Annotated in this window: 101 protein-coding genes (2 of these 101 only partly in view); 49 read left to right on the top strand and 52 right to left on the bottom strand. The window is 73.7% G+C overall.

Annotated features, from left to right (window positions below; all coding sequences use genetic code 11):
• The 3 genes in view from ABD385_RS22970 to ABD385_RS22960 are tightly spaced (at most 5 nt apart) and all read right to left on the bottom strand, a layout consistent with a single transcriptional unit that may run on beyond the window.
• Positions 1–833: the 5' portion of an aminotransferase class V-fold PLP-dependent enzyme gene (locus ABD385_RS22970; protein ID WP_344579175.1), read on the bottom strand. The gene continues 382 nt to the left of window position 1, outside the view; only the first 833 of its 1215 coding nucleotides appear in the window; it begins with the start codon at positions 831–833; the stop codon falls past the left edge of the window.
• A gap of 5 nt (positions 834–838) precedes the next feature.
• Positions 839–2182, bottom strand: a complete 1344-nt coding sequence (locus ABD385_RS22965; RefSeq protein WP_344579174.1) for a pyridoxal-phosphate dependent enzyme — start codon at positions 2180–2182, stop codon at positions 839–841.
• A complete protein-coding gene (locus ABD385_RS22960) occupies positions 2179–3657 on the bottom strand; it encodes a Y4yA family PLP-dependent enzyme (RefSeq protein WP_344579235.1) in 1479 nt (492 codons plus the stop codon). The genes ABD385_RS22965 and ABD385_RS22960 overlap by 4 nt, the downstream gene beginning before the upstream one ends.
• Positions 3658–3951: 294 nt before the next feature.
• Between ABD385_RS22960 and ABD385_RS22955 the strand changes: the two genes are divergently transcribed.
• The 5 genes from ABD385_RS22955 (at position 3952) to ABD385_RS22935 (ending at position 9072) form a co-directional block, all read left to right on the top strand.
• Complete coding sequence (locus ABD385_RS22955) at positions 3952–5124, top strand: FAD-dependent oxidoreductase (protein WP_344579173.1); 1173 nt, start codon at positions 3952–3954, stop codon at positions 5122–5124.
• A 31-nt stretch (positions 5125–5155) separates the two neighbouring features.
• On the top strand, positions 5156–5368 hold the full coding sequence (locus ABD385_RS22950) for a hypothetical protein (protein ID WP_344579170.1): 213 nt from the start codon (positions 5156–5158) through the stop codon (positions 5366–5368).
• Between the two features lie 234 nt (positions 5369–5602).
• Entirely contained in the window at positions 5603–6913 is a 1311-nt protein-coding gene (locus tag ABD385_RS22945; RefSeq protein WP_344579168.1) for a VWA domain-containing protein, read from the top strand.
• Entirely contained in the window at positions 6913–7785 is an 873-nt protein-coding gene (locus ABD385_RS22940; protein WP_344579167.1) for a hypothetical protein, read from the top strand. The genes ABD385_RS22945 and ABD385_RS22940 overlap by 1 nt, the downstream gene beginning before the upstream one ends.
• A gap of 174 nt (positions 7786–7959) precedes the next feature.
• The gene (locus tag ABD385_RS22935; protein WP_344579165.1) at positions 7960–9072 is read left to right on the top strand and encodes a PP2C family protein-serine/threonine phosphatase; all 1113 of its coding nucleotides are present in this window, start codon (positions 7960–7962) and stop codon (positions 9070–9072) included.
• A 9-nt stretch (positions 9073–9081) separates the two neighbouring features.
• Here ABD385_RS22935 and ABD385_RS22930 read toward each other — a convergent pair whose 3' ends face one another.
• Together ABD385_RS22930 and ABD385_RS22925 are read right to left on the bottom strand one after the other, a co-directional pair.
• Entirely contained in the window at positions 9082–10245 is a 1164-nt protein-coding gene (locus tag ABD385_RS22930) for a PP2C family protein-serine/threonine phosphatase (RefSeq protein WP_344579163.1), read from the bottom strand.
• A gap of 168 nt (positions 10246–10413) precedes the next feature.
• The gene (locus ABD385_RS22925) at positions 10414–11961 is read right to left on the bottom strand and encodes a hypothetical protein (RefSeq protein WP_344579160.1); all 1548 of its coding nucleotides are present in this window, start codon (positions 11959–11961) and stop codon (positions 10414–10416) included.
• Positions 11962–12226: 265 nt separating this feature from the next.
• Here ABD385_RS22925 and ABD385_RS22920 point away from each other — a divergent pair, with 265 nt between their 5' ends.
• A complete protein-coding gene (locus ABD385_RS22920; RefSeq protein WP_344579234.1) occupies positions 12227–12520 on the top strand; it encodes an ArsR/SmtB family transcription factor in 294 nt (97 codons plus the stop codon).
• Complete coding sequence (gene mgtA, locus ABD385_RS22915) at positions 12513–15218, top strand: magnesium-translocating P-type ATPase (protein WP_425585456.1); 2706 nt, start codon at positions 12513–12515, stop codon at positions 15216–15218. Before ABD385_RS22920 ends, mgtA begins: the two co-directional genes overlap by 8 nt.
• Positions 15219–15264: 46 nt before the next feature.
• On the opposite strand, the gene ABD385_RS22910 is transcribed toward mgtA, so the two are convergent.
• Positions 15265–16653 carry a hypothetical protein gene (locus ABD385_RS22910; RefSeq protein ID WP_344579157.1) on the bottom strand — a complete coding sequence of 463 codons (1389 nt, stop codon included), beginning with the start codon at positions 16651–16653 and terminating at the stop codon, positions 15265–15267.
• Positions 16654–16745: 92 nt separating this feature from the next.
• The gene (locus ABD385_RS22905; protein WP_425585455.1) at positions 16746–18269 is read right to left on the bottom strand and encodes an LCP family protein; all 1524 of its coding nucleotides are present in this window, start codon (positions 18267–18269) and stop codon (positions 16746–16748) included.
• Positions 18270–18426: 157 nt separating this feature from the next.
• On the opposite strand from ABD385_RS22905, the gene tatA reads away from it, so the two are divergent.
• Positions 18427–18771: a Sec-independent protein translocase subunit TatA gene (gene tatA, locus ABD385_RS22900; protein WP_344579231.1), complete on the top strand. Its 345-nt coding sequence runs from the start codon at positions 18427–18429 to the stop codon at positions 18769–18771.
• Between the two features lie 140 nt (positions 18772–18911).
• Here the strand turns inward: tatA and ABD385_RS22895 are convergent, their stop codons facing one another.
• Positions 18912–19178, bottom strand: coding sequence for a hypothetical protein (locus ABD385_RS22895; RefSeq protein ID WP_016578255.1), 267 nt, complete (start codon positions 19176–19178; stop codon positions 18912–18914).
• Positions 19179–19333: 155 nt separating this feature from the next.
• Here ABD385_RS22895 and ABD385_RS22890 point away from each other — a divergent pair, with 155 nt between their 5' ends.
• The gene (locus tag ABD385_RS22890) at positions 19334–20134 is read left to right on the top strand and encodes a hypothetical protein (RefSeq protein WP_344579149.1); all 801 of its coding nucleotides are present in this window, start codon (positions 19334–19336) and stop codon (positions 20132–20134) included.
• A gap of 111 nt (positions 20135–20245) precedes the next feature.
• On the opposite strand, the gene ABD385_RS22885 is transcribed toward ABD385_RS22890, so the two are convergent.
• The gene (locus ABD385_RS22885) at positions 20246–20827 is read right to left on the bottom strand and encodes a TerD family protein (RefSeq protein WP_344579146.1); all 582 of its coding nucleotides are present in this window, start codon (positions 20825–20827) and stop codon (positions 20246–20248) included.
• A gap of 146 nt (positions 20828–20973) precedes the next feature.
• Positions 20974–21240, bottom strand: a complete 267-nt coding sequence (locus ABD385_RS22880) for a GlsB/YeaQ/YmgE family stress response membrane protein (protein ID WP_344579144.1) — start codon at positions 21238–21240, stop codon at positions 20974–20976.
• A 135-nt stretch (positions 21241–21375) separates the two neighbouring features.
• Here ABD385_RS22880 and ABD385_RS22875 point away from each other — a divergent pair, with 135 nt between their 5' ends.
• The gene (locus tag ABD385_RS22875) at positions 21376–22422 is read left to right on the top strand and encodes a zinc-binding alcohol dehydrogenase family protein (RefSeq protein ID WP_344579142.1); all 1047 of its coding nucleotides are present in this window, start codon (positions 21376–21378) and stop codon (positions 22420–22422) included.
• On the opposite strand, the gene ABD385_RS22870 is transcribed toward ABD385_RS22875, so the two are convergent.
• Together ABD385_RS22870 and ABD385_RS22865 are read right to left on the bottom strand one after the other, a co-directional pair.
• Positions 22409–22783 (bottom strand): MmcQ/YjbR family DNA-binding protein, encoded by a 375-nt coding sequence (locus ABD385_RS22870; protein ID WP_344579139.1) that lies wholly within the window; start codon positions 22781–22783, stop codon positions 22409–22411. The genes ABD385_RS22875 and ABD385_RS22870 overlap by 14 nt on opposite strands.
• Positions 22784–22820: 37 nt before the next feature.
• The gene (locus tag ABD385_RS22865; protein WP_344579138.1) at positions 22821–24281 is read right to left on the bottom strand and encodes an SDR family NAD(P)-dependent oxidoreductase; all 1461 of its coding nucleotides are present in this window, start codon (positions 24279–24281) and stop codon (positions 22821–22823) included.
• A gap of 222 nt (positions 24282–24503) precedes the next feature.
• On the opposite strand from ABD385_RS22865, the gene ABD385_RS22860 reads away from it, so the two are divergent.
• Positions 24504–24896, top strand: coding sequence for a CU044_2847 family protein (locus ABD385_RS22860; protein WP_344579135.1), 393 nt, complete (start codon positions 24504–24506; stop codon positions 24894–24896).
• A gap of 54 nt (positions 24897–24950) precedes the next feature.
• Here ABD385_RS22860 and ABD385_RS22855 read toward each other — a convergent pair whose 3' ends face one another.
• The 14 genes from ABD385_RS22855 to ABD385_RS22790 all read right to left on the bottom strand — a co-directional run bounded on the left by ABD385_RS22855 (position 24951) and on the right by ABD385_RS22790 (position 42638).
• Complete coding sequence (locus ABD385_RS22855) at positions 24951–26387, bottom strand: oxygenase MpaB family protein (protein WP_344579133.1); 1437 nt, start codon at positions 26385–26387, stop codon at positions 24951–24953.
• 222 nt (positions 26388–26609) lie between these two features.
• Positions 26610–27560, bottom strand: coding sequence for a nucleoside hydrolase (locus ABD385_RS22850; protein ID WP_344579123.1), 951 nt, complete (start codon positions 27558–27560; stop codon positions 26610–26612).
• A gap of 132 nt (positions 27561–27692) precedes the next feature.
• Positions 27693–29237, bottom strand: coding sequence for an AMP-binding protein (locus tag ABD385_RS22845; RefSeq protein WP_344579120.1), 1545 nt, complete (start codon positions 29235–29237; stop codon positions 27693–27695).
• A complete protein-coding gene (locus ABD385_RS22840; protein ID WP_344579117.1) occupies positions 29234–29890 on the bottom strand; it encodes a 4'-phosphopantetheinyl transferase family protein in 657 nt (218 codons plus the stop codon). The genes ABD385_RS22845 and ABD385_RS22840 overlap by 4 nt, the downstream gene beginning before the upstream one ends.
• Positions 29887–31056 carry an acyl-CoA dehydrogenase family protein gene (locus ABD385_RS22835; protein WP_344579114.1) on the bottom strand — a complete coding sequence of 390 codons (1170 nt, stop codon included), beginning with the start codon at positions 31054–31056 and terminating at the stop codon, positions 29887–29889. Before ABD385_RS22835 ends, ABD385_RS22840 begins: the two co-directional genes overlap by 4 nt.
• Complete coding sequence (locus ABD385_RS22830) at positions 31049–32209, bottom strand: acyl-CoA dehydrogenase family protein (RefSeq protein WP_344579111.1); 1161 nt, start codon at positions 32207–32209, stop codon at positions 31049–31051. The genes ABD385_RS22835 and ABD385_RS22830 overlap by 8 nt, the downstream gene beginning before the upstream one ends.
• The gene (locus ABD385_RS22825) at positions 32206–32460 is read right to left on the bottom strand and encodes an acyl carrier protein (RefSeq protein WP_344579110.1); all 255 of its coding nucleotides are present in this window, start codon (positions 32458–32460) and stop codon (positions 32206–32208) included. The genes ABD385_RS22830 and ABD385_RS22825 overlap by 4 nt, the downstream gene beginning before the upstream one ends.
• 26 nt (positions 32461–32486) lie before the next feature.
• Positions 32487–33620 carry an acyl carrier protein gene (locus tag ABD385_RS22820; RefSeq protein ID WP_344579109.1) on the bottom strand — a complete coding sequence of 378 codons (1134 nt, stop codon included), beginning with the start codon at positions 33618–33620 and terminating at the stop codon, positions 32487–32489.
• A 20-nt stretch (positions 33621–33640) separates the two neighbouring features.
• Complete coding sequence (locus ABD385_RS22815) at positions 33641–34357, bottom strand: maleylpyruvate isomerase family mycothiol-dependent enzyme (protein WP_344579108.1); 717 nt, start codon at positions 34355–34357, stop codon at positions 33641–33643.
• 100 nt (positions 34358–34457) lie between these two features.
• Positions 34458–35729, bottom strand: coding sequence for a pyridoxal phosphate-dependent aminotransferase (locus tag ABD385_RS22810; protein WP_344579107.1), 1272 nt, complete (start codon positions 35727–35729; stop codon positions 34458–34460).
• A complete protein-coding gene (locus tag ABD385_RS22805) occupies positions 35726–37066 on the bottom strand; it encodes a KamA family radical SAM protein (RefSeq protein WP_344579106.1) in 1341 nt (446 codons plus the stop codon). Before ABD385_RS22805 ends, ABD385_RS22810 begins: the two co-directional genes overlap by 4 nt.
• Positions 37063–38742 carry a carbamoyltransferase C-terminal domain-containing protein gene (locus tag ABD385_RS22800; protein ID WP_344579104.1) on the bottom strand — a complete coding sequence of 560 codons (1680 nt, stop codon included), beginning with the start codon at positions 38740–38742 and terminating at the stop codon, positions 37063–37065. The genes ABD385_RS22805 and ABD385_RS22800 overlap by 4 nt, the downstream gene beginning before the upstream one ends.
• A gap of 44 nt (positions 38743–38786) precedes the next feature.
• Positions 38787–41213, bottom strand: coding sequence for an ATP-grasp domain-containing protein (locus ABD385_RS22795; RefSeq protein ID WP_344579101.1), 2427 nt, complete (start codon positions 41211–41213; stop codon positions 38787–38789).
• Positions 41214–41366: 153 nt separating this feature from the next.
• Positions 41367–42638, bottom strand: coding sequence for a condensation domain-containing protein (locus tag ABD385_RS22790; protein ID WP_344579098.1), 1272 nt, complete (start codon positions 42636–42638; stop codon positions 41367–41369).
• Positions 42639–42918: 280 nt separating this feature from the next.
• On the opposite strand from ABD385_RS22790, the gene ABD385_RS22785 reads away from it, so the two are divergent.
• The 6 genes from ABD385_RS22785 to ABD385_RS22760 all read left to right on the top strand — a co-directional run bounded on the left by ABD385_RS22785 (position 42919) and on the right by ABD385_RS22760 (position 52566).
• Complete coding sequence (locus tag ABD385_RS22785) at positions 42919–44547, top strand: AMP-binding protein (protein WP_344579095.1); 1629 nt, start codon at positions 42919–42921, stop codon at positions 44545–44547.
• Entirely contained in the window at positions 44544–45782 is a 1239-nt protein-coding gene (locus ABD385_RS22780; RefSeq protein WP_344579093.1) for an MFS transporter, read from the top strand. Before ABD385_RS22785 ends, ABD385_RS22780 begins: the two co-directional genes overlap by 4 nt.
• A gap of 33 nt (positions 45783–45815) precedes the next feature.
• Entirely contained in the window at positions 45816–47072 is a 1257-nt protein-coding gene (locus tag ABD385_RS22775; protein ID WP_344579091.1) for an ATP-grasp domain-containing protein, read from the top strand.
• Between the two features lie 78 nt (positions 47073–47150).
• Complete coding sequence (locus tag ABD385_RS22770) at positions 47151–49256, top strand: SpoIIE family protein phosphatase (RefSeq protein ID WP_344579090.1); 2106 nt, start codon at positions 47151–47153, stop codon at positions 49254–49256.
• 5 nt (positions 49257–49261) lie between these two features.
• Positions 49262–50035 (top strand): uracil-DNA glycosylase, encoded by a 774-nt coding sequence (locus ABD385_RS22765; RefSeq protein ID WP_344579088.1) that lies wholly within the window; start codon positions 49262–49264, stop codon positions 50033–50035.
• Positions 50036–50130: 95 nt separating this feature from the next.
• A complete protein-coding gene (locus ABD385_RS22760) occupies positions 50131–52566 on the top strand; it encodes a SpoIIE family protein phosphatase (protein WP_344579086.1) in 2436 nt (811 codons plus the stop codon).
• Between the two features lie 10 nt (positions 52567–52576).
• On the opposite strand, the gene ABD385_RS22755 is transcribed toward ABD385_RS22760, so the two are convergent.
• The gene (locus tag ABD385_RS22755) at positions 52577–53995 is read right to left on the bottom strand and encodes a tetratricopeptide repeat protein (RefSeq protein ID WP_344579084.1); all 1419 of its coding nucleotides are present in this window, start codon (positions 53993–53995) and stop codon (positions 52577–52579) included.
• Positions 53996–54127: 132 nt separating this feature from the next.
• On the opposite strand from ABD385_RS22755, the gene ABD385_RS22750 reads away from it, so the two are divergent.
• The 5 genes from ABD385_RS22750 to ABD385_RS22730 all read left to right on the top strand — a co-directional run bounded on the left by ABD385_RS22750 (position 54128) and on the right by ABD385_RS22730 (position 59770).
• Entirely contained in the window at positions 54128–55291 is a 1164-nt protein-coding gene (locus ABD385_RS22750; RefSeq protein WP_344579082.1) for a CaiB/BaiF CoA transferase family protein, read from the top strand.
• A gap of 107 nt (positions 55292–55398) precedes the next feature.
• Positions 55399–56346 (top strand): trypsin-like serine peptidase, encoded by a 948-nt coding sequence (locus ABD385_RS22745; RefSeq protein WP_344579081.1) that lies wholly within the window; start codon positions 55399–55401, stop codon positions 56344–56346.
• Between the two features lie 138 nt (positions 56347–56484).
• Complete coding sequence (locus tag ABD385_RS22740) at positions 56485–57378, top strand: alkaline phosphatase family protein (RefSeq protein WP_344579079.1); 894 nt, start codon at positions 56485–56487, stop codon at positions 57376–57378.
• Positions 57379–57383: 5 nt separating this feature from the next.
• The gene (locus ABD385_RS22735) at positions 57384–58751 is read left to right on the top strand and encodes an MFS transporter (RefSeq protein ID WP_344579077.1); all 1368 of its coding nucleotides are present in this window, start codon (positions 57384–57386) and stop codon (positions 58749–58751) included.
• Positions 58748–59770 carry a TolB-like translocation protein gene (locus tag ABD385_RS22730; RefSeq protein WP_344579076.1) on the top strand — a complete coding sequence of 341 codons (1023 nt, stop codon included), beginning with the start codon at positions 58748–58750 and terminating at the stop codon, positions 59768–59770. The genes ABD385_RS22735 and ABD385_RS22730 overlap by 4 nt, the downstream gene beginning before the upstream one ends.
• Positions 59771–59782: 12 nt before the next feature.
• On the opposite strand, the gene ABD385_RS22725 is transcribed toward ABD385_RS22730, so the two are convergent.
• Positions 59783–60715 carry a DMT family transporter gene (locus ABD385_RS22725; RefSeq protein ID WP_344579074.1) on the bottom strand — a complete coding sequence of 311 codons (933 nt, stop codon included), beginning with the start codon at positions 60713–60715 and terminating at the stop codon, positions 59783–59785.
• Positions 60716–60875: 160 nt separating this feature from the next.
• Here ABD385_RS22725 and ABD385_RS22720 point away from each other — a divergent pair, with 160 nt between their 5' ends.
• Positions 60876–61106, top strand: coding sequence for a hypothetical protein (locus ABD385_RS22720; RefSeq protein WP_344579073.1), 231 nt, complete (start codon positions 60876–60878; stop codon positions 61104–61106).
• A gap of 510 nt (positions 61107–61616) precedes the next feature.
• Here ABD385_RS22720 and ABD385_RS22715 read toward each other — a convergent pair.
• From ABD385_RS22715 to hsaA, 6 genes are read right to left on the bottom strand one after another with little or no spacing between them, the layout of a single operon-like run.
• On the bottom strand, positions 61617–63278 hold the full coding sequence (locus tag ABD385_RS22715; RefSeq protein ID WP_344579071.1) for an FAD-binding protein: 1662 nt from the start codon (positions 63276–63278) through the stop codon (positions 61617–61619).
• Between the two features lie 26 nt (positions 63279–63304).
• Positions 63305–64213 (bottom strand): MaoC/PaaZ C-terminal domain-containing protein, encoded by a 909-nt coding sequence (locus ABD385_RS22710; protein ID WP_344579069.1) that lies wholly within the window; start codon positions 64211–64213, stop codon positions 63305–63307.
• Positions 64210–64698, bottom strand: coding sequence for a flavin reductase family protein (locus ABD385_RS22705; RefSeq protein WP_344579067.1), 489 nt, complete (start codon positions 64696–64698; stop codon positions 64210–64212). The genes ABD385_RS22710 and ABD385_RS22705 overlap by 4 nt, the downstream gene beginning before the upstream one ends.
• Positions 64686–65582: a VOC family protein gene (locus ABD385_RS22700; RefSeq protein WP_344579065.1), complete on the bottom strand. Its 897-nt coding sequence runs from the start codon at positions 65580–65582 to the stop codon at positions 64686–64688. The genes ABD385_RS22705 and ABD385_RS22700 overlap by 13 nt, the downstream gene beginning before the upstream one ends.
• A gap of 27 nt (positions 65583–65609) precedes the next feature.
• A complete protein-coding gene (gene hsaD / locus ABD385_RS22695; protein WP_344579063.1) occupies positions 65610–66473 on the bottom strand; it encodes a 4,5:9,10-diseco-3-hydroxy-5,9,17-trioxoandrosta-1(10),2-diene-4-oate hydrolase in 864 nt (287 codons plus the stop codon).
• Positions 66470–67645, bottom strand: coding sequence for a 3-hydroxy-9,10-secoandrosta-1,3,5(10)-triene-9,17-dione monooxygenase oxygenase subunit (hsaA, locus tag ABD385_RS22690; RefSeq protein ID WP_344579061.1), 1176 nt, complete (start codon positions 67643–67645; stop codon positions 66470–66472). The genes hsaD and hsaA overlap by 4 nt, the downstream gene beginning before the upstream one ends.
• A 209-nt stretch (positions 67646–67854) precedes the next feature.
• On the opposite strand from hsaA, the gene ABD385_RS22685 reads away from it, so the two are divergent.
• Positions 67855–68730 carry an IclR family transcriptional regulator gene (locus ABD385_RS22685; protein ID WP_344579059.1) on the top strand — a complete coding sequence of 292 codons (876 nt, stop codon included), beginning with the start codon at positions 67855–67857 and terminating at the stop codon, positions 68728–68730.
• A gap of 79 nt (positions 68731–68809) precedes the next feature.
• Here the strand turns inward: ABD385_RS22685 and ABD385_RS22680 are convergent, their stop codons facing one another.
• The 6 genes from ABD385_RS22680 to ABD385_RS22655 form a co-directional block, all read right to left on the bottom strand.
• A complete protein-coding gene (locus ABD385_RS22680) occupies positions 68810–69859 on the bottom strand; it encodes a 2Fe-2S iron-sulfur cluster-binding protein (RefSeq protein ID WP_344579057.1) in 1050 nt (349 codons plus the stop codon).
• Positions 69852–70121: a hypothetical protein gene (locus tag ABD385_RS22675; protein WP_344579055.1), complete on the bottom strand. Its 270-nt coding sequence runs from the start codon at positions 70119–70121 to the stop codon at positions 69852–69854. Before ABD385_RS22675 ends, ABD385_RS22680 begins: the two co-directional genes overlap by 8 nt.
• Positions 70122–70132: 11 nt before the next feature.
• Complete coding sequence (locus ABD385_RS22670) at positions 70133–71269, bottom strand: 3-ketosteroid-9-alpha-monooxygenase, oxygenase component (protein WP_344579054.1); 1137 nt, start codon at positions 71267–71269, stop codon at positions 70133–70135.
• Positions 71270–71282: 13 nt separating this feature from the next.
• Positions 71283–72308: a 4-hydroxy-2-oxovalerate aldolase gene (gene dmpG, locus ABD385_RS22665; RefSeq protein WP_344579053.1), complete on the bottom strand. Its 1026-nt coding sequence runs from the start codon at positions 72306–72308 to the stop codon at positions 71283–71285.
• Entirely contained in the window at positions 72305–73207 is a 903-nt protein-coding gene (locus ABD385_RS22660) for an acetaldehyde dehydrogenase (acetylating) (RefSeq protein ID WP_344579052.1), read from the bottom strand. Before ABD385_RS22660 ends, dmpG begins: the two co-directional genes overlap by 4 nt.
• An 89-nt stretch (positions 73208–73296) precedes the next feature.
• A complete protein-coding gene (locus ABD385_RS22655; RefSeq protein WP_344579051.1) occupies positions 73297–74079 on the bottom strand; it encodes a 2-keto-4-pentenoate hydratase in 783 nt (260 codons plus the stop codon).
• A gap of 141 nt (positions 74080–74220) precedes the next feature.
• Here ABD385_RS22655 and ABD385_RS22650 point away from each other — a divergent pair, with 141 nt between their 5' ends.
• A complete protein-coding gene (locus ABD385_RS22650) occupies positions 74221–75411 on the top strand; it encodes an esterase-like activity of phytase family protein (RefSeq protein ID WP_344579049.1) in 1191 nt (396 codons plus the stop codon).
• A 270-nt stretch (positions 75412–75681) separates the two neighbouring features.
• Here ABD385_RS22650 and ABD385_RS22645 read toward each other — a convergent pair whose 3' ends face one another.
• Together ABD385_RS22645 and ABD385_RS22640 are read right to left on the bottom strand one after the other, a co-directional pair.
• Positions 75682–75993: a hypothetical protein gene (locus ABD385_RS22645; RefSeq protein ID WP_344579047.1), complete on the bottom strand. Its 312-nt coding sequence runs from the start codon at positions 75991–75993 to the stop codon at positions 75682–75684.
• Between the two features lie 200 nt (positions 75994–76193).
• On the bottom strand, positions 76194–77204 hold the full coding sequence (locus ABD385_RS22640) for a glycoside hydrolase family 113 protein (RefSeq protein ID WP_344579045.1): 1011 nt from the start codon (positions 77202–77204) through the stop codon (positions 76194–76196).
• Between the two features lie 118 nt (positions 77205–77322).
• On the opposite strand from ABD385_RS22640, the gene ABD385_RS22635 reads away from it, so the two are divergent.
• From ABD385_RS22635 to ABD385_RS22625, 3 genes are all read left to right on the top strand, one after another.
• A complete protein-coding gene (locus tag ABD385_RS22635) occupies positions 77323–78015 on the top strand; it encodes a TetR/AcrR family transcriptional regulator (protein ID WP_344579043.1) in 693 nt (230 codons plus the stop codon).
• Positions 78016–78073: 58 nt separating this feature from the next.
• Positions 78074–78487: a DDE-type integrase/transposase/recombinase gene (locus ABD385_RS22630; RefSeq protein ID WP_344579041.1), complete on the top strand. Its 414-nt coding sequence runs from the start codon at positions 78074–78076 to the stop codon at positions 78485–78487.
• Positions 78488–78783: 296 nt separating this feature from the next.
• Positions 78784–79287: a glycine-rich domain-containing protein gene (locus tag ABD385_RS22625; protein ID WP_344579039.1), complete on the top strand. Its 504-nt coding sequence runs from the start codon at positions 78784–78786 to the stop codon at positions 79285–79287.
• Between the two features lie 1083 nt (positions 79288–80370).
• On the opposite strand, the gene ABD385_RS22620 is transcribed toward ABD385_RS22625, so the two are convergent.
• Both ABD385_RS22620 and ABD385_RS22615 read right to left on the bottom strand, forming a co-directional pair.
• A complete protein-coding gene (locus ABD385_RS22620) occupies positions 80371–81279 on the bottom strand; it encodes an SDR family oxidoreductase (RefSeq protein WP_344579038.1) in 909 nt (302 codons plus the stop codon).
• A 1-nt stretch (position 81280) separates the two neighbouring features.
• Entirely contained in the window at positions 81281–82069 is a 789-nt protein-coding gene (locus ABD385_RS22615; RefSeq protein ID WP_344579036.1) for an SDR family oxidoreductase, read from the bottom strand.
• A gap of 80 nt (positions 82070–82149) precedes the next feature.
• On the opposite strand from ABD385_RS22615, the gene ABD385_RS22610 reads away from it, so the two are divergent.
• The 10 genes from ABD385_RS22610 (at position 82150) to ABD385_RS22565 (ending at position 93587) form a co-directional block, all read left to right on the top strand.
• Positions 82150–82929 (top strand): enoyl-CoA hydratase family protein, encoded by a 780-nt coding sequence (locus tag ABD385_RS22610; RefSeq protein ID WP_344579034.1) that lies wholly within the window; start codon positions 82150–82152, stop codon positions 82927–82929.
• Positions 82926–83765, top strand: a complete 840-nt coding sequence (locus tag ABD385_RS22605) for a CoA transferase subunit A (protein ID WP_344579032.1) — start codon at positions 82926–82928, stop codon at positions 83763–83765. Before ABD385_RS22610 ends, ABD385_RS22605 begins: the two co-directional genes overlap by 4 nt.
• Positions 83762–84490, top strand: coding sequence for a CoA-transferase subunit beta (locus ABD385_RS22600; protein WP_344579030.1), 729 nt, complete (start codon positions 83762–83764; stop codon positions 84488–84490). The genes ABD385_RS22605 and ABD385_RS22600 overlap by 4 nt, the downstream gene beginning before the upstream one ends.
• On the top strand, positions 84487–85590 hold the full coding sequence (locus tag ABD385_RS22595; protein WP_344579029.1) for an NAD(P)H-dependent flavin oxidoreductase: 1104 nt from the start codon (positions 84487–84489) through the stop codon (positions 85588–85590). The genes ABD385_RS22600 and ABD385_RS22595 overlap by 4 nt, the downstream gene beginning before the upstream one ends.
• 75 nt (positions 85591–85665) lie before the next feature.
• The gene (locus tag ABD385_RS22590; protein WP_344579027.1) at positions 85666–86595 is read left to right on the top strand and encodes a tyrosine-protein phosphatase; all 930 of its coding nucleotides are present in this window, start codon (positions 85666–85668) and stop codon (positions 86593–86595) included.
• Between the two features lie 647 nt (positions 86596–87242).
• Entirely contained in the window at positions 87243–88343 is a 1101-nt protein-coding gene (locus tag ABD385_RS22585) for an aminotransferase class I/II-fold pyridoxal phosphate-dependent enzyme (protein WP_344579025.1), read from the top strand.
• 223 nt (positions 88344–88566) lie between these two features.
• Positions 88567–89994: a Gfo/Idh/MocA family oxidoreductase gene (locus ABD385_RS22580; RefSeq protein ID WP_344579023.1), complete on the top strand. Its 1428-nt coding sequence runs from the start codon at positions 88567–88569 to the stop codon at positions 89992–89994.
• A 124-nt stretch (positions 89995–90118) separates the two neighbouring features.
• Entirely contained in the window at positions 90119–91366 is a 1248-nt protein-coding gene (locus ABD385_RS22575; RefSeq protein ID WP_344579021.1) for an ATP-grasp domain-containing protein, read from the top strand.
• A 160-nt stretch (positions 91367–91526) separates the two neighbouring features.
• Positions 91527–92450, top strand: coding sequence for an EamA family transporter (locus ABD385_RS22570; protein WP_344579019.1), 924 nt, complete (start codon positions 91527–91529; stop codon positions 92448–92450).
• Positions 92451–92786: 336 nt separating this feature from the next.
• Complete coding sequence (locus tag ABD385_RS22565) at positions 92787–93587, top strand: helix-turn-helix transcriptional regulator (RefSeq protein WP_344579017.1); 801 nt, start codon at positions 92787–92789, stop codon at positions 93585–93587.
• 148 nt (positions 93588–93735) lie between these two features.
• Here the strand turns inward: ABD385_RS22565 and ABD385_RS22560 are convergent, their stop codons facing one another.
• Genes ABD385_RS22560 through ABD385_RS22545 form a run of 4 tightly spaced genes read right to left on the bottom strand, consistent with a single transcriptional unit; the run spans position 93736 to position 97470 of the window.
• On the bottom strand, positions 93736–94893 hold the full coding sequence (locus ABD385_RS22560) for an acetyl-CoA C-acetyltransferase (protein ID WP_344579015.1): 1158 nt from the start codon (positions 94891–94893) through the stop codon (positions 93736–93738).
• A gap of 36 nt (positions 94894–94929) precedes the next feature.
• The gene (locus tag ABD385_RS22555; protein WP_344579013.1) at positions 94930–95514 is read right to left on the bottom strand and encodes a TetR/AcrR family transcriptional regulator; all 585 of its coding nucleotides are present in this window, start codon (positions 95512–95514) and stop codon (positions 94930–94932) included.
• Entirely contained in the window at positions 95507–96289 is a 783-nt protein-coding gene (locus ABD385_RS22550) for an SDR family oxidoreductase (RefSeq protein WP_344579011.1), read from the bottom strand. Before ABD385_RS22550 ends, ABD385_RS22555 begins: the two co-directional genes overlap by 8 nt.
• Entirely contained in the window at positions 96286–97470 is a 1185-nt protein-coding gene (locus ABD385_RS22545) for an acyl-CoA dehydrogenase family protein (protein WP_344579010.1), read from the bottom strand. The genes ABD385_RS22550 and ABD385_RS22545 overlap by 4 nt, the downstream gene beginning before the upstream one ends.
• A 47-nt stretch (positions 97471–97517) precedes the next feature.
• Here ABD385_RS22545 and ABD385_RS22540 point away from each other — a divergent pair, with 47 nt between their 5' ends.
• The 3 genes from ABD385_RS22540 (at position 97518) to ABD385_RS22530 (ending at position 100586) form a co-directional block, all read left to right on the top strand.
• The gene (locus ABD385_RS22540) at positions 97518–98369 is read left to right on the top strand and encodes an enoyl-CoA hydratase (protein ID WP_344579008.1); all 852 of its coding nucleotides are present in this window, start codon (positions 97518–97520) and stop codon (positions 98367–98369) included.
• Positions 98369–99541 (top strand): acyl-CoA dehydrogenase family protein, encoded by a 1173-nt coding sequence (locus ABD385_RS22535; protein ID WP_344579006.1) that lies wholly within the window; start codon positions 98369–98371, stop codon positions 99539–99541. Before ABD385_RS22540 ends, ABD385_RS22535 begins: the two co-directional genes overlap by 1 nt.
• 61 nt (positions 99542–99602) lie before the next feature.
• On the top strand, positions 99603–100586 hold the full coding sequence (locus tag ABD385_RS22530) for an acyl-CoA dehydrogenase family protein (protein WP_344579004.1): 984 nt from the start codon (positions 99603–99605) through the stop codon (positions 100584–100586).
• Between the two features lie 85 nt (positions 100587–100671).
• Here ABD385_RS22530 and ABD385_RS22525 read toward each other — a convergent pair whose 3' ends face one another.
• A complete protein-coding gene (locus ABD385_RS22525; RefSeq protein ID WP_344579002.1) occupies positions 100672–101742 on the bottom strand; it encodes an acyl-CoA dehydrogenase family protein in 1071 nt (356 codons plus the stop codon).
• Positions 101739–103385: a FadD3 family acyl-CoA ligase gene (locus tag ABD385_RS22520; RefSeq protein WP_344579000.1), complete on the bottom strand. Its 1647-nt coding sequence runs from the start codon at positions 103383–103385 to the stop codon at positions 101739–101741. The genes ABD385_RS22525 and ABD385_RS22520 overlap by 4 nt, the downstream gene beginning before the upstream one ends.
• Before the next feature lie 157 nt (positions 103386–103542).
• On the opposite strand from ABD385_RS22520, the gene ABD385_RS22515 reads away from it, so the two are divergent.
• Positions 103543–104151 (top strand): flavin reductase family protein, encoded by a 609-nt coding sequence (locus ABD385_RS22515; protein WP_344578999.1) that lies wholly within the window; start codon positions 103543–103545, stop codon positions 104149–104151.
• Here the strand turns inward: ABD385_RS22515 and ABD385_RS22510 are convergent.
• Positions 104043–104687, bottom strand: a complete 645-nt coding sequence (locus ABD385_RS22510; protein ID WP_344578998.1) for a PadR family transcriptional regulator — start codon at positions 104685–104687, stop codon at positions 104043–104045. The two genes, ABD385_RS22515 and ABD385_RS22510, sit on opposite strands and share 109 nt — an antisense overlap.
• A 137-nt stretch (positions 104688–104824) precedes the next feature.
• Here ABD385_RS22510 and ABD385_RS22505 point away from each other — a divergent pair, with 137 nt between their 5' ends.
• The 7 genes from ABD385_RS22505 to ABD385_RS22475 all read left to right on the top strand — a co-directional run bounded on the left by ABD385_RS22505 (position 104825) and on the right by ABD385_RS22475 (position 113209).
• On the top strand, positions 104825–105952 hold the full coding sequence (locus ABD385_RS22505; protein WP_344578996.1) for an LLM class flavin-dependent oxidoreductase: 1128 nt from the start codon (positions 104825–104827) through the stop codon (positions 105950–105952).
• Positions 105949–106701 carry a glucose 1-dehydrogenase gene (locus ABD385_RS22500; protein WP_344578995.1) on the top strand — a complete coding sequence of 251 codons (753 nt, stop codon included), beginning with the start codon at positions 105949–105951 and terminating at the stop codon, positions 106699–106701. The genes ABD385_RS22505 and ABD385_RS22500 overlap by 4 nt, the downstream gene beginning before the upstream one ends.
• Positions 106698–107696, top strand: a complete 999-nt coding sequence (locus tag ABD385_RS22495; protein ID WP_344578994.1) for an alpha/beta hydrolase — start codon at positions 106698–106700, stop codon at positions 107694–107696. Before ABD385_RS22500 ends, ABD385_RS22495 begins: the two co-directional genes overlap by 4 nt.
• 140 nt (positions 107697–107836) lie before the next feature.
• A complete protein-coding gene (locus ABD385_RS22490; protein ID WP_037634725.1) occupies positions 107837–108130 on the top strand; it encodes a hypothetical protein in 294 nt (97 codons plus the stop codon).
• A 338-nt stretch (positions 108131–108468) separates the two neighbouring features.
• Entirely contained in the window at positions 108469–110244 is a 1776-nt protein-coding gene (locus ABD385_RS22485; protein ID WP_344578992.1) for a M4 family metallopeptidase, read from the top strand.
• Positions 110245–110362: 118 nt separating this feature from the next.
• Positions 110363–111565 (top strand): MFS transporter, encoded by a 1203-nt coding sequence (locus ABD385_RS22480; protein WP_344578990.1) that lies wholly within the window; start codon positions 110363–110365, stop codon positions 111563–111565.
• Between the two features lie 237 nt (positions 111566–111802).
• Complete coding sequence (locus ABD385_RS22475) at positions 111803–113209, top strand: 8-oxoguanine deaminase (protein ID WP_344578988.1); 1407 nt, start codon at positions 111803–111805, stop codon at positions 113207–113209.
• Positions 113210–113220: 11 nt separating this feature from the next.
• Here ABD385_RS22475 and ABD385_RS22470 read toward each other — a convergent pair whose 3' ends face one another.
• Positions 113221–113446 carry the final stretch of a nucleobase:cation symporter-2 family protein gene (locus tag ABD385_RS22470; RefSeq protein ID WP_344578986.1) on the bottom strand. It continues 1127 nt past the right edge of the window, so only the last 226 of its 1353 coding nucleotides appear in the window; its start codon lies beyond the right edge, outside the window — the gene reads right to left on this strand; its stop codon occupies positions 113221–113223.

Raw genomic sequence — 113446 nt, 5'->3', positions numbered from 1 at the left:
GTGGTGTTGGGGCTGCCCTGCCAGCCGCCCGGACGCAGCTCCGGGCCCCGGGACTGCCGCGCCCAGAGCGCCCCGGAACCGGGCAGCGCCAGCGCCTTGTGCCCGGAGAACGCCACGAAGTCCACGTCGAGTTCGGCGACCGAGACCGGCAGGTGGCCGACGCTCTGTGCGGCGTCCAGGCAGATCGGTACGTCCGGCCCGACCGCGCGGCGGACGAGGTGCACGTTCATGTTGCCGCCGTAGACGTGGTGGACGTGGGTGGCGGCCACGAAGCGGGTGCGGGGGCCGACGAGTCGGGCCAGCGCCGCCGGGTCGTAGTCCCCGGACGAGGACTGGTACGGCAGCTCCCGCACCGCGATCCGCACGCCCTGCCGCTCCAGCAGGCGCTGCGCCTCCAGCCAGGGCTCCAGGTTGGCCTCGTGGTCGGCGAACGGGACCACGATCTCGTCGCCGTCCGCGAGGAGCCCGGGCAACCAGTCGCGGGCGACCAGGCGCAGCCCCTCGGTGGTGCCGCTGGTGAAGTGGACCGCCGACCGTGCCGGATCCGGATCGCCGAGGAAACCCTTGACCCGGTCCCGGACGTCGGCCACCAGGGCGGTGGAGGCGTTGGCCCACGGGTAGGAGCCGCGGCCGGCGTTGGCGTGCGCGGCGGTCAACTGCTCCTGGACGGCGTCCAGTACGGCCTGTGGCTTCTGGCCGGTGGCGGCGCTGTCCAGATAGGCCAGCTCCGGGTTGGCGGTGATGATCGGGAACTGGGCGCGCAGGGCGCGCTGCCACGGCCCCAGCTCCGCGAGGAGCGCGGCGCCCTGCCCGGGTGCGGCGATCGAGGCCATCGCGGTCAGTCCCGGACCAGCGGCGCGCCGGCGTCCCGCCAGGCGATGACGCCCCCGGTGAGACTGCGGACGTCGGGATGGCCCATCCGGGTCAGCAGGGCGGCGTAGCGGGCGGACTGCTCGCCGACGGGGCAGACCAGCAGCACCGGCTGCCGGGTGCTGAACGGCAGCCCGCCCCGCACCAGTTCGTCGAAGAGCTCGTCCACGATGTTGATCGCTCCCTCGATGTGCAGTGCGGCGTACGCGAACGGACTGCGCAGGTCGACGACGAGCGGGCGGTCCCGCTCGATCCACTTCTGCGCGTCCGGCGTCTCGACGCCCGGGGCCGCGGCGATCTCGGCGTCCGTCAGGTCGGCCGGGTCGTTGCGGCGCGCCGGCTGGCGGAACAGGTCGGGGCGGCGGCGCTTGGTGTAGCTGAGGTAGCTCTCGATTCGGTCGCAGACGATGAACACGGCCGACCTGCGGACCGGCCCGCCGGCCCCTTGGTCGGACGCCAACTCATCGTCCAGGGAACGGAGGTGACGGACCGTCCCGTAGTACGCGGCGCCGCCGGTGGGGCCGGCCAGGATGCCGCAGCGGCGGGCCAGCGTCAGCATGCCCTCGATGGCCTCGTCGGAGGTCACCGACGCGACCGTGTCGTACGTCGCGGGGTCGAAGAGGCCGACCTCGTGGACCTCGTCCAGGGTGCGGATGCCGGGGATGAAGTCGGACTTCGCGGCGACCAGGCCGACGACCTGCACCCGGGGGTCGTGCTCGCGCAGCACCCGGGCGACCCCGGTGGACGAACCGGCGGTGCCGACGCAGGCGACGAACCAGTCGGGGGCCCGCCCGTCCAGGTCCTTGACGATCTCCGGGCCGGTGCCGGTGGCGTGCGCCTCGGTGTTGCGGGGGTTGAAGTACTGGTCGGTGTGGAGGTAGCTGCTGCCGGGTTCGGACAGTTCCCGGTGGAAGAGCGTCAGCGGGTCCTCGGTGTTGGTCGGGTCCAGGCATTCGCTCTGCCCGGGCAGCTCCTCGATGTCGGCGCCCAGTAACAGCAGCAGGTCCTTGATCTCCGGTATGCGCATCCGGTTGGTGACGCTCTTGAAGCCGAGCCCGTGCATGCCCGCGATCACCGCCAGTGCCTTGGCGGTGTTGCCGCTGGAGAGCTCCACGACCTGGCTGCCGTGCTCCGCGGCGGCCGTCAGGCCCGGCCGCGCCATGTTCCAGGCGGCCCGGTCCTTCACCGACCCGAAGGGGTTGAGCAGTTCCAGCTTGGCGTACAGGTCGATGTGGTGCAGACCGTGGACGGCCGGATCGATCCGTACCAGCGGGGTGTTCCCGATGGCCTCGGTGATGCTCTCGTACCTCATGGCTCTCCCCCTGGACGTGTGATCGGCCAGTACTGCTCGTCGAGGCACCAGCGCCAGGAGCCCTCCTCCTGCCAGGCGGCGACCTTGCGCGCGACGGGCTGGTGCTGCGCGCGGCTGGTCTGGAAGTCCATGCAGTAGCCGGCGGTGTTGGCGAAGACCAACAGCTCGCCGGGGCGGGGCAGTCGGGGCAGGAACACCATCCGACGGGTGATCAGGTCGGCCTCCAGGCACAGGTTGCCCGCGAGGTAGACGCCGGCCGCCGGACCGTCGCCGGCCACCGCACGGACGCCGTCCCGCCCGAGCAGCACCGGGTCCATCAGCACCCCGTGCTCCTCCAAGGCGGCGTCGTCGGCCTTCATCGCCAGGCGCACCAGCGGCTCGCCGCTGTCCGTGCGGCGCACCTGAAGCACCCGGGCGGCCACCAGGCCGCACTGGTCCACCAGCGCCCGCCCCGGCTCGGTGTAGAGGTCGTAGAGGTTCTCCAGCAGGAGGGTGGCCAGGCTCCGGCCGCCGAACGAGGCCGCGGGCAGGGACAGCAGGTCGTCGAGGTAGCGGGCGCCGGCGACCGGGCGGTGGGCCGGGTAGAGGCCCAGCGCGCCGCGCAGCGTGCCCGCGTCGTTGCGGAGCCCGTAGCCGTGGCCGCGCCAGGTCAGCGGCGGGCGGTGGCCGAGCACGGCGGCGGTCAGTTCGGAGGTGTAGCGCTCCCACTGGGCCGCGTGGGCAAGATAGTTGACGCCGAAACCGCCGCCGATGTCCACCGCCTGCGGGCGCAGTCCTCGGTTCCGGCAGGCGTCCAGGGCCCGTACGCAGCCTTCGAGGGCGCGTGCCTTCTCGTCGGCGCTGGTGGTGTCGAGGTGGTAGCCGACGCCGATCAGGTCGAGCACGTCGGCGTGCCGCTCGACGGTCTTCAGCAGGGCGTCCACCTCCCCCGCCGGGGTGCCGAACCGGCTGGGTCGGGTCAGCACCCGGACGCCGGGCCCGTCGAAGGCGGACAGCCGCACCAGCACCCGCATGCGGGCCAGTCGGTGTGCGCGCACCAGGTCCGCCAACTCGTCCAGTTCCGCGGCCGAGTCGGCGTTGACGGTGGCGCCGACCCGGGCGGCGAGCCACAGGAACTCGCGGTTCTTCGGCCCGGTCGCCATGATCCGGTCCGGGGCGAAGCCGGCGCCGAGGGCGTGCTGCAACTCGCCGAGCGAGGCGACGTCGACCGCCGTTTCGGTCGCCGCCAGCCGGCGCAGCAGCGCGCTGGAGCGGTTGGCCTTGTGCGCGTAGAAGACCCGGCCGCCCAGTCGGTGGGTGCCGTACGCGGCACGGAACCGCGCGGCGTTCTCGGCGATCTGGTCGGGCAGCACCACGGCCAACGGCGAGCCCAACGCGTCGACGAGCGAGGGGAGGAGGTCTCCCGCGCCCAGCAGCGCCGCCAGTTGCGGCTCCAGGCGTGGTTCCAGAGACAGCGGCTCCGGAGACGGAGGCACAGCAGCCGCCAAGAGTCCCCCTTCGAAGTGGGCGCGAACTCGACCCGCACGGTTCGCCGTTAACCACTTCCCGCTCCCGACGGCCTTTACGCCCGCCCGTCACGGGCCGCCCGGACTTGGCCCGATGCGGGACGCCGGGGGCGAGCGGGCCGCCGCGGACGGCCGCCGCACCCCGCGGGGAACGCCGAGTGATCCACCCGCAGCGGATTCCCGGCCCACCCGGGCCGACCAGGTACATCATGGGGCCGGACGCCCGACGGAACCCGGGCGAAAGACAGCAGAACGGAGTATGGCGTGACGCGGATACTGGTCATCGGCGGCGGGATCGCCGGCACGGCGACCGCGCTGGCCCTGCACAAGGCGGGGTTCGACGTGACGGTGCACGAGGCGCACCACGACACGGCCGAGGACATCGGGGCGTTCCTGACCCTGGCGAGCAACGGCATGCGCGCCCTGGCGCAGCTCGACGCCTCGCACGTGGTGACCGCGCTGGGCTTCCCGCTGCGCGCGATGCGGGTCCTGGACGCCACCGGCGGCGAACTGGCCCGCGTGCCGCTGGGCGAAGCCGACGACGCGGTCCTGCGGTACCGGTGCCTGCGCCGCGGCGAGGTCAACGCCGCGCTCCAGGCGGAGGCCGTCCGCCGCGGCATCGGGTTCACGCACGGGGCGCGGCTGGTGGCCGTGGAGGACGGTCCGGACCACGTCACGGCGCGCTTCGCCGACGGCGGCGTCGCCACCGGCGACCTGCTCGTCGGTGCGGACGGCCTGAACTCGCTCGTGCGGCGCACGATCGCGCCCGGCGTCGAGCCCGTCTACGCGGGCCAGTCCGTCTACTACGGCTACACCCGCCGCACCCCGGTCACGGAGGACACCGGCCACATCACCATGATCCGCGGCACCACCGCCGCCTTCGGCTCCGCGGTCTCGCCGGACGGCGAGACGTACTGGTTCGCCCGGGTCTCCGGTCCGGCCGTGCCCGCCGAGGAACTCGCGGACCCCGCGCCCGCCCGCTGGCGCGAACGCCTCGTGGCGGCACTGCGCGCGGACACCAGCCCCGCCGCGGACATCGTCGCGGCCTCCACGGACGCCATCCTGGCCACCAACGCCACCGAGATCCCGGCCGGCACCCCCTGGCGCTCCGGACGGACGCTGATCATCGGCGATGCCGCGCACGCCGCGTCCCCGGCGACCGGCCAGGGCGCCTCGATGGCGTTGGAGGACGCCGTCGTCCTCGCCAAGGCGCTGCGCGACCTGCCCGATCTGGACGGCGCGTTCGCCCACTACGAGGCGTGCCGCCGCGCGCGCGTGGAGTACAACATCACCGTCAGCGGGGAGCTGTCCCGCGGCACCCGCAACCCGGCGCAGGCCGGTCGCGCCCCGTCCGCCCAGCGCCCCGGTGACGACACGCTGGTGCCGATGCTGGAGTGGGACCGGGATCTGCGCAGCATCTGCGTCAACGATCGTTGACGTGCGCGTCGGGCGGGCGCACTCTGGGGGTATGGACGAGCGCCCGCTCGTGGTGGTGCACCCGCCGTCGCCGACCGGTGGCCGACAGGTGACGGTGAACGCCGCGCCCCTCGGGACGGCGTACGGGCCGGGCGACGTCGCCGACTTCCTCTCCCGCGCCGGGATCGATCCGGACCCCGTGTGGTTCGAGGACCCGACGGCGATCGACTGGCGCGGCGGCGGCCCGGACGTCTGGGCGGCCTGAGCGTCGGTACGGGCCCGGTCCCCCAAGCGCCGGTCACGCGCACCCGGTGACGCAGCGGGCCCCGGGGTGAGAGAGGGGCCGCGCCTAGCTGGGCGTTGACCCCGCCGTCACGCGCCCGGCGCGGGGTGGTGCGCGCGGGCGCGGAGTTGCCCGTCACCGCTCCGCCTCCCGAGTCCGCGCGGCCCGGGCCGGGGTCGTTTTGGAGTCGGGCCGATTTCTCCATACGATCCGGCGATGATCACCAGAACGATCACCAAACGGATCTCCAGGAGAAGGCTGGCGGCCGGGGTGTGCGGGCTGCTCGCCGCGATGGCGGTGGCGCTGTCGCCCACGCCGGCCGCCGCCGGCGAACCCACCCCCGGAACGGCTCCCGGGGCCGCCCCCAAGGTCGAGTTGACCCTCGACGTCAGCGGCTCGATGCGGGCCCGGGACATCGACGGACAGAGCCGGATGGCCGCCGCGAAGCAGGCGTTCAACGAGGTGCTGGACGCCGTGCCGAAGGACGTCCAGCTCGGCATACGCACGCTCGGCGCCACCTACCCCGGCAACGACCGGCAGGTCGGCTGCCAGGACACCAAGCTGCTCTACCCGGTCGGACCGCTCGACCGGACCGAGGCCAAGACCGCCGTGGCCACGCTCGTGCCCACCGGTTGGACGCCGATCGGCCCGGCCCTCCAGGCCGCGGCCAAGGACCTCAAGGGCGGTGACGGGCAGCGCCGGATCGTCCTGATCACCGACGGCGAGGACACCTGCCAGCCCCTCGACCCCTGCCAGGTGGCCCGGGACATCGCCGCCCAGGGCATCCACCTCACCGTCGACACCCTCGGGCTGCTGCCGGACGCCAAGACCCGCAGCCAGCTGAGCTGCATCGCCGAGGCCACCGGCGGCACCTACACCTCGGTGCAGCACACCAACCAACTCCGGGACCGCGTCCACCAGTTGGTGGACCGAACGGCCCGCCGGGTGACCACCCCGGTGGCGACCCAGGGCGCCGCCCAGTGCGCCACCGCCCCCGAGCTGAAGCCGGGCCTCTACAGCGACCGCGAGAAGTTCGCCGAGCACCGCTGGTACCGGGTGGACGTCAAGCCCGGCCAGGAGCTGCGCGCTTCGGTGAGCATCGGCGCGGACCGCGCGGTCAACGACGACTACGGGGTGCTGCTGCGGGCCTCGACCGTGCACGGCCGGGAGATCGTCCGTGGTGCGGAGGCCGGTGACGGCCGGACCGACGTCCTCTCCACCGGGCTGCGCTACGCCAAGTCCGAGGCCACCTCCTCGGACGACGCCACCAAGGACGCACCCGAGACGGTCTGCCTCCAGGTCAGCAACTCCTTCTCGGCGGGCCCCTCGGTCAAGACCGAACCGGGCCTGCCGGTCGAACTGGCCGTGGACCTCGTCGACGGGCCGCACGACGCCTCCGACGTGGCCTCCTTCGGCCTCGGCCGGGGCTGGTGGCTGCTCGGCGCCCTCCTTCTCGCCGGCTTCGTGGGCGGTGTCGTGTGGGGCTGGATCTCTCGTTGGCGCATCACCGTGTGGAGGACCAACTGATGCGGAACGTACGCAACATGACGGGCCGTGCGGTGCGGGCGGCCGGACTGCTGGCCGGCGCCGCGACCCTGGCCTTCGCCGGTGGCGTGGCCGGCGCGGGTGCGGCCCTCGCCGACAGCCCGAGCCCGAGTGCGAGTGCGAGCCCCGGCGACGGCGGGGACGCCGCCAAGGGCCCCACCGAAGCGGGCACCTCCTTCCGCACGGCGACCCCGTTCGCGCTGGACCAGCGCGCCACCGCCAGCGCCTCCACCGGTGACTACCTGTACTGGGTGCTGCCGGTCGACGCCGGGCAGCAGGCCACGGTCAAGGCCAAGGTCACCCTGCCGGAGTCCGCCCGGCACGGCGCGACCACCTGGCAGTTGGATGTCTACGACGGGCTGCGCCGCCGGCAGGCGTGCCGGTATGGGGTGCAGACGAAGGCCGCGGCCCAGGACGCCACGACGGTCGAACTGTCCTGCGCGCTGCGCACCGTGCGCGGCTGGGCGGAACAGTGGTCGAACGATCCGCTGCCGGGCGACTACTACGTCCGGCTGACCGCCGTCGACGTGCCCGCGGAGGAACTGGGCCAGCCGGTCCAGGCGGAGGTCCAGGCGTCCGCGAACGACACCGGCGGCGCCCAGGCGGTGGACGGCAAGCTGTCCGCGCCGCTGGTGCCGGGCGCCGGGTCGCCCACGCCGGAACCGCAGCCGAGCGCCTCGGCGGAACAGCAGGCCGCGAACGGCACGCCGGACGGCGGCTGGTCCGCCGGCTGGTGGTCGGACCGCTGGGTGTGGACCGCGGTGGGCGGTGTGCTGGCGGCCGTGGCGGGCATCGGCGGCTACCGGCTGACGCGCGGCTCGGGGCGCCCCGCCCACCTGCCGCCGGGCGTCTGACCCGACCGACGGTCGAGCCGGGCGGTCGCGGCGGGGCTCCCCGCCCCGCCGGGACCACCCGGCCGCCGGGGGCCCGCCCGGCCACCGACGACGTGCGCCGAAGCGGCGCCGCCCCGGCCCGGTGCGGGGGCGGCCCTGCGCGCGCGGGGGTCGCCGCAGGTGTAAAGAAGAGGTATGCGTGTCCCGCGCGGTCTTCCCGGCAACGGCAGGCCCTGGCGGCTGCGCCACGGCCTGCCGGCCGTCCCGCTCGCGCTGATCGTGGCGATCACCCTGCTGGACGTCAACCTGCCCACCACCATCCACCTGGGACCGTTCCTGGTGGTGGCGCCGGCGCTCACCGCCTCGTTCGCCGGCGCCGGGCTGACCGGCGCCATCGGCTTCCTGGCGGTGGCCGCCCAGGTCCTCATCGGCCATCTGCACGGCGGGCTCACCACCCCGAACCACGAGGCCCAGATCGCCGGCCTCTTCGTGATCTCGGTGCTGCTCACCCTCTACCGCTACGCCCGGGACCGGCACCAACGGCAACTGAGCCGGGTGCGCTCGGTGGCGGTGGCGGCCCAGCAGGTGTTGCTGTGGCCGCTGCCGCACAGCATCGGGCGGCTGCGGATCGAGTCGGCGTACATCTCGGCCGAGGCCGAGGCGGAGATCGGCGGCGACCTCTACGGGGCGGTGCCGCTGCCTGGCGGGACCCGGCTGGTGATCGGGGACGTCCGCGGCAAGGGCCTGGCCGCGATCGGGGAGGCCGCGGCACTGGTCGGGGCGTTCCGCAGCTCGGCCTACCAGCACCTGCCGCTGACCGCGGCGGTGGCGCACCTGGGCAACTCCGTGCACTGGAACACCGCGAACGCCCCGGAGGAGGACCTGGAGGCCTTCGTCACCGCCCTGGTCCTGGACGTCCACGACGACGATCCGACCATCGAGATCGTCAACTGTGGGCACCCGCCACCGCTGCTGCTGGGCGGCGGGCGGGTCAGATCGCTGGAGGTCGCCGAGCCGGCGGTGCCGCTGGGGCTGACCACCCCGGTGGAGAGCGACTACAAGGTCGAGAGCTTCACGTTCGCGCCCGGTGAGGTGCTGCTGCTCTACACCGACGGCGTGATCGAGACCAGGGACCACGCGGGGACGTTCTACCCGCTGACCGACCGGCTCGCCGCGTGGCACGAGACCGATCCGGCCGCGCTGGTCCGGCGCCTGCACGACGATCTGCTGCGGTACGCGGGCGGCACGCTGAACGACGACGTCGCGATGATCGCGCTCACCCGGCCGGGCGGGCCCCGCCCCGAGTGACGGGCCCGGTCACCGCCCGCGGATCCGGGCGGCCAGCACCGCCACGTCGTCCTCGACGTGCCCGCCGCCGAGCCGGCGCAACGCCTCGTCGAGGACGTCCGACGGGGCGGCCCCGGCGGGCAGCCGCAGCCCGGCGAGCCGGGACAGCGACGCGTCGATGTCCTCGCCGCGCCGCTCGACCAGGCCGTCGGTGAACATCAGCAGGGTGTCGGCGGGGGTGAGGACGGATGTGACGAGCTCGTAGCCGCCGGCGCCGGTGCCCAGCGGCGGTCCGGCGGGCACGGCCAGCAGTCGGGCGGTGCCGTCGGCGCCGAAGACGACCGGCGGGAGGTGGCCGGCGCTGGCGAACGAGGCGAGCGAGCGGGCCGGGTCGAGCTGGGCCAGCAGACAGGTCGCCGGGCGCCGGCGGTCGTCCCGGGCCACCACGGCGTCGAGCTGACGCAGCACCCGGTGGGGCGGCAGCTCGGCGGAGGCGACGTAGCGCAGGGCGGAGCGGTAGGCGCTCATCTCGACGGCGGCCTCCAGCCCGTGGCCCATGACGTCGCCCATGACCAGCAGGGTCCGTCCGTAGTGCAGCCGGATGGTCTCGCACCAGTCGCCGCCGACCAGGGCCCCGCTGTCGGCCGGCAGGTAACGGGTGGCGAGCTCCACGTTGGGGTGCGGTCGGCCGGGCTCGGCGAGGAGGGCCCGCTGGAGGTCCAGGGCGGTGCGCCGGGCGGCGGCGTGCCGGCGGGCGTGCGCGAGGTGGACGGCCGCGAGGCGCGCCGCGTGGTGGAGGGTGGCGGTCTCGTCCGCGGTGAAGCCGCCGTCGGCCCGGGCGGCACGCAGCACGCCGTGCAGGTGCCCGTGGGCGAGGAGCGGAACGGTCACCACGGCCGGCGCGCTGCCGCGGTCGGGTTCCAGGAGGTGGGCGTGGCCCACGGCCGCGACCCGGTGGAGCGTCGCCCGGACCACGGCGGCGGCCGGGTCCGCGGCGGGGTGCTCGGCCTGGTGGGGCACGGCGTCGTCGGGGAGCAGCTCCACGGCGGCGGCGTCACACAGCGACCGACAGACGAACCGGGCCAGTTCCGTGCAGGTGGTGCGGGCGTCCAGCGTGGTGCCGATCCGCTCGGCGGCGTCCTCGGCGGCGCGCAGCCGCGCCCGTTCGGCATGGCCGGTACTGCTCGCGCTCATGGACCCACTTCCGCAACCGCCGGTGCGGAGAGCCGTCGAGGTCGGGTGGTGGGGTGGCTCCCCCGCAGCTTCGATCAAACACGGTGCGGAAGCCACCGGTCCGCCCCTGCGGGCGGAGGGCGGATGAATTCTGGGTGCACGCGGGTTCCCCGGCCGTACGCCGGGGCGTCATCGGGCGGCCGGCACGCGGCCCGCGGTGGTCCGCGGGGCGGGCGGGAGGTAGGCGCGGTAGCCGCGGAAGCTGTCGGTGTCGGACAGCGGCACGGGGCGCCAGCCGCGGGCGACGGCGGGTGCGGCGTCGCCCGGCGGGACGAGCAGCGCCACGGGCCGGCGGGCCGCCTCGGCGCGCAGCTCCCCCGGGCTGGTGCCGGCGTCGGGTCCGGCGGTCTGCCGGGAGGCGCAGCCGGCGTAGTAGGCGAGCTGCACGGCGTGGTCGCCGGAGAGCACGCACGGTGGCCGCACGCCCCGCGCGTGCAGGGCGTCGGCGGCGGCCGTGAAGTCCGCGCGCATGTGGCGGTTGCGGGCGGTGTTGCCGGTCAGCACGGCGCCTTGGACGGCCAGGTGGGCGGCGAGCGCCCCGGCGAGGAGGGCGGTGGCCCGCGGCCGGAACCGGCCCCCGGGAGCGGCCGACCGCCACAGGGCGTCGGCCACGGGCAGGGACAGCAGCGCGTAGGCGGGCAGCAGGAAGCGGGGCGCGGCGTAGTCGATGAGGAAGAGGTACGGCACCGCCAGCGCCACCGCGACGGCGGTGGGCAGCACGGCGGTGGCCGGGCGCCGGGCCCGCACCGCGGCCCGGATGCCGACGGCGGTGAGCAGCGGCAGCGCGAAGAACCAGCCGGCGGTGAAGGGATGGCTCCAGGGCACGTCGCAGGGCCGGCACAGCCCGCGCCCGTCCAGGCTGCGGATCTGGTCGTCCAGGGCCGGGTGCCAGCCGATGCCGCCCTGGATCTCGGCGGCGCGGTGCAGCCGGGCCAGCAGGCCGCCGTAGCGGGTGTACGCCTCGACGATCCAGTCCGCGGCGCCCAGCAGCAGCCCGCCCGCCAGCAGCAGGACCAGGGCCGGGCGCCGCCACCGGGGCACCGCCAGGGCCGCCGCGGCCGGCACGAGCACCAGCCAGCCGGCGTCCGGCGGGCGCATCAGCGCCACCACCGCGACGGCCAGCGGGAGCCCGACCAGCGCCCGGCGGTCCGTGCGGTCCCGTACGGACCGCAGGAAGTACCCGGTGGCCGCGAGCGCCCCGTAGGCGGACCAGAGGTTCGGCATGACCTGGGGGCCGTAGTACAGGGTGATCCAGAGGGTGGCGAAGAGCGCGCCGGCGAGGGCCAGCACCCGGGTGGGGAGCAGTGGCCGCCAGACCCGCAGCGCCGCCCAGAGTCCGACGCCCGAGAGGACCGCGAGGGCGAGCCGCAGGACCGTGGTGGCGGAGGTCAGCGCGGCGACCGGCGCGATGAGGTAGGTGATGCCGCGGGCCCGGGGCGCGCTGAAGAAGGCGGCCGGGACGTCCCGGGCGACCTGGCTCGCGTAGACCGTCTCGTCCCAGCCGAGTCCGGTGCCGGGCACCACCAGCACCAGTTGCAGGACGGTGAACGCGGCGCCGGTCAGGGCCAGCCACGGCAGCGGGCGGGCGGTGGACCGCGGTGCGGCGGACGGGCGGCGGCCCGGGACCGGCGCCGTGCGCACCGCCGGGGCGTTGGGGACGGACCGGCTCTCTTCCATGAGCAGACCTCGCGGGGTGGGTGGGCGCCCGTCGGGGGCCGGTCGGATCCTGGCGCCATCATGCTGGCCGCCGGCCGGCCCGGCACTCCGCACGCGCCGGTTCGGCACCGGCTTCGGCCTGCCGGTGGATCCGGTGCGCCGCCTACACTGGGCGCTCCGGGGCAAGGGGCTCCCAAAGGGACGGAGAGCGGCAGTGGTGAGGAGCATCGAGGGGACGGCCGCGCCGGCCGATCCGCCCGCCGACGTGCTGGCCGAGGCGGCCGCGATGTTCGGCCTGCTGGCCTCTCCCCCGCGCCTGCACCTCGTCTGGGCACTCGCCCAGGGCGAGAGCGACGTCAGCGGCCTCGCCGAACGCGTGGGCGGCGCCCTGCCCGCCATCAGCCAACACCTCTCCAAGCTCAAACTGGCCGGCCTGGTCCGCTCCCGCCGCGAAGGCCGCCGAGTGGTGTACTTCGTCGACGACCCCGAGACGGTCGCGGTGATGCGCACGCTCGTCGTCCAGCTCACCGCCCGCGGCGAGGGCACCGCGCCGGCCCGCCCGCGTCGGCTCGGTGCCTGAGATCACCGCGGCGCCGGGGGCCGACCCGCTGTCCCCGGACGCCGATGCGGCGCGCGCGGGAGCGGCCGAGCCGGTGGGGGGACCGGTGGAGCCGGCCACGCTGACGGCGTTGCAGCTGATGCGGCGGTTGGGCAGCGGGCCGCGCGGACTGACCGAGGCGCAGGCCGAGGAGCGGCTGGCCCGGTTCGGGGAGAACACCGTCCCGTCGTGGCGGCCGGTGTCCTGGCCGCGGCGCTTCCTGGGTGCGCTGCGGGACCCGTTCACCACGGTGCTGCTGTGCCTGGGGCTGGTCTCGGCGGCCGTCGCGTCCTGGGGCACGGCCTGCGTGATCATGACGCTGGTGGTGGTCAGTTGCGCGCTGCGGTCCGGCGGCGAGCACCAGGCCGGCCGGGCGATGGCGGCGTTGCAGGAGCTGGTCGCCACCACCGCGACGGTGCAGCGCCGGCCGGACGGGGACGCGGCGCCGCAGGTGCGGGAGGTGCCCGTCGACCAGTTGGTGGTCGGGGACCTGGTGCGGCTGGGCCCCGGCGACCTGGTGCCGGCGGACCTCCGGCTGCTGCGCGCGGCCGGGCTGACGGTGCATCAGGCGGCGTTGACCGGGGAGTCCGTACCGGTGCCGAAGCAGGCACTGGATGCCCCGCCCGACGGCCCCCCGGACGCGTCCGAGCCGCCGCACGTGTGCTTCCAGGGAAGCAGCGTGGCGACCGGCAGCGGGACCGGCCTGGTGGTGGCGACGGGCGCGGACACCCGGTTCGCCGCCGCGTACCGCGGGCGGGCCCGGCGGCGCGGCGAGACCGCCTTCGACCGGTCGGTGCACGGCATCGCCTGGACGCTGATCCGCTTCATGCTGCTGACCCCGCCGCTGGTGCTGATGGCCAATGCCGCGCTGCGCGGGCGGGGGCTGGAGACGCTGCCGTTCGCGGTGGCGGTGGCGGTGGGCCTGACGCCGGAGATGCTGCCGGTGATCGTGACCACGGCGCTGGCCCGCGGCGCCGCCCTGCTCGCCCGGACCAGCGGGGTGATCGTCAAGCGGCTGCCCGCGCTGCACGACCTCGGCGCGATCGACGTGCTGTGCCTGGACAAGACCGGCACCCTCACCCAGGACCGGCCGGTCGTGGTGCGGTCGACCGGCCCGGACGGCACCTCCGACCCGGAGGTCCTGCACTGGGCGGCGGTGAACAGCTTCTGGACCATCGAGCTGGCCGAACTGCCGGTGCCCGACGCGCTGGACGAGGCGGTCCTGGCGGCCGCGGACGAGCAGGGCACGGATCCGCTGGAGTACGACGGGATCGCGGCGCTGCCGTTCGACCCCGTGGTGCGGATGTCCACGGCGGTGGTCCGGCTGCCGGGGCGGCACGGTGTGCACACCGTGGTCGTCAAGGGCGCGGTGGAGGACGTGCTCGCCCGGTGCGGGCGGGTGCGCGCCGACGGGGCGGAGACCGCACTGGACGACGCGGCGCGCGAGCGGCTGTTGCGGTGGGCCGCCGAGGAGGCGGCCGGCGGCCTACGGCTGCTGGCGGTGGCCCGCGGCGACCGCCGGCCCCGGCTCGGCGGCTACGCCGACGGGGACGTGCGGGGGCTGACCTTCGTCGGATTCGTGGCGCTGAGCGACGCGCTGGCGCCGTCCGCCGAGGACGCCCTGCGGGTACTGTCCGAGCGCGGCGTGGCGGTGAAGGTGCTCACCGGCGACCACCCGGGGACCGCCGCCCGGGCCTGCCGGGACCTGGGACTGGCCCCCGGTGAGGTGCTCACCGCCGGCCGACTGGCGGGACTGACCGGACCGGCGCTGGCGGAGGCGGTCGAGGGGGCCACCGTCGTGGCGCGCTGCACGGCTCAGGACAAGGCCCGGATCGTGACGGCGCTGCGGGGTGCCGGGCACACCACCGGGTTCCTGGGCGACGGGGTCAACGACCTGCCGGCGCTGCACGCGGCCGACGTGGGGATCTGCCCGCGCGGGGCGGTGCCGGTGGCCCGCGAGGGCGCCGACGTGGTCCTGGCGGAGAAGGACCTGACCGCCATCGACCGGGCGATCACCGCGGGCCGGAACGCCAGCGGCAGCATCGGCGCCTACCTGCGGATCACCCTGTCGTCCAACCTCGGCAACGTCATCGCGATGCTGGCGGCGGGGCTGCTGCTGCCGTTCCTGCCGATGCTCCCGGCGCAGGTCCTGGTGCAGAACCTGTGCTTCGACGCGGCGCAGCTCTCGCTCGCCTTCGACCAGCCGGCGGTGGGCGCGGCGCGCCGGCCGGCGGTGCTGCGACCGCGGGTCTTCCTCCGCTTCATCACCGCGTTCGGCCTGATCAACGCCACGGCGGACCTGGCGACCTTCGCGGTGCTGGCGTTCACCGCCAAGGTCACGGCCGGGACGGACAGCCCGACGATGTTCCACGCCGGGTGGTTCACCGAGAACCTGCTCACCCAGGGGATGGTGATGTTGCTGCTGCGCACCGGGCGGCGGGCCGCGGAGCGGCGGACGGTGGGCCCGGTCCACCTGGCCGTGACCGCACTGGCGGTGGTCGGTCTGCTGCTGCCGGTCTCGCCGCTGGCGCCGGTGTTGGCCATGTCGGCCCCGCCGCCGCTGTACTACCTGCTGCTCTCGGTGGTCCTGACGGTCTACGGGGCGGCGCTGGCGTTCGCGCGGATGCGGTACGCGCGCCGGGAGAACGGCGCGGGCGAGCCCGGCGGATCGGTGGCCTGATCCGCCGGGCCCGCGCTGGTGCCGAAGGGTCAGCGGGGCGGGCGGCTCACCAGTCGCCGCCGCCGAAACCGCCGCCGTCGAGGCCCCCGCCGTCGAATCCGCCGCCGTCGCCGAACCCGCCCCCGAAGTCCGCGGGGTTGAAGTCGGCGCCCGATTCGCTGCCGCCCTCGGGGCCGCCTGCGAACGAGGAGTCGGCGTAGGCGGACGGGGCGCTGAGCACCGAGCCGAGCAGGGTGCCGGCCACCATCGCGGTGAGCACGCTGCCGCCGCCGAAGTAGCCGCCGGCCCACGGGGAGTAGGCCGGTCCGGCGTCCCAGTAGGGCTGCGGGCCGCCCGGGGTCTGGACGGTGCGGGCCATCGGCTCCAGGCCGTCGGCGATCCGGGTCGCGTCGGCGGCGCACGCCGGGACCTGGCGCGGCGCGCCGCCGGGCGGGGCCCACGGGACGTCGGCGGTGGAGGGGCCGTGCCGCGGGTCGAAGAAGCAGGGCAGCCGGCGCTCGGGCAGCGGGGCGCCGGTGCGGCGGGCGGCCAGGGTGGCCAGCGCGAACCGGCCGTCCTCCAGGGCCTCGGTCACCGGGCGGACGTCCTCGGGGCGGCGGGCCTCGGCCATCTTGGACTTGGCGAGGTCGTAGGCGTCCAGGGCGCCGGTGTAGTCCGTGCGCATGGCGTCGGTGGCGCCGGGCTCGGACGGGGTGAAGTCGAGGCGGTCCAGTTCCTCGCCGAAGGCCGTGATGTCCTCGTCGACGACCACCTGCAGCGCCGCCAGCTCGGCGCGTTCCCGCTCCTCGCGCTGCTTCTTGGCCCGGCGGAAGAGGGCGTAGCCGCCGACGCCGCCGGCCACCACCACGGCGCCGCCGATGAGCAGCCCGGTGGCGGAGCCGCCGTCGCCCTCGTTCCAGGAGGACGGTGCCGCGCCGCGGGCCTGCCCGACGGCCTGCTGGGCGAAGTCGGTGACCATCGCCTTGGCATCGCCCTTGTGGGAGTTCCGCGCGGCCTCGGTGAGGTTGCGGGCCGCGTTGTGGGACAGCACCTGCGGGTCGGCGCCGGCGTTGAAGCCGTTGGCGCCGAGGTGGACGGCGTAGACGCCGGTGATGCCGACCTTGGTGCGCAGGTCCCGCAGCAGCGTGGCCCGGGGGAACTCCGGGACGTCCGGCAGGACGGCCACGAAGACCGGCTTGTCGGCGTCCCGTATCTTCGCCGCGAGCGCGTTGCGGTCGGCGTCCGGGAGCTGCTCGCGCACGCGCGGATCGACGTAGACCGGGCTCTTCTTGAGGGCGTCGGCCACCGCGTCCAGGCCGGTGCCGGCGGCGTGCGCCGGCTGCGACAGGACGGCCGTCCCGGCGAGCAGCGCCAGGGCCGTCAGCAGGAACGCCGCGAGGACCCTGGGCAGGGCTGCGGTCAGGGCGCCGGGCGAGGGCCGGCGGAGGGCTGTCATGGGACTGATCTTCTCCTCAACGTCAAGGCGACAGGGGGGACATGGGTGGGAGGTGACGTGGCGGTGCCGGTGATCGCCGCGAGGCGCTCCGGTCAACCGTACGAGAGGTCGGCGCACGGGTCGTCGGCGGCGGACCGCCCGGCACCGTCCGCCGGCGGTGCGGGCGGGCCGCCGGCACCGGTGGTGGGCCGGTCGGCGTAGTCCCGGCCGAGGGTGAGGGCGATGCCGGGGGCGGCGGTGGGTTGCAGGAGCGCGCCGGGGAAGTACTGGACGACGGTCTGCGCCCGGTCCTGCTGGCCGGGGCCGTAGGCGACGACGGTGGTGGCGTGCTGCTGGCCGGCGGTGGCCGTGCCGAGGACGGTGAACCCGGCGGCCCGCAGTTCGGCCGCGGCGTGCGCGGCCAGCCCCGACACGGTGGTGCCGTTGTGGACGGTGACGGCGATGCCGGTGCCGGGCGGGGCGGCGGGCGGCCCGGTGGCGGCGGCCTTGCCGTCGTCCGGCGCACCGGACCGGCCGGTGCTGCCGGTGCTGTTGGTGCTGCCGGTGGCCTGGTCGTCCACGGTGCGGTCGGCGCGCAGGGCGGCCCAGAGTTCGTCGGCGGCCGGGTGGACGACCGCGACCCGGGCGCCCTGGTACCGCCAGGGCAGGGTGCGGAACTTGGTGTCGTGCAGGTCGACGTCCTTCATCGACAGGGCGAAGGCCAGCAGCCGGTCCGCCGTGCCCAGCCCGGGGTCGACGGTCAGCGCCGCGGTGGCCGCCCGGGCCAGCGGCAGCAGCGCGGAGGGGTTCATGCCGCGGGCCCTGACCTTCTTGACCAACGCGGCGGTGAACGCCTGCTGGCGCTTGATCCGGCCGATGTCGGAGCCGTCCCCCAGTCCGTGCCGGAGCCGGACGTAGTCCAGCGCCCGCTGGCCGGAGACGGTCTGCGGGCCGCGGGGGAAGACCAGCTTGCCGGGCGCCCCGAGGTGCGGGTTGAGGTCGCCCTCGTGGACGTCCTGGGGCAGGCAGACCGGCACCCCGCCGACCGCGGTGGTCAGCGCGGCGAAGCCGGCGAAGTCGACGACGACGGTGTGGTCCACGCGCAGCCCGGTGAGGGCCTCGACGGTGTTCTGGGTGCAGGCGGGGTTCCCCTTGGTCGTGCCGCCCACGGTGAACGCGGAGTTGAACATCGCGGCGGAGCGCGGTGGCGTCCACCGCCCGTCGGGCAGCCGGCACGGCGGGATCTCCACGAGGGTGTCGCGGGGGAAGGAGACCGCGAGCGCGTGCCGGCCGTCGCCGTGGACGTGCAGCAGGAACGCGGTGTCGGAGCGCCCCACGTCGCCCTCCCCGCCGCCGAGCCGGCGGTTCCGGCCGGCCCGCGAGTCGGAGCCGATGACCAGGACGTTGCTGCCGGCGCCGGCCGCGGGGCGGTCCGGGCTGAGGCCGTCCGCGCCGAAGGTGGTGATGTCCCCGTTGAGCTGGAGGTAGAGCCAGCCGGCGCCGGCGATGAGCAGGACCAGGAGCGCCAGGGTCGTCGCGGCGGTCATGCGCACCCCGCGCCGCGGTCCCCGGACGTGCCCCGCCCCGCTCCCCTGGCCGCCTCCGTGTGCGGCCCCTGCCCCGTGGCTGCGTGTCACGTGCACACCCTCGTCCGTGCTTTTTCCTGCCGGCAGACGGATCCCCCCTGCCCAGGGTTATACAGTTGCGCAATGTAGCAAGTGAACTTCCGGCCGGGTCCGCGCGACGACGGCCGCGAAGACCGACCGTGGTGACAACGAGAGAAGGGTGGCAGCGATGCTGCGCAACGGACTGGAACCCTGGCACCTGCTGATCGTGGCGCTCGTGGTGATTCTCCTCTTCGGCTCCAAGAAGCTGCCGGACACCGCCCGGGCACTGGGCAAGTCGCTGCGCATCCTCAAGAGCGAGACCAAGGCGATGAAGGACGACGACGGCACGCCGCCGACCACCGCCTACGCACCCGGCCCGCCCCAGCCCGCGGAGGCGGCGCGCACGATCCACCCGGCGCCCGGTGCGACCGCCACCGGCACCACCGGCGGCGCGGCACCCGGCGGCGCGGGCACCGAGCGGCCGGCCGCCGCCCACGCGGAGCGCGAACCCGGCCCGAACCCCGCACACTGACGCGGACCGACCGGGACCGCGCACCGCGCCCCGTCCACCGAGGACCGCCGCCCACCCAAGGACTGCCGCGCGCGGGCCGCCCGTCGAGGACCACCCGCCAAGGGCCTACCCCGCTTCCGGGGCCCGACCCGGCGCGCGCCTCACGGACTCACGCCGTCGAAGCCGTACCGCAGCGGCTCGCTCTTGACCTTCAGGTCGCGGCGGTAGATGTGCAGCGCCGCGACCTGGAGGCCGTCCGGGGCGCTCTCCACCCGGCAGGGGCGGCTCACTTGGAGCACGCCCGGTCGGCCGGTCACCCGTAGTCGCACCCCGTCGGCGGGGCCGCCGGTCAGCACCGCGACCTCCCACCGCTCCACCTCGACACCCACGCCCGTCACCGCGACCGACACCGCGTCCTTTTCGTCCATGAGCAACACTTTAGGGATTGCGCAATCAGGGAACCATCAAGGGGTGCGCCGCGTTGTCCGGACAGTGGCCGCAACACGCCATCGTCCGCGGGGCGCGGCCGGTACCTGGCCGGACCGCCGGGCAATCTTGGCCCTCTATCCATCGGGGAATACACGTGCACCAGAACGACCGCTTACAGGCACCGGACACCGCCGCATTCGAGCGCACCGTGGGCCAGGCCCTGAACTCCCCGGAGGTCAGGACGGCACTGTCTCGTGCGGCCGGTTCGCTCAACGTCGAGCAGCTGCGCAGCGCGGCGTTCGACGCACGCGACGCGCTGGCCGCCGCGGCGGCCGCCGAACACCGCGAACTCGTCCGCCTGCGCGGCGCCGCGGCCGACGGCACCCGGACGGTACCGCCCCCGCCCGCCGCCGGGACGACGTCCCGCAGCGGTGGGGTACTCCCCGCGCTGGGCGTGCTGGTGCCCGGACTGGCCGCCACCGCCGCGGCCGTCTTCCTGCTGTTCGGCTTCGGTCTGCACACCGTGGCGGCGCCGTCCCGGCTCGCCGACGAGCTGATCGCGGCCGGCTGGACGTCCGCCGGGGTCGCCGTCGTGGCGACGCTGACCGGGCTGGTCTGGCTGCTGGTGGCGGCCTCCCGCAACCGGGCGGCGGCCGAGGCCCGGACGCCGTACGAGACCGATCCGGCGCTCGTGCGGGCGCACGAAGCCTGGCAACTGGCGCTGCTGGAGCGGGGGATCACGCCGTTCCTGCTCGGCCGGATCGAGCGCGTGGCGGGCGACGGCAGAGCCGGCGGCCGGCCGGCACTCCCCCGCCCGGCCACGGCCGGGGTGTCCGGCGGCGGCGAGCCCCGGCCCGCACCGTCCGAAGGCCCCGGATACAGCTCACCGGACTTCGCCGGACCCGACTTCAGCAGCCCGGGGTTCTCCGGGCCGACCGCACCCGGGGCGCCCTGACCCGTGCCGCCGGGGAACTCCCCGGCGGCACGGGCGGCGACCGGCGGTGCACCCGCGCGCCCGGGCCCGCCGGCAGGCCGGGAACGGAACCGGGGACGCGCGGGCCGGGAGTCACAGGTGCGCGGCGATGGCGGGCATCAGGTCCTCGAACGTGCGGCCCTGGGCGGGCGTGCCGATCGCGGCCATCTCCCAACCGCCGTTCGACCGGAAGACCTTGGCCATGATCTGGGCGGTGTGCGAACCGCCGCCGGAGAGGGAGTAACGGGCCAGCTCCTGGCCGGTGCTGTCGTCGAGCAGCCGGCAGAAGGCGTTCTCCACCTCCTCGAAGGTCTGCCCGGTGAAGGAGTTGACGGTGAAGACGATCTGGTCGATGTGGACCGGCACCCGCGCCAGGTCGACCTGGATCGACTCGTCGTCACCGCCCTGACCGGCGCCGCCGACGAGGTTGTCGCCGGTGTGCCGCACCGAGCCGTCGTCGCTCACCAGGTGGTTGAAGAAGACGACGTCCACGGGCTGCTGGCCGGCGAAGAGCACGGCCGAGGCGTCGAGGTCGATCTCACGGGCGGTCAGCCGGGCCAGGAAGCCCTTGCGGCGCGCCGCCTGCCAGCCCAGCCCCATCCGGACGACGCTGAGCGCGCCGCCGTCCGACTTGCTCAGGCTGACCTTCTGGCCCTTGCTCAAATTCACACTCATCTGATTCCCCATGTGTCGGTCTCAACTGGAAACGGACGCGCCGGCACGGCAGTTCCGGCTTCCACCGACGAATCCACGATCCACCTCACAGTAGAAGCCGACATTCCGGGACGGAAATCGATACCACCGCCGGCGCGGGCCCCGTTTCACTTCCGGGAATTGCCGAACAGCAACCGGTAGGCCACGAGCAGGACCAGGGCGCCGGCGATGGCCGCGATCCAGGTCGCGAGGTCGAAGAAGTCGTGCGCGATCGGCCGGTGCAGGAACTTCGACGACAGCCAGCCGCCGATGAACGAACCGGCGATGCCGATGAGCGTCGTGCCCACCAGCCCGCCCGGATCGCGCCCGGGGAGCAGGAACTTGGCTATCGCCCCGGCCAGGAGCCCGAGCACGATCCAGCTGATGATGCCCACGGGACATCCCCTCCTTGGTCGTTGGGTAGGTGCGGTCCGAAAATCTACATCACTGTAGAAGTTGTCCGCGCCGGAACGACCGGGGCGGCCGGCGCAGCGTTTGCCGGCGGGCCGGGCCGGCGGGACGCTGGGGACATGGCGTGCGCCGCACACCCGCAGACGCTGACCGGGTGGGCCGTCGAGCGACCGGGGCCGATCGCCTCCGGGCCGCTGGCGTCGGTGCGCCGCCCCGTCCCCGAGCCCGGTCCCGGGGAACTCCTGGTGACGGTGGAGGCTTGCGGTGTCTGTCGTACGGATCTGCATCTCGCTGAGGGTGATCTTCCACCGCACCGGCCGGCGACCGTACCGGGACACGAGATCGTGGGCCGGGTGGCTGCCGCGGGTGCGGCGGTGACGCGCTTCCGGACCGGCGACCGGGTCGGCGGGGCCTGGTTGCGGGCCACCTGCGGACGGTGCCGGTACTGCCGGGCCGGCGCCGAGAACCTCTGCCCGTCCTCGCGGTACACCGGCTGGGACGCGGACGGCGGCTTCGCCGACCTGACGCTGCTCCCCGCCGACTACGCCTACCCGCTGCCGGAGTCGACGCCCGCGACCACGCTGGCACCGCTGCTGTGTGCCGGGATCATCGGCTACCGCGCGCTGCGCCGCTGCGCCCTGCCGCCGGGCGGCCGGCTGGGCCTCTACGGCTTCGGCGGCTCGGCACACCTGACGGCACAGGTCGCGGTGGCCGAGGGGGCCCGGCTGCACGTGCTGACCCGGTCCGCGCGCGCCCGCGAACTGGCGCGTTCGCTGGGCGCGGTGTCCACCGGCGGCGCCTACGACCGGCCGCCCGAACCGCTGGACTCGGCGATCCTGTTCGCGCCGGTCGGCGATCTGGTGCCGGTGGCACTGGCGGCGCTGGACCGGTCGGGCACGCTCGCCGTCGCCGGCATCCACCTCACCGACATCCCGCCCCTCACCTACCAGGAACACCTCTTCTACGAGCGGAACCTGTGCAGCGTGACGGCCAACACCCGGCTCGACGGGCAGGAGTTCCTGCGGACCGCGGCACGGATCGGCATCCGGGTCACCACCACCCCGTATCCGCTCGGCCGGGCGCCCGAGGCCCTCGCCGACCTGGCCGGCGACCGCGTCCAGGGCGCGGCCGTGCTGGTGCCCGACGCGGAGTTCAGCGGGTCGTGAGGTAGGCCGCGACGAGTTCGGCCGGGGCCGCCTGCTGCCACGAGTCGAGCAAGATGTCGCGGAGTTCGTCCAGGTCCTCAAGGGCGGCCAGGCGCACCCGGACCCAGTTCGAGCCGGCCTCGTGCGGCGGCACCCAGAACTTCTCCGGCTCCGCCGCGATCAGCTCGCCGCGCTCGTGCATCGGACACCGCACGGCGAACGAGGACTCGTCGTCGGGCACGGTGACGAACATCTTCCCGGCGACCCGGAAGGTGGGCATGCCCCACGCCTGCTTCTCCGCGGTCTGCGGGAGGGCGAGCGCGAGGCGCCGGACGTCGTCGGAGTCCGGCGCGGGCGCGGCTTCGGAGGTGGTCGTGGTCACGTCACCAGGGTACGGCGCGGGGCCCGCCGCCCTCGGCTCACCAGGGGGACGGGGCGTAGTCCTTGAGGAAGCAGCCGTGCAGGTCCTCGCCCTCTTCGCCGCGGACGATCGGGTCGTAGACCCGGGCCGCGCCGTCCACCAGGTCCAGCGGGGCGTGGAAGCCCTCGTCGGCCAGCCGCATCTTGTCCGGGTGCGGACGCTCGTCCGTGATCCAGCCGGTGTCGACGGCCGTCATCAGGATGCCGTCGCTCTCCAGCATCTCGCGGGCGCTGGTGCGGGTGAGCATGTTCAGCGCGGCCTTGGCCATGTTGGTGTGCGGGTGGCCGGCGCCCTTGTACCCGCGGCTGAACTGGCCCTCCATCGCCGAGACGTTCACCACGTACTTGCGGCGGGCCGGGGACCCGGCGAGCGCCGGACGCAACTTGCTGACCAGCAGGAACGGTGCGGTCATGTTGCAGAGCTGGACCTCCAGGAGCTCCACCGGGTCGACCTCGTCCACCGTGTGGATCCAGCTGTTGCTCGCATGCAGGTCGGGCACCAGACCGCCGGCGTCGATCGCGGTGCCGGCCTCGATCCGGGCCGGCGAGGCGGAGCCGCTGGTCAGCGCGAGGGCGGTGAGGTCCGTGGCGGACAGCCCGGACGTGCCGCCGGGCGCCGCGGCGGGCAGCGCGGGCGCACCGCTGCCGAAGTGGCCGAGGACGACGGCGGCGGGCAGCTCACCGGCGGGCAGCGGAGCGGACTCGGCCTCGATCAGGTTGCGGTACGCCTCGGGCGAGCGGCGGACGGTCTGCGCGGCGTTGTTGATCAGGATGTCCAGCGGGCCCTCGGCGCTCACCGACTCGGCGAGCGAGAGGACCTGGGACGGGTCGCGCAGGTCGATCCCGACGATCTTCAGTCGGTGCAGCCACTCCGCGCTGTCCGGCATCGCCGTGAAGCGCCGGATCGCGTCGTTGGGGAAGCGGGTGGTGATCGTGGTGTGGGCGCCGTCCCGCAGCAGCCGGAGCGCGATGTACATGCCGATCTTGGCGCGGCCGCCGGTGAGCAGCGCGCGCCGCCCCGTGAGGTCCGTGCGGGCGTCCCGGCGGGCCCGGTTCTCCTGGGCGCAGGAGGGGCACAGCTGGTGGTAGAAGGCGTCGACCTCGACGTAGCGGGACTTGCAGACGTAGCAGGAGCGGGGCCGCTGCAGGATGCCGGCGACGTCCGTGCGCACCGAGCTGGCCAGGGCGCGGCCCATGGTCTCGTCGTCGATCCGGTCGGCGGCCCCGGTGGCGGTGGCCTCGGTGACCGCCTTGTCGTGGGCGGTCTTGGCGAACCGGCGTTCCTGCCGGCGGCGGCGCTTGACCTCGCGGAAGATCCCGGCAGTGGCCCGCCGTATGGTGATCGCGTCGGGGTGGTCCACCGGCAGGGCGTCCAGCTCCTCCAGGACGCTCAAGCAGATCGCCATCCGCTCGGCGTCGATTCCGGTGCGCTCGGCCCGGCCTTCTTCCGTCACCGTCATCGCCGCTGCCGCTTTCCTGGGATCGTTCGGTCTCTCCAGGCCGGCCATGGGACCTCGGGATTGCCTGTTCGAGCTACGGCGGAACTTTACGCCAGCCGCGCGCGAGCGCGCCAAACCGGCGGCGGCGGTGCCCGGGCCCGCGGACGGCGGCCGCGCGCGCCGGCCGGCGCCGATCCGGCCGTTCCGCTGTCGCCGGCGCCGGTGATCGGCACAATGAGGGACGTGCCGCACGACGCTGAACTCGCCCTCGCCGACGGGACGTCCATCCGCCTGGAACTCGCACCGGCGCCGGACCCGACCCGCGCGGACGAGCTGCCCGGCACGGCCCCGGCGGAGGGCTTCTGGGGGCGCACGGCACCGGAGACGGCCGGGGCCCACGGCGGCGGACGGGCCGCGGCGGAGGCGGTGGCGGCGCTGCACACCGTCCTGCGGCCGCTGGGCCCGCTGCTCCAGGAGGTGCACGACGCGGTCACCGCCGCCGAGCGGCCCCCCGACGAGGTGTCGGTGCAGTTCGGCGTGCAGGTGGGCCAGGACCTCAAGCTCGGCGTCGTCGCCGGGAGCGGGCGGGCGTCGTTGACGATCACCGCGACCTGGCGGCCACAGCCCACCGCCTGAGGGGCCGGTGCCGGCGGGCGGCGGCCCGGACGGGACCGGCCCCGGTGACCGGGGTCAGGGCCGTCCCAGCAGCTGAGCGCCGGCCGCGGAGTCGCCGCGGGCGGTGAAGTAGGCGGTGAACGCCGCGAGGAACTCCTCCTCGGTGATCTCTCCGTCGCCGTCGGCGTCGAGTTGGCGGAAACCGTGGTTGAGCTCGGCCGGATGGATGCGGGAGCTGCCGAACACCACCCGGTACTCGTCGGCGCCGAGGCGGCCGCTGCCGTCGGTGTCCGCGGCGCGGAAGAGGGCCCGCAGCGCCGGGTGCAGGCCCTTCTCCAGGTACGCGGGGTCCTGGTCGACGCCGGCGAGCACGGCGGTGCTGAACTCCGCCAGCGACACCCGGTCGTCGCCGTCGGTGTCCATGGAGCTGCGGATCTGCTGCCACCAGGCGTCGAAGCCCGCGTACACCTGGGCCTCCCGGTCCTCGGACAGTTCCAGCTGCCAGCAGACGTTGTGCGCCATCGCCTGGAGGTCGGCGGCGGTCAGGTACCCGTCGCCGGTCTGGTCGAGCACCTGCCGGAAGAAGGTCTCGACGCGGGCCCGGCGCGTGGTGCCGCGGCCGGAGCGGCGGGGCCGCGGCAGGTGCGCGCCCGGCACGGCGCCGTCGGTACCGGGCTCCTCGGTGGTGGCCCGCCCGGCCGTGCCGTCACCGTCCGTCCCCGAGCGGTAGCGCAGGCGGTCGGGCAGTCGCGTCAGGACGTGCCGCGCGCCGTGGTGCAGCGTCCAGGACAGGGCGCCGGCGCTGCGGCTGCGGCGCAGGCCGAAGCGCTCGCGGAAGGCCGGTGGCAGGTCCGCGAGGGTCAGGGCGGTCAGCAGGCGGGCGATCACCGGGCGCAGCAGTGGCCAGGCGGGGCGCAGCCGCCCCAGGCGGCGCGGGGCCGGTGCCTGGCGCAGCATGTCGAAGAGCAGGTCGTGCGCGGCTCCGGTGTACTCCAGGCGTTCGCGGATGGTGCGTTCCATGTAGGCGGGCACGTCCGCTGCGGTCGCCGGGAAGAGTTCGGCGGGCAGCGCGAACGCGTCGCAGACGGAGCGGAACTCGGCGTACAGCTCTTCGCGTTGGGCCGGGCCCAGCGGCGCTCCGGACAGCTCCCCCATCGCGGTCATCGACTCGTACAGGGTGACCAGCACCCACACCCGGACCGCGGGCTCCAGTGCGGTGAAGCTGCGGCCGTCGGCGGTGGTGCCCTGGATGCGGCGGTGGGTCCGCTCCAGGCGGGCGATCTCCCGGTGCAGTCCCTCCCGGTCGGCGAAGAACAGCCGCTTGCCGCTGTCCATGGTGTGCTCCACCCGCCGCCAGGGATGGGCGCGGTAGGTGGAGAACTCCGCGAGGCCGGCGGCGACCGTCGGATCGGCGTTCTGGAGCACGAGCAGGCGCCAGGCGACCAGGGCGATCCGACGCTCGCCGAGGGTGCGGCGCAGCGGGCGGTCGGATCCGGGCAGGGCAGTGGTCACGGACTTCTCCCAACGAGCAGGGGCACAGCGGCAGTTCGACGGGCGAGTGAGACGCCCGCCCAGCCGTAGGAGTAGCCTCCGTGACCCGTTCCTCGACGGGTTTTCAGGCGCGAGACCACCCGTCCGGGCGATCTGTGGGCCCGGCGGGTTTGCCGCGGACGGCCCGCATCCGCGCCGCCGGGGCGTCCCGGAGTGCCGGCGGTCCCGGTCGGCCGGCGGGCCTCATCGGCGGTCGGGCGCGGCGACGGTGTCGAAGAGCAGCTTCTTGAACCCGGCCTCGTCGACCCGGCGCACCAGGGTGAGGTTGGCGGGCGGGGCGACCAACCGCCGGTCGATGACCATCTGTCCGCGGGTCTCGTCGGCGAGGGAGATCTCGACGTAGGCGCGCTCCTGCTCGGTGACCAGGCCGGGGTCGAGGGCGACGGCCATGGCGATGGGGTCGGGCAGGTCGTAGCCGGCCAGTCCGGTCACGGTGCGGGCGAACTCCGCGACGGTGCGGTTGATGCGGTGGGCGAACGTGGCCATGGGGGTGCCGAGTTCGGCCAGCCGCTGCTGGTCGGCGGGGTGCATGACGGCGTCCTTGCGGGAGACGTCCCAGCCGATCCAGGTGACCTTGTCGGCGGTGGCGGCGCGGGTGACGATCCGGGCGGCCTCGGGGTCGGCCCAGACGTTGAACTCGGCGGTCGGCGAGACGTTGCCGGTCAGGTCGGCGGCGCCGGCCATGCAGTACACGTGCCGGAAGCGGGTGAACAGCTCCGGGTCGATCAGCAGGGCGGCGGCGATGTTGGTCAACGGGGCGAGGGTGACGAGCGTCAACTCCCCCGGGTGCCGGTGGGCGTGGGACAGCAGCGCCTCGACCGCGTGCCCGTCCCGGGGCGCGGTGCGGGGGTCGGGCAGGCCGGTGTCCCCCATTCCGTCCTCGCCGTGCACCTCCGTCGCGTCGGACGCCGCGCGCAGCATCGGCCCGCCGCAGCCCAGGTGGACGGGGACGTCGGTGCGACCGGCGGTCTCCAGGGAGATCAGGGCGTTGCGGGCGGCGACGGCGACCGGCACGTTGCCGGCGACGGTCGTCACCGCCCGGACGTCCCCGAGTCCGCTGGCGGCGGCCAGCAGGAGGGCGACGGCGTCGTCGGAGCCGGTGTCGGTGTCGATGATCAGCGGGAGTGCGGTCATGGCCGGGCCCTTTCGGCAGGTGGCGGGGCGGGGTCGGGCGGGCGCCGCCAGCGTACGGCGGGCCGGGGCGCCACGGGGTCCCTTCCGGGGGCGGGGGTCGCCCGGTGGCGGAGTGCGGGAGGGGTCACGGGGTCACGGGGTCACGGCGAGGGCCGCGCCGAGCGCCGCCCGGTCGAGCTTGCCGTTGCGGTTGAGCGGCAGCGCGTCGAGGGCGGTGAGGGAGGCGGGGACCATGTAGGCGGGGAGGCGGGCGCGCAGGGCGGTGCGCAGGCCGTCGGGGGTGGTGGCCGGGTCGTCGGTGGTGTAGGCGGCGGTGAGTTCGGTGCCGCCGGGAGTGGCCAGCGGCAGCACGGCCGCGTCGCGGACGCCGGGCAGGGCGCGCAGCGCGGCTTCCACTTCGCCGAGTTCGACGCGGTAGCCGTGCACCTGGACCTGCTGGTCGCCGCGGCCGAGGTGGACCAGGAGCGGGGGTGCGCCGGCCGGGCCGGGCAGCGGCGCGACCCGGTCGCCGGTGCGGTACCAGTGCGCGTCGGTGAGGGCGGTGGCCGGGTCGTGGGGCGCTCCGTCGGGGGCCAGGAAACGGCCGGCGTTCTCGGTCGGGTCGAGGTAGCCGGGGAAGCGCTGCGGGCCACGCATGCACAGTTCGCCGTCGTCGAGGCGGAGTTCGAGGCCGGGGTGCGGGGCGCCGATCGGGACGGTGCCGTTGCGGGTGGCGGGCCAGTCGGCGAGGTCGGCGGGGAGACGGTAGGTGACGCAGGTGACGGTGAGTTCGGTGGGGCCGTAGGCGTTCTCCAGCGTGCTGGCGGGGGCGGCCCGGTGCCAGGCGGCGGCCTGCTGGAGGGTGAGCGGTTCGCCGCAGAACGTGCTGTGCCGCAGGGTCGGCATGCTGTCGGGCTTGAGGGCGCGCAGGCGTTGGGCGAGGGAGACGAGCGAGGGGACGGAGTTCCAGTGGGTGAGGGCCCGCCGGTTGACGAACCGGACCGGTGCGAGGAGTTCGCCGCGGCTGGGCACGACGAGGGTGGCGCCGCTCCCCCAGGCGGTGAACATGTCGTGGACCGAGGGGTCGAAGGTCAGGTCGAAGGTCTGCGAGAAGCGGTCCCCGGGGCCGGCGCCGGTGCGCGCGACGACGTGCGCGAGGTAGGCGCAGACGTTCCGGTGGCGGACCGGGACGCCTTTGGGGACGCCGGTCGAGCCGGAGGTGAACAGGAGGTAGGCGAGGTCGTCGGGGTGGGCGGTGCGGGCGCCCGGGACGGTGGCCGCGGGGAGGGCGGCCAGTGCGTCGTCGGTGAGGGTGAGGGTCGGCACGCCGAGGGGCTCGGGGTGGTCGGCGGTGGTGTCGGCGAGCACCGCGTCGAGGTCGGCGGCCCGGGTGACGGCCGCGTTGCGTCCGGCGGGGAAGGCGGGGCCGAGCGGGACGACGGTGGCGCCCAGCCGCTGGATCGCGAGGTAGCCCGCGTAGGCGACGGCGGTGCGGGCGGCCAGCAGTCCGATGCGGCGGGGCGGGCGGGCGCCGAGGTGCTGCCGGAGGCGGGCGGCCAACGCCTCGACGCGGCGGGCCAGTTGGCCGTAGTCGAGGGTGGTGCCGGCGACTTCCAGGGCGGGGCGGTCGCCGTGCCGGGCGGCGGAGGCGGCGAACCAGTCGTACAGGGTGCGGTGGCTGGCGGCGGGCGTGCTCATGCGGGCGGTCCGGCTTTCTCGACGGGGGCGTCGCGGTCGGTGTAGGCGCAGCTCAGCGGGAGCGCGGAGCGGTCGCGCAGGGTGGTCCAGCGGTATCCGCGCCAGTGCCCGCGGCGGGCGCCCGGCGGCACCGGGATGGTCCAGGGGCGACCGGCCAGGCCCGCGCCGCTGGCCTTGACGCAGGCTTCCTGGGCGGTCCAGATCCAGGCGACCTCCGCCGCGGCGCGTTCCGGGGGGAGCGCGGCGAGCTGCCGGGCGTGGTCGGGCGGCAGCCGGCGGGTCAGGGCGGGGCCGACGTGCGCGGTGGGGCGTTGCACGTCCACGCCGAGGGCCCGGCCGACGGCGACGCCGGCGGCCACCGCGCCCTCGGTGTGCGAGACGCTGATGCCGATGTCGGGGTGGCCGTGCAGGGCGGGTTTGCCCCGTGGATCGGCGGTGATCTCGGCGTCGGCGAGGTCCGGGCGGACCGCGGCGAGCAACTGCCGCAACAGGCCGCGCCCGGCGAGGAATTCGCGGGCCCGCCATTCGGGCAGGGCGGCGGCCCGGCGCAGGTCGTCCGGGTGGCGACTGGCCGGGGCCGGGCCGGGGCGTCCCCGCGGGTCGCTGGTGGTGCTCAACCAGACCCGGTCGGCGACGCGGAAGGGCCGGGTCACGGCAGGGTGCCCGGCCGGGCCAGGCCGTCGAGGGTGGCCTCGGCGGTGTCCGCGACGGCGCCGAGGACGACCTCGCCGGCGCCGCCACCGATGTCGAAGAGCGCCGCCTGGGCGCGGACTTCCTGGATGCCGCCGGTGGTGAAGCCCTCCGCGCCCCACAGTTGGCCGCAGGCGGCCAGGACGTGGTTGACGGTCGAGCCCGCGGCGGCCTTGAGGGCGGCGGCGGCCGTGGCGTCGTGGCGCAGGGCCACCGCGTCCGCACAGTCCGCGGCGAGGGCGTGCAGTTCCCGCACCCTCACCAGGCAGGCCGCGAAGCGCTGCCGCACCGGCTCCAGGTCCCACAGGGTGCCGTCGCCGTGCGGGCGCCGGGTCAGGTGGCGGTGGGTGTCGGCCAGGACGCGCCGGCACAGGGCGACGCCCCACTGGGCGCCGGCCAGCCGCTCGGTGGCGATGTGGCGGGCGAAGAGCGGCAGTCCGAAGCCGGTGCGGCCGACCAGGTGGTCGCGGTCGAGCCGGACGTCGTCGAGGGTGAGGTGCCCGGTGCCGGAGGGGGCGAACAGGGCCGAGTCGGCGGCCCGGACGGTGACGCCGGGTGCGTCGGCGGGGACCAGGACCCAGGTGAAGTGGGTGAAGTGGCGGCCGGGCCGGTGCCGGGCCAGGACGAGGTGCCAGGCCGCGGTGGTGGTGTTGGCGATCCACCGTTTGGTGCCGGTGAGGGTCAGGCCGTCGTCGGCGATCCGGACCTCGGTGCGCAGGGCGGCGAGGTCGGTACCGGTGGTGGCGTCGGTGGCGGCGAGGGTGACGGTGGCCCGACCGGACAGCACCTCGTCCAGGGCCTGCCGGGCGGGTGGCGTCCGGCCGGCCGCCAGGACCGGCAGTGCGGTGGCGAGTTGGACGCTCGCGGTCAGGGTGGTGGGGATGCTGAAGCGGGCGTCGACGGCGGTGAGCAGGTCGGCGAGGCCGTCGGGGTCGGTGCCCGCGGTGACGGTGCCGTCGCGGTAGGCGCGGGTGAGCAGGCCGGCGCGGCCGAGCGCGGCCCACACCTCGGCGCCGGTCGCGGTCGCCGGCAGCGCGTCGAGGGCGGCGTAGGGGGCGGCCGGTGGTGCCGGCGGGGGCCCCGGGTCGGCCGTCGGCGGGCTCGCGGGGACGGGCGGACTGTCAGGCAAAGGTGACTCCCTGGTCGCGCAGGGCCAGCCGGCCGTCGGCGAGGTGCAGTCGGTCGTTGCTGTAGTTGAGGGCGGCCGAGCGCAGGTCGCGCAGGGCCCGTTCCAGGCCGGTGGGCGAGTCCTGGAGGTAGCCGTGGCGCAGGCCGAGGGCGGTGACCAGGTCGTCGACCGCGGCGTGGCACTCCTCCGCGGCGGTGATCTTGAGCGCGTTGAGTTGGAGCTGCCGGGCCGGGGCGGCGAGGTCGGCGCCGGACTCCAGGGTGCGCAGGCTCTGTTGGAGCAGGGCGTGGACGGTGTCCAGGCGCTGCCGGGCGCGGGAGATCCGGGTGAGCAGCAGTTCCGAGCCGAGGTCGAAGCGTTCGCGGCCGGCCGGGCTGCGCAGCAGCCGCAGGACGCGGGAGAGCGCGCCGGCGGCCGTCCCGAGCCAGGCCGCCGACCAGCCGAGGTGTGCCAGCGGGCCGAAGACCTGGGCGGCGATCTGGTGGAACCCGCCCTGTTCGCCGATGACGTGGTGGTCGGGGACCCGGCCGGTCAGCCGCAGGGCGACGCTGTGACTGGCCCGCATCCCCATCGGCTGCCAGTCCCCCGAGGGGGTGCGGGTCAGCTGGTCGCGGTGGGCGTAGACCAGTGACACCTCGCTGGCGGTGGCGTCCGCGCCGGGGCTGCGCATGGTGATCAGGAAGCCGTCGGCGTGGCCGCCGCCGGTGACGATGGGCGCGAACCGGTCGATCGTCAACTGACCGTCGTTCTCGTCGAGTTGGGCTTGGGCGGTGAGCAGGTGGCCGCCCTTGCCGGCCTCGGTGGTGACGGAGGCGAGGTAGCACTCGCCGGCCGCGATCCGCGGGAGGAGTTCCTTGCGCAGCCGTTCGCCGGCGAACTGCACGACCGCCTGGACCTGCTGGCAGTGCATCGCGAAGATCATGCCGACGGACATGTCGGCGCGCCCCAGCGCCTCCGCGGCCGTCACCAACCCCCGTGCGCCCCCGCCGAGTCCGCCGTGCTCGGTCGGGACCAGCAGGCCGAGCAGGCCGGTGCTACGGAGCGCGTCCAGGGCGTCGGTGGGGAACTCCGCGGCCCGGTCGGTGCGGGCCGCGTGCTGTGCGGCGACCTCCGCCGCCTCGACCAGCCGGGCCGCGAGGTCGGTGCCGGTCATGCGGTGACCTCGCCGGGCAGCTGTGCGGCGATCGCCTGCCAGAGGCTGCCGGCGGTGGCGAAGGTGGTGTCGTTGAGGTCCTCGTCCGGCAGGGAGATGCCGAAGGTGTCCTCGATGGTGAAGAGCAGTTCGATGGCCTGCATGGAGTCGACGCCGAGCCGGCGCAGGTCGGTGTCCGGGGCGAGGTCGAGCGGTGCGGCGCCGGAGTGCTTGAGGAACGGGCGGAGCATGTCGGTGAAGCGGGCGTCCATGGGGTCTCTTCCAGGAAGGTGGGTGGTCAGCGGGCGATGCGACAGAGGTCGTCGACCCGGCGGAGGTTCTCGGGGATGAGTTCGTCGGCGTCGAGTTCGCGGTCCAGGGCGCTCTCCAGTCGTTCGATGATCTCGACCAGGCGGAACGAGCTGAACGCCGGGAAGGAGTCGAACGGGGCCCCGCCGAGCAGGTCGGCGACCGCAACGCCCAGCACGTCGGCGGCCACCGCGGCCACCCGGCGGCGCAGTTCGTCGTCCGCCGCCGGCGGCGCCGCGGGGTCGGGGACCGTCCCGAAGACCGTGCGGTCGGCGGTGAGGACGGCGCGCAGGCGGTCGACCACGCCGGGCGGTTCGGCGCGACCTCGGGCGACCCGGCGGTGGGCGAGGTAGGTCTGCTCCACGACCTTGTCCCAGGCACGCAGGTGGTCGGCCTCGGGGCCGGGCTCCGGCCCGTCGACGCGGCCGGCGAACAGCGCGCGGTAGGTGGCGTGCAGTTTGCGGGTGCGGGCCAACAGCCAGGTCTCGACGGTGAGTTGCTCGATCGCCCGGGCCCGGTCGGGCCACTTCTCGTAGGCGTCCAGGTACGCGTCGGCGGCGGCCGCTTCGCAGTCCGGGGCGGGCCGCAGGGCGGGCAGCGGCGGGAGGTCGACCGGCGCCAGTTCGACGACGTCGGCCGTGGTGAGTGCGGCGAGGTCCGCCGTGGGCAGCACCCAGTGGCCGGGGGTGGCCGGTCCCCACTCGGTCTCGTTGCGGTAGGCGTCGGTGACGTGCCAGCCGTCCGGGCCCGCGGCCAGCAGGAAGCTGTGCGGCATGTGGGCCCGGCCGCAGTAGGGCAGCCAGGGCAGTTCGTGGGCGTCCGCGACGACGTAGCGGACGCCGTCGTCGGGGGTCGGCGTGGCGAGCAGTTCCGCACCGGTGAGCCGGGCGTGGTCGACGACCCGCAGCCCCACCAGGGCTGGGAGGGTGGCCAGTTGCTCGGTCAGCGGCGGGTCGACGGTGGGCAGCCCGTCCTCGGCGCGCGCCCAGGAGCGCAGGCCGAGGGGGGCGCCGAGCCGCAGGTGGGCGCCGGGACCGTGGTGGTGGTCGGCGAGCACCGCGACGTTGACTTGGATGCAGTCCAGCAGGCCGGTGTGGACCGGGCCGAAGTCCAGGTGTGCCATGTCCGTTCCTCTTCCTTCGGTCACAGCCACCGCGGCAGGACGGGCAGCGTCGCGGTGGTGGTGTGCAGGCCGGTGCCGGTGGACCGGCCGGACAGCCAGGCGAGGGCGTCGGCGGGGCTGCCGGAGACGACCGGGCCGCCGGTGCCGTAGCGCGCCAGCTCCGCTCCCCCGTCGTCGCGCAGGGTGAACGGCGGGACGTCCGCCGCCTGGGCGTAGTAGCCGAGGACGTCCGCGAGGATGACGTTGCGGGCGCCGGCGGGGATGTCGGCGACGCGGTAGCCGAGGTCCAGGTCCACGTGGTGGAGTTCGAGTTCCCGCAGGCGGATCACCAACACCCGCTGGGGGGTGCAGAGTTCGCCGGTGAACGGCCGGACGGTAGCCTGCCAGGCGGGTTCCGGCAGTTCCTCGACGCTGCGTTGGAAGTGGGCCGCGGTCTCCCGCACGTCCGCGACCAGCTCCGCGGCGGGGCGGTGGGCGCCGGCCTCGATCTCTGCGTCGCGGGTGGCGCGGTCGGGGTACTGGAGGGTCTCCACGCCGGTGCGGGCCCAGGTCAAAAGGCGTTCCAGGGCCGGTGCCTGGCGGGCCAGGTGGCTCAGGACGTGGCCGCGGGTCCAGCCGGTGAGCGCGGACGGGGCCGGGACGTCCGCGTCGGTGAGGTCGGCCAGGCCGGTCAGCAGCCGGTCGGCGGCGGCCGCGAGTTCCCGGAAGGACTCCGGGGTGGGGGGTATTTCCTTCATGGTGCGGTTCCCTTTCGGTGGTGCGCTCTCGGGCCGGCGGTCCGGCGGCCCGGCCGGGTGCCGGGTCCGGTCGGCCGGGTCGGCGACGGGCGGGGCGGGGCTAGTCGAGGAGGCGGGCGAACCCCTCGGCGATCCGGGCGAGTTCACCGGCGACGTGCGGCAGTCGGGTGGGGTCGTCGGCCGCCAGTGCCGCCGCCTGCTGCTCCTCGTCGCCGTAGAGGAGGCTGGTGGCGGCCTTGAAGCGGAGCGCGTGCGGGTCGTCGCCGAGCAGGTGGCCGCCGAGGACGACGAGGCCGGACCCGTCGAGGAGGGCGCCGGCCAGGGACGCCGAGTCGGTGACGCCGCGGGCCGCCAGGCGCTCGCGCAGCGGCTCGAAGTCCGGGTAGACGTAGAAGCCGGCGGTGGGCGGGCGGCAGGTGGCGCCGGCGTCGACCGCGATCCGGTGCACGGCCCGGGCCACCGCGCCGTGCAGCCGGGCCGCGGCCCGCACCCGCTCGGTGATCTCCGGCGGTTCGGCGTAGGCGTACGCGGCGACGTGCTGCATCGGGCCGGCGAGGGTGGACCACAGTTCGCTGGCGACGGCGATGACGCCGGCGCGCAGCCGCTCCCCGGTGTCGCCGGCCGGGAACCGTGCCACGCCGATCCGCCAGCCGCCCAGGCCGAGGGTCTTGGACAGGCCGCTGGTGACCACGGTGCGTTCGGGGGCCACCTCGGCCGGGCTGAGGAAGGGGGTGCGGTCGGGGTCGTGGACGATGTCGCGGTAGATCTCGTCTGCGACGACCACCAGGTCCTCCTCCCGCGCCAGTGCCCCGAGTTCACGGACCAGCGCGGGCGGGGCGAGGGTGCCGGTGGGGTTGTCGGGGAGGGTGAGGATCAGCAGGCGCGGGTCGCCGCCGGCGGCGCGGGCCTCACGGAGGGCGGTGCGCAGCGCGTCGGGCGCCGGGACGCCGCCGCACTGAGCGGGGACCGGCACGCCGAAGACCCGCTTGCCGGCGTAGCGGGCCTGCGGCGCGTAGGTGTTCCAGGCCGGACTGGGCAGCAACACGTCGCCGGGCACGGTCAGTTGGAGGGCCATCAGCAGCGGCTTGCTGCCGGGGGCCACGACCACCTGGTCGGCGGTGGTGGGCTGCCGGCGGCGGGTGAAGTAGCCGGCCACCTCGGTACGGACGTCCTCGGCGCCGGCCACCGGCCCGTAGGCGGCGCGGCTCGCGCCGGCGGCCAACCGCGCCGCGAGCTGCGGCAGGACCGGCAGCCGGGCCTCGCCGAAGGCCAGGTGTACCAGGGATTCGCCGCGGGCCCGGCGCCGGTCGACCAGTTGGTTCAGCGCGAGGTTCGGCGAGGGCGCGGGGGCGCTGGGGCGGGCGGGGGTCATGCCGGGCTCCCTTCGGTGCGGGACGCGGTCCCGCCGCGGACGGCCGCCGCGAGGTCGGCGGGGGTGGCGGGGTCCAGCTCCAGTTCGTCGAGCCAGGCGGCGGTGGCCGAGTAGCGGGCCCGGAAGGGCCGGCCGACCAGGGACGGCTGCCGCGCCTGGAGCATCCGCAGCCGGAAGAACGCCCCCTCGGGGGTCTCCTCCACCCCGTCCACCACGACCTTGCCCGGGGTGGCCGACATGACCGGACCGCGGACCGTGCGGGCGAGGCCGGGCAGGGTGCGGTAAGCGTCCGCGAAGATCTCCGCGGCGCGGGCCAGCGGCACCTTGAAGTACGCGTGCGGACCGGTGTCCCGCTCGACGAACTGGTAGTAGGGGACGGCGCCGGCGGCGAGTTCGGCGCGCCACAGCCGGCTCCACGTCTCGGCGTCGTCGTTGACGTGGGCGATCAGCGGGGCCTGGCAGTAGACGACGGCGCCGGTGGCGCGGATGCGGCGGAGCGCCTGTTGGGACAGGTCCGTCGCGAGTTCCCGCGGGTGGCTGAAGTGGGCCATCACCGCGAGCTGCCGGCCGGAGTCCACCACCTGCTCGAAGAGGCGCAGCGCGTCGTCGGCGTCGGCGTCGGTGACGAAGCGCTGGGGCCAGTAGGCGACGGACTTGGTGCCGATCCGGATGGTGCGGACCGTCGCCACGTCCAGCAGCGGCTCCAGGTGGGTGCGCAGCCGGTCGGTGGACATCACCATCGGGTCGCCGCCGGTGACCAGCACGTCGTGGACCTCGGGGTGCGCGCGCAGGTGGTCGAGCAGCCCGCTCGGGTCGGGCGCGGCGAACCGCAGGTCGGCGTCGCCGATGAACTGCGCCCAGCGGAAGCAGTAGGTGCAGTACGCGTGGCAGGTCTGCCCCTGGCCGGGGAAGTACAGCACGGTCTCGCGGTACTTGTGCTGGAGTCCGGGGATCGCCTCGCCGTCCTGGACGGGGACGTTGAGCTGCTGTTGGCCCGAGGGGTGCGGGTTGAGCCGGCCGCGGATGTCCGTAACGGCCTCGCGCAGCAGCAGTCGGTCGGCGGGGTCGGCGGAGAGCTTGCCGAGCCGGTCCTCGTCGTCGCCGGTGAGCATGCCGCGTTGCGGGAAGGTCAGCTGGAACATCGGGTCGCCGGGCACGTCGTCCCAGTCGATCAGCTGGTCCAGGACGTAGGAGTTGACGCGGAACGGCAGGACCAGCGAGATCCGGCGGACGGTCTCCCGCACCTCGTCGGGCAGCCCGTAGCGGTCGGCGATGGTGTCGATGTGGCGGGGCCCGTACGCGCGAAAGCGGGTGGTTTCCGGGGCACCGGCCGTCATCGGCGGGCACCCCCGGTCCGGCTCTGCTTGCGGTAGAGGTCGTCGCCGAGCACCAGGAAGTCGAGGTCCATGGCGCGGAAGGCGGTCAGCGCGTCGGCGGCGGTGTTGACGATGGGTTCGCCCTTGTCGTTGAAGGAGGTGTTGAGGAGCACCGGCGGTGCGCCGTGGCGGTCGAGGGCGTCGAGGACGGCGCCGACGGCCGGCGCTTCGTCGCCGTGCAGCACCTGCGGCCGGGTCGTGCCGTCGACGTGGACGACGCCGGGGGCGACCCGTCGGCCGAGTTCGGTGGCCTTGGCGGCGCCGAGCATGTACCGGCTCAGGTACTCCTGCTGTTCCCAGAGCCGGGCGCCGTAGTCGCGGCGGGTGACGCCGGCGAAGGGGCGCCACTGCTCGCGGTTCTTGACGGTGTTGACCCGGGTGTTGACGTCGGGGGTGTTCGGCACCGCGATGATCGAGCGGCGGCACAGGGCGCGCGGGCCGACCTCGGCGCGGCCCTGCGCGACCGCGCCGATCTGCCCTTCGAGGAGCAGGGCGGTGAGGGCGTCGGTGTCGAGGTCGGTGCGGAGCAGGTCGGAGGTGTCCAGCGCCGCCTCGCGGCCGGCGTAGTCGGGGCCGTGCACGTCGGTGCCCTGGTAGGGGCTGAGCGCCGTGGTGTGCCGGCGGGGCGGGCGGACGGTCCAGGCGGCGCCGAGCGCCACGCCGGCGTCGTGCGGCACCGGCGGGACGTAGAGCGGGCCGGGCAGGGTGCCGTTGGTGCTGCAGTTGAGGGCGACGCCGCCGCTGAGGCAGAGCTCCTCGACGCCGGCCGCCTTGCGGGTGAGCGCGGCGAGGTGGCGGACAGACTCCTCGATGATGCGCTGGGCGGTGTAGGCGACGAGGACGGCCTTGGGGTCGTCGGCGAGGCGGTCCTCGGGGGCGTCGGGGCCGTCGGCGCCGGCGATCCGGGCGTAGTGCTCCCGCCACCGGCCGACGACGGTGTCGTACTGCTCCTTGATCTCGTCGGCGGTGGCGGTGCCGTGGTTCTCCTTCAGCGGGGCGACGGCCAGGCGGAAGTCGTCGGCGGCGATCTCGACGAGGGGTTCCGTCTCCAGGCCGGCGGCGCGGCCGTAGGCGGCCAGGCCCATGGTCTTGCCGGCGTTGAGGAAGGAGAAGCCGAGCCAGGTGGAGGCGGCGTCGTAGGCGTAGCCGAGGGAGGCGGTGCGCTGCCAGGTGCGCTCCAGGCGGGGTGCGGCGCCGTCCTCGTAGGTCCAGATGGTGGAGGACTCGTTCTCGCCGTGGCCGTCGACGACCAGGACGCCGGCCTTGCGGAACGGCGAGGCGTAGAACGAGGAGGCGGCGTGCGCCTGGTGGTGCGGGACGCGGACGACCTCGGGGGTGCGGGCGCCGAAGTCGAGGCCGACGGCGTAGGCGAGGAACTCGGCGTCGGTGGCGAACCGCTGCGGGTAGAGCTGCTCGCTGTCCCAGCCGAGGGCGACCACGTCGATGTCGGCGGGGGTGAGGCCGGCCTGGTGGAGGACGAAGCGGGCGGCGCTGAAGGGCTTGCGGTAGAGGGAGTGGCGGTGGCGGTTGAGGCGCTCCTCCTCGGAGAAGGCGACGATCTCGCCGTGTTCGTCGATGAGGCAGGCGGCGCTGTCGTGCCAGCCGGTCGGCGGGGCGTTGACGCCAAGGATCCACATGTCGGGTGTCTCTCTTCGTCGGTCGGTGTCCGGGTGGGACCGGGTCACCGGAGGGGGGCGAGGGAGTGCCGCACGGCGAGTTGGGCGCGGTCGAGGGCGGCCGCGCACGCGTCGGGCGTGTCACCGGTGGCCAGCAGGGCGGCCAGGCGGGGGACGATGCCGCGCGGCGGCAGCAGGAGGCGGGTGCCGGGCGCGGCGAGCGGGACGGCGCGTTCGATGCCGGGTTCGGCAGCGGCGGCACTGACGTCCAACGAGGCGACGGTGCCGTCCCGTTCGGGGTAGAGGAAGCGGACCTCGGCGCAGCGGTCGTGGGTGGTGGTGAGGTCCGGGGTCCGGCCGAGGGCGAGGTCGGCGGCGGTGACGACCGGGTCCAGGCCGGTGGCGAGGGTGCCGAGCAGCGGGATGAAGTCGCCGCCGAGGCGGCCGTTGACCTCCACGATGCGGGGGCCGGTGGGGGTCAGGCGCAGTTCGGTGTGGGTGAGGCCGGTGCGGATGCCGAGGACGGTGTGGGCGTCGGTGACCACGGCGCGGACCTCGTCGGCCCAGGGTTCGTGGCGCCAGGGGGCGACCAGGTGGCCGGTCTCCTCGAAGTGCGGGGCGAAGCCGAGCCGTTTGCGGGCGACGTTGACGAGGTGGACTCTGTCGCCGGCGACCGCGCAGTCCACGCTGATCTCCGGTCCGGACAGGTACTCCTCGACGATCGCCCCGTCCAGTGCGCCCAGTCCGGGGAAGGCGGCGCCGACCGCCCGGGCGTAGGCGCGGGCGGTCTCGGTGGGGCCGCTGGCGAGGCTGACGCCGATGCTGCCGGCCAGGTCGCGGGGTTTGACCACGACCTGCGGGCCCAGTTCGTCGGCGGCGGCCCGTGCCTGGTCGGCGGTGTGGACGTGCCGGAAGCGGGCGGAGGGCACGCCGGCGCGTTCCAGCAGCCGCCGGGTGGTCAGCTTGTCGCGGCAGCGGCGGACGGCCTCGGGGCTCATGTGCGGCAGGTGCAGTCGGCGGGCGACCTCGGCGGTGGTTTCCAGCAGCGCCTCGTCCCAGGTGAGGACGGCGCCGGGGCCGGGGTGGTCGGCGAGCAGTGCGGCGGCGGCGCGGGTGGTGGCGGTGGGGTCGGTGGTGTCGGCGGCGACGAAGCGGTCGGCGACGTGGTGCCGTTGCCAGTCGATCTCGGCGGGCTGGACCAGTGCGGTGCTCTGGTGCCCGGCGAGGGTGCGCAGGGCGTATTCGCGGTAGGGCGGGTTGCCGCAGCCGATGACGACGAGCCGGGGCGGGGCTGCGGAGTCGACGGGTGTGCAGTCCAAGACGGCGTCGCGCAGGGTGCGGCGGACCGCGGCGGTCACCTCCGCGCTGCTGGCGCCGCGGTAGCGGAACCGGGCCCCGGCGTGCTCGTACCCGCCGCCGGTGAGCAGCGCCCCGGCCTCCGGGGCGACCTGCGCGTACGGTCCGTCCTGCTGGGGGGCCGGCGGGGTGCGGACCCGGCAGGGTTGGGGTACGGACGGCGGGACGAGCAGCCAGCCGGCGACCTCGCTCGGCGGGGCGGTCGGCCAGGCGGGCGGCTCGGCGCCGGTCTGGTGGGCGCAGGCCACCGCCATCAGGTCGATGCCGTGCACCTCCCGCCAGACGAACGGGACTTCGGCGCCGCCGGGCCGGGAGCCGATCTCCAGGACGGTCAGGGTGCCGTGGTCGCCGTGGAACAGCTCCAGGTGGAAGACGGCGGGCCCGGCGAAGAGGGCGCGGGTGGTGGCGGTGGTGATCTCGGCGATGCGGTCGAGGAGGTCGGGGTCGTCGATCTCGACGGAGGCCAGGGCGGTGCCGGTGGTGAACTCCAGGCAGGTCGTGAGGTAGCGGGCGGCCCGCCAGGGGCCAAGGCCGTCGCCGGTGAACACGCCGTCCACGTGCAGGACTTCGTCGGGCAGCCAGGGCTGGACCAGCAGCGCGTCGTCCCGGGGGAAGGCGTAGTCGGCGAGTTCGGCCGGGGAGTCCAGACGGGTGATGCCGGCGCTGGCGGTGCCGCGGCGGGGTTTGACCAGCACCGGCCAGCCGTGCCGGGCGGCGAAGTCGGTGACCGCGGCGTGGTCGGGCGCGTCCGCGGTCGGCGGTACGGGGACGTCGGCGGCGGCCAGTCGCGTGGCCATCAGGAGTTTGTCGCGCAGCGGTTCGAGGTCGGCGCCGCGTTGTCCGGGCAGGTCGAGGGCGTCGCGGAGGTCGGCGGCCAGGTCGAGGTCGGTCTCCTGGAGCGCGACGACCCGGGTCACCGGGCCGGAGCGCTCGACCAGTGCGTCGATCGCCTCGTGGACCGCCTTGACGTCCTCGGTGCTGTCCACCAGCCGTACCCCGGCGGCCTGTTCGAGAGGGAGGTGGCGGGCGGCCCGCTCGGTGGTGACGTAGCTGACGCGGTGCGCGGTGTGGTCGAGGTAGGCGGCGTAGTCGGCGTAGCGGTCGGTCCAGCGGTGGATGACGAGCACGTGGTGCACCGGGGGCTCCTGGGGCGAGGGGGCGCGGTTCGGGGCGGCGGCGGGCAGGCCGGACACCGGTGGCGGCAGGCGGAGGTGGCTCCCCCTGCGCACGGGTGAGGTGGCGGGGCCGGGGTCGGGCCGGGTGCCCCGTCGGTGTGGGCGGGCGGCCGGTCAGGCTGCGGCGGCGGCCAGCAGGGTGGCGTGCAGGCCGGTCAGCAGGGCGGCGCAGCGGTCCCGGCCGAGGTCCTTGACGGTGAGCCGGACGGTGAGGTCGCGGTCGCTCTCCAGGGCGCGGGCGTAACATCGCGGGCCGATGGTGGTGAAGGGTTCTTCCCAGGTCAGCACCGGCTCTTCGGCGGACGCCCGGATCGGGAGCGGGTCGAATGGCGAACTGTCCGGCAGGGCAACGAAGTTGAAGGCGCAGGCCGGTTCGGCGGCGTGCGGCGTCCGCTGGCGCAGTGCGGCGACGGCGGTGACGTCGTGCATGCCGTGCCGGAAGGCGGCGAGGGCACTCCAGTGGACGGCGTCGGCGAGGGCGACCAGGTCGGCGGTGCGGGCCCGTTCGACCCGTGCCGGCACCCACTGGTTCATGGAGGTGACCAGGTCCTTCCAGCGGCCGCCGAAGCGGTTGGCGCTCATCAGCTGCACCAACAGGGTGTCGGTGTCGCACAGGCTGGCCACGGTGTGGACGTAGGCGGCCAGGACGACGCTGGAGACGGAGACCCGGGCGCGTTCGGCGACGGCGTGTGCGGCCGGGCGGGCGGCGGCGGAGCGCAGGGTGGCCTGGACGGTGCCGCCCTCGGCGCCGGGGGTGCGGGGCAGGGCCACCGACGGTGCGCCGCCGAGGAGTTGGTCCCAGTGGTCGAGCGCCGCGGCCTGCCGGCGGAGTCCGGCGGGGGCGTGCTGGGCGGCGGCCAAGTCGGCGGGTCCGGGTGGAGTGGGGCCGAGCCCGTCGGGGTCGGTGAGGGCCTGGCGGAACTCGCGGTGCAGGAGTTCCTGGGCCCAGGCGTCGGCGGCGATGTGGTGCTTGGCGAACAGCAGGTGGGACGGGTCCCCGCGGTGCGTCAACAGGCGGGCGCGCCAGCCGTGTTGGCGCCTCAGGTCGAAGGGTTCGCCGGCCAGGCGGGCGGCGAGTGCGTCGGGTCCCGCCGCGTCGCGGTGGTCGGCCGGTGCCGCGTCGAGCGTCGGCAGCGCGTCGTCGAAGTCCGCGTCGGGCGCCAACTGCCGTGGCGCGGCCGGGTCGTGGACGTCGTAGCGGGTGCGCAGGGACGGGTGCCTGGCGACGACGGTGCGCAACGCGGTGCGGGCCCGTGCGGCGGTGGTGCCGGGTGGCAGGGGCCAGGCGGCGGCGTTGTTCGGCTCGTGCCACCGGGCCGCCGGGAGGTCTCGGATGTCGTGCCACACCGAGAGCTGACCCAGCGACAGTGGTCCTGCCTCGGACATACAGATCCCCCATGTCGCATTTCCGTAATACGGAAGATGAGTTCCATGCGAACCACGACGCTGCCACAATCCGCCGAACGTGGCAAGAAGTGATCCAACTCGCGAAGTGATCCACCTCACACGCCGACGCCCGGAAAGCCATGAGAGCCTGAATGCCACTTCCCGGAATCATCTTTCCAAATGCCGGAACACGGTGGCAGTTTTTCGACCCATATCCCGTGATCTGCCCCGCCTTTGCTCCGAAACATCGTGTGTGAACGCCACAGGGGGATTCAGCACCGTGAGTCAGCAGCCGCACCCGTCCGCCGCCGACCTCCGCCCGGACTTCCTGCACTCCTTCCTGCTCGACCCGGCGCGGCACTCCCCCGACGCCCCCGCCGTCGTCGAATCGCCCGAGGCCGGCCGGACCACCGTCACCAGCTACGCCGAACTCCGCTCCCACACCGACGCGTTGGCGGGCGCCCTGGGAGCGCTGGAGCTCGAACCCGGCTCCCGGGTGATCCTGGAGGCGGACACCAGCGCCCCGGCCCTCGCGATGCTCCTCGCCTGCTCGCAAGCGGGCCTCACCTTCGTCCCGGTGAGCCCGCAGACCCCGCAGCAGCGCCTGGAGACCCTCATCGACACCGTGCGCCCCGCCCTGCACCTCCAGGCGGCGAACGGCAACCGGACGGACGTGCCGGAGGCGGTCGGGACCGGACGCTTCGACCGCGACGGTCTCACCGTCGAACGGGCCCCCGCGCACCGCCCGCCCCGCCGCCGCACACCCTGCCCCACCGACCCGGCGTACATCATCTTCACCTCCGGCACCACCGGACGGCCCAAGGGCGTGGTGATGAGCCACCGCGCGGTGGTCGCGTTCTACCGCGGCATGCTGGCGCACCGGATCGCCGGCCCCGACGACCGCATCGCCAGCACCTCACCGCTCCAGTTCGACTTCTCGCTGCTCAACATCGGACTGGCCCTGGGCAGCGGCGCCGCCGTCGTCCCCGTTTCGCCCCAACTGGTGCGCTGGCCACGGCACTTGCTGCGGATCCTGCGGGAGACCGGTGCCACCCAGGTCAACGGCGTCCCCTCCATCTGGCGTCAGGTGCTGCGCCACGAACCCAAGCGACTGGCCGCGTTGACCGGGCTGCGCGGGGTCCTCTTCTGCGGCGAGGAGTTCCCGCTGCCCGAACTCCGTCGCCTCCAGGAGCTGTTGCCGACCGCCCGGATCGTCAACTGCTACGGCGCCACCGAGTCCATGGCCTGCTCCTTCGAGGACGTGCCGAACCCGCTCCCGGAAGAGGTCGAACGGCTCTCCCTCGGCACCGCCCACCCGGGCGCCGAAATCCTGCTGGTCGACCCCGACGGCCGGGTCGTCGACGAACCCGACGTGGTCGGCGAGATCCACCTGCGCAGCCCCGCCCTGTTCTCCGGCTACTGGGGCGACCCGGAGGCCACCCGCGCCACGCTGGTCCCCGACCCGCTGTGCCCGGAGTCCGGCCAGTACGTGCTGCGCTCCGGGGACCTGGCGCTGCGCGGCACGGACGGCGGCTACCGCTTCGCCGGACGGGTCGACTCCCAGGTACAGATCAACGGCAACCGCGTCGAACTCGGCGAAGTGGAGCGGCGGTTGACCGCACACCCCGGCGTCACCGCGGCCACCGCCCTGCCGTTGCCGCTGCCCGGCGGCGGCACCCAACTGGCCGCCTTCGTCACCCTCGCCACCGGCCACTGCCTCGACGACCCCGGCGACCTGTGGACCTTCTGCGCCGAGACGCTGCCCCCGTACATGGTTCCCCAGGAGATCCGGGTGCTGGACCGGCTGCCCACGACGGCCCACGGCAAGGTCGATCGCACCGCGCTGCTGGCGGAGGCCGGGGCGAGAGCCGAGGACGCCGGAGCCGCGCCCGTCGGGAGCGCCCGGTGACCGGACTCGACGAATCCGCCACCACCACCGCGGGCCTCGCCGCCGAGGGCCGACTGCGGAGCTTCGTGCGGGTGCGGGCCGGCGGGCTGCCCGGTGCGTTCTGGGTCCTGTGGGGCGGCTCGCTGGTCAACCGGCTGGGCGCGATGGTCAATCCGTTCCTCAGCCTCTACCTCACCGGCGCCCGGCACGTCCCGGTCGCCACCGTCGGCTGGGTGCTGGCCGTCGGCGGCGCCGGCGCGGTGATCTCACAACCGCTCGGCGGCTTCCTCGCCGACCGGTTCGGCCGGCGGGCGGCGCTCACCGGCGGGATGCTGGCGAACGGCGCGACCCTGCTCGTCCTCGGCAGCGCGCGCAGCCTCCCGGTGCTGATCGCGGCCTGCTTCGTGCTGGGCATCACCCTCGACCTGTTCCGGCCGGCCGCCCAGGCACTGGTCGCCGACGCGGTGCCGGCCGCCGACCGGACCCGCGCCTACGGCCTGCTGCTGTGGGCCGTCAACCTGGGCTTCTCGATCGCCATGGTCCTCGGCGGCTACCTCGCCGCGCACGGCTTCGGCCTGCTGTTCTGGCTCGACGCCGGGGCCTGCACGGCGTTCGGAGTGCTGGTGTGGCTGGCCGTCCCCGAGACCCGACCGGCCCTCCGGGAAGGGTCCGCCGGCGGCTTCGGCACCGTGCTGCGGGACCGGGTGATGGTGGCCTTCGCCGGCCTCATCGTGCTCTACGCGGTGGTCTTCCAACAGGCCTTCACCACACTGCCGTTGGCGATGACGGCCACCGGCATGTCGAGCGGCGCCTACGGCACGGTGATGGCGGTCAACGGCCTCGTCGTCCTCGCGGCCCAACCGCTGATCGGCCACCGGCTGGACGGCCGGGACAAGAGCCGGTTGCTGGCCCTCGGCTTCGCCGTCGCCGCGGCCGGCAACGCGGTCGCGGCCACCGCCACCTCGGCCGTCCACTACGGCCTGGCGGTCGCGATCGCCACGCTCGGCGAGATCCTGGTCTTCGCGGTCACCGCGGCCGTCGTCGCCGACCTCGCGCCGCCCGCGCTGCGCGGCCGCTACAACGGTCTGATCGGCATGGCCTGGGGCACCGGCTTCCTGATCGCCCCGGTCGTCGGCACCCGCCTGCTCGTCGTCGGCCCCACCGTCCTCTGGCTCAGCTGCGCCGCGCTCAGCCTGCTCGCAGCCCTCGGCCAACTGGCCCTGGCGCCCGCACTGCGCCGCCGCGCGCCCCGCTGAGCACGCGCCGCACCCCCACAAGGAAGGAAGGACGTGCCCACGAAGCCCCGCCAGAAGGTGCTGCTCCTGGAAGCCGACGTCGCCGCGGGCGGCGATCTGCTCGCGGCCGCCGCCGGCCTCGGCCTGGACGCCTACGTGGCCACCCACAAGGAGCTCTACGCCCACTACCGGCCCGAGTTGACGGACCTGATCACCGGCACCGCCTTCACCGACTTCGCCGACCCGGCCCGCGCCCTCGACGACCTGACCGGCTTCTGCCGCGACACCGGCATCGACGGCATCGTGCCCTGCTGGGAGTTCCTCACCCCGCTCGCCGCCCGACTGGCCGCCGCGCTCGACCTGCCCGGCCACCGCCCCGGGCCGGCGCCGGCCGGCCGCAACAAGCGGCTGATGGCCGAGGCGTTCGCCGCCCACGGCGTCCCGGCCCCGCAGACCGTGACCGCCCCCGACCCGGACGCCCTCGCCCGGCGGATCGCGGCCACCGGCCTGACCTACCCACTGGTCGTCAAACCGGCCGAGAACGCCGCGTCGATCGGCGTCTCGGTGGTCCGCTCGGCCGCCGAACTGCCCGCCGCGGCCCGACGGGCGCAGTCCCAGCGCCACAAACTGCCGCACGGCATCGCCCTGGACACCACCCTGCTCGCCCAGGAGCACGTCGACGGACCGGAGTTCAGCGTGGAGACGGTCGTCGCCGACGGCACCGTCCACCACCTCGCGGTCACCGAGAAGTTCACCACCGCGGGCACCCGCCGCGCCGAACTCGGCCACACCGTGCCCGCGGCGCTGCCCCCACAGGCCAGGGCCGCGGTGTGCGCCGCGGCCACCGGTGCGGTGACCGCCCTCGGCCTGCGGCACGGCCTGGCGCACACCGAGGTGAAGGTGGCGCCGACCGGCCGGCCGAAGGTCATCGAGGTGGGGGCGCGACCGCCCGGCGACCTCATCATGCGGCTGGTGCACGAAGCCCTCGGCATCGACATGGCCCGCGCCCACCTCCAGGCCGTCCTGGGCGAACGCCCCGACGTCACCCCGCGCCGGAACGCCGCCGCCGCGATCCGCTTCCTGACCGCCCCCGAAGCCGGGACGCTGCGCTGGGTCGGGCGGCTCCCGCACGGCGACCACGTCGTCGCCACCCAACTGACCAAGATGCCCGGCGACGCCGTGGGCGGCCCGGACGACAACCTGTCCCGGATCGGCCACCTCATCGTGCGCGCCGGCACGCCCGCCGAGGCCAACGCGGCGGCCGACGCGGCGCTGGCCGCCGTCCCCGTGGAGCTGGCCACCCGCTGGTAGCGCACCGCCGGTAGCACTGCCACCGACCGACCGGCGGCGTAACGTCAACACTGTGCCGCGGCCGTGGGTAGGTGGACCATGACGACCGGTGGGGCCGCGGAAGCCCCACTGGGTCGGGAGGTGCTGCGGACGATGGCCGAGACCGGGGCCTCGTCGGCCATGGTCTACGAGCTGGCGCCGGACGCCCCGGTGCTGCGGCTGACCGCACTGAGCGGCATCCCTCCGCCGGTGCTGGACCCCTGGCGGCGGATCGCGCTGGCCGCGCCCCTCCCGGTCGCGGTCGCGGCACGCGGGCAGCGCCTGGTGTGGGCGGCCGGCCACCAGCAGCTGGCCCGGGACTTCCCGCGGACCGCAGTGACGCTGCCCTACGACTTCGCGCTGGGCGCGGCCCCCCTGAACGACGGCACCGACTGCCGGGGCGCGGTGGTGCTGCTGTGGCCGGCCGGCCACGCGCCGGAGCTGTCGGACGCCGAACGGACCGCGTTCGCGGCGGCCTGCCCGCGGCTGGCCGAGCTGCTGCCCGCGGGCCCCGGCCCCGACGGGCCGCTGGTGGTCCCGGTGCCCCCGGCCCGCACCGTCGACCCCGACCAGGCGCTGGCCGCTGTCGACTACGTGGAGCGGCTGCCGGGCGGCGGCTGCGCACTGGACCTGGACGGGCGGGTCACCATGCTGAGCGGGAGCGCCGCCCGACTGCTGGGCGCCGGCGTGCCCCGGCTGCTCGGGACCCGGCCCTGGGAGGCGCTGCCCTGGTTGGCCGGGCCGGTCTTCGAGGACCGGTGCCGGGCCGCGGTGATCAGCCGTCGCCCGGCGTCGTTCACCGCCCGCCGGCCCCCGGCGCAGTGGCTGGCGTTCCGGCTGTTCCCGGACGGTCGGGGGGTGAGCGTGTGGATCAGCGCCGCGGACGACCAGGAGGATCCGGAGGCCCGCTGGCCCACCGAGGTCATGCCGCTGCGGGCCGGGCAGATGTACCACGTGCTGCACCTCGCGGCGGCGCTCACCGAGGCGGTGGGCGTCCAGGACGTCACCGAGCTGTTCGCCGAGCAGATCGTGCCGGCCTTCGGTGCCCAGGGGATGATGATGTACGTCGCGGACGCGGGCCGGCTGCGCACCGTCGGTCACCGCGGCTATCCGCAGGCCGCCGTGGAGGCGTTCGAGGGGATCCCGCTCAGCACCGCGAACAGCCCCACCGTGCGCGCCCTGGCCACCGGCGAGCCGAGCTTCTTCAGCACCGTCGAGGAGACCGAGCGGTTCTTCCCCGGGCTGGCGGAACTGACCGGGATGGCGGCCCGGGCGGTGCTGCCGCTGATCGTCTCCGGACGCCCGGTCGGCTGCTGCGTCCTGGCGTACCGCCACCCGCGGACCTTCACCACCTCCGAGCAGCAGGTGCTGACCTCGCTGGCCGGGCTGATGGCCCAGGCGCTGGACCGGGCGTTCCTCTACGACACCAAGCAGCAGCTCGCGCACGACCTGCAGGCCGGGCTGCTGCCGCACCGCCTGCCGCCGGTCCCCGGTCTTGCGGTCGCCGCCCGCTACCTGCCGTCGACCCGCGGCATGGACATCGGCGGCGACTTCTACGACCTGATCCGGCTCGACGAGCACCAGGTGGCCGCGGTGATCGGCGACGTGCAGGGCCACAACGCGGCGGCCGCGGCGCTGATGGGCCAGGCCCGCACCGCGGTGCACGCCCACGCCTCGGCCGGCGCGGCACCGGACGAGGTGCTGGACCGCACCAACCGGCTGCTCTGCGACCTGGACCCCGACCTGTTCACCAGCTGCCTCTACGTCCACCTCGACCTGCGCACGCACCAGGCGTGCCTGGCCAGCGCCGGCCATCCGCCGCCGGTGCTGCGCCACCCCGACGGGCGCACCGAGGTGCTGCGGGTGCCGCCTGGGATGCTGCTGGGCGTGGCGCCCGGCACCCGCTACTCCGCCACCACCGTCGCCGTGCCGCCCGGCGCGGTGCTCGCGCTCTACACGGACGGGCTGGTCGAGCGGCCCGGCCGGGACCTGGACGAGGGGGTGGCGGACCTGGCCACCGAGCTGGCCGGGGCGGACCTGGCGGCGGACCCCGGCATCCTCGCCGACGCCGTCCTGGCCCGGCGCGGGGCGCGGCGCGAGAGGCTGGACGACGTGGCGCTGCTGCTGCTCGCCCCGACCGGCGGCGGTCCGGACGACGGCGGGTGAGTCGGATGAGCGGGGAGCCGAGCGGGGTGCCGCCCGGCCCGGAGGAGCGCGACTACCCGGCCGACCGGGCGGCGCGGTGCGACGGTCTGCCGGCGCTGGACGCCGCGGTGGTCGACTGCCGGGCCTGTCCGCGGCTGGTGGCCTGGCGGGAGCGGGTGGCGGTGGAGCGGCGGGCGGCGTTCCGGGACTGGGAGTACTGGGCGCGGCCGGTTCCGGGGTTCGGCCCGCCGGACGCGGCGCTGGCCGTGGTGGGCCTGGCGCCGGCCGCGCACGGCGGCAACCGCACCGGGCGGATGTTCACCGGCGACGCCTCCGGCGACTTCCTGTTCGCGGCGTTGCACGCGGTGGGCCTGGCCTCGCAGCCGACCGCCACGCACCGGGGCGACGGGCTGGCGCTCCACGGGGTGCGGGTCACCGCGCCGGTGCGCTGCGCGCCGCCGCAGAACCGGCCGACCGGGGCCGAGCGGGCGACCTGCCGTCCCTGGTTGGCGCGGGAGCTGGCCCTGCTGGCGCCCGGGCTGCGGGTGGTGGTGGCGCTGGGCGGGTTCGGCTGGGACGCGCTGTGGCCGGCGCTGGGTGCGGCGGGCTGGCCGGTGCCGCGGCCCCGGCCGGCGTTCGGCCACGGCGCGGAGGTGACCCTGCCGGCCGGCCCGCGGGGCGGGGAGCTGCGGGTGCTCGGCTGCTACCACCCGAGCCAGCGGAACACCTTCACCCGCCGGCTCACCCCGGACATGCTGCTCGCCCTGCTCGACCGGGCCCGTGAACTCGCCGGGCTGTGAGACGGGCCGAACGTCCCGGGGCCAGTACCCTCAGATGGGGTAAATACCCCATATAACGCATTCGCCCGGTATCCGGCAGAGACGGAACGGCTCTGATGGTGGACTTCGAGGAGCACGGCCACGACGGGCGGCAGGCGCCGCTCGACATCGCCGACGCCGCCCTGGTGCTGTGCGACGCCCGCGGCCGCGTGGAGAGCTGGCCGGACGGTGCCGAGCGGCTGTTCGGCCACCCGGCCGCGGACGTGGTGGGGCGGGCCGCGGCGTCCCTGCTCGCCCCGGACGACGCGGCCCGGCTGTCCGAGCTCGCCGCCGAGTGCCGGGCGCACGGCGGCTGGAGCGGCACGCTCACCGCCCGGCGCAAGGACGGCTCCCTGGTCGACGTCATGGTGCAGCTGGCCCGGGTGACCGACGGCGACGGCACCGCGCACTGGCTGGTGGTGTCCGCCGAGGCGTCGTTGTTCCCGGGCTGGGAGATGAGCCGGGCGGTGCTGGAGAAGCTCCTGATGCAGACGCCGGTCGGGATGGCCGTGGTCGACACCGACCTGCGGTTCGTGTGGTCCAACCTCGCCCTGGAACGGTTCGGCGGCGGCCCGGCGCAAGAACGCATCGGACGGCGGCTGGCCGAGGTCCAGCCGGGCCTCGACGCACAGGCGCTGGAGGCCCAGATGCAGCGCGTCCTGGAGAGCGGCGAGCCGGTCCTGGGCTACGAACACCTCGGCCGCCCGCAGTCCGACCCGCGCTCCGAACGCGCCCACGCGATGTCGTTCGTCCGGCTCGACGGCGTCAACGGCCGCCCCATCGGCGTCTGTTACACCGTCCTGGACATCACCGAGCGGTACCGCAACCGGCAGCGGCTGACCCTGCTCGACCGGGCCGGCACCGCCATCGGCCAGTCCCTCGACGTGCTGCGCACCGCCCAGGAACTCGCCGACGTCGCGGTGCCCGACCTCGCCGACTTCGTCACCGTGGACCTGCTCGACTCGGTGATCCGGGGCGGCGACCCGCTCACCGGGCCGCCCGGCGACACCGACCGGGTCGCGCTGCGCCGCGGCGGCCAGCAGTCGGCCCGACCGGGCGTCCCCGAAGCGGTCGTCGACGTCGGGGACCTGGCGTCGTACCACTCCTGGTCCCCACCCATCCGGGCCCTGGTCGACGGCAAGTCGTGGCGGGTGGAGTGGCTGGACCCGCAGGGCCCGGAGTGGGCCGCCGACATCCCCGGCGGCCGGCGCCGGCTGCTGCGCGAACAGGGCCTGCACACCGCGATGGTGGTGCCGATCCGGGCGCGCGGCACGACGATGGGCGTCACCAGCTTCTTCCGGCGGGCGCGCAGCGAACCGTTCAGCCCCGACGACCTGCGGCTGGCCGAGGAGTTCGTGACCCGGGCCGCGGTCTGCCTGGACAACGCCCGCCGCTACACCCGGGAACGCTCCGCGGCCCTCACCCTCCAGCGCAGTCTGCTGCCGCAGGGCGTCCTGGAGCACAGCGCGCTGACCCTGGCGACCTCCTACCGGCCCGCGGACGAACTGGCCGGGGTGGGCGGCGACTGGTACGACGTGATCCCGCTGTCCGGGGCGCGGCTGGCGCTGGTGGTGGGCGAGGTCCGCGGGCACGGCATCGGCGCGATCGCCACGATGGGGCGGCTGCGCACCGCGGTGCAGACCCTCGCCGCCCTCGACCTGCGCCCGGAGGAACTCCTCGCCCGCCTCGACGACCTGGTCAGCCGGGTGTCGGAGGAGGGCGGCCAGGGCGCGGACGCCGGCGCGGTGGGCACCAGTTGCCTGTACGCGGTCTACGACCCGGTCGGCCGCTGCTTCACCCTCGCCAGCGCCGGGCACCCGCCGCCGGTCATCGTCGCCCCCGACGGCACCGCCGCCTTCGCCGAACTGCCGATCGGGCCCCAACTGGGCGTCAGCGGACTGCCGTTCGAGGCCGTCGAGGTGACCGTCAAGGAGGACAGCGTGCTGGCCCTCTACACCGACGGGCTGCTGGCCGGCGCGGGCCCCGGGGCCGGCGAACCGGCCAAGGACCGGCTGCTGCACGCCCTCGCCGCCCCGGACGACTCCCTCGACGCACTCGGCGAAGCCGTCCTCGGCGCACTGGTGCCGCGCCGGCAGCACGACGACGTCACGCTGCTGCTGGCCCGCACCCGCGGCCTGGCCCCGGACCGGTTCGCCTCCTGGGAACTGACCGCCGACCCGGCCCTGGTGGGCCGGGCCCGGGAGATGGCCGCGCAGCAGCTGACCGAATGGGACCTGTCCGCGCTGACGTTCACCACCGAGCTGGTCGTCAGCGAACTGGTCACCAACGCGATCCGGTACGGGTCGGGGCCGATCCGACTGCGGCTGATCCTGGAGCACACGCTGATCTGCGAGGTGTGCGACGGCTCCAGCACCTCCCCGTACCTGCGGCATCCGCGGACCACCGACGAGGGCGGGCGCGGACTGTTCCTCATCTCCCAGTTCACCCACCGGTGGGGCACCCGCTACACCACCGACGGCAAGGTGATCTGGGCGGAGCAGTTGCTGACCTGACCGGCCCGGCTCACCCGGCCGGCACGCCGCCGGCCGCCTGCGCCGCCGCCCGTTCCCGCGCCGCGGCCGCCCGCTCCGGCGCCCCCAGCTGCTCCGCCAGGCGGGCCTTGGCCGACCAGTTGTAGGGGCAGACCGGACGCAGCCGGCTGCGCTCGCTCAACAGGGTGCCGGCCAGGTCGTGGCGGCCGGCCCGGAGCGCGGCCTCGACCAGGGTGCGCTGGACCGCGTCGCGCTGGGCGTGGCTGCCGCCGAAGACGTGCAGCCGGTGGCGGACCGGCAGCAGCAGGTCGGTGGCGCCGGCGAAGTCCCCGCGGCCGTAGGCGAGCAGCGCCCGGCAGACGGGCAGGCCGACGTCGGCGGTCATCGCGCGGTTGGTGGGCGACGGGCCGGCCGGAACCCCGGCCAACCAGCGCTCGCGGTCCCGGACGAGCCGCTCGGCCCGGTCCTGGCGCCCCGCGCCGACGTACGCCATCACCGCGTGGGCGTCGTTGAAGGCGTAGTGCGGGCCGTCGTCGCGGCGCTCCCAGGCGTCGGCGACCGCCGCCCAGCGGGCCCCCTGGTCGTCCCCGTCGAGGTACAGGCGCCACAACAGGGCCGCGGCGTCGATGAGTTCCATCGCCACGTCCGCGGAGTCGGCGTGGTGCACCGCGGCGTCGTAGACGTCCAGGACGCGGCCGGTGTCGCCGGCTTCCAGGAGGAACAGGGCGTGGTGCCACCAGTTGTGGACGGTGAGCAGGGTGCCGTCCGACCAGGCGTCGGTGCGGGCGTCCAGGAAGCGCGCGCCGTCGGTGAACCGGCCGCGCATCTCGTAGGTGTGCGCCACCGCGTGGATGCCCCACACGTCCCGCGGACGCCGCTCCAGGGCGGCCAGGCCGGTCTCTTCGGCGTGCTCGTAGTGGCCGTTCTCCTCCAGGCCGAAGGCGTACATGCCCAGCAGCGGGCCGTAGTGCGGATCGTCCTCGTCCCAGGCGTCCAGCGCCCCGCCGACCCGGTCGCGCAGCCGCAGCGCGTCGCCCGTGAGGAAGTCGTGGTGGTGGCCGGCGAACAGGGCCAGCAGGTCGCGGGGGTGGGCGACGGCGACCTCGCCGAGGATCCAGCCGGCGGTGCCGTAGTCGCCGTCCAACCAGGCGCCCGCTGCGGCCAGGTGCATCCGCTCGCGCGCGGTGGCCCGGTCGGCGTCGAGGGCGGCGCGGAACGCGGTGAAGGTGTCGCGGGCGGCCGCCGCGCCCTTCTCCTCCGTGCCCAGCACGCCCAGGTAGGCGGCGAGGGCGTGGGCCATCGGCGCGCGGGGCGCGGCGGTCAGTAGCTCCCGTGCGGTCTCCTCGATGCGGGGACGGAAGAACAGCAGGTCGTCCAGGGCCCGTTCGTAGAGGTCGAGGGCGTCGGGACCGGTGTCGGTCAGGGCGAGCCCGTGCCGGTCGACTGTCATGGTGGCTCCTGCGGGGTGAGTGGGGGTGCCGCCGGATCCCGTCGGATCCGTGGATCCTTCGGTCCGGACCCACGGGCAGATAGCTACCCCCCTCGCCCGGCTCCGCCCCGTCTCCGCAGGAAAGGCCCACTTATGCTCCCTCTGGACGGCATCACGATCGTCGCGCTCGAACAGGCGGTCGCGGCACCCTTCGCCACCCGCCAACTCGCCGACCTCGGCGCCCGGGTCATCAAGGTGGAACGCCCCGGGACGGGCGACTTCGCCCGCGCGTACGACGAGACGGTGCGCGGGATGTCCAGCCACTTCGTCTGGCTCAACCGCAACAAGGAGTCGATCGCCCTCGACGTGAAGCGCCCCGAGGACGCCGCGGTGCTGCGGCAGCTGCTCGCCCGCGCCGACGTCTTCGTGCAGAACCTCGCACCGGGCGCCGCCGAACGGCTGGGCCTGGACGCCGCGGCGCTGCTGGCGGCGCACCCGCGGCTCGTCGTGTGCGACATCTCCGGCTACGGCACCGGCGGCCCGTACGCGCACGCCAAGGCGTACGACCTGCTGGTGCAGTGCGAGGCCGGGGCGATGTCGCTGACCGGCACCGAGCGGGAACCGGCCAAGATCGGGCTGCCGGTGGCCGACCTCGCCGCCGGGATGTACGCCTACAGCGGGATCCTGACCGCCCTGTACGAACGCGAGCGCACCGGCCGGGGCGGCGCCTTCGAGGTGTCGATGCTGGAGGCGCTGGGCGAATGGATGGGCTACCCCGCCTACTTCACCCGCTACGGCGGCACCACCCCGCCCCGCTCCGGCGCCGAACACGCCACGATCGCCCCGTACGGGCCGTACCGCGCGGCGGACGGCGCACGGGTCTTCCTCGGCGTGCAGAACGCACGGGAGTGGTCGGTGTTCTGCGGACAGGTGCTCCGGCTCCCGGAGTTGACCACCGATCCGCGCTTCGCCACGAACTCCGCCCGGGTCGCGAACCGGACGGCGCTGCGGGAACGGATCGAGGAACGGTTCGGCCGGCTGTCGGCGCGCGAGATCGAGCGGCGGTTGGCCGACGCCCGGATCGCCCACGCCCGACTGCGCGACGTCACCGGGTTCACCGAGCACCCCCAACTCGCCGCCCGGGACCGCTGGCGCACCGTGGACTCCCCGGTCGGCCCGCTGGACGCGCTGCTGCCGCCGGTCACCGTGCCCGGCCGGGAGCCCCGGATGGACCGGATCCCGGCGCTGGACGAGGACCGCGAACGCATTCTGGCGGAACTCGACGACACGTCGGGGGAAACGCCCGGCAACCGCTGACGCCCCTCTGGCCAGCGGCCCGGTGCCGTACGACGATGTCGACGCGGACCCGACCGGCGGCGGACGTCGCACGGCCGGGCCGCCCTCCCTTCGAAAGGACTCCGCCCATGGGCAGACCCCGCGCCGCCCGCGGCCGCCTCGTTCCCGCGCCGCTCGCCGCCCTGTTGGTGCTCGTCCTGGCCCTGCTCGCACTGCCCGCACCGCCCGCGCACGCTGCCGCCGGTGATCCGCCCTCCTCCGTCGACGCGTACTGGACCGCGGGGCGCATGGAGGCCGCCGAGCCGGTGGCGGCGAAGGGGACCGGGCCGGCGCGGCCGACCGCCGCGCCGGTACCGCCCAGCCACCCCTTCGCGGGACTGCCGCAGGTGGGCACGTTCTTCTGGACCGACGGCAGCAACACCGGCCGGTTCTGCGGCGGGACGGTGGTCCGCAGCCCGCACCGCGACCTCGTGGTCACCGCCGGGCACTGCCTGCGCTCCGCCGACCCGAAGAAGTACCTGTCGTTCGTGCCGCAGTACCACGACGGCCAGAAGCCGCACGGCATCTACCCCGTCGAGCGGACCTACCTCGACCAGCGCTACTACGACCTGGGCACGGACGGCGGCGCCCGCTGGGACTACGCGGTGGTCCGGGTCGGGCCGCGCGCGGACGGCGCCCGGGTCCAACAGGTCACCGGCGGCTTCGACCTGCTCCCCTACCCCGGGTACGACCACCGCGACGTCCGGCTCATCGGCTACCCCGGCAACAGCGACGCCCGCTACCCGCAGCCGCTGGACTGCGCCTCGGCCACCCACCGCTACACCAGCACCGACCCGGCCGCCCCGGGCGACTTCCTGGAGATCCCCTGCGCCGGGTACGTCGGCGGCACCTCCGGCGGGCCGTTCCTGGTACGGGACTTCGGCGGCTACGCGCTGATCGGCGTGATCGGCGGCTACCACACCGGCGGGGACACCCCGGACATCTCCTACAGCTCGTACTTCACCCTCGACATCGCGCTGCTGTACCTGCACGCCGTACGGGGCGACACCCCGGCGGCACCGCGCACCCCGGCCTGACGCGCGAACGGGCGCCCGGGTGAAGGCCATTCGTTCGTTTGTTCTTCACCCGGTGGACGGCCGGGTCCGGCCGGCTGCTTCTAGGGTTGCCGCGCTCCCCCACCCCCTACGCCCGTCACTCCTGTCCGGAGGACAGTCATGACCGCAGTCACGGCGCGCAAGCGCACCCGGCGTTCCCTCACCGCAGTGGCCGGCGCGGCGGCCCTCGCCGCCGCCTCGCTCGGGCTGTGGGCCGCGTCCGGCGCCACCGCCAGCGCCCAGGCCGCCGCGCTCCCCTCCCCCGACCACGTGGTCGTGGTGATGCTGGAGAACCACGCCTACGGCCAGGTCGTCGGCAGCTCCAGCGCGCCCTACCTGAACTCCCTCAAGGCCGGCGGCGCCGACCTGACCCAGTCGTTCGGCCTCACCCACCCCAGCGAACCGAACTACTACATGCTGTTCTCCGGCTCCAACCAGGGCCGCACGGACGACAGTTGCGTCCCGGTCGGATCGATGTCCGCCCCCAACCTCGGCGCCGAGCTGATCGCCGCCGGCCAGACCTGGGCGAGCTACAACGAGGGCCTGCCGAGCCAGGGCTCGACGACGTGCAGCAGCGGGAAGTACGCGCAGAAGCACAACCCGTGGTTCGGCTTCTCCAACGTGCCGACGAACACCGCCAAGACCATGACCCAGTTCCCGTCCGACTACAGCACCCTGCCGAAGGTCTCGTTCGTCATCCCGGACCTCTGCAACGACATGCACGACTGCTCGGTGGGCACCGGCGACACCTGGGTCAAGAACAAGCTCAGCGGCTACGCCGAGTGGGCCAAGACCCACAACAGCATGCTGGTCGTCACCTTCGACGAGGACAACCGCCTCTCCGGCAACCGCATCCCGACGCTCTTCTACGGCGCACACGTCGCGCCCGGCAGCTCCAGCAGCACCACCTACAACCACTACAACGTCCTGCGGACCCTGGAGGACCTGGCCGGTCTGAGCACCCACGCCGGCAACGCCGCCGCCGCGTCCGACGTCACCGGCATCTGGAACTGACGCCCGTGTACCTCGCGGACTCCCGCAACAGCACGGCCGGCACCCCCGGCACCGCCGCCGCCCCGGACACCACCCGCCCGGGGCGGCGGCCCGCGGTGCCCGGCACGGTGCTCGCCCTCGGCGCGGTCAGCCTGATCACCGACGTCTCCGCGGAGATGATCACCGCGGTGCTGCCGCTGTACGTGGTCACCGCCCTCGGCCTGTCGCCGCTCGGCTTCGGCCTGCTGGACGGCATCAACAACGGGGTGGGGGCGCTGGTCCGGCTCGCCGGCGGCCACCTCGCCGACGGCGGCGGGCGCCGGCACAAGGTGGTGGCCGGCCTCGGCTACGGCCTGTCCGCGCTCTGCAAGCCCCTGTTGCTCCTCGCCCAGGGACTGCCGGCGATCAGCGCCGTCCTGGCCGTCGACCGCGCCGGCAAGGGACTGCGCACCGCGCCCCGGGACGCGATGATCTCGCTGTCCACCCTTCCCGAGCACCGCGGCCGGGCGTTCGGCGTGCACCGCGCGATGGACACCGCCGGCGCGCTGCTGGGGCCGCTGGCGGCGTTCGCGGTGCTGCGGATCGCGGTCGACGGCTACGACGCGGTGTTCACGGTGAGCGCGTGCGTGGCGGCGCTGGGCGTACTGGTGCTGGTGCTCTTCGTCCCCGCACGGCCCGGCAGCGAGCCCAGCACGGCCCGGACCAGCACGGCCCGGCCCGCCGCCACCGCCCCGGCGCCCGCCCGCCCCGCACTGCGCGACTCGCTGGCCCTGCTCCGCCGCCCCGACCTGCGCCGCCTGACGCTGTGCGCGGCACTGCTCGGGCTCACCACCGTCAGCGACGCGTTCCTCTACCTCCTCCTCCAACGCGAACTGGGCGTGCCCGCCGCGCTGTTCCCGCTGCTGCCGCTGGGCACCGCCGCGGTCTTCCTGCTGCTCGCCGTGCCGCTGGGCGCACTCGCCGACCGGGCCGGCCGCCGCCGGCTCTTCCTCGCCGGCCACGCCGCGCTCCTGCTGGCCTACGGACTGGTCCTCGCCCCGCTGCACGGGCCGGCCACGGTCGTCGCGGTGCTGGCCCTGCACGGCGCGTTCTACGCGGCCACCGACGGGGTGCTGGCCGCCGCCACCGCGGGCGCGGTCCCGACCGAACACCTGGGCGCCGGACAGGCACTGGTGGGCACCGGTCAGGCGCTGGCCCGGTTCGTCTGCTCGCTGGCGTTCGGCGCGGCCTGGAGCCTGTGGGACGGACGGTCCGCGCTGGCCCTCGCCGCCGTCGCCCTCGCCGCCGCCGCGCTCGGCGCCGCCCGGCTGCTGCGGACCACCGACGCACCGGACCGAAGCCCCGGCGGCACCGCCGACGGCGACCGCCCCACCCCCGAGGGAGCGCCCCGATGAACCGCAAGACCCGCCTGGCCGTGCTGCTGTTCGCGGTGGTGCTGCTGGGCACGGTCGGCACCGCCGCGGTGCTGCGCGCCGCCGACCGGTCCGCCGTCCGCGACCGGCAGCAGGCCGACGGCCCGGCGGTCCGCACCGGCACCGTCCGGCTCGCCCCCGACGGGGAACGGCAGTTGCTGGTGCGCAACCTGGCCTGGGGCCCGCACCGCGACGAGATCGCCACGGTGCCGGCCGACCATCCGCAGGGGCCGCGCACCGCCTCCGGCGTGAAGTGCCTGCGCTTCCACGCCGCCGCCGGCACCGGCATCTGCCTCCAGGCCGAACGCGGCACCCTCCAGGACAGCTACCGGGCGGTGGTCCTCGACTCCCACCTTCGGGTGCGGCACCACTTCCCCGCCGCCGGCATCCCCACCCGGGCCCGGGTCTCCCCCTCCGGCCGGACCGTCGCCTGGACGGTCTTCGTCAGCGGGGACTCGTACGCGGGCACCGCCTTCTCCACCCGCACCGCGATCGCCGACACCCGCACCTGGGCGCTGGACGACAACCTGGAGGAGTACGCCGTCCGCCTGGACGGCCGGCCCTACCACGCCTCCGACGTCAACATCTGGGGCGTCACCTTCGCCGACGACACCCGCTTCTACGCGACCCTCGCCACCGGCGGCCGCACCTACCTCGTCCGCGGCGACCGCACCGCCCGCACCCTCACCACGCTGCACACCAACGTCGAGTGCCCCTCGCTCTCCCCCGACGGCACCCGGATCGCGTACAAGAAGCGCGTACCCGGCGCCTCCCCCGACGCCCCCTGGCGGCTCTACGTCCTGGACCTCGCCACCATGAAGGAGACCGCCACCGCCGAACACCGCAACATCGACGACCAGGCGCTCTGGTCCGGCAACGGCACCCTGGTCTACGCGCTCCCCGGCGACTACGGCTCGGACCTGTGGACGGTCCCCGCCGACGGCTCGGGCACCGCCCGGCGGATGATGACCTCCGCGGTCGCCCCCGCCTACCTCGGCTGAGGCGGCCACCGGCTAAGCACACCCCCGCTTCCGCCCCCGCGGCGGCCGGTCCAGCCGTTCCCCGGTCTGACCGGTCGCCAGGTCACGGGCGAGCGAAACCTGCGACAGCAACACCGCCCCCCACAGGATCAGGCCGAAGCCCAGCGCCTCCGGCACCAGCCACCAGCCGACGCGGACCCGCTCGTCGAACAGCGTCACCCCCAACGACAGGCTGATCAGCGCGTCCCCCAAGGTGAGCACCGGCTGGGAGGCGGTCAACGAACCGGACTGCATCGCGTTCTCCATCATGAACAGCGCCAGCACCCCGGTCAGCGCGAAACCGTAGGCCTGCCACGACACGAAGAACTCCGCCGGACCGCCGCGCTGCCAGGCGTGCGTGGCGTCCTTGAGCAGCGCGGCGGTGAGCGCGTACCCCACCGCGGTCGCCGCACCGAAGCAGGCCGCACGCACGCTGCCGGCCCCGCGGCGCAACCCCGCCCCGACCGTCACGGCGATCACCGACGCGCAGACGACCAGGGCCGGCACCCAGCGGCTCAACGGGGCGTGGTCCCGGCCGACGGTGGGTGCGGCCGCCGCCAGCGCGATGCCCAACCCCACGACCAACAGGCCCACCCCCGCCCAGCCGCGCCCGGAGATCCGCACCGGCACCGGCCCGCCGAGCAGCACCCGGCCGATGAGCAGGGCCAACGGCAGCTCCAGCACGAAGATCGGCTGCACCACCGACAGCGCGCCCGACGACAGCGCCAACGCCTGGAAACAGGCCGCCGGCAGCACCATCAGCATCCCGCCGAGCCACGCCGCCCGGTGCAACAGGTCGGCGAAGAGGCCCAGCCGGAGCCGGCCGGAGACCGGCACGGTGCGGGCCGCGCGGCGCTGGAGCACCGTGGACAGCGCGTTGCAGGCCGCCGCGAGCACCGCGAAGACGACGGGCACCCACACCGTCACGCGCCCACCTCTCCCTCGACCGACCCCGTCCCCGACGCTAACCGCAGCCCGGCCGGGCCGCCCGGCACGGTCGTGCAGCAGGGTCCGTCGCTGTCGTTCGTCCGCGTGACACCCCGGCGCGTCGCTTGGCCACCCGGCGCCCCTCCCGCACCGTGAGACCGTGCGCCGCATCTCTCCCCTCCTCGCCACCGCGCTGGCCGCCGCCTCCCTGGCCGCGGCCGGCTGCACCTCCGCACCCGCCGCCGGCCCGGGCCCCGGCGGCTCGGCCCGGCGCACGGTCGCCCCCGGGCGGCTCTCGCCGCTGCTGATGCCGTGGCCGGTGGTGGCGGAGGGACAGGCGGGGCCGGAACCCCGGTCGGTGCTGCGATGGGAGCACGTGGCGATCGGTTGACGCCCGGCCGCCCTACGGGCCCCGCCGGGACGTTCCCACGTTGTGGCGTTCCCCGCCGTTGCGCCTGCGGCGGGCGTTGTCCGCTGCGCGGGGCTGTTGGGTGCCGGTGACGGGCCTGCGGGGGTGGTGTGCAGGACTGCTGCGCTTTACGTCCTGCACACCACCCCCTCCGGCCCGCCCCCTCCCGTTGAGGGTGGGTTGAAAGACGGGTGAGTGGGCCCCGGGGTGAGTGGTCCGGTGTCCGTCTCACTTCAACGACGAACCCGCAGTGGCCCCGACTGGCCTGGCCCCGACGTGCCTCTCCTCCACCCTCATACGGGAGGGGACGGGTTGGCGGGAGGTGGGGTGCCCGGACGTAAAGCGCAGCAGTCCGGGCACCCCACCTCCCGCCAACCCGGCACCGCACCCCTACAAGCCCCGCGCAGCGGCCCACGCCGCAGGCGCAAACACCAACCACGGCGGGGAGCCCGACAACGTGGGAACAGGCCCGAGCCGCCAGGCGCAAACGGCCTAAAGCCCCGCGACGTGGTTGACCGCCGCCCAACTGAACGTCATCGCGGGCCCGATCGTCGCGCCGGGGCCCGGGTACGTCTCGCCCATGGGGGCGGCGGAGACGTTTCCGGAGGCGTAGAGGCCGTCGATGGGGGTGCCGTTCTCGCGCAGCACGCGGGCGTCGGCGTCGGTGACCAGGCCGCCCTTGGTGCCGATGTCGCCGGGGTGGACGGGGATGGCGTAGTAGGGGGGTTTGGTGAGCGGGGCGAGGTTGGGGTTGGGGAGGGTGGGGTCGCCGTAGTAGCGGTCGTAGACGCTGTCGCCGCGGTGGAAGTCCTCGTCCCGGCCGGCGTGGGCGAAGCCGTTGAAGCGGTCGAGGGTGGCGGTGAGGCGGTCGGCGGGCATGCCGGTGGCCTCGGCCAGGGCGGCGACCGAGCCGGCCTTCTTGACGAAGCCTTCGGCGAGCCACTTGCTGGGGAACGGCTGGCCGGGGAAGAGGCCCGTGAAGAGGTACCGGGACTTGGATCGGGCGTCGAGGATCAGCCAGGACGGGACGGTGGACGCCTCGGGGGTGTGCGCGGCGTACATCGCGTCGACGAACTGGTGGTACGGCGCGGCCTCGTTGGCGTAGCGCTCGCCGGCCTGGTTGACGATGACCATGCCGGGGATGCCGCGGTCGGCGACGAGGAAGAAGGGGGGTGCGCCGGGCGGGCAGACCGAGGGGGCGCCCCAGACCTTGTCGAGGAGGTCGGTGGCGGCGCCGGCCTCGATGCCGAGTTGGAGGGCGTCACCGGTCTGCCCCTCGGAAGCCGAGGTCCAGGCGGCGGAGGTGGGGGCGGGCAGGTGCTTCTCGCGGAGTTGTTGGTTGTGGGAGAAGCCGCCCGAGGCGAGGATGACGCCGCCGGTGGCGCGGATGGTGACCTCGCGGCCGTTGCGGAGGGCCCGGACGCCGGTGATCCGGTCGTTCTCCTGGATCAGGCCGGTGAGTTGGGTGGACAGCCACAGGTCGCCGCCGAGGGCGTGCAGGGAGTGCCGCATCCGGGCGATCAGGGCCTCGCCGAGGGAGAGCGGTTTGGCGCCGGTGGCCAGGGCCTTGACCGCGCGCAGTCCGACCTTGACGGAGGCCCGGCGGCCGGCCCAGGTGCGGGCGACCATGTTGAGGTAGCGGAAGTCGTAACTGGTGATGGTGAGGCCGTAGTTGGGCAGCTCGGAGCGGCGCAAGGTGGCGCGCTGTTCGGCGGTGAGCTTGGTGAAGTCGAAGACGGCGGGTTCGACGGAGCGGCCCTGCGGGTAGCCGCCGAGGGCCTCGGGGAAGTAGTCGGAGTAGCCGGGGGTGTAGACGAAGCGGACGGCGGTGCGGTCGTGGAACTCCCGCACCATCTTGGGCCCGTTGGTGAGGTAGCCGTCCTTGAGGGCGTCGGGGACCCGGTCGCCGATGGTGGCGTCGAGGTAGGCGCGGGCCTTCTCCCGGGTGTCGCCGAGGCCGGCGTCGTCGAGGTGGAAGTTGGTGGGTACCCAGATCGCGCCGCCGGACAGGGCGGTGGAGCCGCCGTAGCGGTCGGTCTTCTCGATGATCAGGGGGCGCAGGCCGCGCAGGCGGGCGGTGAGGGCGGCGGCGAAGCCGGCCGCGCCGGACCCGGCGATCACTACGTCGTAGGTGTGGTCCCAACTGTCTTTCATCGCAGCTCCGTTGGTGCGGTGGGCGGTCAGCGGACGGTGATGGCGGCGTGGCTGAGGACCACGGCGTCGTCGCGGTCCGGGGCGGTGGCGCGGAGCAGGTAGCCGTGGCCGTCGGGGTGGTGCCACAGGTGCAGGCGCAGCGTCTCGCCCGGGAAGAAGACTCCGGCGAAGCGGGTGCGGCAGCCGGTGACCCGGGTCGGGTCGGACCGCAGCAGCCGGTCGGTGACGGCCTTGACGGCCATGCCGAAGGTGCACAGGCCGTGCAGGATCGGGCGGTCGTAGCCGGCGGTGCGGGCGGTGGTGGGGTCGGCGTGCAGCGGGTTCCAGTCGCCGGTCAGGCGGTAGAGGAGGGCCTGTTGACGCATCGTCGGGAGGTCGAAGAGGTGGTCGGGGGCCCGGTCCGGGACGGGCGTGGGGTCGCTCGGACCGCGGTCGCCGCCGAAGCCGCCGGCGCCCTGCACGAAGATGTGGTTGCGCTGGGTGAGCAGGGGCCGTTCGTCCTCGTCGAGGAGGGTGGACTCCTGGACGAGGACGGCGGCCCGGCCCTTGTCGTACACCGCGGGGACGTGGGTGACGGCGGTGGCGCGGGCGGCGGCGGGCAGCGGGCGGTGCACGGTGATCTCCTGGCCGCCGTGCAGTGCCTGGGCCAGGTCGAGGTGGACGCCGGGCAGGTCGAAGACCTGGAAGCCGATGCCGCCGGTGCCGCCGGCGACGGTGCCGAAGGTGGGCAGCACCGCGAGGCCGCGGGCGTGCCGCTCGTAGACGTAGGCCAGTTCGCGTTCGTCGGTCTCCGGGACGCCCGCGCCGAGCGCGAGGTGGTAGAGCCGCACGTCGCGGTCGTCCCAGGTGACCTCGGTGCGCACGGGTGGCGCGGAGGTCACCTGGGCCACGTCGATCGGCGGTGCCCCCATCTTCTGGAAGAGGGAGTGGGTCATGCGAAGGCTCCCGTTGCGTAGCCGCCGCGGAAGTACAGCAGCGGCGTGCCGTCCTCGCGGGCGGTCAGGTCCAGGACCCGGCCGGTGACGATGAGGTGGTCGCCGGCCTCGTGGACCGCGTCCAGCGCGCAGTCCACGGTGGCCAGCGCGCCGTCCAGGTGGACGGTGCCGTGCGGGCTGGGCCGCCAGGACAGCCCGGCGAACTTGTCGGTGCCGGACGCGGCGAGGCTGGCGCACGCCGCGCGGTGCTCCTCGGCGAGGACGCTGACGGCGAAGCGCCCGGCGGCCGCGATCCGCGGCCAACTGGTGGAGTTCTTGCCGATGCAGAGCAGGATCAGCGGTGGTTCGAGGGAGAGCGACGCGAAGGACTGGCAGGCCAGTCCGGCGGGCGCGCCGTCGGCGTCGAGGGTGGCGACCATGGTGATGCCGCTGGCGAACCGGCCGAGGACGTCCCGGAACACGGTGGGTTCGATCAGCCGTTCCACTGGTGTCCCCAGAAGCTGTCGGCGGTGATCTCCTTGGCGACCCAGGTGGCGGGGTCGACGACGAGGCCGTCCCAGCCGTACTCGACCTGGAAGCCACCGGGTGCCTGGGCGTAGAAGGAGACCATGTGGTCGTTGGAGTGGCGGCCCAGGGAGGAGGCGATGGGGATGCCGGCCTTCTGCATCCGGTCCAGGCAGAAGCCGACGTCGTCCAGGGTCTCCAGCTCGACCATGAAGTGCACGATGCCGGGCGGCAGGGCGCCGGGGTAGAGGCCGAGGCTGTGGTGGCGGGCGTTGGGGCTGAGGAAGTTCATCCAGTAGTGGTCGCGGCCCCCTTCGCCGGTCGGGACGGCGATCGGGGGGAGTTTCATCCGGTCGCGCAGCTGGAAGCCGAGCAGGTCCTCGTAGAAGGAGACGGCGGCTTCCATGTCGGGCGCCGGCAGGACGACGTGGCCCAGTCCGAGGTGGTCGCCGGTGACGAAGCGGTTGCCGTAGGGGGTGCCGAGCGGGGTGTGGTCCTGGGCCTGGCCCCAGTAGATCTCCACCGGGTTGCCGGCCGGGTCCGTGCAGTGGAGGAGGCCCTGCACCCGGCGGTCGTCGAGGGTGGCCTGGTCGGCGTGCTTGACCGCGACGCCGGCGGCCTCCAGTTCGGCGGCGGCTTCGGCGAGTGCGGCGGCGCCGGCGACCTCGAAGCCGGCGGCCAGCAGCCGGTCCTGTTCACCGGCTTCGAAGGAGAGGCGGCGGATCCGGTCGTCGATGCGGACGTGCAGCACCTCGTCGGTGCTGCCCTCGGCCTCGACCATGCCGAGGATGTCGAGGGTGTAGGTGCGCCACTCGGCGAGCCGGGCGGTCTCGATGCGCAGGTAGCCCAGAGAGCGGATGTCCATGGCCGTGCCTTTCGGTGCCGGGTGGCGTCAGTGGCGGAAGAAGTCGAGGGCGAGGCGGTTGAACTCGTCGAACTTCTCGGTCTGTGCCCAGTGGCCGCAGTGCGGGAAGACGTGCAGTCGGGCGTCGGGGATGGCCTTGAGGGCGACCAGGGCCCCGTCGAGCGGGTTGACCCGGTCCTCGCGGCCCCAGGTGAGCAGGGTGGGGTGGGTGATGCGGTGGGCCTCGCGCCAGAGCATGGTGTCGGCGGGCCACTTGGCGAACGAGGCGGCCATCCGGTCGTTGCCGAGTTTGGCCTCGGGGTCGGTGGCGCGGGCGTAGCGTTCCTCGACGAACTCGTCGGTGACCAGGGCGGGGTCGTAGGCGAGGGTGGTGAGGAAGTCGCGCATCATGGCGCGGGTGGGCTCGGCGGTGCCGTTGAAGGCGAAGAGCTTCTTGATGCCTTCGGTGGGGTCGGGGGCGAAGAGGTTGACGGAGATGCCGCCGGGGCCCATGAGGAGGAGCTTGTCGACCTTCTCCGGGTGGTCGAGCGCCATCCGGGTGGCGGTTCCGCCACCGAGCGAGTTGCCGACGAAGTGGGCCTTGGCCAGGCCGAGTTGGTCCATGAGGGCGGCGACGGCGTCGGCCGCGAAGGAGAAGAAGTCCTTGGTCAGCTCGGGCTTGTCGGAGGCGCCGTAGCAGGGCTGGTCGACCAGCAGGACGCGGAAGTCCTCGGCGAGGACCGGCAGGTTGCGGCCGAAGTTGGACCAGCCGGAGGCGCCGGGGCCGCCGCCGTGCAGCATGATCACGGCGGGCGCGGCGGGGTCGCCGGCCTCGTTGTAGTGGAGGGTGAGTTCCCCGGCCCTGGCGGTCTTCGAGGTGTTCTCGTAGCTGAGGTTCGCGTGGGTGCTCACAGCATCGTGTCCTGGATGTCGAGGCCGAGGGCGGCCTGGCCGAAGAGGACGAGGGCGCGTTCCGGGTCGTTGGCCGCGTGGCCACGGCCGGTGTGCGCGTCGCGCCAGGCGCGCTGGACGAGGTTGGGGCCGGTGCGCATGGCCTTGCCGCCGGCGTTCTCCATCAGCAGGTCCACGGCGGCCACCGCGCGTTCGGTGGCGAGCACCTGGTCGCGGCGGGCGCGGGTGCGCAGCGCCATCGGCAGGTCCTCGCCGCGCACCGCGAGGTCGTACAACTCGCTGATGTTACGGCTGAGTTGGAGCCAGGCGGCGTCGATGTCGCTGGCCGCGCGGGCGATCCGGACCTGGGCGAAGGGGTCCTCGACGACCTTCTGGCCGTAGGAGACCCGGAAGCGTTCCCGGGTGGCGGCGACGTAGCCCTCGTAGGCGCCCTCGGCGATGCCGACGATGGGGGTGGAGATGGTGGTGGTGAACACCGCGGCGTAGGGCATGCGGTAGAGCGGTTCGGGGTTGACGGCGTGGCCGGGACAGTCCCGCGCGCTGACCGGGCCGAAGCCGAGGGCGCGGTGCTCGGGGACGAAGACCTCGTCCATGACCACGTCGTTGCTGCCGGTGCCGCGCAGCCCGACGGTGTCCCACACGTCGATGATGCGGTAGTCGGCGCGGGGCACGAGGAAGGTGTAGACCTCGACGGGCTTGCCGTCGCCGTCGGTGACCAGTCCGCCGAGCAGCGCCCAGTCCGCGTGGTCGCAGCCGGACGAGAAGTGCCAGCGGCCGGAGACCTTGAAGCCGCCGGGGACCGGGGTGACCTGGCTGGTGGGCGCGTAGGAGGAGCTGATGCGGGTCTGCGGGTCGTCGCCCCAGACCTCGTCCTGGGCCCGCGGGTCGAAGAGCGCCACCTGCCAGGGGTGGACGCCGACGACCGAGGCGACCCAGCCGGTGGAACCGCAGGCCCGGGCGATCTCCTTGACGGCCCGGTAGAACACCAGCGGGTCGGCGGCGAGTCCGCCGTACGCCCGTGGTTGGAGGAGCTGGAAGAAACCGGTCTCGGCGAGGTCCTTGATGGAGGCGTCCGGCACCCGGCGCAGTTCCTCCGCTTCGGCGGCGCGTTCACGCAGGGTGGGGGCGAGTTCGCGGACCGCTGCGAGGACGTCTTCGTCGCGCATGCGCATCCCCTCTCATTCGATCTGAGGTAGGGCCCTGCCGCGCCGTCCCGCGGCAGGGGTGGCAGGAACCTACGCTTTACTATTCCGAAACGAAATACCCTCTTCCCACTCAGCGGGAGGGCTGGCAACGTTCGCGACAATCCGCGAGAACCCGATAGGGGGCCTCCGCTTCGGCCCGGACCTGGGGTTTCGCCGTTGCTGTGGGAGGTGTGCCGATGCCGGAGCAGAGTGCCGGGGGCGACTGTGGACCACTGTCGTTGTTGGAGAAGGCCGCGCGGGTGCTGAACGCGTTCAGCAGTACCGAGGCCCGGCTCACCCTCACGGAGGTGGTGGAGCGTTCGGGGGTGCCGCGCTCGTCGGCGCACCGGATCCTGGACCAGTTGCAGGGGTTGCGCTGGCTGGAGCGGGAGGGCCGCGGCTACCGGCTCGGCATGGGGGTGCTGGAGCTGGGCGCACTGGCCTCGCACCACCACCGGCTGCGCCGGGCCGCCCTGCCCCACCTGCACGAGCTGCACGAGGCGACCGGCCACCTGGTGCACCTGGCGGTGCTGGACGACGCCGAGGTGGTCCACGTGGAGCGGATCGGCGGGGCGGCGGACACCGCGGTGCCCTCGCGGGTGGGCGGCCGGCAGCCGGCGTACTGCACCGCCGCCGGCAAGGCGATCCTGGCGTTCAGCGACGACGCGGTGGTGGACCAGGTGGTGCGGCGGGGGCTGCGGCCCCGGACGCCACGGACCATCTCCCGGCCGGAGGCGCTGCGCGCCGAACTGGCGACGGCGCGGGCCCGCGGGGTCGCCTACGACCACGAGGAGGCGTACCGGGGGGTGTCGTGCGTGGCCGTGCCGCTGCGCGGTTCGGGCCGGGCGATCGCCGCGATCTCACTCTCCGGCAACGGCGCCCACCGGGAACTGCACCGGCTCTCCCCGGCCGTGGCGGACTGCGCGCGGACGGTGTGGCGGTCGCTGTTCGGGCCGGGGCGGCGCACCGTCCGGCCGCACCGGCCCGCTCAGGTGCCGCACCTGGGCCCGCCGATGTCGCCCGCGGCGATGGCGAACACCCTGGCCTGGATGCGGGACAGCGACTGGATGTGAGGGCACCGCCCCCGCAACGCGCGCGAACGCCGGCGGGGGCGGCGGGCACCGTGCCCGCCGCCCCCGCCGCCCGCCCCGGTCAGCTGTAGCTGATCTTCACCTCGCCGCCGGCCGCGACCGCCTGGCAGGCCAGGACGTAGCCCTCGGCCAGGTCCTGTGCGTCCAGCACCTCGTTGTGGGCCATCGACACCTCGCCGCTGACGACCCGACAGGTGCAGGCCGCGCAGGCGCCCTCGCGGCAGGAGTACGGCGCGTCGACCCCGGCGGCCAGCAGGGCGTCCAGCAGCGGGGTGCCGGCCGGCCAACGGACCTGGTGGGTCTCGCCGTCGAGCTCGACGTGGGCGGTCGCGGCCGCCGCGTCGTCCCGGTCGACCGGGACGGGCGCGGCGGCCGCCCCGGTCGGCTCCGGTGCCTCGAACGCCGCGGCCCCGCTGAGCGAGAAGAACCGCTCCCGGTGCAGCCGCTCCCGGGGCGCGCCCAGGGAGCGCAGGGCCTGTTCGGCGGCGTCCATCAGCGGCTGCGGACCGCACAGGTACGCCTCGCGGTCGGCGTGCCCAGCGAGCACGGCGGCCAGCCGGGCCGGGTCCGGCAGCCCCTGGAGGGTCTCCAGCCAGTGCAGCACCACCAACCGGTCCGGGTAGTCCTCGGCCAGTTCGCGCAGTTCGCCGCGGAAGATGACGGCGGACTCGGCGCGGTTGGCGTAGAGCAGGACGTGCCGGGCGGTGCCCTCGGTGAGGGCCGACTTCAGGACCGACAGCACCGGGGTGATGCCGCTGCCGCCGGCGACGAGCAGCAGGTCGGTGTCGAGGTCGGGCGGGGTGAAGGTGCCGGCCGGCGGCAGCACCTCCAGTTCCGTGCCGGGCCGGGCGTGGTCGCACAGCCAGTTGGAACCGTGGCCGCCCGGCACCCGTTTGACGGTGACCTTCATCGGTTCGCCGGTGTGCGGGGAACTGGCCAGGGAGTAGCAGCGGGCCGCCGCCCCGCCGTCCCGCCCCGGCAGTTTGAAGGTCAGGAACTGCCCCGGCTTGTACGGGAGTTGCTGCCGCGGTGCGAAGACCAGCGAGCGGGCGTCGGCGGTCTCCTCGATCACCTCGGCGACCCGCAGCCGGTGGGTGCGCGGTTCAGGCATCGGCCACCACCGGTCGCGCGGTCGCGTCCGGCACCGGGTTGCCGTCCTTGTCGGCGACCACCAGCGTGCCGTCCTCGACCGCGCGGGCGATGCTGGCGCGCAGCGCGTCGCACGAGCGGACCCGGGCGCTCGCTTCGCCGGCGGCCACCCGTGCGGCGATCCGCGGGCAGTTGTCGGCGGCGTCACCGGTCCACTGCACCTGGGTGTGGGCGGGGCTGAACTTCTCGCAGAGGACCTGGTTCCCACAGGTCCCGCAGATCACGGGCCGCACCGTCACGCCCCGGCCGCGCGGCGGGCGAGGTTGTCGGCGACCTCGGCGCGCCAGGCCGTGTTGGCCCGTTCGGTGTCGATCTCGAACTCGAACCGGCGCACCATCTCGTCCTTGACGTCGGCGACGTCGACGTAGAACTGCTCGTACCAGCGGCGGAGTTGGTAGACCGGGCCGTCCTCCTCGGTCAGCAGGGGGTTGTCGATCCGGGCCTTGTTCCGCCAGATCTCCACGTCCTGCTCGAAGCCGACCTTCAGCCCCTCGGACGCCAACTGGGCGGCCGCGGCGGCCTCCTCGTCGGACATGCCGGGCAGCTTCTTGACGGTCGCGCCGTACATCAGCACGAAGCTGTTGGCGTCGACCGGGTAGTGGCAGTTGATGAGCACCGACTCCATGTCGACCCCGGCGCCCACGTCCGTCCACAGCTTGTCGATCATGTAGGACGGGCCGAAGTACGAGGCGTCGGAGCGGAGGTCGCCGGCCGAGGCCGGGGTGGTCACCTCGATGTCGCCGCGCGCCGACGACTCCATGTACTGGGTGGCGATGTGCCCGTCGAAGACGTTCTTGAAGTACGTCGGGAACGAGTAGTGGATGTAGTAGAAGTGCGCCATGTCCACGACGTTGTCGACGATCTCGCGGCAGTTGGAGTTGTCGACCCGCAGCGTGTTCCAGGACCAGGCGGACCAGTCGGGGTGACCGGCGCCCTCGATCTCCGGGATGGTCACCTCGGGCGGCGGCGGGTTGCCCTCGGGGTCGTGCCAGACGTAGAGCTGCTGGTTGCGCTCCAGCACGGTCCAGGCCCGGGTGCGGGCCCGCGGCGGGACCCGGCGGGCGTACGGGATGCCGGCGCAGCGGCCGTTGCCGGACCAGCGCCAGTCGTGGAACGGACAGGCGACGGTGTCGCCCTTGACGCTGCCGCGGGCGAGGTTGCCGCCCATGTGGGGACAGTAGGCGTTGAGGACGTGCAGTTCACCGTCGTCCGCGCCCTGGAAGACGACGAGCTTGGTGCCGAACGCCTCGATCTCGTGCGGTTGGCCGTCCTTGAAGGTCCCGGCCAGGCCCAGGCAGTGCCAGCCCCGGGCGAACCGGGTGGGCGGCTCGGCCGCCTCGATGACACGGGCCTCGTCGTTGAGTGCGGTCATCGTTCTCTCCCTGCTACTTCTGCGCCGCGAGTTCGACGGCGATGTCGATGAGCTGGTCCTCCTGGCCGCCGACGAGCCGGCGTTCGCCGGCCCGCAGCAGGATCTGCGCGGCGGAGACGCCGTACCGCTCGCCCTGCCGGAAGGCGTGCTTGAGGAAGCTGGAGTAGACCCCCGCGTGGCCCATGAGGAGGGCCAGCCGGTCGAGTTGGCATTCGTCGTCCATCACCGGGCGGACCACGTCCTCCGCCGCGTCGATGATCTTCAGGACGTCGATGCCGGTGCGGATGCCCATCTTGGCGCAGACCGCGACCAGCGCCTCGACGGCGGTGTTGCCGGCGCCGGCGCCCAGCCGGCGGGTGGAACCGTCGATCTGGCGGGCGCCGGCCTGGATCGCGACGACGGAGTTGCCGGTGCCCAGGGCGAGGTTCTCGTGGCCGTGGAAGCCGACCTGGGCGTCCTCGCCGAGTTCGGCGACCAGTGCCTGGACGCGCCCGGTGACGTCGTCCATCACCATGGCGCCGGCCGAGTCGACGACGTAGACGCACTGACAGCCGGCGTCCGCCATGATGCGGCCCTGCCGGGCGAGCGCCTCGGGGGTGGTGGAGTGCGCCATCATCAGGAACCCGACGGTCTCCAGCCCCATCTCCCGCGCCAGTCCGAAGTGCTGGACGGAGATGTCGGCCTCGGTGCAGTGGGTGGCGATCCGGCAGACGGTGGCGCCGTTGCCGTGCGCGGCGCGGATGTCGTCCTTGACGCCGAGCCCCGGCAGCATCAGGAACGCGATCTTCGCCTGCCGGGCGGTCTCCACGGCGGTCTTGATCAGGTCCTGCTCGGGCGTCTTGGAGAAGCCGTAGGTGAACGAGGAGCCGCCGAGCCCGTCGCCGTGGGTGACCTCGATCACCGGCACGCCGGCGTCGTCCAGCGCCGCGACGACGGACCGGACGTGCTCGACGGTGAACTGGTGCCGCTTGGCGTGCGAGCCGTCACGCAGCGAGGAGTCGGTGATGCGGATGTCGAGGGTGTCGGAGTAGCTCTTCATGCCTGCATGCCCTTCGCGAACTCCTCGCCGACCTTGGTGGCGGCGGCGGTCATGATGTCGAGGTTGCCGGCGTACGGCGGCAGGAAGTCGCCGGCCCCCTCGACCTCCAGGAAGACGGCCACCCGGGCCATCCCGCCGTTGACCACCGACGGGTCGTCGAACTGCGGCTCGGCGCGCAGCCGGTAGCCGGGGACGTAGCCGGCGACCTGCTCGGCGACCTCCTTGACGGACTGGGCGATGGCGTCCCGGTCGGCGTCCTCGGGGATCGAGCAGAAGACGGTGTCGCGCATGATGACCGGCGGCTCGGCGGGGTTGAGGATGATGATCGCCTTGCCCCGCCCGGCGCCGCCGATCCGCTCGATGCCGCGGGCGGTGGTGCGGGTGAACTCGTCGATGTTGGCGCGGGTGCCGGGCCCTGCCGAGACGGACGCCACCGAGGCGACGATCTCCGCGTAGGGGACCGGGACGACCCGGGAGACCGCGTACACCATGGGGATGGTGGCCTGACCGCCGCAGGTGATCATGTTGACGTTGTCGGCGTCGAGGTGCCCGGTGAGGTTGGCGGGCGGGACGACGGCGGGGCCGACCGCGGCCGGGGTCAGGTCGACGGCCTTGATGCCGCGTTCGGCGTAGCGGGGGGCGTTGGCCCGGTGGACGGCGGCGGAGGTGGCCTCGAAGACCAGGTCCGGGGTCTCGTCCTGGGCCAGGAGCCAGTCCACGCCCTCGTGACTGGCCTCGATGCCGGCGCGGCGGGCCCGGGCCAGCCCTTCGCTGTCCGGGTCGACGCCGATCATCCAGCGGGGCTCGATCAGCGGGGAGCGCTGGAGCTTGTACAGCAGGTCGGTGCCGATGTTGCCGGAACCGACGATGGCCGCGGTGGCCTTGGTCGTGCGGGTCATCATCACCTCTCGGGTGAAGGGGCTGAGGGGAGCTGGGGATGCACCGGTGGCCGGGCCGGGCCGCGGGGCCGCCCGGTCGGCGGGGCCTGTCAGACGAAGGAGAGCGAGACCGGGCCGAGCCCGGTGAAGTCGGCGGTGAACGTCGCCCCGGGGGCGACGTCGACGGCCCGGGTGCAGGAGCCGGGCAGGACCAGGTGGCCCTTCTTCAGGGGCACGCCGAAGCGGGCGACGGTCCGGGCGAGCCAGGCGACGGCCAGGGTGGGGTCGCCCAGCACGGCGTCGCTGCGGCCCTCGGTGATCCGCTCGGCGTCGCGGTGCAGCACCGCGTCGACGGCCTTGAGGTCCAGCTCGCGCGGGTCGCGGCCGTCGCCGATGGCGTAGCCGGCCGAGGAGGCGTTGTCGGCGACGGTGTCGGGCAGCGTGATCCGCCAGTCGCGGATCCGACTGTCGATCAACTCCAGTGCGGGCACGACCCGTTCGGTCGCGGCGAGGACGTCATCGGGGGTGCAGTCCTCGCCCGGCAGGTCGTCGCCCAGCACGAAGCCGACCTCGACCTCGATGCGCGGGGCGCAGTACCGGGCGAGCGGGACGGGGGTGCCGGGGTGCAGCTCCATGTCGTCCAGCAGGTGGCCGTAGTCGGGCTCGTCGACGCCCATCATGCGCTGCATGACCTCGGACGAGAGCCCGACCTTGTGGCCGGTGACGGTGGCGCCCGCCCGGATCCGCTCCTGGATGTTGAGCAGCTGGATCTCGTAGGCGTCGTCGGCGTCGAGGGCGGAGAATTCCTCGGTGAGCGGGGCGATGGGCCGGCCGGCGCGCTCGGCGTCGCGCAACTGCCGTGCCGCGAGCTTCCGTTGGCGGTCCGTGAGCATGTGGTCCTCCACGGGGCGGTCGGTCTGTTCCGGGAGGCTAAGCGCGGCGGCGGACGACCGGGGAGGGCGGGTTCCCGCTCAGCGGGATTTCGACGCCAGGGAGTTATTCCGATCCGAAATAGCAGCTGCTATATCCATGTCATGACCGCCTTACCCCGCTCCACCGGACCCGGCCGGCGCCGCACGGGCCCCGCAGCGGCAGCCCTGCTGGCCGCCCTGATTCCGGCCGCTCCGGCATCCGCCGCCCCCACACCCGCCGCTGCCGACGCGCCCCACCCGTGGTCCCTGCGCCTGCTGGACACCCTCTCCGTCCCCGCCGGCACGGACGCCCTCGGCACCCCCTTCGGCGGACTCTCCGGAATCGACTTCGACCCGCGCACCGGCCGGTACGCCGCCCTGAGCGACGACCGCGCCGAACGGGCACCGGCCCGCTTCTACACCCTCGACCTCCCTCTCGACGGCTACCGCTTCGCCCACCGCCAGCCCGACGTCACGGCCGTCACCACCCTCACCGATCAGGCCGGCCGCCCGTACCCGCGCCGCTCCGTGGACCCCGAATCGATCCGCTGGACGACGGGCGGCACCCGGGTGGTGTGGACCAGCGAGGGCGCCGGCGCGCAAGGCCAACCGGCAACGGTCACCGAAACGGACGCGGCGTCCGGCCGGGCCCTACGAGAACTCCCCCTCCCCCCGGCGTACCGGCCCGTACTGGACGCCGCGGGCCGACAGGTCGCCGGCGTCCGCGACAACGAGGCGCTGGAGGGACTGACCACGACCGCCGGCGGCAGCCGGACCGTGACGCTCACCGAGAGCGCACTGGTGCAGGACGGCCCCGCACCGACACCCGAGACCGGCAGCCCCGCCCGCCTCCTGGTCCAGGACCACACCACCGGACGCCCGTTGGCCGCCCACGTCTACGAGGTCGGCCGCGTCACCGACACCCCCACCGCCCCCGTACCGGGCACCCCCGACACCTACGCGGCGGCCCGGGGCGCCTCCGAGGTCCTGGCCCTCGACGCCACCGACTTCCTGGTCGTGGAACGCACCTACGCCTCCGGGCTCGGCTACCCGATCCGCATCTACTGGACCACCACCCGCGGCGCCACGGACGTCCGCGACCGCGGGGCCCTCACCGGCCACGAACACCCGATGCCGAAGCGGCTGGTCTTCGACTCCCGCACGACCGGCGTGAACACCGACAACGTCGAAGGCCTCACCTGGGGCCCACGCCTCCCGGACGGCACCCGCGCCCTGATCCTGGTGGCCGACGACAACTTCGGCCTGTTCGGGAGCGCCACAAAATTCCACCTGCTCGGCCGTTGGCCTGGGTAATTCCCACGCTTTTGACTTTTCCGCCGTGGGGGTTGCGGTTTGCGCCTGCGGCGCGTTGCCGCTGCGCGGGGCTTGCTCCTACGTTGTCGGCCGTCCCGCCGTTTCGCCTGCGGCGGGCGGGGCCGCTGCGCGGGGCTGGTCGGCCGCGGTGCCGGGTTGGTGGGAGGTGGGGTGCCCGGACTGCTGCGCTTTACGTCCGGGCACCCCACCTCCCACCAACCCGACCCCTCCCGTGGATGGGTGGAGGAGAGCTGAGCGGGGGCTTGCGCGTTACCGCCCCGACCCGTCGGTGCTCTCCTCGGCCGTACTGCTTCCCAATTGGTCGGGCAGATCGGCACCACCACAGTGATTGAGCGGGGAGGCGACGGGCAGTTCGGCAAGAAGTCCCCCGGCGGTCCCGCTGGCGTGCTTCGTCTTGCCCTTGCTTTGAGTTGCGGTGCCGTGGTTGGTGCAACTGTTGTCCATCGACGGAGACAGGAAGACCAGGATTCCGCCGGCGGATGCCGGAGCGGCGGTTGCCAGTCCTGCCCCGAGCACGGCGGCGGTGACGCCGAGGGCCGTGAGCGTCCTACGAGTGGTCATGACCGACCGACGACGTGCGCCGCGCGTGGGGGCCGCTCATTCCCCCGTCTAGCCCAATTGGCAAGAGGAACGCGGCTTGAGGCCCACGGTGTTCCCTGTTCGAGTCCGGCGGCGGGCACTGCCGCCGACCACCATCTGCTCGGGATCTGCACTGCGCCGCAGCGCAGATCCCGAGCGGTAGCGACCGTGCGCGGGGCCTGTCACCTCCGATACCGCTGCGCCACTGCGGCGAAGGCGGCCTTGGGTTCCCAGCCCATGTCGGGGTAGGCGTGCCCTCGGCGCCCTTCGAGGAGTTTGACGATGCCCAGGCCGGCCCGGTCCAAGTCGTCCCTGGGGTCGCGGTCCGGGCGGTGCGGGTAGCCAGGCAAGGCGAACAAGAACACGAACGCACTGTCCACGCCCTCGGTCTCGAAGATCTCCAGCAGTTCGCTCAGGTAGGCGGCCTGGCCGGCCTCGTCACGCTCGTACACGCCGTTCAGCCGTACCGGAGCCTTGGTCTCCGGGTCGTACTCGACCACTTCCAGCACCCGCCCACCGCGGTCTCCCGCGCCCCGGTAGGCGGCGGTGCCGAACCCGGTGATGGCGAGCGGCTTCGGGCCTTGCGCCAGGGTGCGCACCGCGTCCCGGAACCGGTCGGCGACTTCGGCGGAGCGGATCAGCTCGAACGTCACAATGTCGAAGGGAGTCCAGTCGACCTGCTCGAACTGGATGGACGCGTAGGTGAGCTTGCCCTGGAAGCACTCGCGGACCGCGGCCACAGCGTCGCGGAGGAATGCGTTCATGCGCAGGCCGAGCTCGCCCATCGCTTCTGCCCGCCGCTCGGGTCGACCCATCAGCTGCTCGACCCGCTCCTCGGGGCTCTCACCGGGCAGGAACCCGCGGTTCATCACGCTCAGCTCGACCCCTGCGACGAACACGACCGTGGCTCCCTGCTGCCGGAACCGTTCCGCTCGCTCGGCGCAGTCGCGGAAAAGCGTGAGGATCTGCTCCGGATCCAGCTCCAGCGGATAGGGCGAGAACCAGACCTCCAGGCCGAGCTCGGCCGCGGCACCGGCGGCCAACTCCAGCCGCTCCGGGTCACCGCCGATGATCTGGATCGCGTTGCAGTGCAGGTCGTCGCGGATGATGGCGAGCTCGCGCCGGACCACCGCGGGGTCGAAGTGCTCGCGGGATGTCTGGCCGTGCACGACGAATCCGGTGTCATAGGTCATTCCCCTTGCCCGCATGGTGACGTCCTCTCTCTGTCGGTCTCGGTGGGGTCGAGACTGACAAGAAAAGTGCGTGCACGCAAGTTTGCGTGTACGCATTCCTGTGTGGAATGCTGACATCGTGACGACACCACCACCAGGGCTGCGGGAGCGGAAGAAGCAGGCCACACGCGAGGCGCTACGCGAGGCGGCCCTGCGTCTGGCCATGGAGCGCGGACCGGACCAGGTGCGGGTCGAGGACATCGCCGAGGCGGCCGGGGTCTCGCCGCGCACCTACAACAACTACTTCGCAAGCCGCGAGCAGGCGATCGTCTCTGCTGTTACCGCGGACCGGGAGTCGCGGATCGCGACGGCGGTCGCGGCCCAGCCCGCAGGAGTGCGCCTGGCTGACGCCGTCACCGAAGCAGTGGTCGAGCAGTACACGAAGACCGGTGAGCGCAAACACGAGGTGCTGCTGCTGATCACCACCCGGACCGCGCTGCGCGACGCGTTCCTCGATACCACCGCCGACATCGAGCCGCCTCTCACGGCGGTGATCGCCGAACGCCTAGGTGACGCCGGAGCGCACACAGCCCGCGTTCTCGCAGCGAGCGTCGCCGCGGCGGTTCGCATCGCATTGGAAAGCTGGCTCCGGCCGGCCGAGGGCGCAGAGGCCGCCGGGAGTTTCGGTGCCGGAGGACTCGTCGTGCCCTCCGGCTCACTGCGCGACCAGCTCCGCGAGGCGCTGGCCCCGCTCGCGCCCGCGTTCGACGCCGCCGAGCGACGCACCCAGCCGTCAAGTCAACCCAACGGGCATCCACTGGACAAACGGTAGATCCGGAACATGCCGATGCACCCGGCCGTCATCATCCTCGGCAGCCCATTCAGCGCAGATGACGCGCCGCCGGCGCCGTTCGCTGACCCGGCCGGACAAGAAGGCCCGCCCGGCTCCGGATCTGATCGGCCGCGACTTCACCGCGAGTGTGCCGGGCACGAAGCTGGTCGGGGACATCACCTTCCTCCCGACAGCCGAAGGCTGGCTCTACCTCGCCTGCTGGCTCGACCTGGCCACCCCGGAGGTCGTCGGCTATGCGATGGCCGACCACCATCGCGCATCCCTGGTCGTCGACGCGCTGAAGATGGCCCACGGCCGCGGTGACCTGCAGCCTGGATGCATCACACATTCGGATCACGGCAGCGAATACACGTCAGCTGAATTCCGATGCCAGGTAGGCGAGTTGGGCCTACAGCAGAGCTGCGGGCGCACCGGGTCATGCTTTGATAACGCGGCCGCGGAGAGTTTCTGAGCCCTGCTCAAAGAAGAAATCGGCACCCGCACCTGGCCCGACCGGGCCACCGCCCGCACCGAGGTTTTCACCTTCATCGAGACCTTCTATAACCGCCGACGCCTACGCAAGCACAACGTCTTCGGCTACCTCACCCCGGCCGAGACCAGGCAACGGCACCAGCACACCCTCGCGGCATAGACATCACGTGTCCAGCATCACGGGGAAACTTCAGGATCCACCACCGCTCCACGAAAGGCGCAACGCACGTCTCTGGTCGCCAAGCCTGGACAGCGATCACGACCGGAGACGGCCCCATGCGCGACGCACTCAACGAGAGGCCGTACATGAACATGGTAAGTGCATTAGTCGGTGCGGCGTCCTTCACGGGCGTCGTCAGCACGGTGAAAGACAACAACCCCGGTATGGAACTTGGCCTCGCCGAACGGATCGTCGAGGAGGGGCTGAAGTACGTAGCCGCCTGCTCCCGCTTCCCTGGCCATGGCCTGGCGCCGTCCCGCGTGGTCGACGAAGGCTGGCACGGGCTCATCCTCCACACCAAGGTGTACGCGGATCTGTGCGAGCATCTGGGCGGAGACCTCGTGCATCACTTCCCCGGCTGGGACCCGATGAACTGCGACCCCAGCGTCCTGGGGCGCACCCGCGACAGAATCCGGGAGTGCGGCTACAACGTCGATGAGGAACTCTGGGGGCCGCCTGCCGGTATTGGTGCCCCCTTGGTGTCCGTGGCGGCAAACTGCCAGCACTCCACGGAATGCGCCATCAAGCCGATGCTCACACCCCAAGACCCCCGCGAGTGAACCTTCCTAGCTGGCTGGCCAATTGGGCGTACGTCGGGCACTGGATTGGAGGCTCCATGACTGAGTGGATCAACCCTCGGTACGCATCGCTCGTACAAGCATGGCGCGACGCCCAGATGCAAGCCGGCAAGGAAAGTGTCTCGACACCGCGTCGGGGGTTCATCTGGCCGGGAAGTGAAGCCCCGGAAGCTCCGCCAGCCAATGGCGACGAGTGACCAGGCGCTGAGTCTCCCGCAGCCGGACGCGCCCCCGGTGGGGAGTCGGGTTGGAAGCCCCCGCTCGCACCAGGGCGGGGGCTTCCGTACACCCAACGTCGGCGAAGGTAGATCGGAGCCCTTACCGTCGAGAACAAAAACGACGCACTCGCCCCCGAGCCGGTTCCCGCGCCTATCACCGTGACCCCCTGGTCCCACCCGTGGACGACCTCGACGCCGCGGCACGTAGCCGAACGGCAGACGCCGATCCCCGGCGAGGACTACCCGTACGCGCTTGAGGGGTCGCATTCCGCCTCTCTCACCGAGGGAGCGCCGCATGACTGCCCAATGGCCTCGCCAACGTTTCCCCCTCGTACCGTCGGAACGGGCAGTCACCTGCTGCCGCTGCTAGAAGCCGACCCGCACCCCCGTACCGGTGCGTTGCATTCCTCGCGCAAGCGGACGTGACGTGGCCGTCTACGCCTGCCCAACTGCATGATCCGCATCGTGCCGGGCCCTGCCCGGCGAACTGGAGTAGTCCCGCCCCCTCCCGTTGAGGGTGGGTTGAAACCGGGTGGGTGGGGGCCGGGCCCCGGTGGGTTGGTACTGGCGCCGCCACTGAGCGCGCTCACGGAGGTGAATCCACCCACGGAGTCGCAGGAACCCACCAACACAGGCCCCCGCTCAGCTTTCTTCCACCCATCCACGGGAGGTGTCGGGTTGGTGGGAGGTGGGGTGCCCGGACGTAAAGCGCAGCAGTCCGGGCACCCCACCTCCCACCAACCCGGCACCGCGGCCTCCCTACAAGCCCCGCGCAGCGGCAACGCGCCGCAGGCGCAAAGACAGCAACCACCACGGCGGGAGAGCCAACAACGTGGGAAACCAACCCCTACGCGCCATACACCGGCCGTGCCGGCTCCGCCTTCGTCAGGAGGTGGCGGGCCGTCTCGCCGGCCTCGGACGGGGTCCGTCGGGCGCCCTTGTCGGCGGTGGGGCCGGGGCGCCAGCCTTCCATGACGGTGATCCGGCCGGCCTCGGCTTCGAAGACGCGGCCGGTGACGCCGGCGCTGTCGGCGGAGGCCAGCCAGACGACGAGCGGCGAGACGTTCTCGGGGGCCATGGCGTCGAAGACGCCGTCGGTGGGGGCCGCCATGGTGTCGGCGAAGGTCTGTTCGGTCATGCGGGTGCGGGCCGCGGGGGCGAGGGCGTTGACCTGGACTCCGTAGCGGCCCAGTTCGGCGGCGGCGACGAGGGTCAGGCCGAGGATGCCGGCCTTGGCCGCGGAGTAGTTGCCCTGGCCTACGCTTCCCAGCAGTCCGGCGCCGGAGCTGGTGTTGACCACCCGGGCGTCGGGGGTGCGGCCGGCTTTGGCCTCGGTGCGCCAGTGCGCGGCGGCGTGCTTGAGGGGCAGGAAGTGGCCCTTGAGGTGGACCCGCATCACGGCGTCCCAGTCGTCCTCGGCGAGGTTGACCAGCATCCGGTCGCGCAGGAAGCCGGCGTTGTTCACCAGGGCGTCCAGGCGGCCGAAGGCGTCCAGGGCGGTGGTGACGAGGGACCGGGCGCCGTCGTCGGTGGTGATGTCGCCGGTGTGCGCGACGGCCTGGCCGCCGTGCGCCCGGATCTCCTCGACGACCTGCTGGGCGGGTCCGCCGGAGGCGCCGGCGCCGTCGGCCGCCACGCCGAGGTCGTTGACCACGACGGCGGCTCCTTCCGCGGCGAGGGCGAGGGCGTGGGCGCGGCCCAAGCCCCGGCCGGCCCCGGTGACGACGGCGACGCGTCCGGTGCAGATTCCGGTCATCTCATGACTCCTTGGAGTGGTTGACGGTGGCGGCGTCGAGGAAGGCGGGGCGTTCCCCGCCGCCGTGGACGAGCAGGCTGGCGCCGCTGACGTAGCCGGCGCGGCCGGAGGCGAGGAAGACGCAGGCGTCGCCGATCTCGGTGGGTTCGGCGAGCCGGCCGAGCGGGACGGTCGCGCCGACGGCGGCGACGCCGGCCTCGTCGCCGTAGTGCAGTGCGGACAGTTCGGTGCGCACCATGCCGAGGACGAGGGTGTTGACGCGGACGTGCGGCGCCCATTCGACGGCCATCGAGCGGGCGAGGTTGTCCAGTCCGGCCTTGGCGGCGCCGTACGCGGCGGTGCCGGGTGAGGGGCGGGTGCCGCTGACGCTGCCGATCATGATCACCGAGCCGCCTTCGGGCTGGTCGCGCATCACCTCGTAGGCGGCGAGCGCGGCGGTCAACGGGGCGATGAGATTGAGTTCCACGACGCGGGCGTGGCGTTCGGCGGTGGTGCCGTCGAGCAGCCGGTAGGGGCTGCCGCCGGCGTTGTTGACCAGGCAGTCCAGCCGCCCGTGGTCGGCCGCGACGCCCTGGAAGAACTCCTGGACGGCGGCGGGTTCCCGCAGGTCCACGGCGTGGAAGCGGGCGGTGCGGCCGTCGGCGGTGACGGCGGCGTCCGGGGGGCGCCGGGCGCACACCACAACCTTGGCGCCGGCCCGGAGGAAGGACCGGGCGATGCCGGCGCCGACGCCCCGGGTACCGCCGGTGACGACGGCGACCCGTCCGGTCAGATCGAGGTTCAGGGACAACTGGTACCTCCCGCGGCGGGCGATCCGCTGCTAACTTCGCTACCTAACAAACGCTTGGTGGAAAGGTAGCTGATCTGCTCATGGGTGTCTCCACCTCCGCACCCGACCAGGGCGTCGCGGTCGTCACCGTCGACTTCCCCCCGGTCAACGCACTGCCCGTACAGGGCTGGTACGACCTCGCCGACGCCGTACGGGCCGCCGGCCGCGATCCGGACGTCCGGTGCGTGGTGCTCACCGCCGCGGGTCGCGGGTTCAACGCCGGCGTCGACATCAAGGAGATGCAGCGGGACACCGCGGCCGGCGGCCACGGGGCACTGATCGGCGCCAACCGCGGCTGCGCCGAGGCGTTCGCCGCGGTCTACGAGTGCGAAGTGCCGGTGGTCGCCGCCGTGCACGGCTTCTGCCTGGGCGGCGGCATCGGCCTGGTGGGCAACGCGGACGCGATCGTGGCGAGCCACGACGCCACCTTCGGCCTGCCCGAACTGGACCGCGGCGCGCTGGGCGCCGCCACCCACCTGGCCCGGCTGGTCCCCCAGCACCTGATGCGGGCGCTGTACTACACCTCGCGGACCGCCACCGCCCACGAACTGCACGCGCACGGCTCCGTCTGGAAGGTCGTGCCGCGTGACGAACTGTCCGACGCGGCAATGGAGTTGGCTCGGGAGATCGCCCGCAAGGACGGCTTCCTCATCCGGCTCGCCAAGGCCGCCATCAACGGCATCGACCCGGTCGACGTACGCCGTAGCTACCGCTTCGAGCAGGGCTTCACCTTCGAGGCCAACCTCAGCGGGGTCGCGGACCGGGTCCGCGACGCCTTCGGCGCCGACGGGCCCCACAAGGACGAGGAGGACCGATCGTGACCGACAAGACCATGACCCCCGAGGACGTCGTGGCGCGACTGCACAGCGGGATGACCCTGGGCATCGGCGGCTGGGGCTCCCGCCGCAAGCCGATGGCACTGGTCCGGGCGCTGCTGCGGTCCGACGTCACCGATCTGACCGTGGTCTCCTACGGCGGACCGGACGTGGGGCTGCTGGCCGCCGCCGGGAAGATCCGCAAGCTGGTCACCGCGTTCGCCACGCTGGACTCGATCCCGTTGGAGCCGCACTTCCGCGCGGCCCGGCAGGCCGGCGGCTTCGAGCTGAGCGAGATCGACGAGGCGATGTTCATGTGGGGGCTGCGGGCGGCCGCCAACCGGCTGCCGTTCCTCCCCATCCGGGCCGGTCTGGGCTCGGACGTGATGCGGGTCAACCCCGACCTGAAGACGGTCACCTCGCCCTACGAGGACGGCGAGACCTTCGTGGCGATGCCCGCACTGCGGCTGGACGCCGCGCTGGTGCACCTCAACCGGGCCGACCGGCTCGGCAACGGCCAGTACCTGGGCCCCGATCCGTACTTCGACGACCTGTTCTGCGAGGCGGCGGAGAGCGCCTACGTCTCGTGCGAGGAGCTGGTGGACGACTTCGGGTCGACCGCCCCGCAGACCCTGCTGGTCAAGCGGCACGCGGTCACCGGCGTCGTGGCGACCCCGCACGGCGCGCACTTCACCTCCTGCGTCCCGGACTACGACCGCGACGAGGCGTTCCAGAAGCTCTACGCGACCACCCCCTGGCCGGAGTTCGCCGCCCGGTTCCTGCACGGGGACGAGAAGGACTACCAGGCGGCCGTCCAGACCTGGCACGAGGAGACCCGATGACCAGCCGCGCCGAATACTGCGTGCTCGCCTGCGCCGACGCCTGGCGCGACGACGGCGAGGTGCTCGCCAGCCCGATGGGCGCCGTCCCGTCGATCGGCGCCCGGCTCGCCAAGCGCACCTTCTCCCCCGACCTGTTGCTGACCGACGGCGAGGCGCTGCTGGTCGGCCTCGACGGGCGGGCCGAGGGCTGGCTGCCCTACCGCCAGCACCTGGCCATGGTCACCGGCGGCAAGCGGCACGTGATGATGGGCGCCAGCCAGCTCGACCGGTTCGGCAACCAGAACATCTCCTGCATCGGTGACTGGGAGCGGCCCGACCGGCAGCTCCTCGGCGTCCGCGGCGCTCCCGTCAACACCCTGAACAACCCGACGAGTTACTGGGTACCCAAGCACTCCCGGCGGGTCTTCGTCGAGCAGGTCGACATGGTCTGCGGGGTCGGCTACGACCGCGCGGCCGCGGCCGGGCCGTCCGCCACCCGCTACCACCGCATCCCGCGGGTGGTCAGCAACCTGGGCGTCTTCGACTTCGCCACCGCGGACCGCTCGATGCGGCTGGCCTCGCTGCACCCGGGCGTCACCGTCGAGGAGGTGCAGGAGGCCACCGGCTTCCCGCTGGGCCGGGCCGACGAGGTCCCGTACACCCGCGAGCCGACCGCCGAGGAGCTGCGGCTGATCCGCGAGGTGATCGATCCGAAGGGGCTGCGCGACCGCGAGGTGCCGGCGTGAGCGCCGACCGCGCCCCGGTCCCCGGCTCCGCCCCCACCACCGGGGACGCCCCGGCCCTCGCCACGCGACTGACCAAACTGGTCGGCGTGCGGCACCCGATCGTGCAGACCGGGATGGGCTGGGTGGCCGGCCCCCGCCTGGTGTCCGCCGCCGCCGACGCCGGCGCGCTGGGCATCCTGGCCTCCGCCACCATGAGCCCGGACCAGTTGCGGTCCGCGGTCCGCGAGGTCCGGTCCCGCACGGACCAGCCGTTCGGGGTCAATCTGCGGGCGGACGCCGGTGACGCCGCCGAGCGGGTGCGGATCATCGTCGACGAGGGCGTCCGGGTCGCCTCGTTCGCACTGGCGCCCTCCCGGGAGCTGATCGCCCGGCTCAAGGACGCCGGGGTCGTCGTCATCCCGTCCATCGGCGCCCGGCGGCACGCCGAGAAGGTCGCGGCCTGGGGCGCCGACGCGGTCGTCGTCCAGGGCGGCGAGGGCGGCGGGCACACCGGGAACGTCGCCACCACTGTGCTGCTCCCCCAGGTCGTGGACGCGGTGGACATCCCGGTGATCGCCGCCGGTGGCTTCTTCGACGGCCGGGGCCTGGTAGCCGCGCTCGCCTACGGGGCGGCCGGGATCGCGATGGGCACCCGCTTCCTGCTGACGTCGGACAGCACCGTGCCGCCGGCGGTCCAGGCGCGCTACCTGGAGGCGGCCGTCAAGGACGTCACCGTCACCACGAAGGTCGACGGGCTGCCGCACCGGATGCTGCGCAGCGAACTGGTCGAGGCGCTGGAGCGTTCCGGGCGCACCAGGGCGCTGCTCCGGGCGGTGCGGCACGCCGCGTCGTTCCGCAAGCTGTCCGGCCTGAGTTGGGCCCAGATGGTCCGCGACGGGCTGGCGATGAAACACGGCAAGGACCTGACCTGGAGTCAGATCCTGCTGGCGGCCAACACCCCGATGCTGCTCAAGGCGTCGATGGTGGACGGCCGCACCGACCTCGGCGTGATGGCCTCCGGCCAGGTGGCCGGGGTGATCGAGGACCTTCCGTCGTGCGCCGAACTGGTCGGCAGGATCATGACCGAGGCGCACCGGTCACTGGCGGGCCTGCCCCGCTGACCCCCACCGCCCGGGGTGCGGGCCGACACCGGTCCGCGCCCCGGGCTCCCTCCCCTCCCCCTCAGGAGCTGCCGCGTGCACCCCTCCCGACGACGCGTCACCACCCTGTTCCTCGGCTCCGCGCTGGCCCTCGGCGGGCTCACCGCCACCGGCTGCGAGACCTCCGCCGACGCCGCCACCGCCCCGCGCAACCGGCGGAGCACGCCACCGCCGCCGGACCGCCGGGTCCCGCTGCACGGCGCGGTCAACTGCCGTGATCTGGGCGGCTACCGGACCGAGGACGGAAAGCAGCTGCGGTACGGCCGCCTGTTCCGCTCCGACTCGCTCGCCAAGCTGACCCCCGAGGACGTCACGGCGGTCGGCCGCCTCGGGCTGCACACCGTCATCGACATGCGGGTGCCCTCGGAGGTCTCGTTCGACGGCGCGGACCGGCTGCCCTCCGGGCTGGCCGGCACGTCGCTGCCGATAGACGACACGGGGTTGTTCGCGGCCATGCAGGCGGCCATCGCCACCAAGGACCCGGTCGCGCAGCAGCGCCTGCTGGGCAACGGCAAGGCGGCGACCCTCATGAGTGACATGTACCCGACATTCGTCACCAACGCCGCCAACCGCGCCGCGTTCGGCACCATGTTCGCCCGGATCGCCGACGGGGACCGGGTGCCGCTGCTCTTCCACTGCACCTCGGGCAAGGACCGCACCGGCTGGCTGAGCTACCTCCTGCTGCGCCTGCTCGGCGTCCCGCACGCCACCGCGCTGGAGGACTACCTGCTCTCCAACACCCTGCGCCGCGAGGCGGACGCCGCGCTGCGCGCACAGCTCAAGCAGGCCGGCATGATGCAGGACCCGGACCTGCTGATCCCGCTCCAGGAAGTGCGCACCGGGTACCTGTCGTCCGGCCTCGACCGGCTGCACCGCGACTACGGCAGCATCCCGCGCTACCTGAGCACCGGACTGGGCGTGGACGCCAGGACGACGGCCCGGATCCGCGCACTACTGCTGCGCTGACCCGGACCGCGCACCACCGCCGGGCGGCGGCCGGGTGACGTAGCGTCCACTGAGTGACGTACCGTCAGATCCGCTCGACAATCGTCACGTTGGCCTGGCCGCCGCCCGGACGGTCGGCGGCAGGCACCTGCTGCCTGCCGCCGTGAACCGGTCACCGGGTTCAACCAGAACCCGGACGACCTGCGCCCCGTCCAGGACGGGTTGCCCGGGCGGCCCCCTCGTCAGCCGCGCCGGCCGCTGCCGGCACGCCCGGTCGGCAAGGCCGTCGGGCCGCGACGCGAGACCGTCCGGTGCCCCGCTCAAGCACACCCCTGCTCCGGTGTCAAGTGGCACATGTGCCCATACCAGCGAGTCCGAGGCACCCAGCAATGTGGTGGCGTTCGGATCGGCGTGTGGCCGGGGGGTGTTGCCCCGGCTCGTCGCGCCGCACGACCGGCACGGGGGAGACGAAACGTGAGAGGAAAGTCCGGCGCTGCCGCGGTGCTCGCAGGCACACCCGCCCGGCATCGCGGTGGTCACCGCGCGCATCGTCCCGCCGGCCTGAGCCCGCCGAGGCCGGGAACGGCCCCGGCCCGGAACGGGTCGACCGCCGGGCCGGTGGCTGCAACCGTCCTGCCTGCCCCAGAAAGACGGGGGAGGGCGACGACATGACCGTCGACTTACGTCATCTCATGCCGGTACGGCGACAGATGCAGCGCAACGGTACCGACCTGAGCAAGAACGAGTTGATCCACCCGCGGGCGGACGAGCTGCTGCGGGCCGTGGGCAGGGCGTTCTCGCCACAGTTGCTGCGTCACTACCCGGCGACGGCGGAGTCCGCGGCCCTGCTGGCCGCGTACTTCGGCACCGATCCCGACCACTTGGTGCTGACGCCGGGCTCGGACGCCGCGATCCGTCTGGTGTGCGAGTACTACAGGCGCAGCACCCAGGGCGGCGGCACCATCCTCCTACAGGACCCCAACTACCCGGCGTGGGCGGACACCACCCGATTGCTCGGCCTCACCCTGCGCCGGATCACCCTGGACGACGGGGACGTGGCCGGACAACAACGCCGGCTGCTGCACGCAGCGCGCACCACGGCGCAGGCCCTGGTCGCCGTCAGCGTTCCCAACGGCCCGGCGGGCGGGGTCCTGTCACCGGCCGCGCTGACCGAACTCTGTGAACTGGCCCAGGAGCGCGGCCACGTTCTCGTTCTGGACAGTTGCTACCAGGCATTTCACGGCCCGCTCACCGAGCAGGTCGCGCGGGCGGGCGGCCGGGTGCTGGTCGTCCAGTCCCTGTCCAAGTCGCATGCGCTGGCGGGTTCCAGGGTCGCTGTACTGGTCGGCGCCCCCGCACTCATCGGAGGTCTGGCCGCAGGGCCGCTGGAACACGCCGTGTCCAGCACGTCCCTACTGGCGTCCCGGGTCGCGGTCGAACACCACGAGATGTTCCAGGACGTGTGGAGCGAGATCCGGCAGATGCGGACCCGGGCCGCGGGGATGCTGCACGGGTTAGGGCATGCACCACTGCCGTCCGGTGGCAATTTCGTCACCGTTCCCCTCGGCGGGGCCCAACGGGCGGCGGCCTGCGCGGCCGGGCTCGCCGACGCCGGGTACGCCGTCTGCGATCTGTCCGAGGTGCCGGGCCTCACCGGATGCGTACGGTTCACCGTCGCCGACGTCGGGACCACCGAACGCTTCTTGCCCGTGTTGCGGCGCGTGCTGGTCGAGGCGCCCCTCGCCCTGCCGCCCGTCCATGCCCCTTGATCCGACCGCACCGCACCGCAGCACGGCACGGGAACGGCATACCGGGGCCCGTCGTGCACGACGCACGCCGTGGGGCCGGCACGGACCGTCCACGCGGCTCACCACCACTGACATCGCCAAGAGTTGAGGAATGTACCGTGCGTACCATCCGATCCGCATACGCAGGTGCCGCCTGCGCGCCCGCTCGCCCGACAGACCGCCGACGGACCGCGGGTGAGGCCCGATGAACCGGCCCAAGACGGTGAACGTCCTCCTGGTCGGAGGCTGCGGGCACTGGGCGGCCAAGGAGAACCACGTTCCGGCCCTGCTGGAATTGAAGGCCCAACGCTTCCCCGTCCGGGTCGGCGCGATCTGCGACCATCGTGATCCGTACCGGGAGAACCTCGGCGAACTGGGGATGGCCCCGCTGACCGAACTCCTGCGGGTCGACCGGCCGAAGTGGCTGGACCCCGCGGGGCTGTCGGCCGATGCCCTGCACCGAGCCCTAGATGACCTGCACGCCAAGGAGCCGTTCGACGCGCTGGTCATCGCGTGTGACCCCGTCCATCACGTGGTGTATCTCCGGTGGGCGGTCGACCGGGGCGTGCACGCGTTATGCGACAAGCCCGTGGTGTGCGCCGAGAACGCGTCGTTCGATCCGGCCGCGGCCTTGAGCATCCAGCACGATTTCGACGCCCTCCTGCGGAGTCTCGCACGGCAGCAGGAAAGGGGTCCGTGTCACCTCGTGGTACCACTACGCCGCCGGGCCAACGACGCCTACCTCACAGCGGCACAGGAGATAAGCGACGTCTACGACAGTCACAAGCAGGGATTGACCAGCATCAATCTGGTGAAGAACGCCGGCATGTACCGGCTCCCCGCCGAATACGGACTCGGCGACGCCCACGGGTACCGCTCCGGCGTCGGTTCACTGGCCTTCTCCAGTTACCACTTCATCGACGTGATCGCCTGGTACTTGTCGCTCGCCCTCGGTCAGGCGACGCAGCTGGCACTCACCAACCCCTACCTGCGACGGCTCGGCGACTATCTGCAGACCGCCGAGTCCGGGGTGCTCGGCCGCATCCTGGGGGAAGGCCCCGACGGGGACGACCGAGGAGGACTCCCGTTCCAGGTGCTCCGCGCCGAAGTGGACTTCGTCTTCCACGCCGAGCTGCTCGACGAGGACCAGCGGAAACTCGGGCTGATCACCTACTCCTGCTTCAACAACACCTACTCGCACCGCACGAGCGGAATGAGCGAGGTCGACCGTGCCGGCCTGGTGCCCTTCCGGGAGAAGGGCCGGATGTCGCAGTTCGTGATGGACATCAACCAAGGCAGCCTGCAGCACCTGGTGATGAGCAAGAACGACGTGGTCGGCGAGGACTACCGCATCGCGATCCGGCGTCGCCGCAATCCGCGCATCGCCGAAGAGCCGAGTCGGGACTGGTTGTTCGAGGACGCACACGCGGGGAGTCAGCTCACCCCCCGGCACCTCACCCAGGGGTTCATCAAGCTGGCCGCCGGCCAGGAAGTGTCCCCGGAGGTGGGCCGCCGACTGTCCTTCCTGCATGACCAGCAGCTCACCCATGCCCTGTTCGCCGGCTTCTACCAGCTCATCGCTGACGGCTTCGCCGGCGAACGAGCGGCCCGACGGGTCATCAGGCTGACCTGATCTCCACCAGGTGCACCAGCCCGCCCCGGAACGCCGGCGCCACGATGGCGCCTGGCACGGCCCCGTCCCCGTCCCCGTCCCCGTACGCCAAGACGTCACTCCACCACCTTTCAGAGGAGCCCTCATGGCAACTCCGAAGCGCATCGCCATCGTGGACGCCTATTCCTCGGCCAGACGGCTGGCACCGCTGTTCACCGCCCAGGGATACGAGTGCGTGCACGTCCAGAGCACACCAGCGATCCCGAACCTGTACGCAGGTTCATTCGACGTGTCCGATTTCATGACGAACCACGTGCACCGCGGCGACCTTCAGCAGACGCTCGATGCCCTCGCCCGACTGCGGCCGTCCCAGGTGATCGCGGGGATCGAGACCGGCGTGGAACTCGCGGACACGCTCGGTGAACGGCTCGGTCTGCGCTCCAACGGCACGGCGCTGAGCGGTGCGCGCCGGGACAAGTACCGGATGATCGAGACGGTCCGTGCTGCGGGACTGCGGACCGCGGCACAGATCCGCACCGCCGACCCCGGCACATTGACCGCCTGGCACTCCGAGACCGGCGGCCGCATCGTGGTCAAACCCCTGCGCAGCGCGGGAAGCGATGGGGTGTCCTTCTGCGAGACGCCCGAGGAATCAGCGACCGCGCTGAAGTCCGTTCTCGGCACGGAGAGCGCCCTGGCCACGCAGAACGACGCCGTGGTGGCACAGGAATACCTGCCGGGCGACGAGTACTACGTGAACACCGTGAGCCTGGACGGACAGCACCGGGTCTGCGACATCTGGCGCACCACGCACCTCACCGCGAACGGGGTACTCGACCTGCTGGAAGGTGCGCACCTGTTACCGAGGGCGGGAGCGGTGCAGGACGAGTTGGTGCGGTACACCCTGCGCACGCTCGATGCCCTGGGCATCAGGAACGGACCGGCGCACACCGAGGTCAAGTACACGCCGGACGGGCCGGCCCTGATCGAGACCGGGGCACGGTTGTGCGGCGGCGACCTCCCGCACCTCGCGCGACTCGCGCTGGGCAACGGGCAGTTGGAATCGACCGTGGACGCCTACACGCGGCCGGACCGGTTCTTCGCGACCTGTGAGCAGGACTACGAAGTGCGGCGGTTCGCCGCGTGTGTCGGCATGGTCAGTCCGGCGGGCGGACGCCTACAGGCCTACCGCGACCTCGCGCTCATCGAGGGCCTGGAGAGCCTGCACGAGCTGAAGGTGCTGGTCCGCCCCGGCGACAGGATCCAACGCACGGTCAACGACTTCACTTTCCCCGTCGTCCTCTATCTGCTCCACGAGGTGGAGGCCGTGGTCATGCGCGACATCGCGACGATGCGGCACCTTGACGGGCCCGACTTCTACCGCATCAGTTGATCCCCCGATCCCGGCCAGGCCACCCGAGTCAGGTTGCTCAACCACTGAGTGCATGGAGAGCCATGACGTCTGCCGCCCCCCTCGAAGGCACGCCCGTGCCACCCCTCGACGCCTGCGCCCGGGGACACCACCAGCCGAACCGGGGGGTGCGGGAGTGACCGTGGCGACGCACCGCAGCACCTACCCGCGCGGGGTGACCTCTCTCGGCCTCGGATCGGTGCTCGGCGCTTCCACCAACGTGGTGTTCAGCCATGTCGCGCAAGCGGTGAACCCCTTCGTCGTCACGTTGTGCATGGTGACCGTCTCGGCGATCGTCTTCGGCATCGTCAACCGTGGCCGGCGGCCGCTGCTGAACAGGGACACCTGGCGTGCCGCGATCGGACTGAACGTGGCGTCGGCGGGAGCGTACGTCTGTCTGGTCGTCGGCCTGAAATACCTGGAACCCGCGGTGGGCACGGCACTCCAGGCCGGCGCCGCCCCCTTGATGACGATCCTGGTCACCGGCCTGCTGGCACGGCGGTTCACGGCCGGTCCCGCCGAGTGGTGCGGTGGGGCCGTCATCCTGGCCGGCAGCGGTCTGCTGATGTGGGTGTCCTTCACCGGGCGTTCCGCGCTCGGGAACGCCGATACCGGTGGCACGGCCATCGGTGTCGCTGCGGTGCTCGTCTCCGGCCTGGCGATGGTGTTCTTGACGCTGTGCGCCAAACGCCTCACCCAGTTGGGCTGGAGCAACTCGGCAGTGCTGGCGCATCGTTTCTACTTCACGATCGCGTGCTGCACCGGGCTGAGCATCGGCGTGGACGCGAACTGGTCGGCCCTGGTGGACAGTGCGGGATACCTGCTGCCGTTCTGTGTGATCGGCTCCGGTGTCCTCCTCCTGTTGCAGATCGGGATCCGCAACGTGGCTCCCTTCGTGGTGATGGCGATGACCAACCTCAACTCCCTGCTCACCTACCTCCTCCAACTGTTCGACAGCCGCCTGCACCTCTCCTTGAGCACGCTCTACGGCATCGCGGTGGTTCTCGCCGGGCTGCTGTGGATCGTGATCACGCAACGCCGAGGGCCGCGTCACCCGCCCGGCTGACGCTGATGACGCGGCCCAGGCCAAGGTCCTGGTGCGCGAACTCCCGTGTGGCCGGACGACTTGGACTCCGTGCCCCTGCGCCCAGAGCCGTGAGTCGAGCCTCCGGCCGATCGCCACGACGACTCCTGCTCCCCCACAGGAACCCTGGCACGCACAACCCCGTGGTGCCGGCCCCTGCGCTCGCCCGGGCCCCGGCCCCACCCCGTGCCCCCCGGTGAACATCCGATGTGGCCGGAAACGTCACGCTGCACGCCTTCCTGGCCCCGTACCGGCCTACCAGCGGCCCACAATGGTACGGACCTTTCTACGGCACTGGGCAGCGGAGGGACCGGGGGCGTGTCAGAGCACGACGTCGCACGGATGCTGGACTTGGCGATCACCGCACTGGGTGAACAAGAGCCGGAGCGGTTATGGCCGTTGATCATCGAAGAACTCCTGCGCTCCGTGGGCGGGGAGATCGGGGTGTGCAAAACCAGTGACTGGGACGGTCACACCGCCGAGGTCCCTTTCTGGGAGCCGGGCAGCGGGCTCAGGGAGGTCCCCCTCGATATCCGGACTCGGCAGCTGATCATGAACGGCTATCCCTTCCGGGACCACTACGAATGGTCCGCCGACCGGACCCCCGTGACAGCCGCCCAGGCAGCCGGTGCACGCGAGTGGCACAACAGTCTGGTGGGCAGCCTCACCCGACGGGCTTTCGGCACCCGGCACGTCTTGGGCATACCCCTTCCGGACCGGGCAAGGGTCATCCGCGGGTGCCTGGTGTACCGCTCGGGCACGGACTTCACCAGCGCCCAGCTCGGCTACGCGCAGCGCGTGCAGCCACTGCTGATCGGCGTCGAGAAGCAGGCCCATCTGCTGCGCCGTTGGCGATCCGCGACGGGCCACCCGCGTCCCGCCCCTGACGCGTGCGCCGCCGCCTACGAGCTGACGCCGAGGGAAATCACGGTGCTCACGCTGTTGGGTGACGCGCTGCCCGCCGTGTCGATCGCCCGGCGCCTTGGCATATCGGTCCGCACGGTCCACAAGCACGTGGCGAACCTCTACCGCAAACTCGACACCAGGGACCGGATGGCCACCGTGTTACGCGCTCAAGCCCTGGGGCTTCTCCCTCCCTCCGCGCACACCCGCACATGAGACACGGCGCCGACGTCGTCCCACCGCACCACCCGGCCGACGTCCGCCCGACGGATGCACCGGGCGATCGCCGAGCGCGCGGCGCCCCCGAAGCCGTCGATCAGATCCGGCCTGAAGGCACGGACCGCCGGGGGACGCCGGACCGCTCTCAGATCCGCTCGACGATCGTCACGTTGGCCTGGCCGCCGCCCTCGCACATGGTCTGGAGGCCGAACCGGCCGCCGGTGCGCTCCAGTTCGTTCAGCAGCGTGGTCATCAGCCGGACCCCGGTCGCCCCCAGCGGGTGGCCCAGTGCGATGGCACCGCCGTTGACGTTGACCCGCTCCGGGTCGGCGCCGGTCTCCTTGAGCCAGGCCAGCACCACCGGCGCGAACGCCTCGTTGATCTCGACCAGGTCGATGTCGTCGATGGTCATCCCGGCCTTCTTCAGCGCGTACGCGGTGGCCGGGATCGGTGCGGACAGCATCCGGATCGGGTCCTCGCCGCGGACCGAGAGGTGGTGGATCCGGGCGCGCGGGGTCAGCCCGTGCTCGGCCACCGCCCGCTCGGAGGCCAGCAGCATCGCCGCGGCCCCGTCGGAGACCTGGGAGGAGACCGCGGCGGTGAGCCGGCCGCCCTCCACCACCGGCGCCAGTCCCGCCATCTTCGCCAGCGACGTCGAGCGGCGCGGCCCCTCGTCGGTGGTGACCTCGCCGTACGCGACGATCTCCCGGTCGAAGCGGCCCTCGTCGATGGCCCGGATCGCCCGCTGGTGCGAGCGGAGCGCGAACTCCTCCATGTCCTGGCGGGAGATGTCCCACTTGGTGGCGATCAGCTCGGCGCCGTGGAACTGGTTGACGGGCTGGTCCCCGTAGCGGGCGCGCCAGCCTTCGGAGCCGGCGTACGGGCCCTGGGTGAGGCCCAGCGGTTCGGCGGCCTGGCGGCTGGCGAAGGCGATCGGGATCTGCGACATGTTCTGCACCCCGCCGGCCACGACCAGGTCCTGGGTGCCGGAGAGCACCCCCTGGGCGGCGAAGTGCACGGCCTGCTGCGAGGAACCGCACTGCCGGTCGACGGTGACGCCGGGCACCTCCTCGGGCAGCCCGGCGGCCAGCCAGCAGGTGCGGGCGATGTCCCCGGCCTGCGGCCCGACGGTGTCCAGGCAGCCGAAGACGACGTCCTCGACCGCGGCCGGATCGATCCCGGTGCGTCCCATCAGCGCGCTCAGCACGTGGGCGCCGAGGTCGGCCGGGTGGACGCCGGACAGTCCGCCGCCCTTCTTCCCCACCGGGGTGCGGACGGCATCGACGATGTACGCCTCGGACATGGTGAACTCCTTGGTCAGATTCTGCGGATGTACCGGTCAGTCGCGCAAGGCGATGCCGTCCAGCACCATCGAGAGGTACTGGCGGGCGATCTCCTCGGGACTGTGGCGTGCGCCCGGCCGGTACCAGGAGGCGGCGACCCAGACGGTGTCGCGGACGAACCGGTACGTCAGCCGGATGTCGAGATCGGTGCGGAAGACGCCGTCGGCCACGCCGCGCTCCAGCGTGCCGAGCCAGGCCCGGGCGAAGCGGCGCCGGGCGTCGGCGAGGTAGCCGAAGCGCGGGTGCCGGTCGGCGAGGTGCCGGGCCTCCTTCTGGTAGATCGCGACTGCCGCGTGGTGCCGGTCGATCTCCCGGAAGGACTCGGTGACCAGCGCCTCGATGGTCTCCCGCGGGCCGAGGCCGGCGGCCAGCACGGCGTCGTAGCCGGCCCACAGCTCGTCCAGGAAGGCGGTGAGGATCTCGTCCACCATCGCTTCCTTGGAAGCGAAGTGGTAGTAGAGGCTGCCGGCGAGCATCCCGGCCGCGTCCGCGATCTGGCGGACGGTGGTGGCGTTGTAGCCCTGCGCGGCGAACACCTCGGCGGCGGTGGCCAGGAGTTCGCCGCGCCGCTCCTCACGCATGCTGCGAGCTGACCGAGACGGTCTCCCCGGTCATGTACGAGGCGTAGTCACCGGCCAGGAAGACGATCACGTTGGCCACCTCCCACGGCTCGGCGTAGCGGCCGAACGCCTCCTTCGCGGTCAGCTCGGCCAGCAGCTCGGGGGTGGTCACCTTCACCAGGTGCGGATGCATGGCCAGGCTGGGCGAGACCGCGTTGACCCGCACGCCGTACGCGGCGGCCTCCACCGCGGCGCAACGGGTCAACGCCATCACCCCGGCCTTGGCGGCGGCGTAGTGCGCCTGGCCGCGTTGGGCGCGCCAGCCGATCACGGAGGCGTTGTTGACGATCACGCCGCCCGCCCCGGTGGCCTGCATCCGGCGCAGCGCGGCCCGGGTGCAGCGGAAGGTGCCGCCCAGGGTGACGTCGAGGACCTTCGCCCACTGGTCGTCGGTCATGTCGACGAGATCGGCGGTGCCGCCGAGTCCGGCGTTGTTGACCACGATGTCGAGCCGGCCGTGCCGCTCCTCGGCCAGTGCGTACAGGGCCGCCACCTGCGCCTCGTCGGTCACGTCGCACGGCAGTCCGGCGACCCGGTCGGCCCCGAACTCCGCGGCGAGCGCGTCGACGCTCTCGGCCAGCCGGCGGGCGTGCGCGTCGCCGATGACGATCCGGGCGCCCTCCTCCAGGAACCGGCGGGCGGTGGCGCCGCCGATCCCCGCGCCGGCCGCGGCGGTGATCACGGCCGTCCGCCCCTTGAGCAGGTCGTGCCCGGGCACGTAGGACGGTGCCGTCATGCCTTCGCCTCCTTCGGCAGGCCGAGCACCCGCTCGGCGATGATGTTCCGCTGGATTTCGTTGGAGCCCGCGTAGAGGGTGTCGGCGCGGGAGAAGAGGAAGAGCCGCTGCCAGTCGTCGAGGTCGTACGGCTCGCCGGCGGCGAGCATGCCGCCCGCGCCGCAGACGTCCATGGCGAGTTCGCCCAACTCGCGGTGCCAGGTCGCCCAGTAGATCTTCCCGATCGACGCCTCGGGGCCGGGGGCGCCGGCGGCGACGCCCTCCAACATCCGCAGCGCGTTGCAGCGGATGGTTTCCAGGCCGATCCAGGCCCGCGCCAGCCGGTCGCGGATCAGCAGGTCGTCGGCCGCGCCGTTGTGTCGGGCCACCTCCATCAGGGTCTCCAACTCCCTTCGGAAGCCGACCTGTTGACCCAGCGTGGAGACTCCGCGCTCGAAGCCGAGGGTGGCCATCGCGACCCGCCAGCCGTCACCCGGCGCACCGACCACGTGCGGGGCGCGGGCCCCGTCGAAGAACACCTCGTTGAACTCCGAGGTGCCGGTGAGTTGGGTGATCGGCCGGACGTCGACGCCGGGCTGGTCGAGCGGCACGAGGAGGTAGGAGAGCCCCCGGTGCCGGACGGAGCCCGCCTCGGTGCGGGCGACGACGAAGCACCACTGGGAGTCCTGGGCGAGCGAGGTCCAGATCTTCTGGCCGTCGACGACCCAGTCGCCGCGCTCCTCGTCGAAGGCGGCCCGGGTCCGGACGTTCGCCAGGTCCGAGCCGGCGTCCGGCTCGCTGTACCCCTGGCACCACAGCTCCCGGACGGCGGCGATCTCCGGGAGGAAACGGGCCCGCTGCTGGTCGGTGCCGAAGGCGATCAGGGTGGGGCCGAGGAGTTGCTCACCGATGTGGTTGACCCGTGCGGGCGCGTCGGCCAGCGCGTACTCCTCGTGGAAGGCGACCTGTTGCTCCAGGGTCGCCCCGCGGCCGCCGTACTCCACGGGCCAGCCGACGCAGGTCCAGCCGGCGGCGGCCATGTGCCGCTCCCAGGCCAGGCGTTCGGCGAACGCCTCGTGTTCCCGGCCGGGGCCGCCGCGACCGCGCAGGGCCGCGAACTCCCCGGTGAGGTTGGCCCGCAGCCAGCTGCGGATCTCGGTGCGGAAGCTCTCGACGGTGGTGGGGGCCTCGACGCTGCTCATGGCCGTACGTTAACCTACCAAACACTTGTTAGGGAAGGAGGTCGCCGATGACCGCCAGCGAGGAAACGTCCGTGGTGCGCTACGCCCGGCAAGGCCCGGTCGCCACCGTCACGTTGAACCGACCGGACTACCGCAACGCCCAGAACTCCGCGATGACCTACGCCTTGGACCGCGCCTTCTACCGCGCGGCGGAGGACGACGAGGTCAAGGTCGTGGTGCTGGCCGGCGAGGGCCGGCACTTCTCTGCCGGCCACGACATCGGCAGCCCCGGCCGGGACGCCCACCTCCCCTTCGACCGCAAGGCCGGACTGTGGTGGGACCACTCGGACAAGGCCGGCGCGGAGAGCCGCTTCGCCCGCGAGTCCGAGGTCTACCTGGGGATGTGCCGCCGCTGGCGGGAGCTGCCCAAGCCCGTGATCGCCTCGGTCCAGGGGGCGTGCGTGGCCGGCGGCCTGATGCTGGCCTGGATCTGCGACCTGATCGTCGCCGCCGACGACGCCTTCTTCGCCGACCCGGTCGTGCGGATGGGCATCCCCGGCGTGGAGTACTTCGCCCACCCGTGGGTGCTGCCGCCGCGGATCGCCAAGGAGTTCCTCTACACCGGCGACCGCATGCCGGCCCAGCGGGCGTACGAACTGGGCATGGTCAACCGCGTCGTCCCGCGAGCCGAACTCGTTGAGAAGACAAGGGAGTTGGCGGAGCGGATCGCCGAGATGCCGCGGATGGGCCTGGCGCTGACGAAGCGCGCCGTCAACCAGGCCGAGGACCTCCAGGGACTGCACACCGGCCTGGACTCCGTCTTCGGCCTGCACCACCTCGCGCACGCCCACAACGCCGAGACCGCCCGGGACTCGCTGGGCGGGATGGACGTCAAGAAGATGAAGGAGGCCGGTTCCTGATGGACCTGGACGCAAGCGACGCCGACGCCGCGTTCCGGGCCGAGGCCCGTGCCTGGCTCGCCGCGCACGTCCCCGCGACGCCCCTGCCGTCGCTGGAGACCCGCGAGGGCTTCGCGGCGCACCGCGCCTGGGAGCGACAACTCGCCGCCGACCGCTGGTCGGTGGTGTCCTGGCCGGCCGAGTTCGGCGGCCGGGACGCCACCCTCTTCCAGTGGCTCGCCTTCGAGGAGGAGTACTACGCCGCGGGCGCCCCCGGCCGGGTCAGCCAGAACGGCATCAACCTCCTCGCCCCCACCCTCTTCGAGCACGGCACTTTGGAACAGCGCGCCCGCGTCCTCGGCCCGATGGCGACCGGGGACGTCATCTGGGCCCAGGCGTGGTCCGAGCCTGAGGCCGGTTCGGACCTGGCCGCGCTGCGCTCCACCGCCGTGCGGACCGACGGCGGCTGGCTGCTGCGCGGGCAGAAGACCTGGTCCTCCCGGGCCGCCTTCGCCGACCGCGCGTTCGGGCTGTTCCGCAGCGAGCCGGGGACCGCCCGCCCGCACCAGGGCCTGACCTACCTGATGTTCCCGCTGGACGCGCCCGGCGTGACGGTGCGGCCGATCGGCCGACTGGACGGCAAACCGGCCTTCGCCGAGCTCTTCCTCGACGACGTCTTCGTCCCGGACGCGGACGTCATCGGCGAGCCCGGCCAGGGCTGGCGGGTGGCGATGAGCACCGCCGGCAACGAACGCGGGTTGACCCTGCGCAGCCCCGGCCGGTTCACCGCCGCCGCCGACCGGCTCACCGCGCTGTGGCGGGAGAGCGGCGACCCGGCCGACACCGCACTGCGCGACCGGGTGGCCGACGCGGTGATCGGCGCCCGGGCCTACCAGTTGTTCACCCACGCCAACGCCTCCCGGATCGCCGCCGGCGGCACTCTCGGCGCCGAGTCCAGCCTCAACAAGGTCTTCTGGTCGGAGCTGGACATCGCCCTGCACGACACCGCACTGGACCTGCTGGGCCCCTACGGCATGCTCGCCGACGACGCCGACGACGCGCCCGCACACGGGAGTTGGGCCGAGGGGTACACCTTCTCCCTCGCCGGGCCCATCTACGCCGGCACCAACGAGATCCAACGCAACATCATCGCCGAGCGACTGCTCGGCCTGCCGAAGGAGGCCCGGGCATGACGCCGCACCGAACGGTCCGGGGCGGCCCGCTCCGCACCGGTCTCGCGGGAGGGGCCCACCGATGCCCTTCCTGCTGACCGCGGAGCAACGCGACTTCGCCCGCACCCTGGACGCCCTGCTGGGCGCGGCCGACACTGCCACCGCGGTCCGCGCCTGGGCCGCCGGCGAGCACAAGCCGGGCCGCGCCCTGTGGGCCCGGCTCGCCGAGACCGGGGTGTTCGCCCTCGCCGTCCCCGAGGAACACCAGGGGATGGGCCCACTTCCCCTCGAACTCGCCGTCGCCTTCGTCGAGTTGGGGCGCCACGCGGTCCCGGGCCCGCTGGTGGAGACCGTCGCGGCGGCGGCCTTCCTGGACCGGTTGGGCGACGCCGGTGCGGCGGCCGACTGGCTGCCGCGGATCGCCGCCGGTGACGCCGTGGTCGGCCTGTGCGCGGACGGCGCCCCGTTCGCCCTGGACGCGGACGCCGCCGACACCGTCCTGGTCGTCGGGGGCGACACGGTGTGCCGCACCGAGACCCACGGCCCGGTCCAGGCGACCCTCGACCCGGCCCGGCGGGTGTCCCGGCCGCTCGGCGGCACCGTCCTCGCCCGCGGCCCGGCGGTCACCGCGGCCGCCGGCCACGCCGTCGACCTGGCCCGGCTGCTGACCGCCGCCCAGGCACTCGGCCTGGGGCGGGCGCTGCTCACCGGAACCGTCGACTACGTGCGCCAACGCACCCAGTTCGGGCGGGCGATCGGCTCCTTCCAGGCGGTCAAGCACCGGCTGGCGGACGTACTGATCGGGTTGGAGTTCGCCCAGCCGCTGGTGCACGCGGCGGCGCTGGCGCTGGCCGGCGGCGCCCCGTCGGCCGGCGCGGAGGTGGCGGCCGCGAAGGTGGCGGCCGGCGAGGCGTGCTACGCGGCGGCCCGCGCCGCCCTCCAGCTGCACGGCGCGGTCGGCTACACCGACGAGCCGGACCTCTCGTTGTGGATCCGCAAGGCCCGCCCGCTGCGCGACGCCTGGGGCACCCCGGCCGCCTGCCGGGCCCGGGTCCTGGCGGGCTGACGCACCCAGGCGTCGGCCCCGTACTCCCGGAGGTGATCCGGAGGTACGGGGCCGACGCCTCCCGATCCGTCATATCAGGGGCAGATCACGCTACTTGACGCGTCGTCAACTCCAGTTCCGCAGCCAGCCGCCGCCGGTGCGCGGCGGGCGCACCGAGGAGCTGGGCGCTGCCGTGCGCCCGTTTGAAGTAGCGGTGGGCGTCGTGCTCCCAGGTGATGCCGATCCCGCCGTGCAGTTGGATCGTCTCCCCGGCCACCGCCGAGAACGCCTCCGAGCAGGCGGACTTGGCCGCCGCGGCGTACCGCGTCAGCTCCGCCGCACCGTCCGCGGCGGCGTACGCGGCGCCCAGCGCGATCGACCGGGCCGCCTCCACCTGCACGTAGGCGTCCGCCAACCGGTGCTTGACGGCCTGGAAGGAGCCGATGGGGCGGCCGAACTGGACCCGCTCCCGGGCGTAGGCGACGGTCAGTTCCAGGCAGCGTTCGGCCGCCCCGACCTGCTCGGCGGCGAGCGCCACGCTCCCCAGGTCGCGCACCCGGGCCAGCACCCGTGCGCCGTCGCCGTCCGCGCCCAACAGCCGGCCCGCGGCCCCGTCCAACGTGATCCGGGCCTGCGCCCGGGTCGGGTCCATCGGCACCAGCCGCTCGCGGCGCACGCCGGGCCCGTCCACCGGGACCTCGAAGAGCGCGCTGCCGGCGGCGGTCCGGGCGGCCACCACCAGCAGCGTGGCGTCCGCGCCGTCCAGGACGTGGTCCTTGGTGCCGGTCAGCCGCCAGGCACCGTCCGGGCCGCGGTGGGCCGCGGTGCGGATCGCGGCCGGCTCCCAGGAGCCGTCCTCGGCCCAGGCGAGCGCGCCCACCACGCTCCCCTCGGCGAGCCCGGGGAGCAGGGCTGCGTCCGCGCAGGCGAGCAGCGCCTGGGTGGTCAGCACCGCGGAGCCCAGGAAGGGCACGGGCGCCAGGGCGCGCCCCAACTCCTCCATCACCACGTGGACTTCGAGCGGCCCGCAGCCGGCCCCGCCGTACTCCTCGGGCACCGCCAGTCCGGCCGCGCCGATCTGCCCGGTCAGTGGACCCCAGGCATCCGGCCCGGGCTGTCGCGCGAGCAACTGGCGTACCGCGGACCGCAGTTCCTCTTGTTCCTCGGTCGGCCTCATCCGCCGTCCCTCCCTTGGTTCCTGGCCGTCCGGCGCAGTTCGCCCTTGAGGATCTTGCCGCCGGCGTTGCGCGGCAGTTCCGGTACGAGGTGGTAGCTCCGGGGCACCTTGAAGTTGGCCAGCCGCGCGCGGGCCCAGTCGGTCAGCTCCGCCGGGTCGGGCGCGGCGCCGTCGGCGGGGACGACGAACGCCACTCCGACCTCGCCGAGCCGCTCGTCGGGCGCCCCCACCACGGCCACCTCGCCGATCGCCGGGTGGTCGCGCAACACCCGTTCCACCTCCGCCGGATAGGCGTTGAAGCCGCCGACGACGTACATGTCCTTGATGCGGTCGGTGAGGGTGAGGAAGCCGCGGTCGTCCAGGACCCCGACGTCGCCGGTGTGCAGCCAGCCGTCGGAGTCCACGGCCGCGGCGGTGGCGGCGGGGTCGTCGAGGTAGCCGGCCATGACGTGGTAGCCGCGGACCACCACCTCGCCCGGCTCGCCCGGCGGCAGCGGCTGGTTGGCCGGGTCGACGATCCGCATTTCGGTGCCGGGCAGCGGCGGTCCGACGGTGTGCGCGAGGGTCTCGGCGTCGGCGTCGGTCGGGCAGATGCTGACGACGCCGCCGGACTCGGTCAGCCCGTAGGCGGTGAAGACGTCCGGGATGCCGAGTTCTTCGCGGATGCGCAGGACGAGTTCGGCGGGCACGAGGGCGGCGCCGGTGCCGGCCAGCCGCAGCGAGTCCAGCCGGTAGCGGGCCCGTTGCGGATGGTGGAGCAGCCCGTGGAAGACGGTCGGCGGGCCCATCAGCACGCTGATCCGCTCCTCGGCGGTGCGCCGCAGGATCCGGTCGGCGTCGTAGACCTGCTCGGGCAGCATGGTGGCGCCGCGCAGCAGGCAGGCCAGGATTCCGGCCTTGTAGCCGAAGGTGTGGAAGAAGGGGTTGACCAGCAGGTAGCGATCGCCGGCACGCAGGGTGACCAGCCGCGCCCAGGCGTCGAAGACCCGCATGGTCTGGCCGTGGGTGGCGAGCACGCCCTTGGGGCGGCCGGTGGTGCCGGAGGTGAAGAGGATGTCGGACAGGTCGTCGGGGCCGACGGCGTCGGTGCGGGCGGCCAGTTCGGCGTCGTCCACCTGCCGGCCGGCCGTCAGGTAGGCGTCGTAGGAGACCGTGCCGGGGCGTTCCCGGTCCCGGGGCGGGGCGTCGTCGCGGAGCAGCACGGTGCTGCGCAGCCGCCCGAGGTCCTCGCCGGAGTCGTGCAGCAGGTCGTCGTAGTCGCAGCCGAGGAAGCCGCGGGCGGTGAACAGCACGGTGGCGCCGCTGCGCCGGATGATGTCGGCGGCCTCGCCCGCCTTGTAACGGGTGTTGAGGGGCACGAGGACGGCGCCGACGGAGACCGCGCCGAGGACGGCGGTGATCCACTGGCGGCAGTTGGGGGCCCAGACGGCGATCCGGTCCCCGTGCCGTACGCCGTGGGCGAGCGCGGCCCGTGCCGCGACGGTGACTTCCTTCTCCAACTCTGTGAACGTCCAACGGACTTCGCCGTCGGACAGCGCCTCCCGGTCACCGTGGGCGCGGGCCGCGTGGGCGGTGAGTTGTGCAACGGTGGCCGGTGCCGCCGGCTGCGGCGGCCCTTGAGGGGTGTGGTGTGCCCAGGTCATTGGCCCTCCCGCTCCCTTGCTCGGAGGTGGCGGCGGTGTGTGGTGCGAAGCCGCCTACTTGACGTGCGGACGTGGCCGGTATCCAATCACAGTGTTTCGGTTAGGCATATACCTAGTAGAAACACGTAGAAGAAATTCACCCCACTCGGGAGGACGCGTGTCCATCTACACCCCGCCCACCGCCCCCACCACGCCGTTCGACGACGCCGCGATGCGGGACACCCTCAGTCGCTTCTGCACCGGCGTAGCGGTGATCACCGCGATCCAGGCCGACGGCCAACCGGCCGGCATGGCCGTCCAGTCGTTCTCCTCGGTCTCCCTGGACCCGCCGCTGGTGTGCTTCTGCCCGGCCGGTACGTCCACGACGTGGCCGAGGATCAGCGCCGCCGGCCGGTTCGCGGTGAACGTCCTCGCCGCCGACCAGGAAGAGCTGTGCCGGCAGTTCGCGGTCACCGGCGGCGACAAGTTCACCGGCGTCGACTGGCGCTCCGGCGTCAACGGCGCGCCGCTGCTGACCGCGGCGCTCGCCACCATCGAGTGCGAACTCGCGGACGTGCTGCCCGGCGGCGACCACCTGATCGCACTCGGCCGGGTCACCGCCCTGACACCGCCGGAACGGCTGCGCGAGACCAGCCCGCTGCTCTACTTCCGGCGCGCCTACGGGCGCTTGACCGCTTCGCCCTCGACACCGTCGGCGCCGTCCGCGGCCACCAGCTCGTCCAAATCGGCCAGCATCGCGTCCGCCAGGTCGCGTTCGGAGGCGTAGTACCGCTCCGACCACTTCAGCGCGAGCGAGGGGTAGGCCCAGGCCGCTTCGGCGCGGGCGCCGGCGAAGTCCGCCTCGGCGCGCTGCCGCATCGTCTCCGCGTACTCCCGGTGCCGCCCGAGCACGTCGCGCATCTGCTCGACCTCCAGCAGGTGCCCCAGCCAGAGCCGCAGCATCACGCCGTGCTTGAGCACCGGCGGCTCCACGGGCGCCTCGCGCGCCCACCGGCGGACCGCCGCCATGCCCTCGTCGGTGATGACGTAGACCCGCTTGTCGCGGTTGCCGGTCTCCTGGGCGACCATCCGCGAGCTGACGTAGCCGACCTTCTCCAGGCGCTTGAGCTCGCCGTAGATCTGGCTGAACGACGGGCTCCAGTAGAAGAAGCGCAGCGACCAGTCCGACCACTTCTTGAGGTCGTAACCGGACAACTCCTCACCGAAGGAGAGGAGTCCGAGCACCGCCCAGCTGGTCGCCGGCAGCGTCGGGCGCTCCGCGTCGTCCCCGGCCTGCGCTCCGCGCACCTTCTTCTCCGTCACGCTCCGCAGTCTACGGCCTCCCCGATCCCCCACCTGACGGGACATCGTCGACCCCCTTCCCTCGCGCCACATATGCCTGATAGACATATTCCTATTAGAAATAGTCTCCCCACCCTCCAGAACAAGGAGGCAGTTCCGTGAAGTTCTCGATGATCTTCGAGGCACAACTCGCCGACCCGACGCCCGAACGGGAGCGCCAGGTCATCAACGACTGCGTCGAACAGGCCGTCTACGCAGAGGAGATGGGCTTCGACCGCATCTGGGCGGTGGAGCACCACTCCCTCACCCAGTACGCGCACATGAGCGCCTCGGAGATCTTCCTCACCTGGGTCGCCGCCCGGACCTCCCGCATCCGGATCGGCCACGGCGTGGTCACCATGCCGTTCGGCTACCAGCACCCGGTGCGGGTCGCCGAACGGGCCGCGATGCTCGACGTGCTCTCCGGCGGCCGGGTGGACATCGGCGCCGGCCGCGGCGCCACCAAGCAGGAGATGTCGATGTACGGGGTCCGCCCCGAGGACACCTACCCGCAGATGGAGGAGGCGCTGAAGATCTTCAGCAACGCCTGGCGGGAGGAGACCTTCGAGTGGCACGGCGGGCTCGACATCGGCCCCGGCGCGATCCTGCCGCGGCCCGTGCAGGGCCCGCATCCGCCGCTGTTCATGGCGTGCAGCAAGCACGACACCCTCAAGCTCGCCGCCGAACTCGGCATCGGCGCCCTGGTGATGGGCTTCGCCGGCGCGGACGACGTGCGCACCATGCGCAAGGTCTACGACGAGGCGATCGCCACCCGCAGCGGCGACCGGCTGGTCTCCACCGAGACCAACGACCACTTCTCCGCGCTCTGCCCGACCATCGTGCTCGACGACGGACCGGCCGCCTACCGCATCGGCACCCGCGGTCAGCGGTTCTTCGCCGAGGCGATCGCCCACTGGTACGGCAACGGCCCGGCACCCGCCGTCCACGACGAGCACGACGACCACGTCGCCGCGCTGGCGCAGGAGCGCGAGGAGCTGGTCGCCAAGCTGCACGAGGCCAACATCCCCGCCCGCCCGGTCGACACCGGCACCTACAACGCCCAGCACGCCTACGGCACCCCCCAGGACGCCATCGCCTACGTCGAGCAGCTGCGCGAGATCGGCGTGGACGAGGTGATGTGCCTGATCCAGATGGGCACCGTGCCGCAGGAAGCCTGCCTGGAGACCATCCGGCACTGGGGCGAGACGGTCATCCCGCACTTCCGGGCCCTGGAGGAGCAGGCATGACGAGCGACACGGCGCGGTTGGACGGCAAGGTCGCGGTGATCACCGGCGCCGGGCGGGGACAGGGCGCGACCGAGGCCCGCCTGTTCGTGGCCTGCGGCGCCCGGGTGGTGCTCGGCGACGTCCGCGAGGAGGAGGGCCGGGCGCTCGTCGCCGAGCTGGGCGACGCGGCCCGGTTCGTCCGGCACGACGTCACCGACGCGGACGGCTGGCGGACGGTCGTCGACACCGCCGTCACCGCCTTCGGACGGCTGGACGTCCTGGTGAACAACGCCGCCCTGTGGCGGACCGCGCCGGTCGACCAGGAGACCCGGGAGAACTTCGAGCTGCTGATGCGGGTCAACCTCCTCGGCCCCTTCCTCGGCATCCAGGCGGCCGTCCCGGCCCTGCGGGACGCCGGCGGCGGCTCGATCGTCAACATCTCCTCGACCGCCGGGCTGCGGGGCATCCCGGGGCACTCGGCCTACGGTGCGAGCAAGTTCGGGCTGCGCGGACTCACCAAGTCCGCCGCGCTCGACCTGGCCGGAGACCGGATCCGGGTCAACTCCGTGCACCCCGGCATGATCGACACGCCGATGGTGGCGGACGTCCTCGGCCCGACCCCCGGCGAGCAGGAGTGGCCGCGGGTGCCGCTGCGCCGCGTCGGCCGCCCGGACGAGGTGGCGGAGCTGGTGCGCTTCCTGGCCTCCGACGCCGCCGCGTACATCACCGGTGCGGAGTTCGCCGTGGACGGGGGGCTGACCACGCGATGACCGACGCCCGGCCGGGCCCCGCGCCCGGCGCCGCCGACCCGCTGTCTCCCCTGGCCCGGCGGATCGTGGACGCGATGTCCGCGGACTTCCCGGACCCGGCGCGCGCCCCGCTGGACGCCGGCGCGCTGCGCCGCGCCTCCCGGGCCGCGCCGCCCGAACCCGGCGACGGCACGGTGACCTCGACCGGCCGCACCGTGCCCGGCCCGCCCGGCGCCCCCGACCTCCCCGTCCGCGTCTACCGCCCGGACGCCCCCGCCGCCGGCCCCCGCCCGCTGGTCGTCTTCTTCCACGGCGGCGGCTGGGTCCTGTGCGACCTGGACACCCACGACGGGTTCTGCCGGCAACTCGCCCGGCGCTGCGACGCGGTGGTGGTCTCGGTGGACTACCGCCGGGCCCCGGAGGACCGCTTCCCGGCCGCCGCCGAGGACGCCTACGCGGCGACCGGCTGGGCCGTCGCGCACGCCGCGGAGCTGGGCTGCGACCCGGCGCGGGTGGCCGTCGCTGGCGACTCCAGCGGGGGCAACCTCGCCGCCGCGGTCACCTTGATGACGCGGGACCGCGGCGGGCCGCCGCTCGCCGCCCAACTGCTGGCCTACCCGGCGCTCGACCCCCGATTGGCGGGCCGCTCGCCCGTCGACTACGCCGCCGGCTTCTTCCACACCACGGCCCACATGCGCTGGTACTGGGACCAGTACCTGGGCCCGGACGGCGACCGGGAGCACCCGTACGCCGCACCCGGGCGCGCCGCGGACCTCACCGGCCTGCCGCCGGCGCTGCTGGTGCTGCCCGAGTGCGATCCGCTCCGGGACGAAGGGCGCGCGTACGGGCGGGCGCTGCGGGCCGCCGGCGTCGCGGTACGGGTGGACGAACACCCGGGCACCTTCCACGGGTTCCTCGGCGCGGCCGGTGCGCTGCCGGCCGCGGACGCCGCACTGGAGGCGGCCACCGCGTGGCTGTCCGGCACCCTGTGTGACCGTGGCGTGACGAGCGGGTGAGGGCCGAGTGGCGAGGATGGTGACAGTGTGCGGGGGAGCCGTGGCGGCCCGTCGATGCGGTGCGCCGCCGCACGTCGAGTGCCAGACTTGAAGCACCGCGCCCGGCGGCCGGCCGGGGCCTGGGGACCGAGGGGAACGACATGACCTGGGCATCTTGGACCACGGTGGGGATCCACGCCCGCCCCGGCGCGGTGCAGACCGAGGAGGTCGGCCCCATGCAGGGGGACCTGACCATCCACACCACGTGGTCGGAGGACGAGGCGCACGTCGCCGTCCAGTACACCGGGTCCTCGGACTGGTACACCATGATCGGCAGCCCCGTCCCCTGTCACTCGGAGGCGGACAGCCGCGCCTTCCACCAGGCGGTCGTCGAGGCGGTCCGCGGCGGCGAGAAGGCGCAGGCGTCGCTGGAGGAGCTCTTCCGCACCGGCTAGGACCGTCGGAGCACCCCTGGTCGAACCCGGCCGGGACGGCAGCCGCCGTCCCGGCCGTCGTCGTGCCCGGAAATTCCTCATGGCGCCCGCACAACCCCCGTGCGGCCCGGTGAGTCTTTCCCGTCAGAACACAATTGGTCACCTTCCGACTACCTAAAGGTGATCAATTATCAATTTTTGACTACCTACCGTTGAAAACTGATCATTTCTCTTTACATGCTCATGCCAGACATACCAGGGTCTGTGCGGGGCCGGACGGCCCCCGCGGTGTGCAACGCCACCGCGTGTACGGGCGGTTGGCGCATGCCACCACCCACAGCACATAAGGACGCCCCACTGTGCGTAGACCCCACATACGCAGCCGCCACCTGGCGATAGCCCTGGCCGTCAGCGCGGCCGCCACCCTCACCGCCGGCGCCGCCGTCGCAGCGCCGGCCGCCCCCGCCGCCCCCTCGGCCGCCGGCGCCCCCTCGCTCGTGGCGGCCGCCCGCGCCGCCGCCTACGCGCACTCCGCGACGACCGGCGTCAGCCAACAGGACACCCTCAAGGCCACCGACACCCTGGTCGACCCCGACGGCCGCCGGCACGTGCGGTTCGTCCGGATGCACCGCGGCCTGCCGGTGCTCGGCGGCGACCTGGTCGTCCACCTCGGCGCGGACTCCGCCTACCAGGGCGTGACCCGGGCCGCCCGGCACCGGGTCGACCTCCCCGCCACCGACCCGAAGCTGTCGGCCGGTCAGGCCGCCACCAAGGCCGCCGCCGTGGCGCAGGGCACCGCCGGCGAGCCCCAACTCGTCGTCGACGCCCGCGCAGGCCGGACCACCCTCGCCTACCAGGTGCCGGTCGCCGACAGCCGCACCGCCGAGGCCGGCGGCGCCCGGACCGTCGTCGTCGACGCCACCACCGGCAACGTCCTGAGCAACGTGCCGGTCAACGACCCGTTCCTCTCCCCCTCCGTGCTGCGCGAGCTGCGCCAGCGCGGCGAGCGCCTCACCCCCAAGCCCGGGGCGGCCGCCACCCCGACCGCTCCGCACAAGTCCACCGCCGGCCGCTTCCCGGCACAGGCCACCGGCACCGGCGCGTCCCTCTTCGTCGGCACGGTGCCGCTGACCACCACGCAGACCGCCAAGAACGCCTTCGTGCTGCGCGACGGCACCCGCGGCAACACCGAGACCCGGGACGCCGGCGGCAAGGAGCTGGAGAAGTTCATCGGCGCCAAGCCGCTCGCCAACGGCACCAACCGCTGGGGCGACGGCACCACCGCCAACCGGGCCACCGCCGCGGTCGACGCCCAGTTCGGCATCACCAGCACCCTGGACTTCTACAAGAAGACCTTCGGTCGCAACGGCATCAAGAACGACGGCGACGGCGCGCACGCCCTGGTCCACTTCGGCAAGAACGTCGGCAACGCCTTCTGGTCCTCGGACTGCGGCTGCATGCTCTACGGCGACGGCGACGGCCAGCTCTTCACCAAGCCGCTGGTGGTCCTCGACGTCACCGGCCACGAGCTGACCCACGGCGTGGTCGACGCCACCGCCAACCTCCAGCCCACCCGCGTCGACGCCGAGGGCCGTCAGTTCGGCGAGCCGGGCGCCCTCAACGAATCGCTCGCGGACATCTTCGGCAGCGCGGTGGAGTTCGCCACCAACAACCCGAAGAACCCGCCGAACTACCTGATGGGCGAGAACCTCGGCCTGGCCCAGAAGTTCCTGCGCCGGCTGGACGAACCGTCCCTGGACAAGCTCGAAGGGGCCGTCGACTACTGGTCGAAGGACACCTACGACACCGAGGTGCACGCCGGCTCCGGCGTCTCCTCGCACGCCTTCTACCTGCTGGCCGAGGGCAGCGGCAAGAAGACCATCGGCAAGGTCGCCTACGACTCCCCCACCTACGACGGCGCCAAGGTGACCGGCATCGGCCGGGACAAGGCCACGGCGATCTTCTACCGGGCGCTCACCCGGTACATGGTCTCCACGACCGACTTCCACGACGCCCGGACCGCCACCCTCCAGGCCGCCAAGGACCTCTACGGCGCCAACAGCACCGCCTACAAGACGGTCGACCGCGCCTGGGCCGCCGTCAACGTCAGCGCGGCCAACACGCCCACCCGCTGACCCGGTACGACCCGACGACGCCAGGCGGCGCAACCGCCCCACGGGACGCGGTGGCACCGCCACGCGCGGCGGCACCGCGTCCTGGCCGGGGCGCGGTGCCGCCGCTTACGTTGACGCCATGACCGTGCGCACCGGCCCGCCCCGTCGCCCCGGCAGCCCCGCCGCGGCGGGCGTCTTCGCGATCGGCATGGCGGGAACAACCCTGCCCACCCCGCTCTACGGGCTCTACCGCCAGCAGCTGGGCTTCTCCGAGCTGACGGTGACCGTGGTCTTCGCCACCTACGCGCTCGGCGTGATCACGGTGCTGTTCGGCGCGGGCAACCTCTCCGACGCGACCGGTCGGCGACCGGTGCTGTTCACGGCGCTGGGCCTGTCGGCGGCGAGCGCCGGGTGCTTCCTCTTCGAAGGCGGGCTGGGGCTGCTGTTGCTCGGCCGGGTGCTGTCCGGCTTCGCCGCCGGGCTGTTCAGCGGCGCCGCCACCGCCGCCGTCCTGGAACTGGCCCGCCCCGGCCGGGAGTCCCGGGCCGGCTTCGCGGCCACCGCCGCCAACATGGGCGGCCTGGGCTGCGGCCCGCTGCTGGCCGGTCTGCTCGCGCAGTACGCGCCCCGGCCGCTCGCCCTCCCCTTCCTCGTCCACCTGCTCCTGCTGGCCGTCGCCGCGCTGGTGACCTGGTTCCTGCCGGAGACCGTCGCGCACCCGCACCGGCCACGCTCCCTGCGGCCCCAGGGGCTCGTCATCCCCCCGGCGGTCCGTGCGGTGTTCGCGCCGGCCGCGGTCGCCGCGTTCGCCGGCTTCGCCCTGCTCGGACTGTTCACCGCGATCGCCCCCAGCTTCGTCGCGCAGACCCTCGGCGTGCACAACCTCGCGGTTTCCGGGGCGGTCGTCTGCACGGTCTTCCTCGGCTCGACCCTCGGCCAGGCGCTGACCGGCCGGATCGGCGTCCGCGCCGCGCTGCCGGCCGGCTGTCTGATCCTGGTGGTGGGCCTGCTGCTGGTGGGCACCTCGCTCGCGACGGTGTCGCTGCCCGTCCTGGTCGCCGGCGCGCTCTGCGGCGGCATCGGCCAGGGCCTGGCGTTCCGCGCCGGACTCACCGCGGTGAGCGCCGCCGCCCCGCCGGAGCACCGCGGCGGCACCCTCTCCGCCTTCTTCCTCGTCGCCTACCTCGGCATCTCCCTGCCGGTGGTGGGCATCGGCGCCCTGACCATGGCACTGGGACTGCGCGGCGCGGGGCTGGCCTTCGCGGGGTGCGTCATCGCGGTGGCGGTGACGGTCGGCGGGTACGTGCTGCGACGCCCGCTGCCGGCGCACCGACCGACCTGACACCGCCGGGCCGGGGACTGGCCCGGCGAATTCCGGGCAGGGCTCCAACGACGTGTGCACAGCGCCGAGTTACGCCCCGCGCCAGGGGCGTGAGACGTCGAGAAGGAGGACCGCCCGCCCGCCGGCAGACCCGGCGGTGACGATCCGGTGGCCGCGCACCACACCGGTACAGGGCCCGCGCGCATCCATCGTGCCCCGTGCCGGAGCCTCGGCACACCGCATCACAGGAGTCCCCGCATGGCCGACACCCACCACCACGCCCGTCCGGACGGCACCGCCGACCCGACGGCCCACTGCGACCTGCTCGTCCGGGACGCCCGCCTGCTCGTCATCGACGGTGACACCGAGGTCCCCGGCGGCTGGATCGCCCTGCGGGACGGCCGGGTCACGGCGTACGGACCCGCCGGCTCGGAGCCGGCCGGCGCCGCCCGCACCCTCTCCGCCGCCGGTCGCCTGGTCACCCCCGGGCTGATCAACACCCATCACCACATGTACCAGAACCTCACCCGCGCCTACGCCCCGGCCGTGAACGGCACCCTCTTCACCTGGCTCACCACCCTCTACCCGCTGTGGGCCGCCCTCGACGAGGAGGCCGTGCACCTGGCCACCTACGTCGGCATCGCGGAACTGCTGCTGGGCGGCTGCACCACCTCGATGGACCACCACTACGTCCATCCCGGGCCGCGGCTGATCGACGCCCAGATCCGCACCGCCCAGGAGGTGGGCTTCCGCTTCCACGCCACCCGCGGCTCGATGACCCGCTCGACCGAGGACGGCGGACTGCCGCCCCGCTCGGTCACCCAGACCGCCGAGGAGGTGCTGGCGGACAGCGAGCGCCTGGTGCAGACCTACCACGATCCGGCCCCGGGCGCGCTGACCCGGGTCGCGCTCGCGCCCTGCTCGCCGTTCTCGGTGACCCGGGAACTGATGACCGCCACCGCCGAGTTGGCCGAGCGGCTCGACGTCCGGCTGCACACCCACCTCGCCGAGGACCCGGACGAGGACGCGTACTGCCTGGAGACGTACGGCTGCCGGCCCGTCGAGTACTTCGAGTCGGTCGGCTGGATGACCGACCGCACCTGGGTCGCGCACTGCATCCACCCCACCGAGGAGGAACGCGCGCGGCTCGCCGCCGCCGGGGTCGGGGTGGCGCACTGTCCCAGTTCCAACATGCTGATCGCCGGCGGTACGGCGGCGGTCCGGGAGATGCGCGGCCTGGGCATGCCGGTCGGCATCGGCTGCGACGGCTCCGCCTCCACCGACCACGCCTCGCTGTGGCTGGAGACCCGCGGCGCCCTGCTGCTGGGCCGCTACCGCGGCGGCCCGTCGGCGATGACCGCCCGGGACGCCCTGGACATCGCCACCCGCGGCTCGGCGCGCTGCCTGGGCCGGGCGGACGAGTTGGGACAGCTGCGCCCGGGCGCCTGCGGGGACCTCGTCGTCTGGGACACCCCCGAGGTGGCACTGGCCGGGGCGCTCACCGACCCGGTCGAGGCGTGGTTGCGCTGCGCCCCGTCCCGGGCCTGGACGACGGTCGTCGGCGGCCGCGTCCTCGTCGACGGCGGAGAACTACAACTCCCGGCGCTGGAAGAGAAGTTGGCCGAGCACACCAGGGTCGCCCGGCGGATGCAGGGCCTCGTCTGACCCTGCGCCCGTCAGGCGTCGACCCCCTCGACCCGCCGCCGGTGGTGGAACGCGAAGTGCAGGCCGAGCGCCACCACCAGCGCCGCGGTCGAGGGGCTGCCGAAGACCAGCTGCCACCACTGCGGGAAGCGGTGGTACAGGTGCGGGGCGACGACCGGGAGCATGCCGGTGCCGATCGCCGCCGCCGCGATCAGCAGGTTGTCCCCCTGGTCGAGGCCGGCCCGGCGCAGGATGTTG

It is taken from the genome of Streptomyces lunalinharesii, from assembly GCF_039532155.1.
Classification (GTDB): Bacteria; Actinomycetota; Actinomycetes; order Streptomycetales; family Streptomycetaceae; genus Streptomyces; species Streptomyces lunalinharesii.
Note: the sequence above shows the minus strand (reverse complement) of the source record. Positions and strands in the feature narration are given on the sequence as shown.

Excerpts from the sequence above, each read along its gene's own strand:
- ABD385_RS22640 (WP_344579045.1), bottom strand. The coding sequence starts at position 77,204 with ATGACCTATGACACCGGATTCGTCGTGCACGGCCAGACATCCCGCGAG.
- ABD385_RS22555 (WP_344579013.1), bottom strand. The coding sequence starts at position 95,514 with ATGCGTGAGGAGCGGCGCGGCGAACTCCTGGCCACCGCCGCCGAGGTG.
- ABD385_RS22945 (WP_344579168.1), top strand. The coding sequence starts at position 5,603 with ATGATCACCAGAACGATCACCAAACGGATCTCCAGGAGAAGGCTGGCG.
- ABD385_RS22625 (WP_344579039.1), top strand. The coding sequence starts at position 78,784 with ATGCGCGACGCACTCAACGAGAGGCCGTACATGAACATGGTAAGTGCA.
- ABD385_RS22790 (WP_344579098.1), bottom strand. The coding sequence starts at position 42,638 with ATGTCCGAGGCAGGACCACTGTCGCTGGGTCAGCTCTCGGTGTGGCAC.
- ABD385_RS22650 (WP_344579049.1), top strand. The coding sequence starts at position 74,221 with ATGACCGCCTTACCCCGCTCCACCGGACCCGGCCGGCGCCGCACGGGC.
- ABD385_RS22935 (WP_344579165.1), top strand. The coding sequence starts at position 7,960 with ATGCGTGTCCCGCGCGGTCTTCCCGGCAACGGCAGGCCCTGGCGGCTG.
- ABD385_RS22770 (WP_344579090.1), top strand. The coding sequence starts at position 47,151 with ATGACGACCGGTGGGGCCGCGGAAGCCCCACTGGGTCGGGAGGTGCTG.
- ABD385_RS22740 (WP_344579079.1), top strand. The coding sequence starts at position 56,485 with ATGACCGCAGTCACGGCGCGCAAGCGCACCCGGCGTTCCCTCACCGCA.
- ABD385_RS22875 (WP_344579142.1), top strand. The coding sequence starts at position 21,376 with ATGGCGTGCGCCGCACACCCGCAGACGCTGACCGGGTGGGCCGTCGAG.
- ABD385_RS22730 (WP_344579076.1), top strand. The coding sequence starts at position 58,748 with ATGAACCGCAAGACCCGCCTGGCCGTGCTGCTGTTCGCGGTGGTGCTG.
- ABD385_RS22610 (WP_344579034.1), top strand. The coding sequence starts at position 82,150 with ATGGGTGTCTCCACCTCCGCACCCGACCAGGGCGTCGCGGTCGTCACC.
- ABD385_RS22885 (WP_344579146.1), bottom strand. The coding sequence starts at position 20,827 with ATGAGTGTGAATTTGAGCAAGGGCCAGAAGGTCAGCCTGAGCAAGTCG.
- ABD385_RS22520 (WP_344579000.1), bottom strand. The coding sequence starts at position 103,385 with ATGACCTGGGCACACCACACCCCTCAAGGGCCGCCGCAGCCGGCGGCA.
- ABD385_RS22670 (WP_344579054.1), bottom strand. The coding sequence starts at position 71,269 with ATGACCGCACTCAACGACGAGGCCCGTGTCATCGAGGCGGCCGAGCCG.
- ABD385_RS22550 (WP_344579011.1), bottom strand. The coding sequence starts at position 96,289 with ATGACGGCACCGTCCTACGTGCCCGGGCACGACCTGCTCAAGGGGCGG.
- ABD385_RS22895 (WP_016578255.1), bottom strand. The coding sequence starts at position 19,178 with ATGGACGAAAAGGACGCGGTGTCGGTCGCGGTGACGGGCGTGGGTGTC.
- ABD385_RS22950 (WP_344579170.1), top strand. The coding sequence starts at position 5,156 with ATGGACGAGCGCCCGCTCGTGGTGGTGCACCCGCCGTCGCCGACCGGT.
- ABD385_RS22530 (WP_344579004.1), top strand. The coding sequence starts at position 99,603 with ATGCCCTTCCTGCTGACCGCGGAGCAACGCGACTTCGCCCGCACCCTG.
- ABD385_RS22920 (WP_344579234.1), top strand. The coding sequence starts at position 12,227 with ATGTTCGGCCTGCTGGCCTCTCCCCCGCGCCTGCACCTCGTCTGGGCA.
- ABD385_RS22480 (WP_344578990.1), top strand. The coding sequence starts at position 110,363 with ATGACCGTGCGCACCGGCCCGCCCCGTCGCCCCGGCAGCCCCGCCGCG.
- ABD385_RS22755 (WP_344579084.1), bottom strand. The coding sequence starts at position 53,995 with ATGACAGTCGACCGGCACGGGCTCGCCCTGACCGACACCGGTCCCGAC.
- ABD385_RS22715 (WP_344579071.1), bottom strand. The coding sequence starts at position 63,278 with ATGAAAGACAGTTGGGACCACACCTACGACGTAGTGATCGCCGGGTCC.
- ABD385_RS22805 (WP_344579106.1), bottom strand. The coding sequence starts at position 37,066 with ATGACGGCCGGTGCCCCGGAAACCACCCGCTTTCGCGCGTACGGGCCC.
- ABD385_RS22525 (WP_344579002.1), bottom strand. The coding sequence starts at position 101,742 with ATGAGGCCGACCGAGGAACAAGAGGAACTGCGGTCCGCGGTACGCCAG.
- ABD385_RS22710 (WP_344579069.1), bottom strand. The coding sequence starts at position 64,213 with ATGACCCACTCCCTCTTCCAGAAGATGGGGGCACCGCCGATCGACGTG.
- ABD385_RS22680 (WP_344579057.1), bottom strand. The coding sequence starts at position 69,859 with ATGCCTGAACCGCGCACCCACCGGCTGCGGGTCGCCGAGGTGATCGAG.
- ABD385_RS22700 (WP_344579065.1), bottom strand. The coding sequence starts at position 65,582 with ATGGACATCCGCTCTCTGGGCTACCTGCGCATCGAGACCGCCCGGCTC.
- ABD385_RS22810 (WP_344579107.1), bottom strand. The coding sequence starts at position 35,729 with ATGACCCCCGCCCGCCCCAGCGCCCCCGCGCCCTCGCCGAACCTCGCG.
- ABD385_RS22940 (WP_344579167.1), top strand. The coding sequence starts at position 6,913 with ATGCGGAACGTACGCAACATGACGGGCCGTGCGGTGCGGGCGGCCGGA.
- ABD385_RS22630 (WP_344579041.1), top strand. The coding sequence starts at position 78,074 with ATGACGCGCCGCCGGCGCCGTTCGCTGACCCGGCCGGACAAGAAGGCC.
- ABD385_RS22800 (WP_344579104.1), bottom strand. The coding sequence starts at position 38,742 with ATGTGGATCCTTGGCGTCAACGCCCCGCCGACCGGCTGGCACGACAGC.
- ABD385_RS22930 (WP_344579163.1), bottom strand. The coding sequence starts at position 10,245 with ATGAGCGCGAGCAGTACCGGCCATGCCGAACGGGCGCGGCTGCGCGCC.
- ABD385_RS22540 (WP_344579008.1), top strand. The coding sequence starts at position 97,518 with ATGACCGCCAGCGAGGAAACGTCCGTGGTGCGCTACGCCCGGCAAGGC.
- ABD385_RS22660 (WP_344579052.1), bottom strand. The coding sequence starts at position 73,207 with ATGACCCGCACGACCAAGGCCACCGCGGCCATCGTCGGTTCCGGCAAC.
- ABD385_RS22925 (WP_344579160.1), bottom strand. The coding sequence starts at position 11,961 with ATGGAAGAGAGCCGGTCCGTCCCCAACGCCCCGGCGGTGCGCACGGCG.
- dmpG (WP_344579053.1), bottom strand. The coding sequence starts at position 72,308 with ATGAAGAGCTACTCCGACACCCTCGACATCCGCATCACCGACTCCTCG.
- ABD385_RS22490 (WP_037634725.1), top strand. The coding sequence starts at position 107,837 with ATGACCTGGGCATCTTGGACCACGGTGGGGATCCACGCCCGCCCCGGC.
- ABD385_RS22575 (WP_344579021.1), top strand. The coding sequence starts at position 90,119 with ATGGCAACTCCGAAGCGCATCGCCATCGTGGACGCCTATTCCTCGGCC.
- ABD385_RS22745 (WP_344579081.1), top strand. The coding sequence starts at position 55,399 with ATGGGCAGACCCCGCGCCGCCCGCGGCCGCCTCGTTCCCGCGCCGCTC.
- hsaA (WP_344579061.1), bottom strand. The coding sequence starts at position 67,645 with ATGCGCATGCGCGACGAAGACGTCCTCGCAGCGGTCCGCGAACTCGCC.
- ABD385_RS22545 (WP_344579010.1), bottom strand. The coding sequence starts at position 97,470 with ATGAGCAGCGTCGAGGCCCCCACCACCGTCGAGAGCTTCCGCACCGAG.
- ABD385_RS22585 (WP_344579025.1), top strand. The coding sequence starts at position 87,243 with ATGACCGTCGACTTACGTCATCTCATGCCGGTACGGCGACAGATGCAG.
- ABD385_RS22560 (WP_344579015.1), bottom strand. The coding sequence starts at position 94,893 with ATGTCCGAGGCGTACATCGTCGATGCCGTCCGCACCCCGGTGGGGAAG.
- ABD385_RS22815 (WP_344579108.1), bottom strand. The coding sequence starts at position 34,357 with ATGAAGGAAATACCCCCCACCCCGGAGTCCTTCCGGGAACTCGCGGCC.
- ABD385_RS22685 (WP_344579059.1), top strand. The coding sequence starts at position 67,855 with ATGCCGGAGCAGAGTGCCGGGGGCGACTGTGGACCACTGTCGTTGTTG.
- ABD385_RS22655 (WP_344579051.1), bottom strand. The coding sequence starts at position 74,079 with ATGCTCACGGACCGCCAACGGAAGCTCGCGGCACGGCAGTTGCGCGAC.
- ABD385_RS22830 (WP_344579111.1), bottom strand. The coding sequence starts at position 32,209 with ATGACCGGCACCGACCTCGCGGCCCGGCTGGTCGAGGCGGCGGAGGTC.
- ABD385_RS22620 (WP_344579038.1), bottom strand. The coding sequence starts at position 81,279 with ATGACCGGAATCTGCACCGGACGCGTCGCCGTCGTCACCGGGGCCGGC.
- ABD385_RS22820 (WP_344579109.1), bottom strand. The coding sequence starts at position 33,620 with ATGGCACACCTGGACTTCGGCCCGGTCCACACCGGCCTGCTGGACTGC.
- ABD385_RS22910 (WP_344579157.1), bottom strand. The coding sequence starts at position 16,653 with ATGACAGCCCTCCGCCGGCCCTCGCCCGGCGCCCTGACCGCAGCCCTG.
- ABD385_RS22825 (WP_344579110.1), bottom strand. The coding sequence starts at position 32,460 with ATGGACGCCCGCTTCACCGACATGCTCCGCCCGTTCCTCAAGCACTCC.
- ABD385_RS22865 (WP_344579138.1), bottom strand. The coding sequence starts at position 24,281 with ATGACGGTGACGGAAGAAGGCCGGGCCGAGCGCACCGGAATCGACGCC.
- tatA (WP_344579231.1), top strand. The coding sequence starts at position 18,427 with ATGCTGCGCAACGGACTGGAACCCTGGCACCTGCTGATCGTGGCGCTC.
- ABD385_RS22760 (WP_344579086.1), top strand. The coding sequence starts at position 50,131 with ATGGTGGACTTCGAGGAGCACGGCCACGACGGGCGGCAGGCGCCGCTC.
- ABD385_RS22850 (WP_344579123.1), bottom strand. The coding sequence starts at position 27,560 with ATGACCGCACTCCCGCTGATCATCGACACCGACACCGGCTCCGACGAC.
- ABD385_RS22580 (WP_344579023.1), top strand. The coding sequence starts at position 88,567 with ATGAACCGGCCCAAGACGGTGAACGTCCTCCTGGTCGGAGGCTGCGGG.
- ABD385_RS22600 (WP_344579030.1), top strand. The coding sequence starts at position 83,762 with ATGACCAGCCGCGCCGAATACTGCGTGCTCGCCTGCGCCGACGCCTGG.
- ABD385_RS22500 (WP_344578995.1), top strand. The coding sequence starts at position 105,949 with ATGACGAGCGACACGGCGCGGTTGGACGGCAAGGTCGCGGTGATCACC.
- ABD385_RS22475 (WP_344578988.1), top strand. The coding sequence starts at position 111,803 with ATGGCCGACACCCACCACCACGCCCGTCCGGACGGCACCGCCGACCCG.
- ABD385_RS22495 (WP_344578994.1), top strand. The coding sequence starts at position 106,698 with ATGACCGACGCCCGGCCGGGCCCCGCGCCCGGCGCCGCCGACCCGCTG.
- ABD385_RS22845 (WP_344579120.1), bottom strand. The coding sequence starts at position 29,237 with ATGAGCACGCCCGCCGCCAGCCACCGCACCCTGTACGACTGGTTCGCC.
- ABD385_RS22750 (WP_344579082.1), top strand. The coding sequence starts at position 54,128 with ATGCTCCCTCTGGACGGCATCACGATCGTCGCGCTCGAACAGGCGGTC.
- ABD385_RS22645 (WP_344579047.1), bottom strand. The coding sequence starts at position 75,993 with ATGACCACTCGTAGGACGCTCACGGCCCTCGGCGTCACCGCCGCCGTG.
- ABD385_RS22535 (WP_344579006.1), top strand. The coding sequence starts at position 98,369 with ATGGACCTGGACGCAAGCGACGCCGACGCCGCGTTCCGGGCCGAGGCC.
- ABD385_RS22965 (WP_344579174.1), bottom strand. The coding sequence starts at position 2,182 with ATGAGGTACGAGAGCATCACCGAGGCCATCGGGAACACCCCGCTGGTA.
- ABD385_RS22765 (WP_344579088.1), top strand. The coding sequence starts at position 49,262 with ATGAGCGGGGAGCCGAGCGGGGTGCCGCCCGGCCCGGAGGAGCGCGAC.